The sequence below is a fragment of the Bdellovibrio sp. BCCA genome (assembly GCF_037996825.1).
GTDB lineage: Bacteria > Bdellovibrionota > Bdellovibrionia > Bdellovibrionales > Bdellovibrionaceae > Bdellovibrio.
In genome coordinates this window covers 684,453-799,795 of record NZ_JBBNAC010000001.1, presented here as the reverse complement: position 1 = coordinate 799,795, position 115,343 = coordinate 684,453, and the positions used below count along the sequence as shown (strand labels likewise).

The 115,343-nt window shown below is 44.8% G+C and carries 105 protein-coding genes (1 of these 105 only partly in view); 49 read left to right on the top strand and 56 right to left on the bottom strand.

Annotation, left to right across the window (positions count from 1 at the left end):
• From AAAA78_RS03955 to AAAA78_RS03925, 7 genes are all read right to left on the bottom strand, one after another.
• Positions 1 to 1,041, bottom strand: the 5' end (the start) of a protein-coding gene (locus tag AAAA78_RS03955) for a tetratricopeptide repeat protein (protein ID WP_340590439.1). The gene continues 2,163 nt to the left of window position 1, outside the view; the window shows 1,041 of its 3,204 coding nt (coding positions 1-1,041); its start codon is at positions 1,039 to 1,041; its stop codon lies beyond the left edge, outside the window.
• Between the two features lie 3 nt (positions 1,042 to 1,044).
• Positions 1,045 to 2,619 (bottom strand): tetratricopeptide repeat protein, encoded by a 1,575-nt coding sequence (locus AAAA78_RS03950; protein WP_340590438.1) that lies wholly within the window; start codon positions 2,617 to 2,619, stop codon positions 1,045 to 1,047.
• Positions 2,616 to 3,410, bottom strand: a complete 795-nt coding sequence (locus tag AAAA78_RS03945) for an outer membrane beta-barrel domain-containing protein (protein ID WP_295905286.1) — start codon at positions 3,408 to 3,410, stop codon at positions 2,616 to 2,618. Before AAAA78_RS03945 ends, AAAA78_RS03950 begins: the two co-directional genes overlap by 4 nt.
• A gap of 19 nt (positions 3,411 to 3,429) precedes the next feature.
• The gene (locus AAAA78_RS03940) at positions 3,430 to 4,140 is read right to left on the bottom strand and encodes an outer membrane beta-barrel domain-containing protein (RefSeq protein ID WP_340590436.1); all 711 of its coding nucleotides are present in this window, start codon (positions 4,138 to 4,140) and stop codon (positions 3,430 to 3,432) included.
• 30 nt (positions 4,141 to 4,170) lie between these two features.
• Positions 4,171 to 4,653, bottom strand: coding sequence for a KdsC family phosphatase (locus tag AAAA78_RS03935; protein WP_340590435.1), 483 nt, complete (start codon positions 4,651 to 4,653; stop codon positions 4,171 to 4,173).
• A 123-nt stretch (positions 4,654 to 4,776) separates the two neighbouring features.
• Positions 4,777 to 5,310 carry an acyl-CoA thioesterase gene (locus AAAA78_RS03930; protein ID WP_340590433.1) on the bottom strand — a complete coding sequence of 178 codons (534 nt, stop codon included), beginning with the start codon at positions 5,308 to 5,310 and terminating at the stop codon, positions 4,777 to 4,779.
• Positions 5,311 to 5,316: 6 nt separating this feature from the next.
• Positions 5,317 to 5,742, bottom strand: a complete 426-nt coding sequence (locus tag AAAA78_RS03925) for a hypothetical protein (RefSeq protein ID WP_340590432.1) — start codon at positions 5,740 to 5,742, stop codon at positions 5,317 to 5,319.
• Between the two features lie 79 nt (positions 5,743 to 5,821).
• Here AAAA78_RS03925 and AAAA78_RS03920 point away from each other — a divergent pair, with 79 nt between their 5' ends.
• The 8 genes from AAAA78_RS03920 to AAAA78_RS03885 all read left to right on the top strand — a co-directional run bounded on the left by AAAA78_RS03920 (position 5,822) and on the right by AAAA78_RS03885 (position 14,774).
• A complete protein-coding gene (locus tag AAAA78_RS03920; protein ID WP_340590430.1) occupies positions 5,822 to 6,601 on the top strand; it encodes a basic amino acid ABC transporter substrate-binding protein in 780 nt (259 codons plus the stop codon).
• The gene (locus AAAA78_RS03915; protein ID WP_340590429.1) at positions 6,601 to 7,344 is read left to right on the top strand and encodes an amino acid ABC transporter permease; all 744 of its coding nucleotides are present in this window, start codon (positions 6,601 to 6,603) and stop codon (positions 7,342 to 7,344) included. Before AAAA78_RS03920 ends, AAAA78_RS03915 begins: the two co-directional genes overlap by 1 nt.
• Positions 7,341 to 8,063 (top strand): amino acid ABC transporter ATP-binding protein, encoded by a 723-nt coding sequence (locus AAAA78_RS03910; protein ID WP_340590428.1) that lies wholly within the window; start codon positions 7,341 to 7,343, stop codon positions 8,061 to 8,063. Before AAAA78_RS03915 ends, AAAA78_RS03910 begins: the two co-directional genes overlap by 4 nt.
• A gap of 140 nt (positions 8,064 to 8,203) precedes the next feature.
• Positions 8,204 to 9,274: a hypothetical protein gene (locus tag AAAA78_RS03905; RefSeq protein WP_340590427.1), complete on the top strand. Its 1,071-nt coding sequence runs from the start codon at positions 8,204 to 8,206 to the stop codon at positions 9,272 to 9,274.
• Positions 9,275 to 9,338: 64 nt separating this feature from the next.
• Positions 9,339 to 10,508, top strand: a complete 1,170-nt coding sequence (locus AAAA78_RS03900) for an AGE family epimerase/isomerase (protein ID WP_340590426.1) — start codon at positions 9,339 to 9,341, stop codon at positions 10,506 to 10,508.
• Positions 10,509 to 10,624: 116 nt separating this feature from the next.
• Positions 10,625 to 13,189: a hypothetical protein gene (locus AAAA78_RS03895; protein ID WP_340590425.1), complete on the top strand. Its 2,565-nt coding sequence runs from the start codon at positions 10,625 to 10,627 to the stop codon at positions 13,187 to 13,189.
• Positions 13,190 to 13,197: 8 nt separating this feature from the next.
• Positions 13,198 to 13,710: a PulJ/GspJ family protein gene (locus AAAA78_RS03890; protein WP_340590424.1), complete on the top strand. Its 513-nt coding sequence runs from the start codon at positions 13,198 to 13,200 to the stop codon at positions 13,708 to 13,710.
• Positions 13,711 to 13,712: 2 nt separating this feature from the next.
• Positions 13,713 to 14,774, top strand: coding sequence for a PulJ/GspJ family protein (locus AAAA78_RS03885; RefSeq protein ID WP_340590423.1), 1,062 nt, complete (start codon positions 13,713 to 13,715; stop codon positions 14,772 to 14,774).
• 20 nt (positions 14,775 to 14,794) lie between these two features.
• Here the strand turns inward: AAAA78_RS03885 and AAAA78_RS03880 are convergent, their stop codons facing one another.
• Positions 14,795 to 15,643, bottom strand: a complete 849-nt coding sequence (locus AAAA78_RS03880) for a hypothetical protein (RefSeq protein ID WP_340590422.1) — start codon at positions 15,641 to 15,643, stop codon at positions 14,795 to 14,797.
• Positions 15,644 to 15,823: 180 nt separating this feature from the next.
• Between AAAA78_RS03880 and AAAA78_RS03875 the strand changes: the two genes are divergently transcribed.
• Positions 15,824 to 16,705 (top strand): hypothetical protein, encoded by an 882-nt coding sequence (locus tag AAAA78_RS03875; RefSeq protein WP_340590421.1) that lies wholly within the window; start codon positions 15,824 to 15,826, stop codon positions 16,703 to 16,705.
• A 23-nt stretch (positions 16,706 to 16,728) separates the two neighbouring features.
• Here AAAA78_RS03875 and AAAA78_RS03870 read toward each other — a convergent pair whose 3' ends face one another.
• The 7 genes from AAAA78_RS03870 to yihA all read right to left on the bottom strand — a co-directional run bounded on the left by AAAA78_RS03870 (position 16,729) and on the right by yihA (position 31,625).
• Complete coding sequence (locus tag AAAA78_RS03870) at positions 16,729 to 20,223, bottom strand: beta strand repeat-containing protein (RefSeq protein WP_340590420.1); 3,495 nt, start codon at positions 20,221 to 20,223, stop codon at positions 16,729 to 16,731.
• 23 nt (positions 20,224 to 20,246) lie between these two features.
• A complete protein-coding gene (locus AAAA78_RS03865) occupies positions 20,247 to 24,158 on the bottom strand; it encodes a beta strand repeat-containing protein (protein ID WP_340590419.1) in 3,912 nt (1,303 codons plus the stop codon).
• Between the two features lie 138 nt (positions 24,159 to 24,296).
• Positions 24,297 to 27,530: an efflux RND transporter permease subunit gene (locus AAAA78_RS03860; RefSeq protein WP_340590418.1), complete on the bottom strand. Its 3,234-nt coding sequence runs from the start codon at positions 27,528 to 27,530 to the stop codon at positions 24,297 to 24,299.
• Positions 27,531 to 27,630: 100 nt separating this feature from the next.
• Positions 27,631 to 28,611: a KpsF/GutQ family sugar-phosphate isomerase gene (locus tag AAAA78_RS03855; RefSeq protein ID WP_340590416.1), complete on the bottom strand. Its 981-nt coding sequence runs from the start codon at positions 28,609 to 28,611 to the stop codon at positions 27,631 to 27,633.
• A gap of 19 nt (positions 28,612 to 28,630) precedes the next feature.
• The gene (locus AAAA78_RS03850; protein WP_367276378.1) at positions 28,631 to 30,238 is read right to left on the bottom strand and encodes a CTP synthase; all 1,608 of its coding nucleotides are present in this window, start codon (positions 30,236 to 30,238) and stop codon (positions 28,631 to 28,633) included.
• A 68-nt stretch (positions 30,239 to 30,306) separates the two neighbouring features.
• Complete coding sequence (gene kdsB, locus AAAA78_RS03845; RefSeq protein WP_340590414.1) at positions 30,307 to 31,050, bottom strand: 3-deoxy-manno-octulosonate cytidylyltransferase; 744 nt, start codon at positions 31,048 to 31,050, stop codon at positions 30,307 to 30,309.
• Entirely contained in the window at positions 31,047 to 31,625 is a 579-nt protein-coding gene (yihA, locus tag AAAA78_RS03840) for a ribosome biogenesis GTP-binding protein YihA/YsxC (protein ID WP_340590413.1), read from the bottom strand. The genes kdsB and yihA overlap by 4 nt, the downstream gene beginning before the upstream one ends.
• A 155-nt stretch (positions 31,626 to 31,780) precedes the next feature.
• Here yihA and AAAA78_RS03835 point away from each other — a divergent pair, with 155 nt between their 5' ends.
• The gene (locus tag AAAA78_RS03835; protein ID WP_340590412.1) at positions 31,781 to 33,007 is read left to right on the top strand and encodes a sigma 54-interacting transcriptional regulator; all 1,227 of its coding nucleotides are present in this window, start codon (positions 31,781 to 31,783) and stop codon (positions 33,005 to 33,007) included.
• A gap of 54 nt (positions 33,008 to 33,061) precedes the next feature.
• On the opposite strand, the gene AAAA78_RS03830 is transcribed toward AAAA78_RS03835, so the two are convergent.
• The gene (locus tag AAAA78_RS03830) at positions 33,062 to 34,093 is read right to left on the bottom strand and encodes a flagellar basal body-associated FliL family protein (RefSeq protein WP_340590411.1); all 1,032 of its coding nucleotides are present in this window, start codon (positions 34,091 to 34,093) and stop codon (positions 33,062 to 33,064) included.
• 55 nt (positions 34,094 to 34,148) lie between these two features.
• Here AAAA78_RS03830 and AAAA78_RS03825 point away from each other — a divergent pair, with 55 nt between their 5' ends.
• Entirely contained in the window at positions 34,149 to 34,781 is a 633-nt protein-coding gene (locus AAAA78_RS03825; protein WP_340590410.1) for a hypothetical protein, read from the top strand.
• Positions 34,782 to 34,810: 29 nt separating this feature from the next.
• Here AAAA78_RS03825 and AAAA78_RS03820 read toward each other — a convergent pair whose 3' ends face one another.
• From AAAA78_RS03820 to AAAA78_RS03805, 4 genes are all read right to left on the bottom strand, one after another.
• Positions 34,811 to 35,260, bottom strand: coding sequence for a hypothetical protein (locus AAAA78_RS03820; protein ID WP_340590409.1), 450 nt, complete (start codon positions 35,258 to 35,260; stop codon positions 34,811 to 34,813).
• Positions 35,261 to 35,436: 176 nt separating this feature from the next.
• Positions 35,437 to 38,004: a DNA polymerase I gene (polA, locus tag AAAA78_RS03815; RefSeq protein WP_340590408.1), complete on the bottom strand. Its 2,568-nt coding sequence runs from the start codon at positions 38,002 to 38,004 to the stop codon at positions 35,437 to 35,439.
• A gap of 54 nt (positions 38,005 to 38,058) precedes the next feature.
• Positions 38,059 to 38,358, bottom strand: coding sequence for a helix-turn-helix domain-containing protein (locus AAAA78_RS03810; protein WP_340590407.1), 300 nt, complete (start codon positions 38,356 to 38,358; stop codon positions 38,059 to 38,061).
• A 99-nt stretch (positions 38,359 to 38,457) separates the two neighbouring features.
• Positions 38,458 to 38,763, bottom strand: a complete 306-nt coding sequence (locus tag AAAA78_RS03805) for a septum formation initiator family protein (RefSeq protein ID WP_340590406.1) — start codon at positions 38,761 to 38,763, stop codon at positions 38,458 to 38,460.
• 280 nt (positions 38,764 to 39,043) lie between these two features.
• Here AAAA78_RS03805 and AAAA78_RS03800 point away from each other — a divergent pair, with 280 nt between their 5' ends.
• Positions 39,044 to 39,541 (top strand): ankyrin repeat domain-containing protein, encoded by a 498-nt coding sequence (locus AAAA78_RS03800; RefSeq protein ID WP_340590405.1) that lies wholly within the window; start codon positions 39,044 to 39,046, stop codon positions 39,539 to 39,541.
• A complete protein-coding gene (locus AAAA78_RS03795) occupies positions 39,531 to 40,967 on the top strand; it encodes a catalase (protein ID WP_340590403.1) in 1,437 nt (478 codons plus the stop codon). The genes AAAA78_RS03800 and AAAA78_RS03795 overlap by 11 nt, the downstream gene beginning before the upstream one ends.
• Positions 40,968 to 41,046: 79 nt before the next feature.
• Here AAAA78_RS03795 and eno read toward each other — a convergent pair whose 3' ends face one another.
• The 6 genes from eno to AAAA78_RS03765 all read right to left on the bottom strand — a co-directional run bounded on the left by eno (position 41,047) and on the right by AAAA78_RS03765 (position 46,170).
• The gene (eno, locus tag AAAA78_RS03790; RefSeq protein ID WP_340590402.1) at positions 41,047 to 42,315 is read right to left on the bottom strand and encodes a phosphopyruvate hydratase; all 1,269 of its coding nucleotides are present in this window, start codon (positions 42,313 to 42,315) and stop codon (positions 41,047 to 41,049) included.
• Complete coding sequence (locus AAAA78_RS03785; RefSeq protein WP_340590400.1) at positions 42,308 to 43,306, bottom strand: hypothetical protein; 999 nt, start codon at positions 43,304 to 43,306, stop codon at positions 42,308 to 42,310. The genes eno and AAAA78_RS03785 overlap by 8 nt, the downstream gene beginning before the upstream one ends.
• A 156-nt stretch (positions 43,307 to 43,462) precedes the next feature.
• Entirely contained in the window at positions 43,463 to 44,572 is a 1,110-nt protein-coding gene (locus AAAA78_RS03780) for a CpaF family protein (RefSeq protein ID WP_340590399.1), read from the bottom strand.
• A gap of 18 nt (positions 44,573 to 44,590) precedes the next feature.
• Entirely contained in the window at positions 44,591 to 45,106 is a 516-nt protein-coding gene (locus AAAA78_RS03775; RefSeq protein WP_340590397.1) for a cupredoxin domain-containing protein, read from the bottom strand.
• Positions 45,066 to 45,344 carry a cytochrome gene (locus AAAA78_RS03770; protein ID WP_340590396.1) on the bottom strand — a complete coding sequence of 93 codons (279 nt, stop codon included), beginning with the start codon at positions 45,342 to 45,344 and terminating at the stop codon, positions 45,066 to 45,068. Before AAAA78_RS03770 ends, AAAA78_RS03775 begins: the two co-directional genes overlap by 41 nt.
• Before the next feature lie 190 nt (positions 45,345 to 45,534).
• A complete protein-coding gene (locus AAAA78_RS03765) occupies positions 45,535 to 46,170 on the bottom strand; it encodes a hypothetical protein (RefSeq protein WP_340590394.1) in 636 nt (211 codons plus the stop codon).
• Positions 46,171 to 46,313: 143 nt separating this feature from the next.
• Between AAAA78_RS03765 and AAAA78_RS03760 the strand changes: the two genes are divergently transcribed.
• Positions 46,314 to 47,108: a DsbA family protein gene (locus AAAA78_RS03760; protein ID WP_340590393.1), complete on the top strand. Its 795-nt coding sequence runs from the start codon at positions 46,314 to 46,316 to the stop codon at positions 47,106 to 47,108.
• A gap of 206 nt (positions 47,109 to 47,314) precedes the next feature.
• Positions 47,315 to 47,692 (top strand): HEPN domain-containing protein, encoded by a 378-nt coding sequence (locus AAAA78_RS03755; protein WP_340590391.1) that lies wholly within the window; start codon positions 47,315 to 47,317, stop codon positions 47,690 to 47,692.
• 1 nt (position 47,693) lies between these two features.
• On the opposite strand, the gene AAAA78_RS03750 is transcribed toward AAAA78_RS03755, so the two are convergent.
• From AAAA78_RS03750 to AAAA78_RS03740, 3 genes are all read right to left on the bottom strand, one after another.
• Entirely contained in the window at positions 47,694 to 48,743 is a 1,050-nt protein-coding gene (locus AAAA78_RS03750; protein ID WP_340590389.1) for a lactonase family protein, read from the bottom strand.
• Between the two features lie 20 nt (positions 48,744 to 48,763).
• On the bottom strand, positions 48,764 to 49,531 hold the full coding sequence (locus AAAA78_RS03745; protein WP_340590387.1) for a class I SAM-dependent methyltransferase: 768 nt from the start codon (positions 49,529 to 49,531) through the stop codon (positions 48,764 to 48,766).
• A 177-nt stretch (positions 49,532 to 49,708) separates the two neighbouring features.
• Positions 49,709 to 50,461: a murein L,D-transpeptidase catalytic domain family protein gene (locus AAAA78_RS03740; protein ID WP_340590385.1), complete on the bottom strand. Its 753-nt coding sequence runs from the start codon at positions 50,459 to 50,461 to the stop codon at positions 49,709 to 49,711.
• Between the two features lie 198 nt (positions 50,462 to 50,659).
• Between AAAA78_RS03740 and AAAA78_RS03735 the strand changes: the two genes are divergently transcribed.
• Entirely contained in the window at positions 50,660 to 51,076 is a 417-nt protein-coding gene (locus tag AAAA78_RS03735) for a CBS domain-containing protein (RefSeq protein ID WP_340590383.1), read from the top strand.
• A 30-nt stretch (positions 51,077 to 51,106) separates the two neighbouring features.
• Here the strand turns inward: AAAA78_RS03735 and sfsA are convergent, their stop codons facing one another.
• On the bottom strand, positions 51,107 to 51,835 hold the full coding sequence (gene sfsA, locus AAAA78_RS03730) for a DNA/RNA nuclease SfsA (RefSeq protein WP_340590381.1): 729 nt from the start codon (positions 51,833 to 51,835) through the stop codon (positions 51,107 to 51,109).
• A 187-nt stretch (positions 51,836 to 52,022) separates the two neighbouring features.
• Here sfsA and lipA point away from each other — a divergent pair, with 187 nt between their 5' ends.
• The 6 genes from lipA (at position 52,023) to AAAA78_RS03700 (ending at position 58,453) form a co-directional block, all read left to right on the top strand.
• Positions 52,023 to 52,952, top strand: coding sequence for a lipoyl synthase (lipA, locus tag AAAA78_RS03725; protein ID WP_340590378.1), 930 nt, complete (start codon positions 52,023 to 52,025; stop codon positions 52,950 to 52,952).
• Positions 52,953 to 52,982: 30 nt separating this feature from the next.
• Positions 52,983 to 54,623, top strand: coding sequence for a dihydrolipoyllysine-residue acetyltransferase (locus tag AAAA78_RS03720; RefSeq protein ID WP_340590376.1), 1,641 nt, complete (start codon positions 52,983 to 52,985; stop codon positions 54,621 to 54,623).
• Complete coding sequence (gene lpdA / locus AAAA78_RS03715; protein ID WP_340590374.1) at positions 54,623 to 56,047, top strand: dihydrolipoyl dehydrogenase; 1,425 nt, start codon at positions 54,623 to 54,625, stop codon at positions 56,045 to 56,047. Before AAAA78_RS03720 ends, lpdA begins: the two co-directional genes overlap by 1 nt.
• Positions 56,048 to 56,213: 166 nt before the next feature.
• Complete coding sequence (locus tag AAAA78_RS03710; protein WP_340590372.1) at positions 56,214 to 56,645, top strand: DUF3011 domain-containing protein; 432 nt, start codon at positions 56,214 to 56,216, stop codon at positions 56,643 to 56,645.
• A 79-nt stretch (positions 56,646 to 56,724) separates the two neighbouring features.
• Positions 56,725 to 57,606 (top strand): DUF72 domain-containing protein, encoded by an 882-nt coding sequence (locus AAAA78_RS03705; RefSeq protein WP_340590370.1) that lies wholly within the window; start codon positions 56,725 to 56,727, stop codon positions 57,604 to 57,606.
• Between the two features lie 31 nt (positions 57,607 to 57,637).
• Entirely contained in the window at positions 57,638 to 58,453 is an 816-nt protein-coding gene (locus AAAA78_RS03700; RefSeq protein ID WP_340590368.1) for a gamma-glutamyl-gamma-aminobutyrate hydrolase family protein, read from the top strand.
• Here AAAA78_RS03700 and AAAA78_RS03695 read toward each other — a convergent pair.
• Positions 58,450 to 60,141, bottom strand: coding sequence for a thioredoxin family protein (locus AAAA78_RS03695; protein WP_340590366.1), 1,692 nt, complete (start codon positions 60,139 to 60,141; stop codon positions 58,450 to 58,452). The genes AAAA78_RS03700 and AAAA78_RS03695 overlap by 4 nt on opposite strands.
• A 139-nt stretch (positions 60,142 to 60,280) precedes the next feature.
• On the opposite strand from AAAA78_RS03695, the gene AAAA78_RS03690 reads away from it, so the two are divergent.
• Both AAAA78_RS03690 and AAAA78_RS03685 read left to right on the top strand, forming a co-directional pair.
• Complete coding sequence (locus AAAA78_RS03690) at positions 60,281 to 61,267, top strand: extracellular solute-binding protein (protein ID WP_340590364.1); 987 nt, start codon at positions 60,281 to 60,283, stop codon at positions 61,265 to 61,267.
• Between the two features lie 2 nt (positions 61,268 to 61,269).
• Positions 61,270 to 63,477 carry a TonB-dependent receptor family protein gene (locus AAAA78_RS03685; protein WP_340590362.1) on the top strand — a complete coding sequence of 736 codons (2,208 nt, stop codon included), beginning with the start codon at positions 61,270 to 61,272 and terminating at the stop codon, positions 63,475 to 63,477.
• A gap of 37 nt (positions 63,478 to 63,514) precedes the next feature.
• On the opposite strand, the gene AAAA78_RS03680 is transcribed toward AAAA78_RS03685, so the two are convergent.
• A complete protein-coding gene (locus AAAA78_RS03680) occupies positions 63,515 to 64,468 on the bottom strand; it encodes a sterol desaturase family protein (protein WP_340590361.1) in 954 nt (317 codons plus the stop codon).
• 143 nt (positions 64,469 to 64,611) lie between these two features.
• Between AAAA78_RS03680 and AAAA78_RS03675 the strand changes: the two genes are divergently transcribed.
• Both AAAA78_RS03675 and AAAA78_RS03670 read left to right on the top strand, forming a co-directional pair.
• A complete protein-coding gene (locus AAAA78_RS03675; protein ID WP_340590359.1) occupies positions 64,612 to 65,913 on the top strand; it encodes an imelysin family protein in 1,302 nt (433 codons plus the stop codon).
• A 182-nt stretch (positions 65,914 to 66,095) separates the two neighbouring features.
• The gene (locus tag AAAA78_RS03670; protein WP_340590357.1) at positions 66,096 to 67,496 is read left to right on the top strand and encodes a lytic transglycosylase domain-containing protein; all 1,401 of its coding nucleotides are present in this window, start codon (positions 66,096 to 66,098) and stop codon (positions 67,494 to 67,496) included.
• On the opposite strand, the gene AAAA78_RS03665 is transcribed toward AAAA78_RS03670, so the two are convergent.
• The gene (locus tag AAAA78_RS03665) at positions 67,478 to 69,103 is read right to left on the bottom strand and encodes a hypothetical protein (RefSeq protein ID WP_340590355.1); all 1,626 of its coding nucleotides are present in this window, start codon (positions 69,101 to 69,103) and stop codon (positions 67,478 to 67,480) included. The genes AAAA78_RS03670 and AAAA78_RS03665 overlap by 19 nt on opposite strands.
• A 191-nt stretch (positions 69,104 to 69,294) precedes the next feature.
• On the opposite strand from AAAA78_RS03665, the gene lipB reads away from it, so the two are divergent.
• The 3 genes from lipB to AAAA78_RS03655 all read left to right on the top strand — a co-directional run bounded on the left by lipB (position 69,295) and on the right by AAAA78_RS03655 (position 71,106).
• Positions 69,295 to 69,951 carry a lipoyl(octanoyl) transferase LipB gene (gene lipB / locus AAAA78_RS03660; RefSeq protein WP_340590353.1) on the top strand — a complete coding sequence of 219 codons (657 nt, stop codon included), beginning with the start codon at positions 69,295 to 69,297 and terminating at the stop codon, positions 69,949 to 69,951.
• 272 nt (positions 69,952 to 70,223) lie between these two features.
• On the top strand, positions 70,224 to 70,433 hold the full coding sequence (locus AAAA78_RS19675) for an HNH endonuclease (RefSeq protein ID WP_445291973.1): 210 nt from the start codon (positions 70,224 to 70,226) through the stop codon (positions 70,431 to 70,433).
• A gap of 49 nt (positions 70,434 to 70,482) precedes the next feature.
• Complete coding sequence (locus tag AAAA78_RS03655; protein WP_340590352.1) at positions 70,483 to 71,106, top strand: FMN-binding negative transcriptional regulator; 624 nt, start codon at positions 70,483 to 70,485, stop codon at positions 71,104 to 71,106.
• Between the two features lie 109 nt (positions 71,107 to 71,215).
• On the opposite strand, the gene AAAA78_RS03650 is transcribed toward AAAA78_RS03655, so the two are convergent.
• The 5 genes from AAAA78_RS03650 to AAAA78_RS03630 all read right to left on the bottom strand — a co-directional run bounded on the left by AAAA78_RS03650 (position 71,216) and on the right by AAAA78_RS03630 (position 74,473).
• A complete protein-coding gene (locus tag AAAA78_RS03650) occupies positions 71,216 to 71,647 on the bottom strand; it encodes a DoxX family protein (protein WP_340590350.1) in 432 nt (143 codons plus the stop codon).
• A 26-nt stretch (positions 71,648 to 71,673) separates the two neighbouring features.
• Entirely contained in the window at positions 71,674 to 72,102 is a 429-nt protein-coding gene (locus AAAA78_RS03645; RefSeq protein WP_340590349.1) for a BLUF domain-containing protein, read from the bottom strand.
• 5 nt (positions 72,103 to 72,107) lie between these two features.
• Positions 72,108 to 72,518 (bottom strand): MaoC family dehydratase, encoded by a 411-nt coding sequence (locus AAAA78_RS03640; protein WP_340590347.1) that lies wholly within the window; start codon positions 72,516 to 72,518, stop codon positions 72,108 to 72,110.
• Between the two features lie 10 nt (positions 72,519 to 72,528).
• Positions 72,529 to 73,884, bottom strand: a complete 1,356-nt coding sequence (locus AAAA78_RS03635; RefSeq protein WP_367276418.1) for a PhoH family protein — start codon at positions 73,882 to 73,884, stop codon at positions 72,529 to 72,531.
• Between the two features lie 79 nt (positions 73,885 to 73,963).
• Positions 73,964 to 74,473, bottom strand: coding sequence for a PilZ domain-containing protein (locus AAAA78_RS03630; RefSeq protein ID WP_340590345.1), 510 nt, complete (start codon positions 74,471 to 74,473; stop codon positions 73,964 to 73,966).
• 175 nt (positions 74,474 to 74,648) lie between these two features.
• On the opposite strand from AAAA78_RS03630, the gene AAAA78_RS03625 reads away from it, so the two are divergent.
• Positions 74,649 to 75,461, top strand: a complete 813-nt coding sequence (locus AAAA78_RS03625; RefSeq protein ID WP_340590342.1) for an energy transducer TonB family protein — start codon at positions 74,649 to 74,651, stop codon at positions 75,459 to 75,461.
• On the opposite strand, the gene msrB is transcribed toward AAAA78_RS03625, so the two are convergent.
• Positions 75,458 to 75,889: a peptide-methionine (R)-S-oxide reductase MsrB gene (gene msrB / locus AAAA78_RS03620; RefSeq protein ID WP_340590341.1), complete on the bottom strand. Its 432-nt coding sequence runs from the start codon at positions 75,887 to 75,889 to the stop codon at positions 75,458 to 75,460. The two genes, AAAA78_RS03625 and msrB, sit on opposite strands and share 4 nt — an antisense overlap.
• A gap of 74 nt (positions 75,890 to 75,963) precedes the next feature.
• Here msrB and AAAA78_RS03615 point away from each other — a divergent pair, with 74 nt between their 5' ends.
• From AAAA78_RS03615 to AAAA78_RS03595, 5 genes are all read left to right on the top strand, one after another.
• Positions 75,964 to 76,536 (top strand): outer membrane beta-barrel protein, encoded by a 573-nt coding sequence (locus tag AAAA78_RS03615; RefSeq protein WP_295905320.1) that lies wholly within the window; start codon positions 75,964 to 75,966, stop codon positions 76,534 to 76,536.
• Positions 76,537 to 76,595: 59 nt separating this feature from the next.
• Positions 76,596 to 77,606 carry an aminopeptidase gene (locus AAAA78_RS03610; protein WP_340590340.1) on the top strand — a complete coding sequence of 337 codons (1,011 nt, stop codon included), beginning with the start codon at positions 76,596 to 76,598 and terminating at the stop codon, positions 77,604 to 77,606.
• Positions 77,607 to 77,680: 74 nt separating this feature from the next.
• Positions 77,681 to 78,229 carry a hypothetical protein gene (locus AAAA78_RS03605; RefSeq protein ID WP_340590339.1) on the top strand — a complete coding sequence of 183 codons (549 nt, stop codon included), beginning with the start codon at positions 77,681 to 77,683 and terminating at the stop codon, positions 78,227 to 78,229.
• Between the two features lie 93 nt (positions 78,230 to 78,322).
• Positions 78,323 to 79,051: a hypothetical protein gene (locus AAAA78_RS03600; protein ID WP_340590338.1), complete on the top strand. Its 729-nt coding sequence runs from the start codon at positions 78,323 to 78,325 to the stop codon at positions 79,049 to 79,051.
• A 27-nt stretch (positions 79,052 to 79,078) separates the two neighbouring features.
• A complete protein-coding gene (locus AAAA78_RS03595; protein WP_340590337.1) occupies positions 79,079 to 79,594 on the top strand; it encodes a DUF1697 domain-containing protein in 516 nt (171 codons plus the stop codon).
• Positions 79,595 to 79,610: 16 nt separating this feature from the next.
• Here AAAA78_RS03595 and AAAA78_RS03590 read toward each other — a convergent pair whose 3' ends face one another.
• Genes AAAA78_RS03590 through AAAA78_RS03580 form a run of 3 tightly spaced genes read right to left on the bottom strand, consistent with a single transcriptional unit; the run spans position 79,611 to position 81,221 of the window.
• Positions 79,611 to 80,093, bottom strand: a complete 483-nt coding sequence (locus AAAA78_RS03590) for a hypothetical protein (protein WP_340590335.1) — start codon at positions 80,091 to 80,093, stop codon at positions 79,611 to 79,613.
• 23 nt (positions 80,094 to 80,116) lie between these two features.
• Positions 80,117 to 80,596: a hypothetical protein gene (locus AAAA78_RS03585; RefSeq protein ID WP_340590333.1), complete on the bottom strand. Its 480-nt coding sequence runs from the start codon at positions 80,594 to 80,596 to the stop codon at positions 80,117 to 80,119.
• 4 nt (positions 80,597 to 80,600) lie between these two features.
• Positions 80,601 to 81,221 (bottom strand): RNA polymerase sigma factor, encoded by a 621-nt coding sequence (locus AAAA78_RS03580; RefSeq protein ID WP_295901178.1) that lies wholly within the window; start codon positions 81,219 to 81,221, stop codon positions 80,601 to 80,603.
• A gap of 327 nt (positions 81,222 to 81,548) precedes the next feature.
• On the opposite strand from AAAA78_RS03580, the gene AAAA78_RS03575 reads away from it, so the two are divergent.
• Complete coding sequence (locus tag AAAA78_RS03575) at positions 81,549 to 82,334, top strand: hypothetical protein (protein WP_340590332.1); 786 nt, start codon at positions 81,549 to 81,551, stop codon at positions 82,332 to 82,334.
• Between the two features lie 41 nt (positions 82,335 to 82,375).
• On the opposite strand, the gene AAAA78_RS03570 is transcribed toward AAAA78_RS03575, so the two are convergent.
• From AAAA78_RS03570 to AAAA78_RS03550, 5 genes are all read right to left on the bottom strand, one after another.
• Positions 82,376 to 83,116 carry a complement resistance protein TraT gene (locus AAAA78_RS03570; protein ID WP_295901183.1) on the bottom strand — a complete coding sequence of 247 codons (741 nt, stop codon included), beginning with the start codon at positions 83,114 to 83,116 and terminating at the stop codon, positions 82,376 to 82,378.
• A gap of 189 nt (positions 83,117 to 83,305) precedes the next feature.
• Positions 83,306 to 84,238: a diguanylate cyclase gene (locus AAAA78_RS03565; RefSeq protein ID WP_340590331.1), complete on the bottom strand. Its 933-nt coding sequence runs from the start codon at positions 84,236 to 84,238 to the stop codon at positions 83,306 to 83,308.
• Positions 84,239 to 84,275: 37 nt separating this feature from the next.
• On the bottom strand, positions 84,276 to 85,493 hold the full coding sequence (locus tag AAAA78_RS03560) for a glucose-6-phosphate isomerase (protein WP_340590330.1): 1,218 nt from the start codon (positions 85,491 to 85,493) through the stop codon (positions 84,276 to 84,278).
• Between the two features lie 28 nt (positions 85,494 to 85,521).
• Positions 85,522 to 86,661, bottom strand: a complete 1,140-nt coding sequence (locus tag AAAA78_RS03555; RefSeq protein WP_295901187.1) for a metallophosphoesterase — start codon at positions 86,659 to 86,661, stop codon at positions 85,522 to 85,524.
• 2 nt (positions 86,662 to 86,663) lie between these two features.
• Positions 86,664 to 88,013, bottom strand: a complete 1,350-nt coding sequence (locus AAAA78_RS03550; protein ID WP_340590328.1) for a hypothetical protein — start codon at positions 88,011 to 88,013, stop codon at positions 86,664 to 86,666.
• A 212-nt stretch (positions 88,014 to 88,225) separates the two neighbouring features.
• Between AAAA78_RS03550 and AAAA78_RS03545 the strand changes: the two genes are divergently transcribed.
• Complete coding sequence (locus AAAA78_RS03545) at positions 88,226 to 90,016, top strand: alpha/beta fold hydrolase (RefSeq protein WP_340590327.1); 1,791 nt, start codon at positions 88,226 to 88,228, stop codon at positions 90,014 to 90,016.
• A gap of 12 nt (positions 90,017 to 90,028) precedes the next feature.
• Positions 90,029 to 91,723, top strand: a complete 1,695-nt coding sequence (locus AAAA78_RS03540; protein WP_340590326.1) for a GMC family oxidoreductase — start codon at positions 90,029 to 90,031, stop codon at positions 91,721 to 91,723.
• Here the strand turns inward: AAAA78_RS03540 and AAAA78_RS03535 are convergent.
• From AAAA78_RS03535 to rlmN, 4 genes are all read right to left on the bottom strand, one after another.
• Entirely contained in the window at positions 91,716 to 93,248 is a 1,533-nt protein-coding gene (locus tag AAAA78_RS03535) for a methyl-accepting chemotaxis protein (RefSeq protein WP_340590325.1), read from the bottom strand. The genes AAAA78_RS03540 and AAAA78_RS03535 overlap by 8 nt on opposite strands.
• A gap of 209 nt (positions 93,249 to 93,457) precedes the next feature.
• Positions 93,458 to 93,676, bottom strand: coding sequence for a hypothetical protein (locus tag AAAA78_RS03530; protein WP_295901197.1), 219 nt, complete (start codon positions 93,674 to 93,676; stop codon positions 93,458 to 93,460).
• 207 nt (positions 93,677 to 93,883) lie between these two features.
• A complete protein-coding gene (locus AAAA78_RS03525; protein ID WP_340590324.1) occupies positions 93,884 to 94,792 on the bottom strand; it encodes a PfkB family carbohydrate kinase in 909 nt (302 codons plus the stop codon).
• Positions 94,793 to 94,804: 12 nt separating this feature from the next.
• Positions 94,805 to 96,022: a 23S rRNA (adenine(2503)-C(2))-methyltransferase RlmN gene (rlmN, locus tag AAAA78_RS03520; RefSeq protein WP_340590323.1), complete on the bottom strand. Its 1,218-nt coding sequence runs from the start codon at positions 96,020 to 96,022 to the stop codon at positions 94,805 to 94,807.
• A gap of 252 nt (positions 96,023 to 96,274) precedes the next feature.
• On the opposite strand from rlmN, the gene AAAA78_RS03515 reads away from it, so the two are divergent.
• The 5 genes from AAAA78_RS03515 (at position 96,275) to AAAA78_RS03495 (ending at position 103,453) form a co-directional block, all read left to right on the top strand.
• Positions 96,275 to 97,453 (top strand): MFS transporter, encoded by a 1,179-nt coding sequence (locus tag AAAA78_RS03515; protein ID WP_340590322.1) that lies wholly within the window; start codon positions 96,275 to 96,277, stop codon positions 97,451 to 97,453.
• 62 nt (positions 97,454 to 97,515) lie between these two features.
• Positions 97,516 to 98,361, top strand: a complete 846-nt coding sequence (locus tag AAAA78_RS03510; protein WP_340590321.1) for a hypothetical protein — start codon at positions 97,516 to 97,518, stop codon at positions 98,359 to 98,361.
• An 89-nt stretch (positions 98,362 to 98,450) separates the two neighbouring features.
• Positions 98,451 to 99,530, top strand: coding sequence for a PA0069 family radical SAM protein (locus tag AAAA78_RS03505; RefSeq protein ID WP_340590320.1), 1,080 nt, complete (start codon positions 98,451 to 98,453; stop codon positions 99,528 to 99,530).
• A gap of 1 nt (position 99,531) precedes the next feature.
• Entirely contained in the window at positions 99,532 to 101,904 is a 2,373-nt protein-coding gene (locus tag AAAA78_RS03500) for an ATP-dependent DNA helicase (protein ID WP_340590319.1), read from the top strand.
• Positions 101,894 to 103,453 (top strand): exonuclease domain-containing protein, encoded by a 1,560-nt coding sequence (locus tag AAAA78_RS03495; RefSeq protein WP_340590318.1) that lies wholly within the window; start codon positions 101,894 to 101,896, stop codon positions 103,451 to 103,453. Before AAAA78_RS03500 ends, AAAA78_RS03495 begins: the two co-directional genes overlap by 11 nt.
• Here the strand turns inward: AAAA78_RS03495 and AAAA78_RS03490 are convergent.
• The 3 genes from AAAA78_RS03490 to rfaE1 are packed head-to-tail and all read right to left on the bottom strand — an operon-like array spanning position 103,450 to position 106,457.
• Positions 103,450 to 103,833 (bottom strand): DOPA 4,5-dioxygenase family protein, encoded by a 384-nt coding sequence (locus AAAA78_RS03490; RefSeq protein ID WP_340590317.1) that lies wholly within the window; start codon positions 103,831 to 103,833, stop codon positions 103,450 to 103,452. The two genes, AAAA78_RS03495 and AAAA78_RS03490, sit on opposite strands and share 4 nt — an antisense overlap.
• A gap of 7 nt (positions 103,834 to 103,840) precedes the next feature.
• Positions 103,841 to 105,373, bottom strand: a complete 1,533-nt coding sequence (locus tag AAAA78_RS03485; protein ID WP_340590316.1) for a phospholipase D family protein — start codon at positions 105,371 to 105,373, stop codon at positions 103,841 to 103,843.
• Between the two features lie 55 nt (positions 105,374 to 105,428).
• Positions 105,429 to 106,457 carry a D-glycero-beta-D-manno-heptose-7-phosphate kinase gene (rfaE1, locus tag AAAA78_RS03480; protein ID WP_340590315.1) on the bottom strand — a complete coding sequence of 343 codons (1,029 nt, stop codon included), beginning with the start codon at positions 106,455 to 106,457 and terminating at the stop codon, positions 105,429 to 105,431.
• Positions 106,458 to 106,554: 97 nt separating this feature from the next.
• On the opposite strand from rfaE1, the gene AAAA78_RS03475 reads away from it, so the two are divergent.
• Positions 106,555 to 107,430, top strand: a complete 876-nt coding sequence (locus AAAA78_RS03475; RefSeq protein ID WP_340590314.1) for an alpha-ketoglutarate-dependent dioxygenase AlkB — start codon at positions 106,555 to 106,557, stop codon at positions 107,428 to 107,430.
• A 26-nt stretch (positions 107,431 to 107,456) separates the two neighbouring features.
• Here AAAA78_RS03475 and AAAA78_RS03470 read toward each other — a convergent pair whose 3' ends face one another.
• Positions 107,457 to 108,332 (bottom strand): MipA/OmpV family protein, encoded by an 876-nt coding sequence (locus tag AAAA78_RS03470; protein WP_340590313.1) that lies wholly within the window; start codon positions 108,330 to 108,332, stop codon positions 107,457 to 107,459.
• Positions 108,333 to 108,349: 17 nt separating this feature from the next.
• A complete protein-coding gene (locus tag AAAA78_RS03465) occupies positions 108,350 to 110,059 on the bottom strand; it encodes a hypothetical protein (RefSeq protein ID WP_340590312.1) in 1,710 nt (569 codons plus the stop codon).
• Positions 110,060 to 110,168: 109 nt separating this feature from the next.
• Here AAAA78_RS03465 and AAAA78_RS03460 point away from each other — a divergent pair, with 109 nt between their 5' ends.
• From AAAA78_RS03460 to AAAA78_RS03440, 5 genes are read left to right on the top strand one after another with little or no spacing between them, the layout of a single operon-like run.
• Positions 110,169 to 111,443, top strand: a complete 1,275-nt coding sequence (locus AAAA78_RS03460; RefSeq protein WP_340590311.1) for a Glu/Leu/Phe/Val family dehydrogenase — start codon at positions 110,169 to 110,171, stop codon at positions 111,441 to 111,443.
• Complete coding sequence (locus AAAA78_RS03455) at positions 111,443 to 112,426, top strand: quinone-dependent dihydroorotate dehydrogenase (RefSeq protein ID WP_340590310.1); 984 nt, start codon at positions 111,443 to 111,445, stop codon at positions 112,424 to 112,426. The genes AAAA78_RS03460 and AAAA78_RS03455 overlap by 1 nt, the downstream gene beginning before the upstream one ends.
• Positions 112,413 to 112,874, top strand: a complete 462-nt coding sequence (mutT, locus tag AAAA78_RS03450) for an 8-oxo-dGTP diphosphatase MutT (protein WP_295905764.1) — start codon at positions 112,413 to 112,415, stop codon at positions 112,872 to 112,874. The genes AAAA78_RS03455 and mutT overlap by 14 nt, the downstream gene beginning before the upstream one ends.
• A gap of 5 nt (positions 112,875 to 112,879) precedes the next feature.
• Positions 112,880 to 113,980, top strand: coding sequence for a hypothetical protein (locus AAAA78_RS03445; protein ID WP_340590309.1), 1,101 nt, complete (start codon positions 112,880 to 112,882; stop codon positions 113,978 to 113,980).
• Positions 113,981 to 113,984: 4 nt separating this feature from the next.
• Positions 113,985 to 115,244 (top strand): glycosyltransferase family 4 protein, encoded by a 1,260-nt coding sequence (locus AAAA78_RS03440; RefSeq protein WP_340590308.1) that lies wholly within the window; start codon positions 113,985 to 113,987, stop codon positions 115,242 to 115,244.
• Positions 115,245 to 115,343: the final 99 nt, after the last annotated feature.

The following is a 115,343-nucleotide window of genomic DNA, read 5'->3' as shown; positions in this document are numbered from 1 at the left end:
AGCGGCTCTTGCCGGATCGCCACCTTCAGCATAGAACACGACGATATCGCGCAATGCTTCGCCCTCAAGACGTGTTCGGTTGACCGTTTTGCGTCCCGCAAGTTGTTCACCTGTCTCGGATTTACCGGTTCTAATGATGAACTCAAGATAATTCATCGCCTGTTGGATCTTTCCTAAACGGAATAAGCACCATGCGCCTTTATAAAGAGCAAACGTGTGCAGGCGGTGTTTCTTTTCTTTAATCAGATAAGAATATTCTTTATAGGCTTGCGCCCATTTTTCATTTTCAAAATAGTATTCGGCCAAGGCAAAGTGGGCTTCACCCACGAAAGGAGAATTTGGATACCCTTTGGTGAGCTGCTCATAGTACTGAGCTCCTTTTTTCACTTCGCCTAACTCAAAATAGTTATAACCAAGGAAGAAAAGTGCCTGGCTCATTTTTTCGTCACGAGGGAAATCACGTTGGAACCACTCGTAAAGCTGCACGGCCTTTTTATTGTATTCGCGAGCTTCCGCTGTATCTAATTTCGGTTTTACCTTTGTTTTTCCCGCCTGGAAGGCACGCAGTTTCGCATCGTATTCATCTTGTCTGCGACCATCAATGAGGCTTGCTTTTTCTACATAAAGCTCGGCCAAACGAAGCCACAACTCACCACGGTTCGGACTTGTTTTAAATTTTTGCGTGAGCTTATAAAGTTCGCGGATCTGTTGATCTAAAACTCTTTCATACTCCGCCTGCTCCCCGCCCGCTTCTCTTTGCATGATTTCAGAAGAGCGTGGTGGTTTCACCGACTCTAAGTTGTAACCTTTAACGTCGTCTTTAAATCCTAAGTTCGAAGAAGGTAATGACGTGTCCGTTTTAGACATTTGCACACGTCCACCGCGGCTGCCTTCGTTTGCTTGCGACAACAGTTCACCGACCGTCTTTTTCTTAACAGTCTTCGTCGTCGTTTTAACAACCTTTGCTTGTGCAAACACCGGGCTTACACAAAGAGCGGTCAGGAGACTTGAAACAAGAAGTTGATGCCTGTTGAATTTCATATTTTACTCGCAGCTTTGTTTGCCAAGATAGTGGTAGTTTCCAACCTCATCCAACCAGTATTCTCCCTGGAACGGATAGTATTCGTAACCGTTTTGGATGTAGAACTGACGATCCACTTTTTCGTCGATTTGTTCAGTTCCGATATCTTTCCCAGCCATTTTCTTTTTAATGCTTTCTTTACGGCCCGTGATCATTTCGTAACGGATGAATCCGGCTTGCTCGTAAAGATCACGCAATTCCACGCGCATGTTTTGTAAATGCGCTTTCACCATATCGCCCACAGCAAACTTCGCATTGCGGCTGCGGTTTGCGAGAATTTTCAAAGAGTATTGACCCAATGGAGAAGCACGGAACGCAGAATTCGATTCCACGCGCGCACGCTCTTGAGTGAGTTTTTCGATATAGTGCATAGAACGCTTCACGTCCCCTTGATCGAGCACATTGCGCAAAACGATGTAAGGCAAACGCAGGTTGGCGTTCTTGTCCGTGGTTTTCATGAAGTGAGCTTTTTCAATTTCTGAGTAAAAAGCACCGGCTTCGTTTGTCGATTTTAAGAAGTCACCGATTTTAGTGCGCACAGGTCCGTATGTTTTTTCAAACAAGCTTAGGACCTTTTCCATTTCATCGTACTTACAGATGTAGAGGTAAACGATGGCGCGCAGAAGTAAACTCTCCGGCATATAAAAGTCTTCATAATATGCCGAGTGGAGAGTTTGGAAATTACTGAGGGCTGAACGGAAACGGGCCGCGCGAAGCATGGCCCAGCTAGATTCAAAAACCGCGTCATGCCACATGAGCGTGTCGCGCGGGACCTGAGAATAGGCTTCAATCGCTTGCTCCCAATCTTGTTTTTGGTAAAGCGCACGAGCCAAGCCCATTTGCGCCGCCACTCTGTTTGTGTCCGTCACCGGAGCTTTGCGACGAGCGTCCAACATTTTATTGAAAGTTCCAATCGCCAAAGATGGTTGATTCGCTTCAAGCTCCGCAAGACCCTTGTTGTAAAGAGCTTGGAAGTAATAGCTGCTTCCGTAACTCACGCGACCAAAAAGATCGGCGGCGCCGGAGAAATCTCTGTTGCGAAGTTTGATTTCTCCCAAACGGAAGTGGATCATGTCTTTCAAGTTACTTGGGAAATCATTGAGATCCACGCGAGAAATCGCGTAATTCAAGATCGTGTCATCCCCTAAAGTGTCCGCCACAATCGAAAGTTTTTCGATCGCGAGTTTGGAATATTTAGGATGTTTTGAACGGATGACATCGACAAACTGGAAAGCCGCTGTTTGATAAAGTTTGAGCTCAATCAACATCGTTCCCAAGATGTACTTAATCTGTGGACGATCTGCCGCTAATTCAGGACGGCGTGCGAGTGAGAATAGATTATTCGCAGCGGATTCATATTGCCCGCTTTGCGCCATACGAAGAGCGTTGCTCAACTGGTTGCGCAGAGTCGCTTCACGAGTATTGCTGTTGTACACTGGAGCTGCTTTTCTTGCAGGCTTCAACGTTTTTCGCTGGGCTGAACTTGCAATCGGCAGTGTAAAACTTGTGGCTATCAGGAGTAGTAATAATTTTCTCATCGGTAACTAGCCTCCGGAAAGAACCAACTCATACCCACAGTGAGGAAGAGGTTGTTGAATGAATTTTGTGAACCGTCGATACCTTTAGCGTTAAAGAAGTTCCAGCTAAAATCCCAACGAACGGCATAGGCCTTCGTCAAAGCGAAAATCTGGCCTGTTGCTAAGTGCAGTGTTCCTGCGTTCTCTCCAGCTTGCGTATTCGTTGTTCCGTATCCCGCAGAAAAATAAAGATCAAAAGGTACGATCTTTTCGTTAAACCAAGTCATCTTTCCGTAGATAGGAACGTACATCAGATCAAGACCGATGAAAGATTTTGGATAAACTAAGTTTTCTGTGCTCACACCCTGAATGTCGCGAAGTTCTTCGGTTGTTTGTCTTTCAGACGTCGTAAGACCGAAATAGTTCAGCTCCACGCCCCAAGACTCACTTAAGAAGTAACTCGCCTTAGCCACGCCACCGATCGTATTAAAGAACGGATTGTTGGTAAGGACCGTCGCACCCCCAAAAAGTTGGAAGCGACCTGTTTTTGGCAAGAATCTTTTTTGAATGACAGAAATTTCTTTAAACGGAGCCAAAGTTCCAAGACCGGAGAAATCTGTGAGTGTGTTGTCTCTGGGTGCCGTTGACTCCTGGTAGCTCGGAGCTGAATTCGCCGGAGCTTGTTTTGCCGGAGCGGCTTTATCCAGTTCCAACTCAATCACGTCTAAATCATCACCCGTTTCTGATTGTGCTTTCACTCCCAAAGGAGCCAGCATCATCAGCATCAGAAAAATGTATGTTTGTTTTTTCATAAACATGCCTTAGCTCCCCTTAAAATAGATACGAAAGACCGATGTCGAGATTGGTCGTGTAAAGAACTCTCTCTTGGAATTCATCGAATGACGGTCTTGGCGTTCCTTCGTGCATTTTACTTCCACCTAGAAAAGGCACCGGACCTTGATTCGCATAAAGACGCAAATCAAAGCGCAAAGCCCAATCTCTGTTAAAGTAAAATTTTTGACCTAAACCCACAGCAACAGCCGGATAAGTTTTGTGTTCATACTGAACAACACCCAAAGAACCTGAGCCGTAAAGAACCGTATTAAACACCAAAGACTTCGTGATACTCATCTTTCCGTAGAAAGCTTTTAAGTTGTAATCAGCCATAATGGTATTTTTCGGCATTGGAGCTTTAGATAAATCCAAGTGAGTGGCTGGCGTTTTTTCGATTTGTTTTGCATAATCAGAAAGACCTGACATGTTGTTAGCAAAGAACAAACCAATTGCGTGCTCTTCACTCCAGTTGTAGTATACGCCCAAACCAAGCTTGCTGACGTTCGCAATAGGTTCCGTCATCGCGTAACCGTAAAAAACGTCGACGTCAAATTTTCCCGCCGTGACCACATTTCTGTTTTTCACGCTCACTGGCTTATCAAAAACCGGAAGAACCGATTCTTGCGCCAACTCTTCAGGAGGAAGTTCGACAACCTCTGAAGCCGCAAAAGCCGCCTTGTGTAGCAACAAGGCAAGAACAATAATCATAACGGCTTTGAAACCATTTTTTAGCATGAATTACCTACCTGAGGAAAAAGCCCCATATTTATAGATGTAATCACAAACTTCTCTCACAGCGCCCATACCTCCGGGTCTGCGAGTCACGTAATCAGCAATTTCAAGAACTTCATCAACGGCTTCTGGCACAGTCGCGCCAAAGGCCACCGTCTGCAAAAGAGGAACGTCAAAAATGTCATCACCGATGTAAGCCATCTCTTCAGGCTTTACTCCGGATTCCTGTTGCAGTTGTAAGAAAGAGGGCTCTTTGTCGAGAGCGCCTTCATAGAGATATTGAATTCCGAGATTTTTCACACGCGTGCGAATGTCTTCGGCCTTAGTTCCCGTAATCACAGCAATTTTATAGCCAGAATCAATAAGACGTTTGATGCCCACGCCGTCACGAATAGAAAAGAATCGACGCCATTCTTTGCCATCAAACCAAATACGCGTGTCCGTTAAGACGCCGTCCACATCGAGGACCAACATCTTGATATTTTTCAATTTTGATATTTCTAATCCCACTGAATCATTGTGGAAAAGAATAGACAAGGGGGCAAGTGCCCTACCTTGATACAGGACTTAAGGTTGTATAACAATCAAGACAAAAGTCTAGCGTTGCTTAAATCAAAGACCTAAACTCTTCGAGTGCGTTTGATCCGCAGAAATCCAAGAAGCTAAATGCTCGGGAAACGATGGAGCTTGCAACGAGAGGTCCAACACTTTCAAAAGGTCTTGAGGCGAAACAGTTCCACCCGTTTTACTTAAAAAACGCGCGCGGATCATTCCCACGGCGATCACGTCACCGCGACTGATAAACTTATGCTCAAGATAAAGGTACTTATCATCCCAGCTTATCAAACGCGTGCAGAGTTCAAACTTTTGAAAAAGTTTAAGTGAGCGGCGAAATCGAATCATCTCCGAAGCCACAACGGGATACCAGCCCTGCTCTGCGATTTTTTTTGCCGCCTGCGCGCGAATCATATAATCCGTGCGCGCCAAATCTTGGAGAGAAAAATAAACGCCGTTATTCATGTGTCGTAAAACATCTAAGTCCGTGGGCCATACACGAAACGGAGTGGCACATTCCTCCATGATTTGAACGGGCTTGCGGGAGCGGGAAAATAAAAGAATATAAAAAAGACGGAAAAATAAATTCATAACGTCCTACTTTCGAGCTTCCAATTCGCTCACACGATGTTGCAACCGATAAAGCTGCGCTTCCATTTCCTTGATTTTTTCTTTGAGTTCTTTGACGTCCGCACTTTCGCTCACCGCCGAGGGAGCATTAGGATCACCAAGGATTCCAGCGCCGATTTCCGCGCGCTTCAAATTGAGTTCTTGCAAAGCTTCAACGTCTTGTTCGTCGACTTCGCCGGAGTTGGCGTACTGGTGCTTCATGGCCTTTTGCTGTTCATGAATTTGGCGGCTTAATTGAGTCATCTGCTGAAGACTGGCGTAAGTTTTTTTGATGCGCCCAAAGTTCGGCGGGAACTCCCCTGTGACAACGGAAAAAACTATGACGAACATGACGATGGAAATAAAAAGGCTTCGCAAGATAGAACCTGCGATTTTGCCCAGGGCTTCGCGCATGAAATACTCCTTAAATGACATTTGACTCAACGATGCAGCTCATGGTCAAGTGAGTCTATACGAACGCGAGGAGACTTCCATGAAAAGCATTCTACTAGGTCTTGTTCTTTTACTGACACTCACTTCATGCACCAAAAAATCTGAAAGTCCTGAAGGAACTGCTTCCGGTCAAGCCAAGCAAGAACTCGTGGTCGGAACAGATGCAGCTTACGCTCCGTTTGAAAGCGAAACTGCAGACAAAACGGTACAAGGTTTTGACATCGACATTTTGAAGGCCATCGCTGAAAAATCGGGATTGAAACTTAAATTCGTGAACACACCTTGGGAAGGTCTTTTCAGCCAGCTTCAATCCGGCGACCGTGATATTTTGGTGTCGGCGATCACCATCAATGACGAGCGCAAAAAGGTGATGGATTTTTCTGAACCTTACTTTGAAGCTGTGCAATTGATCGCCCTGCCCGCTTCTTCGAAAGTCACAAAGTTTGATGAATTGAAAAATTCTAAAATTGGTGTACAAACTGGTACGACGGGAGACGAGGTTTCAAGTCGTCTTTTGGGCAAATCAAATCCCAACATCAAAAGATTTGAAGGAACACCGTTGGCCCTCCAAGAGCTAGAAAATGGCGGGGTCGATGCCGTTGTTGCTGACAATGGTGTTGTGAACAACTTCCTGGCCAACAATCCAAAAACTTTCAAAACGATTTCTGATGCCAGCTTTTCGAAAGAGCACTACGGCATCGCTGTTAAAAAAGGAAACGCGGAACTTCTAAAGAAGATCAATGATGGTTTATCTGCTATCAAAGCGGATGGCACTTACGATCGTATTTATAAGACTTATTTTGGTGAGAAAAAGAACTGATGTTTTCGTGGTTTCGCACTGACATCATCGTTGAATACTGGCCTTTGTTTTTACAAGGGCTTTGGACCACTCTCGAACTGACTATCATCGGTGTTTTCTTTGGAACAGTCTTGGGACTTCTGCTGGGATTGGGTAAAATTGCCCAGGCAGAGCGCGGTCCCTGGAAATGGCCTTTAAGAATTTTAGTTAAAACACCTTCACAACTTTACATCACGTTTTTTCGCGGCACTCCTCTCTTCGTTCAAATTCTATTAATTCATTTCGCCTTGGTTCCGATGCTGATTCATCCGGAAAATGGACTTCTTATCAGTGGCGATTTGGCTTTGTATTTAAAGCGTGAATATGGGGCCTTCATTTCTGGTGCGTTGGCATTGAGCTTAAACTCTGGCGCATATATCGCGGAAATCTTTCGCGCGGGAATTCAGTCCATTGATCGCGGGCAATTCGAAGCCGCGAGATCTTTGGGGCTTAACTATTTTCAAACGATGAAAACGGTGATTATTCCTCAAGCATTTCGCCGTATGCTTCCGCCATTAGGAAATGAAGCGATTATGTTACTAAAGGATTCCTCTCTGGTATCTGCCATCGGACTAGCAGAGCTTGCTTACGCGGCAAGAACAGCGGCTGGTGCCTACTCTCGTTATTGGGAGCCGTATCTTTTTATTTCCTTCATATATTTGATTATCACGCTCGGCATGTCTTACGTCGTTCATATTCTTGAAAGAAAGTATAAGAACTCATGATTCAAGTAAAAGATCTGCAGAAATTTTTTGGTTCTAAGCAAGTTCTTAAAGACGTCAGTTGTGAAATCAAAGACAACGAAGTCGTCTGCGTGATTGGCCCCTCTGGTTCCGGTAAAAGCACGTTTCTTCGCTGCTTAAACGCTCTTGAAACAGCCAATGGTGGTTTCGTCAAAGTCGATGGCTTTACAGTGACAGCTCCCGAAACAGATTTAAATCTTTTGCGCGCTCACGTGGGCATGGTGTTTCAGCGTTTCAATTTATTCCCGCACATGACAGCACTTGAGAATATCTGCCTTGCACCTCTCTCTGTAAAAAACATGTCGCGCGCAGAGGCTGAAAAAAAAGCTCACGAGCTTCTAAAACGCGTGGGCCTTTCTGACAAAGCGGACTCTTACCCCAATGAACTCTCCGGCGGACAACAACAGCGCATTGCCATTGCGAGAGCGCTAGCTATGGAGCCGCAGGTTCTTTTATTTGATGAACCGACATCAGCGCTGGACCCAGAAATGGTCGGCGAAGTTTTGGATGTTATCAAGTCTCTCGCTCACGGTGGAAAAACCATGGTCATCGTGACGCACGAAATGGGTTTTGCCCGTCAGGTCAGTGACCGTGTGTTCTTCATGGATGCGGGTCAGATTATGGAAGAAGGAACGCCAGAGACAATCTTCTCTCACGCGCAGAATGAGCGGACTCGCAATTTTCTGAGCAAAGTCCTCTGAAAATTTTGCGCCACTGTCAAATAGTCAGACATTACAAACATTGCAGACGTGAGCCTGACTCAATCAATTAGACTTAATGCTCTACTCGCCATGGCACCCTTCCTGCTTAGTCCCCTTCAACATCTTATTTGGAGGATTCTATGGTTTGGGACTCACGTCTGAAATCCCTAATGGTCTTGGCCTGCGTGGGCAGCTTGGTGTCGGCGTGCGAGGTGAAAAAGAACCTCGATGATATGCACAAAGCCACCGTCGAAATGAGCGATACGACCAAGGATATGAGTGAAACAACCAAACGCATGGAAGAGAAAACCAGCGATTTGGATAAAAAATCCGAAGCCTTGGATTCTAAGACAGCAGAACTTTACGATGCTCTTAGACAGGGAAATGCCGCCATCCTTCGTAAAGAATTCCTAGAGCAAATGACAGAAGCCAAAGAGATGCCGAAGAAATTAGCCTTGGGTGTAAAATACTACTGGGCTTTTGAATTCCAATTATGGTCCATGCAAGGTCTTGATAACGACGCCCGCCGTGAAGAGCTTGCTTCTTCTGCGGCCCGTGAATTCATCCGTGAAATTCACGAATACGCACCGAATGAAGATTTTATTTCTCCGACAACAGATGACAATAAAGAGAAAAACTTCTTAGCGTTGGTTACAACACTGCATGAAGTGAATGACAAACAAAAAAATCGTCTGGATAAAACAACAATTCCGCAAATGTCGATGCTTTCTTTGATTGAAAGAGCTTTGAAAGAGAAAACTCTTTTGGACCAGGGAAAACTCACTGTCGAACAGTTGTCGCACTCTTCTTATGACCTTTTAGGCTTTGAACAAAAGTTGATTCAAATCTTACAAGCTCGCCACAACTTTATTCTGACAATGCTTGTAGCTAAGGCTAGCAATGTGGATAAAGACTGGAAAAACAAAATCAAGTTAGGTCTTTTGGGAATGAAATGGACATTGGATTTCTCTAAATACAATGACGTTGAAGTTTCCGAGATGAAACGCTACGTGAAAGCGGTCCTGGATACCCGCGCCATTTTAACTCGCGCTGGTCACGATATCGTTGTGGATGAAACCATTATGAAGATCGTTAAAAATGGTCAAGTTGCAAAAAGCACTAAATCCGCAAATCCAGCGCGCCAGGCCACAGAAACAGAAATCGTGAATTATATTAACCAAATCCGTTCCGCCCAAGTTCAATTGAAATAAGGTGGACATCAACTCGCGCCAATGATGAGATAGAGTCTCAAACATACTTTGGCGCGAGTTTTTTATGTCTGCAAAATCAAATCAGTTTATCGAAAAATCTAAAAAGTGGCTTACTGAAGACGTGTATCCTCTTTGGTCTTCTAAAGGCATTGATACAAAACAAGGTGGCTTTGTTGAAAGTCTCACTTTTGAAGGCGAACCCATGGATGTGCCTCGCCGTGCGATGGTGCAAGCTCGTCAGATTTATTCTTTTCTTACTGGCGCAAACCTTGAATGTGTTTCTAAGGAAGTCGCCGCCGCAGCTGTTCGTCAGGGAACACGCTACATGATCGAAAAATTCTCAAGCCCTTCCGGCGCTTTTATTTACTCTGTCAATCCGGATGGAACTCCTAAAAGTAAAAACCCTGATTTGTACACGCAAGCGTTTGCACTTTTTGGATTGGCACAAGCTTATGCGATTGAACCCAATAAAGAGATCAAAGACCGCGCAAAGGCTTTGTTTCATTATTTGCAAAAAGATCGCAAAGTCGCTGGTGGCGGTTACACAGAGATTGATGAAAAAAATGGCGTCTCTTACAAGTCAAATCCACACATGCATCTTTTTGAATCCGCGATTGCGTGGATGACGGTGGATCGCAATGATCAAGACTGGAAAGATTTAGGTCATGAACTTGTGACTTTAGCGACAACCAAGTTTATCGATAAAAGTTCTGGTGTTTTAGGCGAATACTTCGATGAAAACTGGAATCATCTGCGCGAAAACGGAAAATTCATTTATGAGCCAGGCCATCAGTATGAGTGGGCTTGGTTGATGTTCCTTTACGAAGGACTCACAGGTCAGAATTTAAAATCCATACGCCATCAGTTGTTTTCACTTGCTGAAAAACACGGAACATCGCCGACAAGAAAAATCGCTTTTGATGAAATGTGGAGTGACTACACTCCGAAAACTCAATCTTCCCGCTTCTGGCCACAATGTGAGCGCATCAAAGCGGCAGTTCGTTTGGGAACAGAAGTCTCCAAAGAAGAACAACCTCAATATGCGAAAGCCGCTGATGAGGCCCTTGAAACTCTTTTCAAGTTCTTTGGAACACCAAAGAAAGGTCTTTGGTACGACATGCTTTCGGAAAAAGATGAATTCAACGGGAACACCGCTAAGGCCAGCTCACTTTATCACATCGTGAATGCGATGGAAGAGTACGTGAATCTAAGAGGAAAGCTGACTGATCCATAAGTGTTCGATAATTTTTGGGAACGAAAGAAATCCGAATTCAAGTCTAGAATTCTCATTCCAAGTCGGTTTTTTGCAGATTAGTTTCTGAACCAAACATGCTCATGTTAATCTAAGCTATGGGCATCTTTGGTATCATCGGAAAAAAGGGACAGACAACAATTCTGTTGGTTTCCGTTCTCAGTATTATTGGTTCTATTTTTATTCTGACGTCGGCTGATATCTTCAAGCGCGATTATACTTTTAAAACTCGTGATTTCGACCAAGTCCTTTTGAATGAAGCGACCATTTCCTCTTTTGCCGTGATGGAAGCGGCTCTCGCTCGTCGCTTATGGGATCCGCCACCCGACAACCAATGCCTGAAAGCAGAAAATTTTGAAACCGAAGGAAGTTTTCCCAACGGTCTTACTTGGAAAGTCACCGCTACTTACAACTACTCCACAAAAAACTATGAGCTTCTTGCACGCGGTGAGTATGCCGGTCTTAAAGCTGTTTTTAAAAAACGTATCAAAGTTCTCGATGTCTCCGACTATTTGCTTTTCTCCGGCAATAACCAAAACGTCAGTCTCGAACGTCTTTATGGTGCGACCTCTCCTTCTGCTTTGATTGCTCGTGATCGTCGTATCTATGTTAAAGGCTTGCTCCAATTAGGAGGAAATATTCATCGCCCGAACCCCGAGCTAGACTGGAACGGAAGTCCCGCTGGATGGCCGGCTGAGTTTGGAACCATCATTCAAGGCGATCGTGTCCAGCTTGCCGGAGGCATTGAGTACCGTCTGCATGCTGTTCCTGAACCGAATCCGGGCCAAGGCAATCTCACCGCGTTGTTAGCGCCTTACGCTTATCCGTGGGGAACTAAACCGAAATATCATCCGCAATTTGGACCGGGCTACGCTATCATCACCAAAGATTTGCAAAAGGCCACGGACTTAGAAAGCCAGGTAAAAACCGGAAGCCCGGTTCCGCAAACCCAAGCCTCGGTGAGTAAAGAAATTTATCCCATTGCTCTTTTTAGTGGAAATCCGCCTCTGGAAGCGTGGTCGGCTACAGACTCTGGCGGGTATTTTAACAACCCCGACAGATATTCTATTTTTAATTATGCTTATGCGGGACTAAACAATTACGGCGTGCGTGCCGACTACACGTGCTTTGCGAAAGATGGAGCGAACCAAAAACACTGTTCAAATTCTGAAGACTTTCCGAATGGATTTGCAAACTGGAGACGCAATGCGGGCCTCGAAGGAGTTCTTTTTACGAAAGATGCTGAAGAAATTCCCGCACCAAAAATGAGTTGGGATAATCTTGAGGCCCTTGAAGAAGACGCCAAACAGTGTGGCATTGTCATTTCCAATCCGACAAATACCTATTCGGACTGCGACATCTGGGATCAACGATTTGTTACTAAATATGCATCTCAAGGTGCAGGTCTTGCTTGCTCTTCCACTTCCCGCATTAACTTGGATTCCATTGGTCTTAGTAATTTTAACGTGGCGGATCTTTCGGATCCTTCGAAAAAGGATCGTCTTCTAAGAAGAATCGTTTATCTTAAAGTTCCTTCGGAAATTGCCCAAACGGATGCCCGCGGTTTGATGATGTCGGCACTGCCGAATAATATTCCCCGAAAAAATCTTTCTCTTTGGATCGTGAGCGAAGACACCTTAGCCCTTCGCGGGTTTCAGCAAGATTTAACGTCTCCTTTAAATAGCGATCCGCAAAGACTGCGTGAGGTGGCCTTTAATCAAGATATTAGTACGCCTGTACCGGCGGCGCAAAAAGCCTCTTTGCCTTTGGTGATTCTTTCTCCGGAACAAATTCATTTATTAAGTCCACAGTATCAACCTTTAACGCCGTCGCGTCTGCATCAAATGTGGCCGTCCTCTTCGGGAAAAATTCATCCCATCAATCACAACCTGACAGACACGCGATATGAAGATGACGGGTTCAAATACGGTTATCGAAAGTTTATTTTGAACAACATAGGTATCATCACGGGTTCCAACGTGAGTGCCACAAAACCTTTTTATCTTCGAGGGCTTTGGAGTGGTCCCGACTCCTCTGCAGATCAACTTCCCTCTAATCTTTGCATGATCAATACCGGCGGATACACCTTAGAGCCCAGCTCCACAAGTCAGCCTTTTGTGATAACGGCGAAAATTCCTCCTTATCATAGCATGGCGAACTCTCCCATTCCTCCTAAAGGCTCCAATTATTATGGCGGGAATAACAATGATTTTCCGAGAATATATTATCCCGAAGTTTTCTGGAAACAGCGCGGACTTACAAGCAGTCGCGAAGAATCGGAAGTTTATTTCACGGGCATTCGTATTCATCTCAGTTTTGATTCTGCAACTCCGCCAGGGAAAAGGGATATTAGCTCCCCTTCTCACCTAGGTTCTGAAAGTCGTTATACGGATTACAATGCTTTCGATCTTTCTCACAAAACTTACACATGGGATTCTCCTAGCTACTATCAAGGAGTGCCACAGGGCACGTCTTGCATGCCTAGCAATATGGCTTACCGAGTTCCATCTTCGCCCACGGATTTATTTGATATTCGCGCCGCCACACCGTCAGTCAACAATGGTCGCTATATCTTTATTCAAAGCTCTCCGGCTTTAAACTATCGAGACGTCGGCTCTATTGTCGGTGTTGAACAACCCATTCTTGAAGCGCAGTCGAATTAGGATTCCTTATGAAGAAGTTCCAACTCAAGATCCATAACACAAAAGGAATGACTCTCGTCGAGGTCATGGCTGCCGTTGCAATTTCAATGGTGAGTGTGAGCGTCTTTTTATTTCTCACTTTATCAAACAGAACACACAAGTCTCAGATCGATCACTCCACTCTTTTAAAGGAAATTCTGACTAACAATGTGATTGAATTAAAAGGTCTTCAATACGCAGACCTTCCTCCTTTGGGAAGATGTCTTTATCGCACTTATAATTTCCAGGGGAACTTCGTCTCTGAAACTTTGGTGAGTGGAAATTCCGAAATGTGCGGCATCGCGAATCCGCAGGAAAATGAAATCCAAATAATTTGGCAAACAACGAACGCGGGTTCAGCTGATGCCACGTTTAGCACCAGTTCATTAAAGCTTCCGGTTTATTCGGATTATTTACGCAAAGTCGTTTTACATGTGCGCGCTCAGAACAAAGGCGCCGGACAAAGTCTTCTACACAGTCAAATGACTATTTTTAAGAGATAAACATGAGAAAAGGTTTCACCGTCGTCGAACTACTCTTAGCAATTGGACTTTCCGCTCTGGTCATCAGCACGGCGACGTACCTTTTGCATCAGTTCTTTTCAGAGCATAAAAATTTGGAAGTCTGGAGCTCTGGCCAATTTGAAATGTCTTCGGCCTTAAAAGATATCGAAGGCGATCTTCGCAATGTGGTTCGCATTGATCCTAAAGAAGAAAGTTCGCGCGATTACATTGGAATCACATCTATTGATGCCGGGTCAGAACCTGCTGAATGCTTAAACACGACCGGAGCTCCGGTCCTTCGCTACACAAGCCTTGATCGTAAAACTCCTTCCGAACGCGCCTTAAGAGCATGGTCCGAGGTCGATAGTTCTGGAAAAAATCTTCCTAAAGATGAGTTGCGCATCAGCACGGAGAATCTCGCGACTTCTTTGTTCACGCAAAGTAAAGCACCCAAAGAAATTGTGATTGTCGATGCCGACCGTCGTTACATTCGCCGTTATGAGGTCAGCAGACATGTTATGCATTTGAATTCACCGACGGATCCTTACGATGATTTACCGAAGGTCGATAGCTTCGGAAATCCCGTGTTCTTTAATTATATAAGCGTCTTCTTAAACAATCCCAAAGGGGCCGCCAACGAAAATACGAATAAAAAAGCTTCTGTTTTTGTTACTGGCAGCGAGGTTTATAATTCACGCACTTACTTTGTCTGTCTTAGAAAAACGGATCGCAGTCTGATTAAAATCAATCAAGCGACCCGAGAAGTCACTGTCTTGCTTACAAACTCTAACGCCGACTTTGAAATCGATCGTTTTGTTGTTGGCTACATGGGAACAAGAAGAAATGTTCGCGTGGAACCCGCAAGCTTTCAATTCGCAATGACGGGAACCACGGCGGACTGTGTGAATACGGTCCTGCTCGAACTGTATTTAAAAGCCACTCAAAGCTTTATCAATCGCACTCAGCAAAATACTATTGGCGAAACGAAACTAGACATTCTTCGTCGCCGCACCGTCTTTTCACCGAATTTAAACATGAAGCGCCCTTTGAGCTGCCAAGAGTGACAAATGTTCATTTTGTATCGCTACTTGGAGTCCTCGATGGAATTGTCGATGGCGGCGAGCGTGTAAAACAAATTTTGAAGATAAAGTACAATGACCTTTCCTTCATTGCTGGATTGATCACTGAGTTCCTTCGTACGTTGAAGAAATTTTGTGTACTCATCCTGCAACTGCAGCAAGGTTTTATCGTCAAAAGAGAAGGTAGAGGACTGAACGCGCAGGGGGCTATATTGTTCCGGATTTTCTAAAACCTCAATCGCATTTTCAAGCCATGGAATATACTTTTGTGGACCGGGCTGTGAACTTCCACGAAGATAGGATTGAATGGCTTTGTATTTTTTGCCTCCTCGGTGAGTTTCCAATTTCAGAAAATCATTGTCTTCAAGCCAGGCTAAAGCACTCTTCACTTCAGCAAGAGAGATTTTTTTATTACGCAAAGTCGCATGAGCTTTTTGCACGTTGCCATTGGGAATGCTCGACATCAAAGAAAAAAGAGTGCTGCGCACTTCATCCGTTAGAAGAGCTTTTTCCGCTCGTGACATGTTTCTGAGGTCTCGAGTGGCGGAATACAGACGATATTCATAGTGAAGGGCCGCAACAGTTTTCATAAGATATTTTTGTGATTGAACCTGAGATGCATAGGAAATTAAAAGAGACATGCAATCATCTGGTTTCATCTGAAGAGCCCTGCAAAGGATATCCAGTTTGTCAGCAGAAAGATGTTTCTTGCACGCCAGTACTGCCGCCAAATAACTCTTGGAGACATCCATCTTTTGGGCGAAATAGGATTGCGTGTACCGAGCATTCTTTTCTTTTTTTTGAAGAATGTGCGCTTTGAGAAGATCACGATAGTCTTGTGGCTGTTTTCCCATAGTCGTCGTATATAGAGCATCTTGAAAAAAAAGTAAACCTACGGGTTCACTTTCAATTTTTTTATAAGTACATAGAATTGTTTGCTTATTAATCAAGAGCGCAAGATGCACGTTATTTTGATCGCTTGTAGCGGACAATAAAGTTCTTCTAAGCTGGCGTTTTAGGGGGGGATAAGGTTCATGCTGGTAAATTCGACTGAAACTCCGAGCATCTTGAATTACTCTGATTACAGGGATTTTTTGGCCGCGCGCTTTCGTTATCTAAAAGCCGTTAAGAAAAATTTTTCTTATGCCATTGCCGCCCGAAAAACGAACGTGGCCCAAAGCTATTACAAAAATCTTTTTCGCAAAGACCGTCATCTAGGACTCGAAAATCTGGGACGAGTTTCAAAAACGCTGGAACTCAATATCACGGAAGAATTTTATTTACTTTTTAAATTGATCTCACTTTTAGTTCAGGACACACGGAGTTTCGAAATTTGTCGAAAGAATCTTGATGCCATTACAGCCGAACTAAAGTTCCAGGAAAAAAAAGACACCGCAATACCAACAAAGACATTTGATTTAGACGAGGACCTAAATCCTCTTTATTTTTACGTCATTCTACATCTGTGTGATTGGCCCCACTTCTCGCCGACGGCGTCCTGGGTGAATTCTCGCTTGTTTGTCAGCGGGTTAAGTGATGAGGAGCTAGATAGACATATTCAAAAAGCCCTGGAACTGCACAAATATTTAAAAGATGTAAAAATTAAACTGGACGACTTTAGAGAAGCTCCTTTAGCCCGTGGCCTAACTGTAAGAACTAAAGTTCCTTTTTATGGAATACTCCCGAACATATTAAAAACTCCGGATTATCACTCCAAAGTGCACAACTATGCGGAACACAGACAAGTCATGAACATGCCAAAAGAAGGTGTTAAAGAAGTGGTAGCACTCTTCACCGAAACGCGCAGTAAAATCATCGAAATACAGAAAAAATATGCTGAGGAAGCTCCCACTCACACTTTGTTTTGGGACCACTCACTTTATAATCTTGCCCGGGAGTTGGAGAAAACTCAGTAACCGGCATCTCCATTTGCGTAAATTTACTTGAGGCAATTCACATAGACCGCCGCCCCAGTGATTGTGACCGTTGCACCAGAGGTATTGTACCAATAGCAAGAATATCCTGTTGGCGACGGAATCATTTGGTAGAACATTTTATGCCCACTATCTGCACAACCTCCACCGGTTGCAATTTCACCAGCATTGCAACTTGCCGTATATCCAACAGACGCACCATCCGCTAAACTGAAGTTTCCCGGCGAATTCTGCCGAATCGTCATCGTCTTTTGAAACGCAGATGTTTGCGTGTTTCCATCGGGATACTTCACGCCTCCTGTTGTTGATTCGATCGCTCCAGCGACCGTCAGCTTCTGGCCCGGACTTGCTGTACCAATACCAACGTTTCCGCCATTCGTAATCCGCATGCGCTCAACGGTTGCACCACTACCGTCAGGAGTCGTCGCAAAAACAAGACGTGTCGGCATATCGTTAGCACCAGGAGCCCCATCAACTTGTGCCGCCACCGAAGCCGCCGTTCTATAGGCCGTGCCGTCATAAGCAGCAAAATTAACATAACCAATTTCATCGGCGTTCTGAACGGCAGCTCCGGCTCTGTCCTTTCGAACTACGAGATTACTTCCCCACTGATCATTCTGAGAGCGAGTGAAGAAAGCCGATCCTCCAACCACCTCAAGCGGTCCCGCAGGAGATGCAGTACCAATACCAACACTTCCATCTCCGCGAATGACCAATCGATCTATTCCTCCACTATTTGCCGTTAAAATCCGCGTTGACGAATTTGTATCTGCTGTTTTAATTAACAACCCTGATGCATTGGCTGCCGAATAGCTATTCACAATCGCAGAAGTGTAACCCAGCGTCGTGTTAGTGGATGGATGCTCCCAGACAAATGAACTAGCACCAGCAAGTCCTAACGGAGATTGATCCGTAAAATTAGCCGCAGACGAATTCGTTAACATCCACGTCGGATTTGTTGTACCGATTCCCACTTTCCCACTGCCTTTAATACGAACAGATTCTGTGCTCGATGCGCCACCTTTGAAAATAAAATCTCCATCGTCTCCACTTGCAGGATCCGTGATAAATTCAAGATCTCCCAATCCAGCCACGGGGGTAGAAACAGAAATTCGGGCCGAATTTCCCACAACAAACTGAAGTGCATTGGCCGTATTTCCGTCTCGAATTTCAACGTTATTCCCGTCAACAGGAGGTCTTAAATAAAGAGTCGTCCCATCACTGGCAAGCATTCGATAAGCAGCACCATTTGTTCCCAAATAAAATTGATTTGAACCTGCGACGTCAAGCAGCCCTTGAGGGTTCGCTGTGCCGACTCCAACACCGCCTAAATTATAATAAATTTTTCCAGTGCCACCATCTTGCCACATCGATGCACCCGCAGGCAGTCGCGCCGAAGCGATCGTCCCTGTGATAATGACTGCCGCATCAAGAGATCCAATGCTTTGACAAGTGAACATGTCCGTCAGCGAAGACCATGCCACGGTCTGACTGGCAGAGCAACCTGCAAGATTAAATGCAGAAGTGCCAACAGAATTTTTCACATCACTGAATTTAACAAAATCACCAGCCCAACTAGTTCCATCTGATTTCAAAAACTTGCCGCCGACTCCCGCCGCAGTTGGTAACAAACCCGTGATGTTATTAGTAGTGACCGCCGTCACACGACCTTTCGTATCGACAGTCACGGAAGGAATTGCTGTTGCAGTTCCGTAAGTACCTGCAGTTAAACCCGCAAGAGTCTCAAGCTTCGCGCCAGTGACGTTGCCGTCCGCGAGCTTTCCTGTCGTCACCGCATTTGTCGCCAACTCAGTTGCGCTCACTCCTCCGGCTGCAATCGAAATCGTTCCAGATGTTGTAATAATCCCGCCTGTTAATCCTGTGCCGGTCGCAATTGACGTCACGGAACCGCCAGAACTCCAGCCCGCCGAGATGTCCTTACAGTTTGCACCCGTCTCATCACAAATATCTGTCGCACGGATCACGCCGTTGACATCTAACTTGGCTTGAGGATTGTTAGTGCCAATTCCGACATTGCCGGTGGAGGGTTTGATTGTCATGCGGACGATGCCATCTCCGACACCGGTCTCATCGGTGAAAAAGGTGAGAGGTTTGGCATTGGTCGCGAAGAAAAATGTGTTTGCGAAGGGTCCGCCCAGGCCGGCGTTTCCGTAGCCCGTGAACGCCTGGGTCGTGCCCGCGTTGTCAGCATAGAGGATCGTACTTCCTCCTGCGCTGTTGCGGTTCTGGATGCGGACCATGTCGCTGTAGGTGCCGCCGTCGCGGTTCACGTCGAGGGAATAAGCGGGACTTGCCGTTCCAATTCCTACTTTGCCACTGTTATAATAGATTGCACCAGCACCGCCATCTTGCCATATCGAAGCGCTGGGAGGAAGACGAGCCGCAGAGATTGTTCCTGAGGAAATTGCAGACGCATCTAACGATCCAATATTTTGACATTCAAACATGTCAGTGAGCGCAGACCATTTGACAGTTTGGTTGTCAGCACAAGCACTGGTATTAAATGCACTGGCCCCGACACTGTTTTTGATATCATTAAACTTTATATTTTGCGCCGACCAAGACGAGCCGTCAGATTGAAGATATTTTCCTGCGACGCCACTCGCGGCAGGCAGAAGACCTGTGATAGCATTGGTAGCAATCGCGGTGACACGCCCCTTTGTATCAACAGTGATGGACGGAACAACTGTCGCGGAACCATAAGAACCCGCTGTAAGACCTGCAAGAGTCTCCAATTTTGCACCTGTCACATTGCCGTCAGAAATTTTCCCGGTAGTCACAGCATTTGAAGCAAGTTCTGTGGTAGTAACTCCATTAGTAGCGATAGAAACTGTTTTCGTCGAAGCTCCTGTGATATTAATTCCCGTCCCCGCAAGAACATCACTCACAACACCCGAGCCACCGGCATCAACTACGCATTTAAAATTTGCTCCGTCAAAAGTAATCACTTTTCCCGGATCACAAGCTGCAGCAGGAAGATTTGATTTTAAAAGAAAATCACCGACACCTAAACTTCCTAATTTCGTAGCAGACAACGCAGATAAAGCATAAGGCACCGAGCGAATGATATTTGAAGGATTGATTTGCTTCCAGCCTGCGCCGTCGTGAAACTGCACCTTCAAAACACGATTATCATCTTCCAAGGGAGTGTAAGTAGAGCCACCATAACAACTATGAGAAATTGAATTATCAAACGAAGTAGAAAATTTAAAAACAGGACCTGTTGGAAACAATCTTGTTCCTAAACCAATAGGAGCATCAAATACACCCTTGGAACTGGCCATATTCACTCCATCGACTTGCTCACGATAAATCACACAGCTGCCATTGGGATTGGCGATTTCAAAAAGAAAGCTAACGTTGTTATATTCTAATGGCGTTCCGTCGGATTTAACGATACGTCCCTGATAAGTTAAATTAAGAGGATTGGCGTGAGCCCAGCATCCCCCAAATATCAAACTTATCAAAAGTGTTTTCATTACAAGCTCCATTCGCTCAGGGCCTATTGTTTTTCAATGTAAAGACATTCAACGACAAAGTTAACGCCCGACACATTTGCATAAACATTTCCATAATTCGTATAGCAAGAAGCATTTGTGACAGAGCCATTACTTGAAAGACTGTTTGCAATTGCATCATATGTAAGGCTTGCCGATGGAAGTCCATTTGAACAATCTCCTGCAATCCAAGTCCTGCTGTAATAGGTTCCACTCGTCGTCGAGTTTCCCGTTGAATAGCTACATCTTGTGACATGAGGCCGGAATGACTTCCACGCAGTGCCGTTACAAAATTCCATTTGTTTTGTCGTTGAGTTATAGCGTTGTTGCCCCTCTGTCGTTCCGCTGCAGGCCGATGCCGTGTTGCCGAATTTAACTTCTCCTTGCACATCTAACTTTGCTGCAGGAGACGTCGTTCCGATTCCGACATTTCCAATGGATCGATAAGCATTTCCTGAGGCTTCATTCCAAGATCCTATCGGTGTCGCTCCACCGCTTGCGGAAATATAACCACCATAGGAAATATTATAAACATTCAGCGGATCGGTATTATATGAGTACGTCACTTGTACTGTGAGCCTATCAGCCAAAGCAGGACGCCACGGTACTAACATTTCGACTTGATGAGTATTAGCGTAGTCATTAAAACTTTGCTTAGTATAAGCGGTCTTATAGTCAGGTTCGCCAGCAGTGGTTCCCGTTTGATAAGCATTAAATGTGATGTATCCATGAGTGCCCGTCGTCGAAGATCCATGATTGTACTGAACAATCATAATGATCGCCCGCGTATCTTCCGGCAAAGTCGCAGGAATAGCTACGTCGTATGTCGGCGTACTGCCGTTTAAATTAAGACCTGTTAAAAGTGCTGCAGATCCCCTACGAATATCCAAGTTGCCCGCGACTGTCGCCTTCGTCTGAATACTTCCATCTGGAAATTTAATTCCTCCGGAGGTGGATTCAATCATTCCATTCACCGTCAATTTTTCGCTGGGCGATGCCGTTCCAATACCGACGTTCCCATTCGGAAGAACCGTCATCTTTGTGGAACCATTTGTTTCTATCTCGAAAGAGAAATTATCGTTGGTTCCAATCACTGCATTTCCAGCAAATGAATTTCCATTGTTTAGAAATACTGATCCAGATGAAAAAGATGAACATATCATCATGCCTGTAGCATCGAATGAAACCATTTGCCCAACGGCACAATTAAATGTCGTAAAAGCCGATCCTGTCCCATTCGAGGCAATTATTCTATTGGCCGTCAAAGAGGTTGCTCCCGTACCACCTTTAGATACGGGAACCGCTGAAGGAAAGTTCGCAGGGTCGGCACTGATAGTTCCTGATGTTACAGCGATACCCGCACCTACTTGCACGGCACCTTTTGTTGAAGTGGTTGCATCGTTGATTGAAATTGCGGGAGTTGTTGAGCCTGTCGCCACAACAATTGGAGCTGCTCCGGTAACATTAGTCACAGTTCCATTTGTTGGAGTGATCCATTGAAGACCCGATGCTTGCGCTGAGTTCGCGGATAAAATTTGTCCATTTGTTCCGACTGGTAAACGAATATCATTCGTTCCATCGTGTGCGATCAAATCACCTTTTGTCGTGCTTGGCGAGAGACCGTTGAAGGCAGCAATCGCTGTTGTTTGTCCGGTGCCACCGTTTGCGATTGGTAAAGTACCAGTCACTTCCGTTGCAAGATTAATTGCGGCACCATTGCTTGCAGCCGACAAGCGACCTTGAGCATCAACAGTGATATTTGCGCGAGTATAGGAACCCGCAGTGACCGCTGTGTTTGCAAGAGAAATAGTTCCTGTTGAGGTGATAGGTCCACCACTTAAGCCAGTACCTGTTGCGATATTCGTAACAGTACCGCCAGCGTTTGTGTCAGTGTCGTTTGCGCATTCCCAGCGAGAATTTGCAGCAATCCATTTAATGACTTGGCCGTCGGCACAAGCGACGTTGTTGGGTTTGTAAGTCAGATATTTAGAAGCGCCATTGTTGATATCACCATAATCAAGAACAACCGCACCAGTTCTTGTTGCAACAGAAGTAACAGGGAACGCAATCGCCGCATTTGAAGCGGCTGTCAAACGACCCTTGCTATCTACAGTGAATGTTCCAACTTGCGTAGTTGAACCATAGCTTCCCGCAGTCACTGCTGTGGTTGCTAAAGTAGGATTTGGATAAGTCCCAGTTAAATCTCCACCAGCAGCTCCTGTTGGAGTACGAGCATCTGTAAAGCGAGAGTCATTACCAGCAGCAACAGTGTTGGCAACTGTTCCTACATTCACAGTAAGAACAGGAGTTGAGTTCCCTGTCGCTACCGATAAATAACTATTAGCACTCGTGACATTTGTAACAGTACCGCCAGCGTTGGTATCGACATCATTCGCGCATTCCCAGCGAGAATTTGCAGCAATCCATTTAATGACTTGGCCGTCGGCACAAGCAACATTGTTAGGTTTGTAAGTTAAATATTTTGAAGCGGCATTATTGATATCACCATAATCCAAAGTTACTGCACCGCCCTTCGTTGCGACAGAAGTCACAGGAAAAGCAATTGCAGAATTGGAAGCGGCAGTTAAACGTCCTTGAGCATCAACCGTGAAAGTTCCAACTTGAGTTGTTGAACCATAGGGCCCCGCAGTCACAGCAGTATTAGCTAAAGAAATAGTTCCAGTCGAAGTGATCGGACCTCCAGTTAGACCAGTGCCTGTCGCGATATTCGTAACAGTACCACCAGCATTGTTATCAGAAGCAGGAGCCCACTTAGTTCCGTCGTACTTTAAAACTTGGCCAGTAGCTAATCCCGTCGTATCAACATCGACACCTTTGATTTTATTTACAGAAACAGCACCAATAGTTCCACTCACATCACCCGCGACAGAAACATTGATCGACTGACATTGAAATGAGCTAGAGACAGAATTCCAATACGGCGTCTGGTGAGCACCACAGTTCGCACTTCCAACAGCAGTATTAAACGCAGCCACCGTGTGATAGTTACTCAAAGAAGAATTCAAGTTTGTAACATCACTCATACCAATAGCAGCACTACTCCATTGGGCACCATCAAACTTGAAAAAGTGCCCACTCATCGGAGCCACATTAGAAACAGCCACCCCTTGAAGTTTCGCCACGGAGGGATTCGGATAAGCTCCAGCCAAGTCTCCACTTGCCGCTCCGATAGGCGCACGTGCATTTGCAAAACGCGAATCATCACCCGCAGCTACAGTTCCCGCAGTGGAACCAATGTTTACAGAAACAGTTTTCGTTGTTGTTCCCGAAACACTAATTCCCGTTCCAGCAAGAACATCATTAATAACACCAGATCCTCCAGCATCAACAACACAACTCAAGTTTGTTCCATCAAATGTAAGGACTTTTCCTGCTCCACAGGCCGCACCCGGAAGATTTGTTTTTAAAAGAAAATCACCAACACCTAAACTTCCGAGCTTTGTCGCTGAAAACGCTGACAAAGCGTAAGGCACAGAGCGAATCACATTCGAAGGACTGATTAGTTTCCAACCTATTCCATCATGAAACTGCACTCGTAAAACACGAGTGTCATCTTCAAGAGCTGTGTAAGTTGCTCCGCCATAGCAGTTGTGAATTACAGAATTATCAAAAGCGCTTGAAATTTTATAAACAGGAGTCGTCGGAAATAAACGAGTCCCCACACCGATAGGAACATCAAAAACACCTTTGGAATTCGCCATATTGATACCATCGATTTGCTCGCGATAGATCACGCAGCTTCCGTTGGGATTGGCGATTTCAAAAAGAAAGCTGACATTGGAATATTCTAAAGGAGTTCCATCCGCTTTAACGATACGTCCTTGATAAGTTAAATTTAGCGGATTGGCGTGAGCCCAACATCCCCAAAATATCAAACCCATCAGGATTATTTTCATTTCAAGCCCCTCATAAAACGTTCAGATGTCGCGTCTTAATATTCTTTTCGGGGTTTAAATGCCTAAACTGGATCAGTTTTCATATTTCTGTACCACAGAGCTGTCCCCTTTAAGCGGACGATCGCCGGGAGATCATTTTTATGTCTTATCTTGTGAAACAGCCGTCTCTTTAGGAGTCGGTTTGTCTTGGTCCTCAATAAAATCGGGCATCGGCTGAAAACTGATTCCCGCTTTATCACCGACTATTGCAAAAGCCTGCGTAACTTCTTTCTTACGCACATCACGTCTTCTAAATCTTTCCACTAGTGAATAGGTAGCAGGTACAACATACAAAGTGAGAAACGTCGAAACGAAAACACCGCCGATCAAAGTGATCGCCATAGGTTTAAAAGTTTCGGAGCCCGCTCCTGAGGCTAAGGCGGAAGGTATAGCGGCTGCCATCGTTGCAAATGAAGTCATAATAATCGGACGAAGACGAACCGGACAGGCCTCTTTCAATGCTTCGTTGGCTCCTTTCGAGGAGTCCCGATCTCTGACGGCATTGGTGAAATCAATCAGTAAGATCGAATTCTTTTTTACGATCCCCATTAAAAGAAGAACCCCGATCATCGAATACATATTGATAGATTGTTTCATCGAAACTAACGCAAAAAAAGCACCGCTAAAACTAAAAGGCAATGCCATCAGAACCGTTAAAGGATCTAGAAAAGAGTTAAACTGACTTGCAAGAACCATATAGGCCACTAAAATTCCGAGCGCCAAGGCGAAAATCAAACTATTAAAAGACTCTTGGAAAGTTTTTGCGGCACCTGACTGTGAGACAAAGTATGTGGGCGGCAAACCCTTCGCTTTTTCCTGCACAAACTGCAACGCTTTCTCTTGGGACGCACCGGGAGCTAAGTTCGAATAAATCGTGATCGCGCGCTGACGATTCACGCGCGTGATTTGTTGAAGACTTGGTTTTTCTTCAAGATCACTTACTTTTGAAAGAGGAATCAAATTGTTTCTGCCATTGGCAATAAGAATGTCTTTGAATTCGACACGAGGATCGGGTTCTTTTTTAAGCTGAACGTAAATGTCATAACGGTGTCCGTTCTTTGTGTATTGACCATTTTTCACTCCACCAATCATCGCTTGTATGGTCGTTCCAATATCTTCAACACTCACTCCACGGGTGGCCGCCTGATCGCGATTGGGCGTGATCCGAATCTCTGGCATTCCCTCGAGGTAATCAGAATCCACGTCCACCATAAAACCTGAATTTCTCATATCTGTTTTCATCTTCTCACTAAGATCCGCCAGCTTATCCCAGGCAGGTCCCTGCAGGACAAACTCAATAGGATAACCTTTCCCCGTCGAGAATCCGCGACTTGAAAGGTCCATCATAAAAACTTTAAGACCGGAAATTTTGCTCAGCTCTTTTCGCGCCACTCCCATAAATTCCTGTTGTGTTAACTCTTTTCCCGTATGCGGGTCCGTTCCGCGTTTCCCCTGATCTTTCAGAGTCACAAACATCACTCCCGTATTAGTATCGCTTCCTCCGGCACCACCAAGTCCTCCAACAGCAACGTAAAGATGCGCAAGCTCCGGCCGAGAGCGCAGCCATTTCTCTACTTCGTGAGCTTTGCTATTGGTATTTGCTAAAGAAGAACCTACCGGAAGCATTAAACGCAAAATAAACAGCCCCTGATCTTGCACCGGCGTGAGTTCTTTATTGAGGAAACTCAAGGAGTAAAAAGATGCCAAGACAAATACCAAAGATCCCAGCAAAACACCCCAGCGATGATTCAAAGTCCAACTCAAAGTGCGGCTGTAAAAATTCCGCCAGGCATCCATAAACTTTTCAAACATTTGTCCCATTTTGGTGGTGCGATGACCTGGATGAACGAAACTTGAACAACGCATCGGCGTGATTGTTAAAGACTCCATCAATGACAACGCCACAGCTAAAGAAATTGTCACTCCATATTGTAAAAAGAATTTTCCAATCACACCCTTCATAAAGGCGACTGGCAAAAAGATCGCGATGATGGCGATACTGGCAGCAAGAGCCGCGAACGTGATTTCGCGCGCACCAATAATGGCAGACTCGATGGGCCCCATTCCCCGCTCATTGTAACGAAAAATATTTTCCAGAACCATGATGGCATCGTCGACCACAATACCAATCGCCAACGTGAGTCCCAATAAGGTGAACGTGTTTAATGTAAAACCAAAAAAATAAATTCCGATGAAAGCACCCATGATGGATGTTGGAATCGCCAAAAGCACATTGAGTGTCGCCGTGAAACTTCCCAAAAACACCCAACAGACCAAAGAGGTCAACAAAACGGCAAGGGTCAGATGCTTAATCATTTCATGAATGGACTGTTCAATAAAACGAGAGGAGTCAAAGTTAATCTGAACTTTCATTCCCGGCGGCAGTTCGTTTTGAATGTCTTTTATTTTTTCTTTAACTGCAGTGGCAACAGCCACGGCATTGGAACCTAATTGTTTTTTAATACCTAAACCCAATGCCTGAACGCCGTCGAAACGAGAGATGCGATAAACTTCGGACAGGGACTCTTCGGCATATCCAACATCTTTCAAACGCACGATGTTCAACGGATCTTGAATATTCATTCCGGCGCGACGATTGACAATCATATCGTCAAAACCCTCCGCATCGGTAAATTCCCCTAAGGTGCGAACATTAAAAGCATTCGTCTTGTTTTGAATAAATCCACCGGGAATCTCGGCATGTTGTGAACGGATGGAATCCATCACGTCCCCGACGGCCATATTTCTGTTCTTCAATTTTTTGGAGTCCACCCAGACACGCATGGCGGGATCCGTATAACCACCAAGTATTATGTCACCCACTCCGGGCACCATCGTGAAACGATCTTTCAAATAATCCTTGGCATAACTCATTAAAAAATACGGATCATTTTTCTCATAAGTCAGCGCAAGCCAAATGATCGGTTGATCATCGGGATTGGTTTTCGTGATCACAGGAGGATCCACGTTCGGAGGCAACAGTCTTTGTGCCTGAGCAACCTTTGTCTGTACCTCTTGCAAAGCGGAATCGATATTGCGATCCAGTTCAAACTCAATGGTGATGTTTGCCACTCCCGTTTTACTGATAGAACTGATGCGCTCCACTCCTTCCACGGAAGACAAGGCATCTTCCACCGGATCGACCACACTGGTTTCCATAATCTCGGGAGCCGCCCCCTGCAAAGTAAGAGACACGTTAACAACGGGAAAATCGACATCAGGTAATTGACTGACTCCCAATCGCAGAAAAGAGATGAATCCAAACACAAGAAAGCCTGCAAAAAGCATCCAGGCAAAGACGGCATTGCGAATAGAGACGTCGGAGATTCTCATAGACACCTCTCCGACATTTTATAGGAACAAAATTTATCTAGATAAAAGAGACAAAGATCTTGGCAAGACACATGACAGGTCTTGCCCCTTAACAACAGGTTTAACGAACACGAGCACGCAAAAGATCTTGAACGTGCAAAATGCCCACTGGTTTCTTGGGCTGCGATGATTCCTTATCAAGCACAAAAAGCATATTGATTTGGAATTGCTCCATCACAAACAAAGCTTTTTCCGCCAATTCATTCACATCGACCGTGCGGGGATTTGTTGTCATTAAATCTTTCGCAACACCCGTCAAAGGATCATCACTTTTTTCAAGACGACGACGAATCTGACCATCGGTAATAACCCCGACAAGATCACCGTTGTTATCCACGATACCTGCAGCACCCCGAACATCTTTATGAGTCATAATCGAGAACACCTGACGAATCGGAGCTTCAAGACCCACCGTCGGCAAAGCGTCTCCCGTGTGCATCACATCTTTCACACGAGTCAAAAGACGATAGCCGAGGCTGCCACCCGGATGAAACTCAGCAAAGTCTTCAGAGCTAAATCCTTTTTCAGCCATCACCGCCATCGCAACAGCATCACCCATCGCCAAAGTCGCAGTACTGCTTGCCGTAGGTGCGAGACCTAAAGGACATGCTTCTTCAGAAACATGCACGTTCAAAGTGACTTGTGCCGCTTTTGCAAGCGAAGAACCCGGTTTCCCCGTGATCGCAATCAAAGGAATTCCTTTGCGAGCCACGAATCTTAAAATGCCAGAAAACTCTGGAGACTCCCCGCCATAAGAAAGCGCCATCACAACGTCATCACTTTCAACAAGGCCTAAATCTCCGTGCGAACTCTCCGCAGGATGCAAGAAAACAGCAGGAGTTCCTGTTGAAGAAAAAGTACTCGCAAGCTTTCGAGCGATTTGCCCGGACTTACCCATTCCGGTAAGAACAAGTTTTCCCTGGCACTCTTTAATCATCTTTACAGCTTGTTCAAACTCCGCACCAATGCGTTCACGCAATCCCATGATGGCTTGCGCTTCTACTTCTAAAACACGAAGACCTTGCTGAACTACTTTTGACATTGCCAAAAATCCTTCCTGACTACTTTCTCTTCAATCCGGCTTTTACAAAATGCACGAAGAGTGGATGTGGAGCTAACGGCTTAGACTTAAATTCCGGATGGAATTGCACACCAATAAACCACGGGTGATCTGGAAGTTCGACGATCTCAACAAGATCACGCTCTTTACAGATTCCCGAAGCCACCATGCCATTTTTTTCAAACAGTGCTTTATATTTATTATTAAATTCAAAACGGTGACGATGACGTTCCATAATCGAAGACGCCTTGTACACCTGATGCGCGCGAGTGCCTGAAGCCAACGCACAAGGGAAAGCCCCTAAGCGCATCGTTCCACCTTTGTTGACGATTCCTCTTTGCTCTACCATCGAATCGATAACAAAGTTTCCACTGCGTTTGTTTTCCGCATGGAATTCACGGCTGGTCGCATCTTTAATGCCACACACGTTGCGAGCAAACTCAATGGCTGACAATTGCATCCCAAAACAGATTCCAAAGAAAGGAACTCTTTTTTCACGAGCATATTTAATCGCCGTGATTTTTCCTTCCACACCGCGAGTTCCAAAACCACCGGGCACAAGAATGCCATCCACTTTTCCTAAAAGCTGATGAACTGTTTTGTCCGTCACCTTTTCAGAATCCACATAGATGATTTCAACACGGGCATTGTTGGCAATCCCGCCATGAACCAAGGATTCATGCAAAGACTTGTAAGATTCTTTCAAGTCCACGTATTTACCCACGACACCGATTTTCACTGTGTGAGCCGGATTACTCAAAACCTTCACCAGGTTTTGCCACCCTTTAAGATCCAGTTTTTTACCTGGAGCAATTCCAAGACGCGCCACGATCAATTCATCCAATTTTTCTCTATGCAATGCCAATGGCACTTCATAAATAAAACGACTGTCTTGGGCTGCGATGACGTTTTCTGTCTTCACTGAACAGAACAAACCAATCTTTGCTTTCAAATTTTCATCAATGACTTTTTCACTGCGGCAAACAAGGAAATCCGGCTGCAAACCGATTTCACGAAGTTCTTTCACCGAGTGCTGGGTTGGTTTTGATTTTAACTCCCCGGCAGCTGCAATGTACGGAACATACGTCACATGCAACAACACCGAATTCTCTTGTCCTACATCCAAGCGCATCTGGCGAATGGCTTCGAGAAATGGCTGACTCTCGATATCCCCGACAGTTCCACCGATCTCAACTAAAATGATTTCGCTGCCTTGAGCGGCTTCATAGATACGAGCTTTGATTTCTTCAGTGATATGAGGAATGACTTGAACCGTTCCGCCCAAATAATCCCCGCGACGTTCACGTGCCAAAACAGTGTCATAGATTTGACCTGTTGATACAGAATTAGAGCGATTCATGATCGCTGACGTGAATCTTTCGTAGTGACCCAAATCCAAATCCGTCTCCGCGCCATCTTCCGTCACATACACTTCACCGTGCTGAAACGGAGACATCGTTCCCGGATCGACGTTCAAATAAGGATCAAACTTCATGATTGTCACACGGTGACCGCGCGCTTCGAGCAAAGCTCCAAGACTTGCCGCCGTCAGACCTTTTCCAATGGAGGATACAACGCCCCCCGTGACAAAGATAAATTTTTGTTTCAACGCTTTACGTGTCGACTTCGCTGTCGAGACCTTCGTTGTTTTCTTTGTTGCTGTCTTTCTCTTCGCCATTACATCCCCTGTTGACTTAAGAGTTTTTCGAGTCGTACCAAATCTTCGGGAGTATCCACCCCGAGACTTGCTTCCTTGACTCTGATTACTTTGATTTTTGCACCTAAATACAAAGCTCTGAGTTGCTCCAAGCTCTCTGCTTTCTCAATGAGAGCCGGGGGCGCTTCACAGAACTCTTTTAAAAAAATTTTCGAATAAGCATACATGCCGATATGCTTAAGGCACCCCTCGTAAGTGCCCATCTCGGAAGCCTTGCTACGAGAATACGGAATCGCATAGCGACTGAAATACAAAGCTTCATCTTTGTGATTCATCACAACTTTAACAGCATTCGGAGATTGCAGTTCTTCTTCACTGATTGGATGAGCCAACGTCGCCATATCCATTGTCGGTTCATTCACAAAGACTTGCGCCAAGCGATCAATCAACTCGCCCGTCACTAAAGGTTCATCTCCTTGAATATTAACAACAACATCACAGGAAATATCTTTGATAGCGGCATGAATACGATCACTGCCCGTAGGAAGTTCACTTGCAGTCATGACGACTTTCGCGCCAACGGCTTCCGCCGCTGCTTTGATTCTTTCATCGTCAGTCGCAACAATAAGGTCATTCAAAAGACGGGACTTCTTCGCACCCTCGATCGTCCACTGAATCAGGGGACGGCCTTTCAGATTCACCAGCGGTTTTCCAGGAAAACGAGTTGAACCATAGCGAGCGGGAATCACTCCGACAATCTTCATAAATCTTTCACCCAATTTTCATACATGTAGTCTTCAACCGCGTTCTGTCCTTCTTTTTTCAAAGAAGAAACCGGAAACACGGCACTTAAGCCCGATGTTTTTTTGATTTTCGCCACCGCTTGCAACATTTGGCTGCGAGAAAGTTTGTCGGCCTTAGTCAGCACGACGGCCATCGGAAATCCACGACGATCAGAAAACTCCTTAAGAAGCTCTTCGTCTTGAGTCCACGCACGGCGAATATCCATGATCAAAAGAAGTCCGCACAGGTTTTCACGAGTCATGAGATAAGTCTCAATCATCATGTGCCATTCTTTCATTTCGTCGCCTGAACGCGCAGCAAATCCGTAACCAGGCATGTCAACCAAGTTATAAGAATCTTCCATATCAAAGAAATTCAAAAGACGGGTTTTCCCCGGCGTCGAACTCACTTTGGCAACTTTGTTTTTCGCAAGAGCGTTGATGAAAGATGACTTTCCGGCGTTGGAGCGTCCGGCGATGGCAACTTCAGCTTTTCTACTTACGGGATAATCTTTTGCCAGAACGGCACTTTTGATGAATTGAATCGTCTTAGGCATGATTTAAGGTACCAGAGCTCACCCCTTTTCTCAATTCTGAGAAGCTAGTCCTTCAGCCAATAATAAGGTGAGTCGAAACCCGCGAAACCCCGTTTAATTCGATTTAAGCGAGGCAAAGCTCTTGAAGTGAGGAGTTGCCATAACAGGAGGCATTTATGCAGCAACCCCACCTTAAAATTTTAAATGAAAACACGAGAACTCTTCCCCTTACCGACTTTATGACCCTCGGAAAAGACACTCAATGTCAGCTTCAGCTCGACACCACCGAGGTCTCCGATCGCCACGCTCGCATTGAAAAAAAAGAGAGCGCTTATTTGATTCGTGATCTGCGTTCCGCCGGTGGAACCTATGTTAACGACGCCCGTATTATGGAAGCCTACTTACAAGATGGCGACATCATCCGCATCGGCCATCACGAAATGATTTTCCTTGAACAACAAAAGCAAGACGGCGCCTTTCCTATGAAAAGCCGTAACGACGTCTGGAATGAAGAGTTGCAAACTCTGGCCAACGTCGCCAAAACTGAATTCCCTGTTTTAATTCTAGGTCCTTCCGGAACAGGTAAAGATATCATCGCTCAAAAACTTCATGAAACCAGTGAGCGTGAGCGCGGTCCGTTTGTCAGTGTGAACTGCAGCGCTTTAAGTGAAACTCTGATTGAGAGTGAACTCTTCGGTCATATTAAAGGAAGCTTCACCGGAGCCATAAATGACCGTAAAGGAGCTTTCGAAGCCGCGCGTGGCGGCACATTGTTCCTCGACGAAATCGGGGATCTTTCCTACAGCCTGCAGGCCAAACTTCTGCGCGCTCTGGAAAACAATGAAATTCGTCCTGTGGGTGCTGATCGCAATATCAAAACGGATGTGCGAATCATCGCAGCCACTCATCAAAACTTAAGCGATAAAATCAAAGAAGGTGCTTTCCGTTCGGACCTTTACTTCCGTTTGAATGTCATCACGGTGTCTCCTCCCGCTTTGACTTATCGTATGGAGGATTTCGAAGAACTTCTGTATGGTTTTGCGCGCAAAATGAGAGTGCGTTTTTCATTCGGTGCGATTGCAAGACTTAAAAAACATCCATGGCCGGGAAATATTCGTGAACTTAAAAATCTTGTGAGCCGGGCGGCCGCTCTTTATCCGCGCGAACAGATTTTAGAGTCTCACGTGGAAAAATTGATCGATAAAACTTTGCTTAAGAGCGATGAAAAAGTCGTGAACGACATTCCTGTGATCAAAGAAATTGAAAAGCAGATGATTATTAAAAGACTGACTGCTAACAGAGGAAATCAAAGAAGAACAGCGCAAGATTTAGGAATGCCGAAGAGCACCTTGCACGACCGTTTGAAATACTACGACATCGACATTTCGCAATTTAAGGTTTAACGCCGCGGTAGCGGGCAGTGCCGAAGCGCTGGGGCGCGCATGCTGAAGCAGCTTCTAAGGCTTAATAATCGCCGTCTTAATAAAAATTCTTCTGACATAACCTTTTGTCAGAACCTTATTCACTTCTTTGCGCAACTTATCACAAAGAAGTTTTTTCCCCTCCCCTGTGGATAGCTGATCGAAGGTCATCTCTTCGATCGTCCGCAGGAAAAGATCTTCCATTTCAGGTTCACGGTCTTTGATTTCGACAACGACTTCAGAGGCCGTGCCTTCCACGTAAAATTCAAAAGCTCCCATGGGATTCGGGCCCGACTCTGCAGATCGGCGCAAGTTCGCCGTCATCTTTTTCATCAGGAGAATATTCTGCGAGGTGCGCGTGGACTCGTAAAAAGATTCTGTTTCCGTTTTCGGATCGTACTGATTTTTGTGCTGAGACCAATCGGCCATCGAAGAAATAAAAAGATCTTCTTCGGGAGGAAGCAGACCTTTTGTCGCCATTTTATATAAGACAAAACTGACGAGCCCGGTTACCACAACCAATCCCACAAAAGCGATTTTTTTAATTGTCGAGAAAGCTTTAAAGACTGCAAGCGCAGCATTCAATCCGGTCTTTATTTTTTTAAGCTGATTTTTCAACCATGCAAGCAATAATGGACCGGCATTTTTAATTCTATAAATCGCTTGTTCTTTCCACTTCGCCCAGCTTAAACGAAACGCCGTGCGCTTCATTTTTATTTTGAAGGAAATGGCAGGAAGAAACGGAAAAACCTTAACAAGCTTCTGACGATATCCAGGCGTTGTCTTCCAAAGTTTCACTTCGTCGGCCAAGGTGTATTCTAATTCAAGGCCTTCATTGTAGATTTCAACATTCGTGGGATCATCGGGGCCGATCTCATTCAAAGCTTGCGAAAACTCCGGGTCTGCATCGGCGATGATAGAGTCCAAGGATTCAAGCGAGAGAAGCTCTTCAGATTCCGCCTCTGGCGCTCCGTCCTTTTTTTCATCCTCTACTTTGGTCGTACTTTCGTTGTCTACCAAGCTGATCTCCCCAAGACGATTGTAAGAAAAGAACCAAATACGTCGCAAGAACAATTTATAAACGAGACTCCATCGGCTAGGATGGATACTTAGGGAGAGTTTGATGAAAGCCTTTTTTCCGTTTGTTTTGGTTGCTTTATCGACATTAGGGTGCGCGCAATTTCAAAGATCTGCCGGAAGTGGATACCAAGAAGGCATTCCTTATGTGGAACAAAAAGATCGTAATACCGGCTATGACCGTCAGACACGTCAAACAGCCTATGAACTTGGAAAAGATCCGGCGTCTTTAAACTCTGAGGACCTTGAAGAGATTAGAACTCGTCAACAGCTTCGCCAGTTGGAGCGCTCTCTCAGTTCTAAAAAAGAAAGAGAACAGTATTCCAAGATCCTTCCTTGGCTTAAAAATGATTCTGAAAAAGTCAGCTTTTTGTCCATTCCTTCCATCGAGGGACGCCAACAATGGATCAACCGCAATAACATCTGGTCGAGATCTCAAGCTCCCCAAGAAGAGATGAAAAATTTGATTGAAACCCAGGATATCGCCGTGGGTATGCCACAAGATTACGTTCGACGTTCTTGGGGTGAGCCTATGGGAGTCGAAGTTTCGGGAAATCCGATTTACAAAAACGAGCGCTGGAAATACCAGCGGCAGGTTTCCACCTCTCAAGGCTTCCGCAAAGAAACACGCTATGTGTACTTTGAAGGCGGAAGAGTTGTCGGTTGGGAAACAGAATAAGAAAAAGGGCGACCGCAAGGCCGCCTTTTTTATTGTCTTAACGAGCTTAATCCCTTTGATCGACAACTGATGTTCAAGCAATCATTCGATGTGAATTGCACGCCGCCAATCGTGGCGTTGTTATGCTGGCCACACAGTTCACCTTCGTATTTTTGACGGGCAACTTTTGAGAGGTTCATAAATACTTCATCAGATTCAACATAAAGATCGCGGTCGAATCGCAATGTCTCCCAGTCAGGTTCCTTGCCATAGAGGTCCGCTAGTCCTGCCTTCTTGCTAATAACCTTAATGCCTTTGTTTGTTTTGGCTTTCAAAACGCCACTCGCCGTGCGAATGCCTTTTTCCAACTTCAGTTGCAATGCAAAGTTTTCACCAACACCATCCGTTCCTACACAGACGATTTCAGCGGCCTTCGCAAAAGAAACCAAGCCGAGCGTTACTGCGACCATTCCTAAAAGAGTTTTATTTAAAAATTTCATAACTATTTCCTTCTAAGGTTTAAGTTCATACGGGAAAATAGCAATGGCTGTGCCTGAAAAGACGGTTGCCAGAATGAATATAAAGAAAAAGGGCCTCTTGCGAAGCCCTTTTTATAACAAATATTTTCGTTACGATGAGGAATAAATCAAAAGTTCACAAACTGTGAACTTCGCGATTAATGGGCCTCATCCCAGTTGTTTCCGATGGCGTAATTTACTTTCAAAGGCACTTTCAACTGAGTGACGTTTTCCATTATGGAAACAAGCTCTGGAGTGTGCTTATTCAAGTCTTCTTCCGTTCCTTCAAAAATCAATTCGTCATGCACTTGTAAAAGCATACGCACTGGAACTTTTTCGTAAACTTCGATCATGGCCTTTTTCACCAGATCACTCGCAGTTCCCTGAATAGGCGCATTGATCGCAGCACGCTCTCCGAATTTTTTCAGCATCATGTTTTTAGACTGAAGTTCTTCGATGTAACGGCGACGACCAAACAATGTTTCTACATAACCTTGCTCGTGAGCCGTTTTGATTGTGCTTTCGATGTAGTCACGCACGTTTTTAAAGCGCGCGAAATAACGATCAATAATATCTTTGGCTTCGGATCGGGAAATTCCCAAATTTTCCGCAAGACCGAAAGCCCCTTGTCCGTACGCAATACCGAAGTTCACCGCCTTTGCAGAACGACGAAGCTCTGAAGTGACTTCTGTCAAAGGCAGGCCATAGATTTCCGCAGCCGTGGCAGAGTGAATATCCAAATCTTCTTGGAAGGCTTTGATCAAATTTGGATCTTCTGAAATATGTGCCAAGATACGAAGCTCGATCTGTGAATAGTCCACCGACAATAATTTCATTCTTGGAGCCGCCACAAAAGCCTGGCGAACTTGCTGACCGCGAGCCGTACGAATTGGAATATTCTGTAGGTTCGGATCTGTACTTGAAAGGCGTCCCGTCATCGTGAGCGCCTGATTAAATCTTGTATGCACACGCTCATCTTTAGGATTGATCATTTCAGGTAAGGCATCAACGTAAGTAGACTTGAGCTTAGAAAGTTCACGCCATTTCAAAACCAGTTTTGCAATAGGATGGTCAAGTTCTGTAAGAACTTCTTCTCCCGTCGAATAACCCGTTTTTGTTTTCTTACCTGCGGGTAGTTTCAGTTTTTCAAACAGAATAACACCCAACTGCTTAGGACTTCCAACATTGAAAGCCTCTCCGGCTTCAGAGTGGATTTGTTTTTCAAGAGCAGCGATTTCAGTTTCAAGCTCTGCGCTTTGTTTCGCCAAAAGATCTTTGTCAATACGAATTCCCCAGCGTTCCATAGAAAGAAGAACGCGCTCCAAAGGAAGCTCTAACTCTTGGTAAACTTTTTCTCCGTGAAGAGACTTCAGTCGTCCTGACAATGTCGCTGCGAAATTTCTATGTGCATTGTAAAGAGCCGAGGGCGGAGCTAGGTCCGGCAAAGTTTCTAACATGTACTTCGTATACATCTTGCCAAAGTCTGCGGCATCACCGGCTTTCAGCACGTAAGCTGCAAGCTGAGAATCCCATCCCGCGATCGGATCTTTGGCGCCGATTTTATGCCAGAAAGTTTTTAGGTCAAATCCGCTCCAACGAATGTGGAATGTGTCTGTGAGTTTTCCAAGGTATTCAAAATCGGAAACTTCAAAAAGTTCTTGTTCAGTTCCAACAAACACACCCCGTGTATCCGAGAAACCCCAAAGCACTTGATTTTCTTTTAAAACAGCAGCGAGTTCTTTCGTTGTGATTGTTCTTTCTTGGAATTCTTTATCGTCTTTTGCAATTACCAGAGTCGGCTGAATCTCTCCTTCTGGAACTCCGACAGCTGGCATATCCACTGTTTTTTTAACAGGAGCGGCTACGTCTGGAGTCGTGGCTCCGAATAAACTTTTTTCGAATGATTTAAAGTTCAGCTCGTGCAAAAGCGCGCGCAATTCTTCTGTATGCAACGGCGTCAATCTGTAGCTGTTATAGTCATCGGAAACAGGAACATCCGTGGAAATCGTGACTAGTTTTTTTGACAAGAAGGCATTGTCTTTAGAAGCGATCAGTTTTTCACGAACGCTTTTGCTCTCAACCTTGTCGATATTCTCGTAAATATTTTCGAGCGTTTTAAATTGCTCGAGAAGTTTGATCGCACCCTTTTCACCAATACCTTTAACTCCGGGCACGTTATCAGAGGCGTCGCCTACAATAGAAAGATAGTCGATAAATTGCTCAGGATAGATGCCCCATTTTTCGAAAACGCCTTGAGCGTCGTAGCGCACGTCTTTCATGGTGTCGTAGAGCCACACGTGCTTGTTGATCAACTGCCCGAAGTCTTTATCACCGCTCACGATGAAAACTTCCATGTCGTGATGGCGGCCCCACTTCGTCAGTGAACCAATGATGTCGTCGGCTTCAAAACCCGCGACTTCGTAAGAAGGCACTCCCAAAAGTTCAGCGATTTTTTTGATGTAAGGAACTTGTTTGGCCAAGTCTTCCGGCATCTCATTGCGATGGGCTTTGTAGCCGTCGTATAAATCTTTGCGGAATGAAGGCTCTTTACGATCGTAGCAAAAAACTAGGTACTCAGGCTTCTCTTCTTTGAGAAGCTTGATCATCATCGATAAAAATCCGTAGATGGCGTTGACAGGTAAACCCGATGGAGCCGTCAAAGAGCGAATTGCGTAATACGCTCGGAAAAACATGGCACTGACGTCCACGAGATAGAGTTTTTTCATATTGTCTCCCAGTGCAAAAACATATTCCTAACACTGGGAGAGCTTTGTTGTCGATTACTCTAAGTCTAGTTTGACGCGTGAAAAATCAATTTGTGCGAGAGCTTGCTTAGCACACTCATTTTCTGCCGCGGGAGTGTACATCACTTCATCACAGCACTCTTCCGCTTGGCGAAGAATCAGCTCCAGTTCGTTTTTGATATTGGCTTCGATATTGGAAATTCCTTCTTCCCAAGAGTCGACTTCTTCAGAAGAACAATGAAGTCTGCGAGCGAGATCTGATCTGCTCCAACCCATGCGAAGGCGTAGAGCGCGAAGAGCTTCTTTGTTCCAGTCCAATGAATGATTATCAACCATATAAACCCCTAAATTCACTTCATAAAGTAGTGGCGAATAGAGTCAGAATACTAGTTGTATTATATCCAACTAGCACGCTTTTATGCGATGGGTTATGGACTATTGTTCAGGGAAAACAAAGACAAGGTCGTGTTCACCGGCCAGATCTAATTTATCGCGAGCCTGACGTTCGATAAAGGCTGGATCTTTGGCCTGCTTAAGCTGTCCCGAAAGAGACGCAATGTTTTCGCGAGTCTGCTGAATCTCTGCGTTAATGCGATCCATATCTCGATGCAAGCCCCACAGACGGAAGACGTTTCCGTTGAGAACGATAGAGACGGAGAAGACGATCATGCAAACGCCCGCCACCCGACCCGGATGATTTAAGAAACGACGGAGACCTACTGCGAACTTTGTGTACGACATATTTGTTAGTCTAACTTTGGTTTCTGGTCCGTGGCTACGAGACGGAAGTCTTGATTGGCTTTTTCACGGTAAGAAACAAATTAGGAACAAATGGTGCACAGGGTTTGCGGGATCTCGTGTTTCTTTTGCGTGGTTTTCTGGCTTGCGCTTTTGGGAGGTGCCCTGGGCTCTTTCAGCAGAGCTTTCCGCCATATAGTTTAAATCTATATCGTTTATATAAACTATCGATTCGATTTATGTTCTTAAATCGCCGATCTTACTTATGTGACTTGGAGGTCTTATGAGGAAGTGGGCTGATTATTTGCGGACGGTTTCGGTTGAGCCTGAGGTTTTTGGGTTTGTTCGGGATGGGAATGTAGAGAGAGTTATTTTTTATTTGGCTCAGGGTGGAGATCCTAATCTTAAGAATCATAAAGGGCATTCTTTGTTGATGCTGGCTGCCTACAATGGGCACCTTCTTCTTGTTCCTCAGTTGATTCGTTATGGGGCTGATGTGAATTCTCGTGATTTGGGTGGCAGCACTATTTTGATGGGTGTTGCGTTTAAAGGTCATGATGAGATTGCTCGTCTTCTTTTAGCTGCTGGTGCTGATCCTCTTGCTAAGAATAATAACAATCAAACTGCTCTTATGTATGCGGAGGCTTTTGGGCGGGAGTCTATGGTTCGCTTACTGACTCGCTCTTTTCCGCAATCGCGGAAATCTAAAACGTTTCGTCGTTTGAAAGCTTGGTTTCGAATTTTGACACCTTTTAAAGGAGAACTACAACATGAGTACTAAAACACTAACTACTTCAGCGGGTATTCCGGTTTCTGAAAATCAACACTCGCAGACGGCGGGGCCTCGTGGACCGGTTTTGATTCAGGATTATCATTTGATTGAAAAACTGGCGCACTTTAATCGTGAGCGCATTCCTGAGCGCGTGGTGCATGCGAAAGGGTCCGGAGCTTATGGAACTTTCACTGTCACTCACGATATCAGTCGTTACACGAAGGCTTCTGTGTTTTCAAAAATGGGTAAGAAGACCGATGTGTTTTTGCGCTTTTCTACTGTTGCGGGTGAAAAAGGGTCGGCCGACACAGAACGTGATCCTCGTGGCTTTGCTTTGAGGTTTTATACTGAAGAAGGCAACTGGGATTTGGTGGGAAATAATACGCCGGTGTTTTTTGAGCGCGATCCTTTAAAGTTTCCGGATTTTATTCACTCACAAAAACGTGATCCGCAAACGGGATATAAAAATCCTTTCCGCATGTGGGATTATTGGTCGAAGGCTCCTGAAGCTCTTCATCAGATTACGATCCTCTTTAGTGACCGAGGAATTCCTGATGGTTATCGTTTTATGAATGGTTACGGCAGTCACACGTTTAGTTTGATTAACGCCAATAATGAGCGCGTGTGGGTGAAGTTTCATTTTAAATCTCTGCAAGGGATTAAAAATCTTTCCGTGGAAAAAGCGACCGAGCTTGCCGGGAAAGATCCTGATTATGCGGGACGTGATCTTTTTGAAGCGATCGAGAGAAAAGAATTTCCGCGTTGGGCCTTGAAAGTGCAAATCATGACCGAGCGCCAGGCAGAACAAACTTCTTTTGATCCGTTTGATCTTACGAAGGTCTGGCCACATAAAGATTTTCCATTAATTGACGTTGGAATCTTGGAACTCAACCGCAATCCTGAAAACTATTTTGCGGAAGTTGAACAAGCCGCGTTTTCTCCAAGCAACGTGCCGCCAGGAATTGGATTTTCTCCTGACAAAATGTTGCAAGGACGACTGTTCGCCTATCCCGATGCACATCGCTATCGCTTGGGAGTGAATTATCAAGCTCTGCCTGTGAATCGTCCGCAAGCTCCGGTGAATAGCTATCACCGTGATGGCAGCATGCGCTTTGATGGCAATGGCGGAAGACAGGACAGCTATGAACCAAATGGGTTCAATGGCCCTGTTCAAGAGTCACGCTTCCGTGAACCACCTTTGGCTTTAAGTGGTGCCGTGGATCGTTATGATTCCCACAAAGACAATGACGACTTCACTCAAGCTGGAAACTTGTATCGTATTCTTACTGAAGCCGAAAAGGATCGTTTAACAAGCAATATCGCAGGCACAATGAAAGGCTTACCTGTGGAGTTGCAGCTTAAAAATATAAAACATTTTGCGAAATGTGATCCCGATTACGGTGCACGTATTCAGACGAAGTTAGGCATTAAATAATTTTGCAAAGACTGAAAAATAAAAAAGGCGATCTGTGATAGATCGCCTTTTTCGTTGGAATTCTTTTACTCAGAAACAATTAGCGGAAAGCCGCTTTGTCCCAGTACATTCCCATGCCACCCAAGTCTTCTTCGATACGAAGAAGTTGGTTGTACTTCGCCGTACGCTCGCCACGGCACAAGCTTCCTGTTTTGATTTGATGGCAGTTGAGTGCCACAGCCAAATCCGCGATCGTCACGTCTTCTGTTTCGCCAGAGCGATGAGACATGATTGTGCGGTATTTGTTTCTTTGCGCCAAGTTCACGGCTTCAAACGTTTCAGTCAAAGTTCCGATTTGGTTTACTTTTACCAACAGCGCATTCCCCGCTTTTTTCTCAAGGCCCATGCGCAAACGTTTTGGATTTGTTACGAAAAGATCATCGCCGACAAGTTGAACCGTAGAACCAAGTTCGCTTGTTGCTTTCACCCATGAATCCCAATCGTCTTCAGAGAAACCATCTTCGATAGAAACAAGAGGATATTTTTCAGTCCAAGATTTATAGATACCCAAAAGCTCTGTGCCAGAAATATGGCCGCCTTGCCATTCGTATTTTCCGTCTTTGAACATTTCTGTTGCAGCAACATCCAACGCCAAGAACACGTTTTGACCTGGATCATAACCCGCATCAACAATCGCGTTCATCAAAAGGTCCAAAGCTTCTTGGTTTGAAGTCAACTTCGGGGCAAAACCACCTTCGTCACCCACGCCCGTTGAAAGACCTTTTTTGTTCAAGATTTTTTTCAACGTGTGGAAGATCTCAGTTCCTGCGCGAAGAGATTCCGCATAAGAGTTATTCACTGTTGGTACAATCATGAATTCCTGAATATCAAGACCGTTGTCCGCGTGCGCTCCGCCATTCAAAACGTTCATCAATGGAACCGGCAAACGGCAAGCTTGTGAACCACCGACGTAACGGTAAAGAGGAAGTTTTGAATCGGCCGCTGCTGCTTTTGCCACAGCCAAAGACACACCCAAGATCGCATTCGCGCCCAAGTTTGATTTGTTTTCAGTACCATCGATTTCGCGAAGAACTTTGTCGATGTAAACTTGCTCCGTCACTTGCAGGCCCAAAATTTCTGGAGCGATTTTTTCACGAACGTTATCAACGGCTTTGTAGACGCCTTTACCCAAGAAACGATTTTTATCACCGTCACGAAGCTCACAAGCTTCGTGAGCACCTGTTGAAGCACCAGACGGTACAGCGGCGCGGCCCATATTGCCATCGGCTGTTGTCACTTCAACTTCAACCGTTGGATTTCCACGGCTGTCCAAGATTTCACGAGATACGACGCTGATGATTTCAGACATGAGGAGTTCCTTCTTTCTTGTTCTCGGTGTTTTGTTTATTTACTTTTTTAACTAATTCCATGCTCTCAAAAACAGTGCGCGGATATTGAGTCTTCACGTGTTCCCAATCCACGCGTCTCATCGCCTCTTTCACTGCCGGAGTCATTTTTCCTTGCGCCACAAGCATCGTAATCAACTGCTGAGCACGCACCATGTAGTCATGCATGCGAGCCAAGTTTTGATTGAGCACATACGCTGGAGATTCACTATCAAAACTCAAATGCGCGAGTGAGCCTTCTTGCGGAAGCAAAGATGGTTTTTTGCTGGATTCAATTTCAACTTCAACCTGAGCCGTCTCTTTAAGTTTTAGTTTTTCAAAGTCGCGGATTCTTTCTTCAAGATCGCCCACGTACTTTTGCAAGTCTTCACGCTCACGTTGAGTTCTCTGCAAATCTTCAATCAAGCTTTGGAAAAGTGCCGGGCTGACTTGATGACCGACGTTTTCACTGAAGATCGTATTTTGCTGAGTCGACCAATTGAGCTTGATCGTAATTCCTTGCCAATCGCAAATCGCAGGAGGCTGTCCCACGTACACAGGCAAAGACTCAAACGCGGCTTTCAAATACATCGTCACAAGTGGGTACTGCTCTGCCGGCAATGGCAGATCAAATGAAATGCTCACTTCATCACGACGAAGATTTTCAATCGGCGGTTTCGGAGAAATGAAATACGAAAGGAATTGTTCCGGCTGATTGAAGATCTCTTGCGGACGAGGCATCATGCGCAGAACGCTATCAAGCACGCCCCACGAACGAAGCGTCGGTCCATCGTGACCTGCTCGCTGCAAAATATTTCCATCGCGCTTGAGCGGAAGACGCAAAGTGAGTTGTAAAAAGCCCTCCATATCCGGAGCACTAATCCAATACGACGGGTCACGGAGCAACTCCACCGGAAGGTGAGTCTGCTCATAAAGAGGCGTGAGGTCTTCCCCCTGCTCCTCTAAAATATTCAAGACTGCGTTTGATATTTTACAACTAAAGTGCACGAAGAAGTCTTAGCGTAATTTCCCTCTGCAATAAACACCTTAAAAGGTGCCTGCTTCTTTTTTGGGTCTACACTGCGTCATTCTGATGACGCGACGTGGACCGAAAAAAGAAGCAGGCACCTTTTAAGCGGCTTGGGGCTTGTTAAATTTGCTTTTGGGGAATGGGAGGTTGTTGTCGATGATTTCGTCCATGAACAACGGGATGTTGCCTGTGGCTTGAAGTCGACCTTCCAAAGTTCCGTCGGGACGGCGAGTCATTCGTGACATTTCGAAAATAGGCACGACGTTGTAGGAGCCATCCGGATTGAATCCGCGGATTTCGCTGATATGGGAGATTTTTCTAGAGCCGTCAGAGAAACGCGATACTTGAATGATGATTTCAATCGCGGAGACGACTTGCGAGCGCAAAGCTTTTTCACTGATCTTCGCATCACCACCTTGAGCCAAGGCTTCCAAACGCACGATGGCGTCTTCAGGGGTGTTCGCATGCACCGTACCCATACAACCTTTGTGACCTGTGTTCATGGCGTTCAAAAGTTCCATGGCTTCGCTCGAACGAACCTCACCGACGATGATGCGGTCTGGACGAAGACGAAGAGCACTTTTTAAAAGATCTTTGATCGATACCTCGCCCTTACCCATTTGATCGGCCTGGCGAGTTTCAAACATCACAACGTGTTCGTAATCCACTTGAAGCTCCGAAGAGTCCTCGATCACCATCACACGCTGACCTTTTGGAATGCGCGTGCAAAGAAGTGAAAGCAAAGTCGTCTTACCTGAACCCGTACCACCGGACACGATGATGTTTTTTCCCAGGAACATGCAGATGTCCAAGAATCTTGCACCATCTTCCGTGATCGCACCGAATTTAATATAATCGGCAAAAGTGATTTTGTTATTGGTAAATTTACGAATGGATAACGTCGTCCCCTTGCGCGACATCGGTGGAATCACCGCTGCGATACGGGAACCATCGGGAAGACGCGCATCCAAGCGTGGCGATTCATCGTCGATACGACGACCGACACTTTGAGCGATACTGTTGACCGCTGCACGCAAATCATCTTCCGAGGGAAAAGACTCCGGAACTCTTTCGAGTTTACCTTTTCTTTCGACGAAAATTTCTTTGTGGCCGTTGACGAGGATTTCGGAGACGCCTTTGTCATCGAGGTACTTCAAAACAGGACCTAGATTCTGCTGAATGGTCTGTTTGAAAACATCCGAGTTCGACATGGGCGCACTTCTCCAGAATTAGTTGGAAGCAGGTTTTCTGTCAGAGTTTCCTACATCAGAATAAATAATGAATTTTCCCTGCACTGCTGTTTCAGGGCATTGATAAGAGAAAATTCCATCTGTTTTAGGAGTTACATAAAAAGTTTTTTGCTCACCGAAAACCGTGTTGTGGTGCTCAGAGAAAGCGTCCAGCACGAAGCTCACGTTCTTTTCTTTGCCGTTCACATTCACGACGTGAATACGGTAGTTGCTGCCCTTTTTAAGGCGAACCGTATCCGGGACAAAGCCCTTGTCGGTATTCATGATCACGATGTCTTGAGTCGGCTCGACCGCCTCAAACACCTTGCTCAAAATAATATCGGACTGATCTTCTTTAATGCTCGCAGGAAGTCGATCTTCGTTTTTCACACGGCTGAAATCCACTTGGCGACGAGAGAAGTCGACTTCGAGGGCTTGAGCCGACGGAGCCGCAAGAAGAAGCAACAACGCAATCTTAGTGCAACTCTGTACGATCTTGAAATTCGCAGAACTCACGCGCAACCTCCATAGCGATATAATTCACGGATCTTGGATCCATCATGTGGAGCTTTTGAATAAGAAGATCTTTGTTTCCTTTGCACGCGTTGATCATTTGAAACGCATCGCTGACGATTTGCGGTTGGGACATCATCTCTTTAGTCACTTCGGCCCAATCCAATTTCAAAACAGGGTCGATAGCGCCCACTGAGTAGAGTGCATCAAACACTATTTGCAAATCGCCTTGAAGAAACATCGAATCCTCCTAATTGCTCGGGGCATCCAGCCCTCTCCATGTTGTTTTTATCGGTAGGAGTTCACTAGAACTTGAGTCAATTTGAGGCGATTTTTCGAGAGTTGAGGAGATCTATCGTTTGACGCTGGTCGAGAGTCGAAAAGGACTCACGACCAGTCCGGTCGAGGGAAAAAACTGCCGAAAGCGGCAATTATTTTTCGATTTCTGACGAACTTTCAGACGAAGCCGCAGCGGCCGAAGTGTCTGTTGCAGGCTTTTCATTACTTTGATTCAAGATTTTTTCTGCGATTTGCGACGGAGAACCCGTGTCCTTCATCATGCGCAACTTGCGTTCGTTCGCGGCTTCTTTGGAAACTTCGATCTTCGCATCACGAATGCGTTCGACAATCTTCTTCTCGAAGCCTTCTTGTTTCAGATAGGGCTTGATCTCTGCCATCAAATTTTCCAAGAAGATGACATAGGTCACTTGCACGACCGGTTTAAAAGCCCGAGGATTTTTCAAAGCATTGATTGCTTCGTCAGTTAATTGACTGACAGTTTTTTCCCAGGACTCCAATTCATCTAAATTGCTACGCAACGGAGCAACAATTTTTTCAATCATGTCATCATCGTTCGGACGCGAATAGACAGCCTGCAGTGCTTCTTTCAGTGGCACCGCTTTACCGCTCCCCGTCTTTTTAGATTCTTTCACTTTGTCACTGACCAGTTTGTTCATTTGATCCAAATCTTTCAGTGCCAGTTGAGAGTAGTTAAAGAGCAAACCTGCTTGGGCTTGCATGCAAAATACAAAGGTGAACATTGTTAAAAGGAAATTTGCTTTTTTCATAAACATAAGTTTAAAGACCTGCCAGAGTGATTCAAGGCCAGAATGAGCCGGACTTTGGACCGGGATTTTTTCCTTCCCTCTAAACTGAAAATAATGTCAAATAAAAGGGCTTAAAACTTTAATCATCCATCTCGGAGGAAACATTGAAAGCACTTAAGTTTTTTGGAATTAGCGCACTCGCGGTTGTCACATCACTCTCTTTAGTGAATTGTGCTCCATCAGCAAAACAACTCAAAGAAGCTGTTGAAAAAGATCCAAGCATCGTTTTCGTAGCTATCGAAAAAGATCCAGAGCAATTCATTGAAGTGGTCAACAAAGCCGCTCAAAATGCTCAACGTAAAGCTCAAGAAAAAGCAGTTGCAGAAGAAGGTAAAAAGCGTGACGAAGAGTTCGCAAAACCATTGCAAGCTGTTGTTGAAGACGGCCGCGTTATCTTCGGACCTAAAGACGCTAAAATCACTATCATCGAATACTCTGACTTCGAGTGCCCCTACTGCGCTAAAGGTCACGCGACAGTTGATGAAGTTATGAAAGCTTATCCAAAAGACGTACGTGTTGTTTACAAACACCTTCCTTTGGATTTCCACCCAATGGCAATGCCTGCGGCTAGATACTTCGAAGCCATTGCAATGCAAGACCATGCAAAAGCTGAAAAGTTCTACAACATCGTATTCGAAAACCAAGGCGAACTTCGCAGCAAAAAAGAAGCTTTCTTGAAAGAGACTGCTAAAAAAGTAGGCGCGGACGTTAAAAAAGTTGAAAAAGACTTGAACAGCGAAGCGATCACTAAGCGTATCGAAGCGGACATGGCTGAAGCTCGTAAATTCGACTTCTCTGGAACACCTGGTTTCTTGATCAACGGTGTTTCTCTTCGTGGTGCTTATCCGTTCTCTGAATTCAAAGAAATCATCGAACGTCACCTTAAAGGTGGAAAATAAGAAGTTTTCTTAAAAGAAAATAACTTACGAAGCCCTCGGCAAAAACCGGGGGCTTTGTTTTGGGCTCCTGCCCAAAACCCCTTCGGGGCTGGCGCGCAAAAATCCCATCCTGGGATTTTTGTTTTTCTTAACTATCTGTTTTTTTTTGCCAACTAGACCAAGTCCGCTTAAAGTGATTTCATAACCTTCTCATCAAGGAGATCACTATGAGCGCACATGCAAAATCACTTATCCTCAAAGCTCAAGACGATCTCGATCTCGCGAAAAAACATCTTCACGATGAAAAGCAGCACGAACTTGTCGGCTACAACTTGGCACAAGCTTGCGAGAAATATTTGAAAGCTCTTTGTGATATGCGCGGTCTTCAATATCCGGAAGACGACCATGATTTAGATGCTTTGATGTCGACTCTTGAAGAGCACAACTTCTCTGCGATTTCTTCTCATGCGGACGTGATTGAATTGACTCCATACAATGCAACAAACGCCCACGTTCATGAAGATGAGCGCCTGGATATGGAAGAGTATGTGGGTTACGTTGAGAATCTTAAAAAACTCGTCGGCGAACAGCTTCGCCTGCTCTAGTTTAATACTTTAGTAAAATTCGAATAGGATTTGCACCTGTTGCCACCGCGGAATGAGCTGAAACTGTCAGCTCTCCGTTTGCATTCACCGTGTATTGCTGAACCTTGCCGTCCATAAAATCGATTACGTATGCTGAAACGTCATCCGCAGCCAAAGTTTCAGGTGCATACGAAGCGCTCACTGTTGGTTGAGCCAGTGCCGCCAGTTTTCCATTCGTCTGGATTGCAAACATTGAAAGCGTGCCTTCACCAGAATTTGCGACATAAAGATTTTTTCCAGCGACAATCATTCCTTGAGGGCTTAGTCCCGTCTTCACGATTTCCTGAGAAGTGAGACCGCCGTTCGCTCCGATAAAAAAAACCTCTACTTCTTCCGTGAAGCAGCTTAAAACATAAATAAATTCACCCGCCACTGTCTGTGTCGCACCCAATGGACCTGAAGGACATCCCGACGAGGCCATCGTTGCGGGAGTCAAAGGCGCAAGAGTTCCATTTAAAGCCACAGAAAATTGCGAAATGCTGGTGTCACCATTCACAACGTAAGCAAACTTTCCTGACGGAGAAAAAGTTAAATTCATCGGGCCTTCTGCGTGGGACTTTGTTGCTACAAGACTGAGTTCACCACCAGTACCAATCGCATACTGAGTGATACTTTCACCCGACAAATTCATTGCATAAAGAAAGCGACCGTCTGACGAAACACTCAATCCTTGGGGCGTTGAACCTGTCGCGACGGGAGATCCCAACGCCGTCAAAGCACCATCACTGCCAATAACAAATTGTGAAATCGTATCGTCGTTAGAATTTGCAACGTAGAGATATTTTTGGTTCCCATCCATCACCATTGAGGCCGGAAAAGCACCCGTTGCCACCGTTCCTGTCGCCAAAGGAATTAACTCTCCGGATAAAGAGACTTTGTATTGGCTGATCGTATCGTCACCACTATTTAAGATATATGCGAACTGCGCTTTTTTCGGGAGGGGTACATGGTGAGAAGAAGAACCGCAACCGAGCAAACTTAGAAGTGATAAAAGAAAAAGAAGGTGTTTCATAAATATCTCGCAAAGAAAAACTAGCGCCCAAGGGCGCTAGTCAAAACAAGTCTTAGAATCGCAGGATGATTTCCGCGAGGAGTTTCGATTTCCTCCATCACGATTTCAAGGCCCGCGTCTTTGAGTTCTTGGCGAATCATTTCTACAGGAGCCACACGTTTTTGTGCTGTCCAGAATTTTCCGCCTTTTTCTACAACTCCCTCCACGTCACACTCGGGAGTTTGTCTCCACAATGTGTAGTTCTCATCCAAAAAAATAGATTCGAAACTGTCTTCCGGACTGAAACCTGCGCTCAAAGCCGCTGTCTTCAAAACGAACTTTCCATTTGTCGCCAGAGAATTTCTGACAGCATTCAAAAAGTGTGCACGTTTTGCTGAACAAGTGATTTGTGTCAAACAATCATAGTCATGAATCAAATCAAACTTTTGATTGAGTTGCTCCACTTGCAGGATTCCACCCATGCCGAAAGAGATATTCAGCTCTTGTTTCAAGGCGAATTTTTGCACGATGGAAACCGAACTGCGATGCATGTCAAACGCTGCGACTTGAAAGCCAAGTTCAGCCAAAGCCATTGCGGCGACACCGTGACCCGCGCCCAAATCCAAAGCTTTCATGCCTACAGGATGAGGGAAAAATCCATTCACAACTGAAGGCAAATAATCAACGCAATCTCTTTCCATCAATCCGCCAAGGGGCAGAATGTTTTTCAAAGTCTCTTTCACAGTGTTTGGATTGTTGGAAATGCGGCTGTTGTGACGACCTACGTAACCTTGATAATATGCTCTCATAACTGTCTCCTAGTTTTTGTCGATCGTTGCAGATCAACGTGATGACAGTCTTAAAAGCACAGGCAATGCCAAGATTTTTCCCTCTGAAAACAGCTTTATTTTGAGATGAAACGGCGCCTGCCGAGATCCCGGCAAGCGTCTTGTTGGTATTTCGGGAGTCGCCGAAAATCCGGTAGACTAGTTTGCGGCGTAAATAAGGCTTCCGCCTTTGATCATATTGATCACTTTATCACGATTCGTTGTTGAAACGGCAGGGCATCCCCAACTACGACCTTGAATTACTGCGGAGTCTTGCACATACGACGCACCGTGCACGACAATCGCCCGCGGGCGCGCATTTGAATTTGTCGAAGAAAGTCCATCGAGTTTCAACGAATAACCGTTGCTTCCTTGATAAGTCTCAGCCGTTTTATAAAAACCCAAAGAACTCGCGTTGGAACCGGAGACATTACTAAACTTCTCTGCAAATCCATCGTGATTGCTGTCAGAGCCTTTACCGTGAGCGACGTGAATATTCCACACACTCCCCGTGCTCATGTTGATGAAGTACCAGCGCTTCTGCGTCGACTTCTGACTAAAATCAATCACTGAAATCACTGACTGATTTTTAAAGGATGCTTTATTTTTATGAAAATAAACGATGGCATCTTCCAGCTTCTGCGTCGGTACAATATGCGTCGGATCGACGTAATCATAAAGTTTTAAAATTTCTTCGCGCGCATCCGCTGTCGTCGGCGGTTTCACAACCGGAACTTCCGCAGTCGTCGATGGAATATCCGTGGAACCTTCTGCGTTGTTAGTGTCATTCGGTGCTGAAGCGGTTGGTTCATTGTTTGGATCATCCGGCAAAACAGGAATGCCAGGACCGCAGGCAGAAAGAGCGAGCATCATGGCTGTTGCGAACAAGACTTTTGTAGGTGAGAAAGACATCGTGCCAATCCTCCATGTGGTTACACAGAGCAAATCGGCTGTTCATTTTTAAAACTTAAAACTTTTTGGAAACGACTGAATTCTCGACACGTTTTCAGAGGGAAAGTGTGAGGTTTTTAGACACTTAACAAAGACCTCAAATAAACGAATCTTTCGGAGGGAAACAGACTTATTCTTTTTTCAAAAAGGAGATTCCCTATGATCGTTCGAGAAATCATGCATCCTAAAGCAAAGGTGATTAATTTTTCTCACACTGTGGATGAAGCCGCGCGGTTGATGGAACAAGAGGACTGCGGTTCTATTCCGGTTGAGAAAGACGATAAAATGATCGGTATGCTCACAGACCGCGATATCGCGATTCGCGTAGTGGCCAAAGGTAAAGATCCGAAAAAAACAAAAGTTCAAGAAGTGATGAGTGAAGGAATTAATTACTGCTATGACGACGACGACATTGCAGAAGTCAGTAAAAAAATGTCGGGACGTCAGCACCGCCGTTTGCCTGTAGTTGATAGAAACAAACGCCTGGTAGGCATGGTGAGCTTAGGCGATTTGGCCAACAAGGGGCACGACGCCCAAATCACTCACGAGACTCTCTCCAATATCGCTCATCACTAAAAATAAAGGGCTGCCGATGCAGCCCTTCTATTAAAATTTCAGAGGTAAAAGAGTTTCAGACAACTCCACCGATTCGGGACTGAGATCTACCAGCAAAGGCGAAATTTTAACGCCTTTATGATAAGCCTCGCGCAATAATTTTCCGTAATCAGGATCAATATGGTCTGCCGGAGCAAAGCTTCCACAGTCATGACGTTGAACTGTAAAAACCAATTCGGCGGTGTGACCTTGATCAAGCAACGACATCAACTCACGCAAATGTTTTTGCCCACGCTCTGAAACCGCATCAGGAAATTTAGCCACACCATCTTCATTCAAAGTGACGTTCTTCACTTCGATGTGGTGATATTTGTCGCTCCCCTTCTTTTTTAGAACGAAATCCAAACGGGTTTCGCCATTGATTTTGTATTCGGCTTTGGCTTCGTCATAATGAGCCCAATGTGCAAACGTGCCGACGATTTCGGGATGACCGACGACACGCTCTAAGGTTTCACGCATAATAATATTCGGTGTCGCTGTGTTCACTCCAACCCACGCTCCCGCCGGAGACTTGATCATCTCCAATGTGAACTTAAGCTTACGTTCCGGATTGTCACTTTCAGAGAACAGGCAGTGCTGACCAGGGTTGTTCACACTCTTCAGACTCCCCGTGTTCGGCAAATGGGCTGTAATTTTTTGCCCTTGCCACTCAATGTCGGCAAAGAAGCGTTTATAGCGTTGCAGGAAGATTCCTTCTTGTAACTTGCGAGTAAATTTCATAGGAGTCCCTTCGAAGGCCTTAATTTCACTCTCAAATTAGTCTTTTTCCGGCATTTTTGTCGACGGCTTTCCTTGGAACCCCGAATAATGCAAAAACCCCGTGCATTTCTTCGCGTTAATGCATGGCGTAATTAAGTGCAAATGCTCTATGACGGGACTAGAAGGGAGTGTTCATAAAGGACAAACTATGACGGTCAAAAAGCCAATTACTCCGAAGCCTTCGTGGCTCAAAGTGCGTGCGCCTTCCGGCGAAAATTACACACGCATCAAGGAGATGATGAGCGATTTGAAACTGGCCACCGTTTGTCAGGAAGCGCGCTGCCCAAACATTGGCGAATGTTGGTCTGGCGGAACGGCAACAATCATGATTATGGGCGAGGTTTGCACTCGCGGTTGTCGCTTCTGCAATGTGAAGACCGGAAATCCAAAAGGAGTTTTAGATCCTTTTGAACCTGAAAAGGTGGCCTACTCGGTTTCGCAAATGAGTCTTGAGTACATCGTTATCACGACGGTCGACAGAGACGACTTGCCAGATCAAGGGGCTGAGCATTTCTCGCGCACGGTGACGACGTTGAAAAAACTCGCACCGAATTTGATCGTAGAAATTTTAGCGGGAGATTTCCGCGGCGATCAAAACCTTGTGAACCAATTGACGGACGCAAAACCTGATGTGTATGCGCACAACGTAGAAACTGTTGAGCGCTTAACACCGAAGGTGCGGGACCCGCGAGCGGGCTACCGTCAAAGCTTGCGTGTTTTGGAGATGGTGAAAGAGCGCGATGCGACTCGCTACACGAAATCTTCCATCATGCTGGGTCTTGGAGAAACTGACGAAGAAATTCTGCAAACGCTGAAGGATCTTCGTGGAGTTGGCTGCGATGTGGTGACTTTTGGTCAATACTTGCAACCGACACCAAGACATCTCAAAGTAGTGGATTACGTCACTCCGGAAAAATTCCAAGAGTGGCAAAAGGTAGCCGAGGACATGGGTTACTTGTATGTAGCTTCAGGTCCGTTGGTGCGCAGCTCTTACCGTGCCGGTGAATTCTTTATGAAGGGAATCATCGAAAAGCGAAGAGCGGCGGAATTGAATAAAGAATTAAATAACGTTTTTTAGATATCTAAATGCAGAAAGGACTTTCTCAACATGGCAACTGACGTAAAACTGCCCGAACTTGGCGAAGGTGTTACAGAAGGTGAATTGGTAAAATGGTTGGTAAAACCAGGTGACTCTGTAAAAGCAGATCAACCTATCGCTGAAGTATTGACTGACAAAGCAACTGTTGAGGTTCCGTCTCCAGTCGCTGGCGTGGTTAAAGATTTAAAATTCAAATCTGGTGATGTTGTGAAAGTCGGAGCAACGATGATTACACTCGCGGCGGACGCCGGCAGTGCTGTAGCGCCGACAGGCGCGAAAGCTGGAGCAGCAGCTCCTACAGCATCTGCTCCTCAAGCAGCAGCGCCTGCAACTGGTGGTGGTAAAGTTCAAGATATTAAACTTCCAGAATTGGGAGAAGGTGTCACTGAAGGTGAACTTGTTAAATGGTTGGTAAAACCAGGCGACTCTGTAAAAGCGGATCAAGCGATTGCAGAAGTTTTGACTGACAAAGCAACTGTCGAAGTTCCAACTCCAGTAGCTGGAGTAGTTAAAGATTTGAAATTCAAATCTGGCGAAGTTGTTAAAGTTGGTTCAACAATGATCACTCTTGAAGGCGGCGCAGGCGCGGCAGCTCCAGCTCCTCAAGCTCCAGCAGGCGCTCAACGTGAAGTTCCTGCTTCTGCTCATGCAAACTTTGCAGCAGCTCACTCTGCTCCAGTTCAAGCGGCATCTGCTGCGACTGTAGCAACGGGTGGAATCTTTCCGCCTGTCGCTGATTCAAAAGTATTGGCAACACCAGCCACTCGTCGTTTGGCGCGTGAAATGGGTGTTGATATCAACTCTCTTGGCGGTTCAGGTCTTGCGGGTCGCGTGACTCGTGAAGATGTGTTGTCTGCTAAAGGTGGCGCAGCTCCTGTATCTGCAAAAGCTCCAGCGGCTCCGGGCATGTCTATTCCTAAGCCTTCTTATCAAGGACCTGCAGGCGCGGCTGAAGAGCGTGTGCCTCTTGTTGGTATCCGTAAAAAGATTGCTGAAAATATGCAACGTTCTAAACACGTGATCCCTCACTTCACTATTATGGATGAAGCGAAAGTGGACGCGATGGTGGCAATGCGTGAATCTTTGAAAGAGCACGCAGAGAAACACGGAACGAAGATCACCTACCTTCCAATCGTGATGAAAGCCTTGATCGCGACCATCCGCGAATTCCCAATGTTCAACGCTTCTATCGACGATGCGGCGGGTGAGATCGTTTACAAAAAATACTTCAATCTTGGTTTCGCGGCAGACACTCCAAACGGACTTGTTGTGCCAGTGATCAAGAATGCAGACCAAAAATCTATCTTGGAAATTTCTAAGGAAATCTTGGATCTTTCTAAGCGTGCGCGTGACGGTAAGTTGAAACCAGATGAAATGAAGGGTGCAACTATCACTGTGACGAACATCGGTTCTATCGGTGGCACTTACGCAACTCCAGTGATCAACCATCCTGAAGTGGCGATTCTTGGTATGTACAAGATCGACGAAAAACCGGTTATCAAAGATGGCCAGTTGAAAGCAATCAAAGTGATGAACTACACAATGACAGCGGACCACCGTTTGATCGACGGCGCGGTTGCAGCTCGTTTCTTGGCAGCGTTCATTGCTCGTATTGAAAACCCAGGTAAAATGTTGGTGGAGTTGATTTAATGGCGCAAAATTTTGACGTAGTAGTAATTGGTGCGGGTCCTGGCGGTTATGTTGCTGCCATCCGCTCTGCACAACTTGGATTTAAGACAGCTGTCGTTGAAAGAGAATTCTTAGGTGGCGTGTGCTTGAACGTGGGATGTATTCCTTCTAAAGCGATGATCACAGCGACTCACCTTTTGCACAAAGCTCAACATGGCTTCAAAGAAATGGGCTTGAATATCAAAGGCGGGATCGACGTTGATATGAAACAGCTTGTGAAGTGGAAACAATCTGTCTCTGACAAAATGTCAGGCGGAGTAAGCCAACTTCTTAAAGGTTATGGTGTCACTGTTCTTAAGGGCGAAGCGGAGTTTAAAACTTCTAAAGAAATCACAGTGAAATCTTCTGCTGGCACAGAGTCTGTTCAAGCAAAGTATTTCATCGTGGCGACAGGTTCTCGTCCTATTGAAATCCCTGGCTTCAAATTCGATGAAAAAGATATCTGTTCATCAACAGGCGCTTTGGCATTTGATACAATTCCAAAACGCGTTGCTGTTATTGGTGGCGGTTACATCGGTCTAGAGATTTCTTCTTATCTCAGAAAATTGGGCACAGAAGTGACTGTGATCGAAGCTCAGGCTTCTTTGCTTGCGGGCGTTGTTGATCCAGATTGCGCACAGATCGTTGTTCGTAAGTTGAACAAAGCTGGCGTGAACATCATGTACGGCGCAAAAGCCAAAGGTCAGAAAAAAGTGAAAGATGGTTACGAAGTCACTGTTGAAATCAACGGTAAAGATGAAGTCGTTAAATGCGACAAGATTCTTGTGACTGTCGGACGTCGTCCTAACGGAGACCAAGCGAACTTGAAAGCAGCGGGTATCGCTGTTGACGAGCGCGGTTTCGTAAAAGTAGATGCTCAACGCCGAACGAATGTTCAAAACATTTTCGCTATCGGCGATATCGCAGGCCAACCAATGCTTGCACACAAAGCGTCTCATGAAGGTGTTCTTGTGGCTGAGGTGATCGCAGGCCAAAACCGCGTTTACGATGCGAAAACAGTTCCTGCCGTTGTCTTCACAGACCCAGAAATTGCGTCTGCAGGTATGACAGAAGCGGAAGCCAAAGCGAAAGGTCACACAGATCTTTTGGTTTCTCGCTTCCCATTTGCAGCCAACGGCCGTGCCGTGAGCATGATGGAAACTGATGGTTTTGTGAAAATGATCGCTGACAAGAAAACACATGTTTTGTTGGGCGTTCACATCGTGGGTCCTGAAGCTTCCAACTTGATCTCTGAAGCTGTGCTTGCCATCGAAATGGGTGCACGCATTGAAGATCTTGCTCTTTCTATCCACCCTCATCCAACATTGGGTGAAACAATGATGGAAGCGGCAGAAGCGACTTTGGGTCACGCGATTCACATCATTCAAAAACCACTTAATAAGTAGTTCTTGAAATAAAATGTTTTTTGAAAAGCTCAGCGGAGAAATCCCCTGAGCTTTTTTTATTTCTTAACAGGTTCCCTCACGACACCGATTTTTTCGGCATCATTTGTGCACAATATTTGGTACAAATAAAAAAAGAGCCACATTGACACTTTTCTTTGGGGGAAAAATGAAAAATATGTTCTTGGCTTTGCTAATCGTGTGCGGTTTGGCACCATTGGCGCAAGCTGACATCAATGACAACATGGGTAATGCAGACACTTCTTACGTGAGACCGGGACCTCGTCCTCCGGGTCGCCCTGATCCTTATCCAGGTCCGGGACCTGTGCGCCCCGATCCTCGTCCAGAGCCACGTCCAAATCCAGGTTATCCACCGTATCCACCACCACCAAATTATGTGTATGAGCACGTGACGTGCACGTCTTATAACTATCGTTATAACGAATGCTACTTCAACGACTACAGACTTGTTGAAATCCGCATTTGGGCTCAGCACTCTTACGATGCTTGCATCTGGGGACGCACAGCGGGCGTTTACGGCAATCGTCTTTGGGTTGATCGCGGTTGCAGCGCTACGTTTGAAATTGTTCGTTACTACTAATTGGTAACTTCATTCTTACAAATAAAAAACCCGCAGCATTCTGCGGGTTTTTTATTTTCAAATCAGTTACTTTTTAAAAATGGACATTAGAATCGGTATTTCAGGCTGGCTTTATCCTCCGTGGAGAAAGATCTTTTATCCCGCAGATCTCCCCCAGAAAAAAGAACTCGCCTATGCCAGCCGACAGGTTTCTTCCATCGAAATCAATGGCTCATTCTATCACTATCAAAAACCGGAATCGTATCAGCGTTGGCATTCAGAAACTCCGAACGATTTTGTTTTTTCTGTTAAGGGTCCCCAGTACATCACCCACATTCGTCGTTTGCGTGATATCGAAATGCCCTTGGCGAATTTCTTTGCGTCCGGTGTTTTGTATCTGGATCACAAGCTGGGATCATTTCTATGGCAGTTTCCGCCGAGCTTTCTTTACAACGAAGAACGCTTAGAAACTTTTTTTAAACTTTTACCGCGCACGTTTTCCGAGGCCGCGAAACTTTCTGACAAATCCGATCGTTTTTCTCCGGAATATCCTGCGGCTCTTCGCAAGCAATCTCGTGAATTGCGGCACGCGATTGAAATCCGTCATCACAGCTTTGAGAATCCGTTTTTTATTGAACTTGTTCGTAAATACAACGTCGCGATTGTTTTTGCCGACACGGCTGGAAAATGGCCTTATATCGAAGATGTCACCGCTGATTTTTTATATTTACGTCTGCATGGCGATGAAGAGATCTACAAAAGCGGCTACGACATTGAAACTCTGAACTGGTGGGCTGACCGAATTAAGATCTGGTCTAAAGGAAAACTTCCTAAAGATGCTTTGAATATTGTCGATCTTCCTGTCGAAAAAAGACAAAGAGACGTCTATGTCTATTTTGACAACGATATCAAAGTCCGGGCTCCTGAAGACGCTCAGACGCTGATGAGGCTTCTTAAAGTCAAAAAACCCCAAGAAATTTGACAGCGCTTTTTTTGAGGTTCAAGATTTTAATATGGAAACTAGCAAGCCTCTTTTGATTGGCCTTTCTCCACGTATTTTGCATGAAGCTCCTGAGGGCTTTGAAGCCCGCGGAAAAACTATTCAGTACCTTGAACAAAACTTAGCTCATTTGATTTCTAAACACGGGGCCTTGGTGTTTATGGTTCCTTCTTTGGAATCTGATTCGCTTTTAAATAAAGAAGATCTCAACGTCGATCAGTACGCCGATGTCTTAGACGGCTTGGTTCTGCAAGGAGGTGTGGATATTTCTCCGTCGTTGTATGGTGAAGAGCCCATTCCTGCGATGGAAAAACAACGCCTGGATCCTGTGCGCGATCGCTATGAAATGAAACTTTTAAAAGCATTTGCGAAAAGAAATAAACCCGTCTTAGGAATTTGTCGCGGTTTTCAACTGATGAATGTTTTTAAAGGCGGAACTCTTTTTCAAGACCTGCCGACACAAAGACCTGACAAAGTCGCGCATTATAAAGCGGAACTTTACGATCACCTCACTCACAGTGTGGAGATTGCGCCTCACGGGAAGCTTTCAAAAATGTATTCCCACGGAGGAGAAATCGTTTCGATTCACCATCAAGGAATTAAGACGCTCGGAAATGGTTTGCAAGTGGAGGCGACGTCATCGGATGGCTTAATTGAAGCTTTTAGCAGCACTCAAGATCGATTTTTTGTCGGAGTGCAATGGCATCCTGAATTTCATAAAGACTTTGAAGAACACTTTCTTTCGTCGGAACCTCTTGTGAAAAGCTTTCTTGAAGCTTGTCTTAACAAAGAGGCTCCGTCACCAGAGCCTATCGTGAATCCGTCTTAAAGAGTTTTCTTTAACTCCTCTAACGATTGCGCAATCTTTTTATATCTTTCTAACTTTGCTTCAGGCAAAGCAAGAGCGCGCTCAATGGATTTTTTAGCTTCTTCTTTTTGATTCAGCTCTTTTTGGGTTTGCGCCAAAAGTTGTAAGTTTTGTAAACGCCACTCGGGTCCCAGCTCAACAGCTTTAGCCGCCTCTGGCAGAGCTTTCGCATGTTCCTTGTTTCGAGAGTAAAAACGCGCCAGTCTCATATGGTAAACATAGGTGTCCGGATACGCCTCCACTAACTTTACAAGCCAAGCTTCTTCCTCCGCTTTCAATCCCGCAGTTCTGAAATACGATTGGCCTGTCATAATTTCGCCAGGACGTTTTGCACTTAAGTCTTTTTTCTTTAGAAGATCTTGCAACTGCGTGACGATTTGTTTTGCGATGTCATCCTTTTTGAGAGCTTTCGCAGATGAAAGCCACACCGACATCACTTCTTCTTGTTCAAATGGTTTTAGATCTGAAACATTCCAAGCCACGAAAAAGTCATGAGACTTTTGCGCTGAGCCTGCGATCGACGGAAGAAGTTCCAGGTTTTTATTCAGTTCTGTCTTAACGTCTTCAGGCAGAGCTTTTTTATCTTCAGTATAAAGTGCCGCCAGATCATTGCGTGCAGAGGCTGCCGTGTAAGAATTTGGATCTTGTGCAATCCATTTCTTTAAAACTTGAATGTAGCCATCGCGGTTCTTTTTATCATTTTCATTTTTTTCAGCCCACAAGCCCATTTCTGCATAAGCATAAAAAGCCGATTTATCTTGCAGCTTCCCATACCATTTCACAGCCGTTGCCATATCCAACTTGTTGAAAGCATTTTCGGCCATTTTCATTTGTGCTGTGCGATCACCGGCTTCGGCTTGTTTTTCAAGTTCCACCAAGGATGTTGTTTTCTTTAAAGCCGCCGTCAGCTCTTTAGAAAGAGTTTGAGCCGGCTTAAAATCAAGACTGCGATAAAGTTCTTCACCTTGAGCATTCAAAATCAAAAGTGTTGGAAGAGCCTTGATTTTATATTTATCACCGAAAGCCTTGTTAACTGCGAGATCAGAATTAAGAGCGACCTTCACAAGTTTTTTAGTCGCACCTTTAAAGGCTTTGGTGCCGAACACTTCCGTTTCTAAACGCACGCAAGCAGGACACCAAGGTGCACCGTAATCCACCAAAACCAGTTTTTTCTCCTTGTTGGCTTTCGCGAGAGCTGCCTCGATATTGTTTTCAATAAAGCCATGAGAATTCACATGCACTTTATCTGATTTAACGGTTTTTTCTTGAGGAGCTGCTCCAGCTTCCGCGCCAGTCGGCGCTACAGCACTGCCGGCGTCCGCCGTAAGTTTACCGGATTTTAACATGTAATCGTATTTATGCTCTTCACAGACAGTTTTTTTGTCATCACAAACGTAGAAACTGACTTGAAGAGCTTTGCCCTCGGCCTTGCTCAGATCGAAGATCAATTCTTTTTCTTCTTTTTTAATTGGCGCACTTTCTTGCCCCGCAATGACGATACTTGCGGGCGCGTCTTTATTAAAATGAAAGCCTGTTGCCACATGGCCCACTAATTTCGTTTTTTCAACTTGAAGTGTAGCTTTTCCGTCTGACAAACGTGCATAGGCGCCTAAGGATAGAAAGAGAAACATTACTATTACAGACTTCATAAAAACTCCTCTAGGCATCATATTCTCAATTCACTTTCATCTTCAATGCTTTTTCATTTACGCACATAAACCATAGAAAGATTGTGCTCGCCTCCCACATTGGATATCTCAGCGGTTCACCAAATAAAAGGAGTTTTAGATGAAATTGCTCGTAGCACTTCTCTTGACTGTTTCTGCCTTGGCCGCTCAAGCGGAAACACTGACTATTTACACAGACCGCCCGACAGCGCGTCTTCAACCTCTCGCAGATCAATTCAAAGCTGAAAAGGGCGTTGACGTTGTTATCGTTGAAAAAGCTTATGCGGACGTTCTTGCGCAACTTCAAACAGAAGGTGCGGCAACTCCTGCGGATCTTATTTTCACTAAAGATCTTGTTTTCTTGTCTGATCTTACAAACAAGGGTCTTTTGCAGCCATTGACAAACGCTTCTGTGAAATCAAGCGTAGCTCCTGCAATGAAAGATCAAAATGACCACTGGGTGGCTGTGACTTACAGAGCACGCACTTTGGTTTACGATTCTTCTCGCGTAAAAGCTTCTGAACTTTCTAACTATGAAGACTTGGCTGACGCTAAATGGGCCGGTCGCGTGTGCATGAGAACTTCTAAAGGCACTTACAACGTGGCATTGATTGCAAGCCTTGTTCACCACAAAGGTGAAGCGCAAGCAAAAAACATCATGTCAGGCATCCTTGATAATTTGGCCGTTGATGTTTTCCCAAATGACACAGCGATGATGACAGCGATGGCAAACGGTATCTGTGATGTGGGTATTGCAAACACTTACTACCTAGCAGGCATGGTTCAACAAAATCCTAACTTCCCAATCAAACCTCTTTTTGCGAACCAAGACACAACTGGTGTTCACGTCAATGGTTCTGGTATCGGCATTGTGAAGTACTCACAAAAAGCGGCTCTTGCGCAAGAATTCATTTCTTTGATGTTGCAAGAACCTGCGCAACTTCACTTGTCTTCTAGCCACTTGGAATATCCAGCTGCTTTGGGCGTGACTCCGAACACGTTGATCAAAGACTGGGGCACTTTCAAAGCAGACGCGACAAACTGGTCTGTGATCGGTGAGCAAGTTCCAGCAGCTCAACGTATCATCAAGGAACTTGACTATAAGTAATCATGAATAAGTTCTTTCAAACTCTTATTTTAATTTCTTTCTTCGGCCTGAACTCTCAGGCCGAAGACGTTTCTGAGGTCTCAGCAAAAATGTCTGAGCTCGGTCCGGTCAAGGTGATCGGCAGTTCTGAAGAAGAATTGACCCAACCGAGTTCTGCGCATTTTATCAGTAAAGAAAAGCTCGAACTGCAACAGCAATCCGACGTGAACCGTGTGCTAAAACAGGTTCCTGGCGTTTATGTTCGCGAGGAAGATGGCTTTGGCTTACGCCCCAATATCGGTCTTCGCGGAACTCACCCGGATCGCAGTAAAAAGATTGTCATTTTAGAAGATGGAATTTTGATTGGTCCCGCACCCTACTCAGCTCCAGCGGCCTATTACACTCCTTTTATGAGTAAGATCGAATCGCTTGAAGTCTTTAAAGGTGTGGCGTCTGTTCCCTATGGACCGAACTCCATTGGTGGAGCGATCAATTACATTACTCGCAGTATTCCTAAAAACGACGCGAATGAAGTAGAATTGGCAGCGGGAACTTTTAATACCCAAAAATATCGTGGCAATATTGCACGCGTTTTTGATCGAGGCGGTGTGATGCTTGAAGGCACTCACATGCAAACAGATGGTTTTAAAAAACTGGATTCAGGCGATAAAACAGGATTTTCTAAGAATGATTTCTTGCTTAAAGGTGAATACCACCTTGATGGAGACAAACGTCATTCCTTGCAAATGAAAGTCGGCTACGCCAATGAACTTTCTGATGAAACATATTTAGGACTTTCGTTGGACGATTTCGATGCGTCTCCGTTCCGTCGTTACAATGCTTCTGAAAAAGATTTGATGGATTGGCAGCACGAGCAGTATCAACTGACCTACAAAGCTCAAGTTCAAGAGAACTGGGGTGTTTGGGCGACAGTCTATCACAACAAATTTCACCGTGACTGGCGCCGTTTTGATGGATTTAGAGATGGAAATATTAAAATCAATTCTGTTCTTTTAAATCCCTCTGGAGCCCAAGATCAGCTTTATCACGATATTCTGACTGGCAACGCGGACTCCGCCTCTTCTGGAAGTAACGCGACGGACATCGCTGTTTTAAATAACAATAGATATTTTTACAGTCAGGGCATTCAATTTGGTTCGTTTTCTGCGCACACAGCGGGAACTTGGACTCATCAAGTGAGTTTAGGTCTTCGTCTGCATGATGATCAGATTCGCCGCGACCACATCAAACGCTATTACTCAATGACGAACAGCCATTTGGTGAGTACGGGAGAAGCTGCTGTACAAAAAGACTTAAACCGTGACACCACTCAGTCCGTCGCTGTGACTGCGAGTGATGAGATGCTGGTGGAAGCTGTTCCTGGTCTTAAAATCACGACAACAGGTCGCTTTGAAACTGTGAATTATTCTGCACAGAATGATTTGACGAACACGACAACCAATGGTTCTGAGAATTTCTTCGTGCCAGGTGTGGGAGTGCTTCAACAATTCACCGATCGCTGGTCTGCCTTTGCGGGAATCAATCGTGGATATTCTATCGTAGGACCGGGACAAACTCAGAGCAGTAAAGCGGAAGAAAGTATCAACTACGAAGCGGGAGTCCGTTACTCCAACGCTGACCAGGAATTTTTCGTAGAAGGCATTGGTTTTTGGAACGACTACCAAAACATCAAAGACACTTGTTCTTTTTCTTCCGGTTGTACAACCGGAGATTTAGATCAAACCTTTGATGGCGGGAAAGCCTTGATCACGGGCCTTGAAGCGCGTGTGCAAAAAGGATTTCAGTACAAAACCGTTTATATTCCTGTAGGCGTGAACGCGACGTTCACAAAAGCGGAGTTTAAAAACGATTTTAGCTCTAACAATGAAGTGTGGGGCAACGGCACCATTCATTCCGGAGATCCGCTTCCCTATGTTCCTGAAACTCAATACAGCTTAAGTGTGGGTGCTCAATACAAGAAATTCACACAAGAGGTCGTTCTTTCTTGGACTGGCAAGATGTACAATGAGTCTGTTTCTACGAACAGACAAGAGGTTGCGGCTTACGGGATTGTCGATTGGAGTTTAAAATACCAATATGACAAAGCAGGCTCCGTCTATGCTCGTCTCGATAACATCTTGGATCGTGAGTATTTAGTTTCAATGAAACCTTATGGCGCTCGTCCAGGTAAGGCTCGCAGCGTTCTTGTGGGTTTAAAGCATTATTTCTAAATTTCGGCGGAGGAAGGTCTTACTTCCTCCCGCTAATTTACTTTCTTAAAAGTCTCTTTCCTAAAGTAACAAACGGCGCTTTGTAATGCTCCCACAACGATTTTCGAAATCTTTCATTCAGACCGAAACGAAGTTTTGAAACCTCTTTAGAAAAAACCAAAGATCCAAACAAACCATCCCAAATCGCAAGGCTGACACCAAAGTTTTTATCGTAATGGCGAACGTCTTTGGAGTGATGCACTTGATGCTGGATAGGACTGATCAAAAATCTCTCAAACGGACCAAAGCTCAAAGGAATATGACTGTGGCGAAGGTTGGCTCCGACCAAATTAAAAATAAAACCAAAGCCATTGATACCTAACAATGTCCAAAGCGAGAAACTTGAACCAAATAAGAAAATAAAGACGCCAATCGCAACACCTAAGCTTAAACTATTTCGCAAAATTGCGAGGATGGATTCAACAGGGTGCGCGCGATACAAAGTCACGGGAGTTAAAACCCGGGCACTGTGATGCAATTTATGAAACTCCCACAACCAAGGGATTTTGTGCATCAACCAATGGTGGAAGAAACGCAAAAAATCATCCCAAATAAAAACCGCCAAAGTGAAAAGCACCAAGCCCGCATTGCTTACAGGAATATTTAAAAGATCGCCGCTGCTAAATTTCACTAAAAACCGAATCACAGCCTGAGAAATATGAAAACTTCCTTCAAACAACGGTACAAAGAGGAAGCTTTTAAAGAGAGCATTCAGGAAATAAATCAAATAATCTTGTTTCGTTGAGTGATTCCACCAATATTTTTTGCGCAAAATCCAACGGCTTAAAAGCGTCTTAAGTGGCATTTTTTCCTGACGAGCCACGATCCAAAGAACTAGGATAACCAAAAGCAAACTGGAAATAATATTGACGTGATAAAGCCGTGATGTGGGCTCATCAAACTGAAAGAGTAATTTTTGCAAACGAGTCCAATTTTCCGGCTGCTCAAACATGCCTTTTGTTAGCACACAGAGACGATTTTCACACTTTTTTCTCAACAATCCTCAATGAGTTTTCAACTATGCCCCCGAGGCCATGAAAACTTGTCACAGTGAGGGGTTTTCAGGCACAAAGAGCCTTCTGAAAGTGAGGGCTTATGCACGCGAAAAATCTGGTTTTGAAGGTGTCTTTGGCTTTAGTGACCTGTTTATTAACGGCTTCTTGTTCGGACTTTTTTAAGAACGAAAAAACAGCTCGCAATGGCGGTAACAATACGCCTCAACAAAACCAAGGTGAATCACTTCCTGGTGAATTTCAAAAACCAAATGAAGGTGCATTTTCAGAACAAAAAATGCTGATCAATATCGGCACAAACATTATTGCTCGTGCAGTAGAAGATTTTAACACGCAAGTTCCTGTTTTACGCAGCTCACTTCGCCTGTATTGCGAAGCTTTGGCGACCGGCTCCCTGGCTCGCCGTGAAGAGACGCAAGTGCAATTGGATTGGGAACGCGCCATGCTTTCCTTTCACACGGTTCAAGCGGCACCTTTTGGTCCTTTGATGGACAATGGACGCTTTTTAAATGATTACCTTTATTCTTGGCCTTACCTCAACACTTGCGACATCGACAAAAAGGCCTACGAAAACTCAAAGTCTGCTATCAGCAGTGATGGTTTGATTTTCAACGTTCGTGGTTTGGCAGCAATTGAATATCTGCTTTTTGAAAAGTCGTTGAAATCCACTTGCAACCCAAGAGCAAATCCTGCCATGGCAGAATGGAATGCTCGCGAGGAACAGCAAAAGAAACTGGATCGCTGCTGGTGGGCACAAGAGTTGGCAAAAGATGTAGAGACAAAAGCTAAATCTTTGAACAACGCTTGGTCTTTGCAAGGTGGCAACTTTACCAAAGCTTTGATTGATGGTTCTCGCTACGCGGGATTGAAAGAATCTATCAACGCCGTGACGGATGCTTTGGCCAATATTGAAAAAATCAAAGATTTGAAACTAGGTCGTCCTTTGGCTCGCCATAAAGATTGCACAGAAGACAAGTGTCCTCGCGATGTCGAGCATATCTATTCGGGTCTTTCTTTAGCGGCCGCTGAAGCTCAGCTAAAAGGTTTTAAAGCGATCTTTACTGGCAGCTACTCAGCACAACCTGGATTTGGTTTTGATGATCTGCTGGCACAATCAGGACGCGCGGACGTTTCTGAAAAAGTTCTTCTGGCATTGGATAAAGCGATCGCTTCACTTCAAGCTGCGCAGGACAAAGGATCTTTGTTAGAACAAGTCGAAGCGATGAATCCGACTCTTTGTAAATCGACAACGACGACGGATCGTAAAGAAGAGATTTGCGCCGTTCATGCGGACGTCCGTGAAGTGGCTTTCCTTTTGAAAACAGAAGTTCTCGCTGCACTTGCCTTGCGTGCTCCGCCGACTCATCAAGGTGATAACGATTAAAAAGAATTCGAGGGCCACCAACAGAATTTGCATCATTTTGAACATCTTTTGGTGAGCGCCCCGAAACACAGTGCTAATTTTGTTGCCAGTGACGTTCTTTTAGACAGTTCGTTATGTTCAAACACGTTTTATGAGAGCTAGAGGCCCCAAACTCTAGCATCACTCTTGCTCTGTAAGTAGGGATGAAGAGTGATGAAAACGTGAATTTATCTAAGAATTTTATCTCAAAACGAAGCACCCGCAATGTCGTGGGTTCTCTCGTGGCTTTGAGTCTTCTTGTCGCGCTTTTTAACTCTGCAAGCTTTCCCGTCGTTGTTGAACACATTAAAAAAATCCAACGCATTATCTTAGATGGTGTGGTCTTTTCAAAAGATCCTGATGTCGTTTATCATCGTGAAGAAATCCTGAACGATTATGAAAATCGTATTGCCGATGACTTTAATATTCCCGCGGGTCTTCGCGACCGTGTAGGGTTTTGGTTTGATATTTACACTCGTTATGATGCCAACCGTAAGGTGATTCACCACACACTGTATCCATGGGTGGTGTATAAAGTCGTGGATGTGACAGATATCATTAACAGCGACACTCCCAAAGCGCGCTGGATGCGCAATTTGAAAGCTGACGAATTTGTTTCTGAAGAAACTCAAAATATCCGCGACGCTCTTAAAGAATTGGCTCGTGGTCAGTTTGATGAAGACGACGCCACTCAAGTTAGCGTTGCTAAAGCTCTAGAAACTTTGCCAGGCAGTTTGCAAAACAAAGCCAAAGAGGCCTTAAAAAACGTGCGCGTGCAAACGGGTCAAAAGAACTTTTTTGCTGAAGGTCTTGAGGTGAGTCCTCTTTATCTTAGCGGCATGGAAGAAATCTTTCGCAATCACAAACTTCCTGTCGAACTGACCCGCATTCCGTTTGTTGAAAGCAGTTTCAACCGCCACGCTGTCAGCAAAGTCGGTGCGTCGGGCATTTGGCAGTTTATGGATTACACGGGAAAAAGCTTTTTGACTGTGAACGACCACATCGACGAACGCAATTCTCCCTTTAAGGCTACAGATGCAGCGGCACGACTGCTTAAGGAAAACCATATGATTTTACGTCGCTCATGGCCTTTAGCTGTGACGGCATGGAACCATGGCCCTTCAGGACTTCGTCGCGCCATGAAAGCCGCAGAGAGCGAAGAGCTTTCCGAAATCATCGCCAGCTATCAATCACGCACTTTTGATTTTGCTTCTTCTAATTTTTATTGTGAGTTTTTGGCCGCTCTTTATGCTGAAAAATACCATGATCAAATTTTCACGGATCTTGAGTATGAAAAAACTTTGGATCTGCACACCGTGAAACTGGCACGCGCTATTTCTGCTAAAGAACTTTTGCGTCGCAGTGGTCTCGCCAAAGACGATTTCGTTCTTTACAATCCGGATCTTAAGAAGGCTCTGGAGCGCAACGCTTCGATCCCTTCGGGATTCACGTTAATGGTCGACACTCCAGCGCGTTTAGTTTTAAAAAGTCTTCTTACGAAAGACACGCGTCCTGACGACAGCAAGGTCAGCCAAAGCGACGTTTCTTACTTCAAACAAGAATAGTAAACTTCGTAGTTTCCTGCAGGAAGCATTTCATCAAACACCACGTTCAATCCTTGAATTGAGCGTGTGCCGTTGTAAACTTGTCCGTCTTTAAGAACCAACAAAGATCTCATCGAGTCGATCACCGGAGCACAAGTCAAAGTGAACGACTTTAAAGTTTTTCTCACACCTTCAGCGATCCCTTGAACTTGCGCCGCATAGTCGGTAGCACAGACGTCACCAATTACACCGCCTGTGAGTTTTGAAATCTGTTCATAGCGGAACCCCGCAGAATAACCTTCACCACTCAAACACGCTTTATCTCCAGGACGCGCGATGATCGAGTGAAAGCTCATGGCTTTTTGTCCACCGAAACTGTCTTGAACGTATTTAATAAAGTTCGCAGGATCATTCTTCGGACCATTCGCTGATTCGTCTTCATCCGAAATCACCACGACGGCCAACTGTGAATCCTGACGAATAAAGTTTTTATTACTGCCGACAGCGCCCAAAGATCTTTCGATCGCTCTGTAAGCGGCATAAATACCTTGCTCATCACCACTGCCCGTTTCGGGTCTTTGCAAAGTCATACCCAATGTGTAACGAGCATCAGCGTCTGCCATCGAAGAATTTAAAATATAAGAGTTCGTTTTTCCATAAAGAGGAACCAAACGGCCATCGCCCAAAGTGCTATGCACAGGATCTGTAGTCGTCACAGCGATTTGCCAGTCTAAGCCCTTCACAACGTCTAAAAAGTTACGCACGCGATTGGCCATGCTCTTTTGTTCATACTCCATGGAGCCCGAGTTATCGATGACAAAAAGAATGTCCACTTTTTGGTAGGCATTCACTTTCACGTTTTGCACCATTTGTTTATATAAAGAAGAAACTTTAAATGAGATGGTCTTTTCAGAAGCAAAACCTAGCTTGTCTTTAGCTGAAACTTTAAACGTGTAATCGCCACCTGCCATCTTTGGGAACGTCACTTTATTTTGTCCCGCCAAGCAGGCTTTCGAGACTCCAGCAAATTCACAAGTGACTGTATCAACACCAGCACCGGCGTCCGTCACAGAGAAAACGATTTCAACATCCAAGCCCTCTTCAACAGGAGCTGATGGATATTTAGCAAACACAATCTCAGGACCGGCCTGATCGATAAAAATCTTTCTTGTATAACAAGAACTCATACGACCGTCATAGTCGCGAAACTGAACACTCACAGGAACAGCTTGATTTGATTTCGAACTGACAAAGGACATGCTGTTGGCGTAACGGATCCAGTCTCCATTGGCACAGGTTTCATTCTCAGAAACTTTCAAATAAGCTGACTGAAATGGAGGATAAAAATCCAAAGACAAATTGGTAGAAGCCGTAAGGACTTCTCCTTTGTTGATATCAAATCCATCGGGTGCTGAAGGCTGTGGAGGCGTCTTCGTTCCGTCATCATCAGGGTTCGTCGGAGTTGTTGTTCCACCGTTTCCTTGGCTCGCATTGTCGTCGCCACCGGGTTCTGTCACAAAGTCGCCGTTATTCAAGTTAGAAGGGACTTCTTTGCCCCCACCACTTTCTAGACACCCTGTTAACGCCATCCCTGCGATCAGTAGAACTGTTACACCCAGATTCTTCATGGACCCTCCGTCTATTTTCCCTGTCCTGTGATTTCATTCTGTAGCGGGTTTGAGGGGCATTTCAAATGAATCTCATTTTGAAATTTTTGTGACTAAAGCATCAACACTCGCAGAAACACTGATGTAAAAAGATTTGTCAGTCTTTTAATAAAGCCATGACATCCCCGACTTTCGGTGGCAAAACAGAAAATATGGCTGACCTTATTTTTCAAGATTGGGGACTCATTGATTACGATGAAGCCCTGAAAAAACAGCTCGAACTCGTCGAGAAAGTTCACTCGGAAAATCTTCCGGGCTATCTTGTTTTTTGTTCTCACCCACCAGTTGTCACTTTAGGTCGCGCCACCAAAGAAGGCGACGTCTTTGACTGGAATGGAAAAATCGTCGAAGTCTCTCGCGGAGGACGCGCGACTTATCATGGCCCAAGTCAATTGATCGTCTACCCGATTCTCAATTTAACTTTGGCACGCAAGGGCCGTAAGGATCGTGAGATCGTCGGATACTTACGTGTCTTCGAAGATGCCATTGTCGATGTTTTAAAAACTTACGACGTGCATGCCCAGGGAAGATCCTTACACAAAAATCCGCAAACAGACTCTGAAGCTGATGAAACAGGTGTGTGGGTAGGAAATCATAAAATCGCATCCCTGGGTGTCGGCGTGCGCAAATGGATCACCTTCCACGGCGCCGCCATCAATCTGAATTATGATCCCAAAGCCTTTGTCGGCATGAACCCTTGTGGATTTACAGCGGACACGATGGTGAGTCTTGAACAAGTTCTCAACACACCGATCGACACAAAACAATTTAGCGAAAAACTAAAACTTCGCCTGCTACAGTCTTTGTAACCGATAGCGGCCTATTTATTACAGGTCTGCTCATGCAGGTGAGAAAATGTTTTCGTTAAATCTGTTAAATCTATTTGCTTGAGTTTTAGATTTTCTCTAAAAGTTATAGGGATTGCGCGAAATAGAAATTCGCCGTCTGTAAAAATCAATCGCTGCTACAAGAATTTAAGGAACTTTTTGCTCACGAACTGCCAGATGGAAATGCTGCACACCTGCCATCGGCGCCAAAGGTGCCATCCTTAAGGCCTGCTATTTCTGTTCATACCAAGAGAATGCTCTGGCAAAGAGCCCAAGGCTGCTGTGAGCATATTGATTCAAAATCTAAAAGGCGATGCTCCTCAAAATATGCGTTGGAAATCGATCACACGAAACCCGTTGCTCTTGCCGGAGAGAGCAACATTGAAAACTTAACCTTGCTATGTCAGGCTCATAACTCACGGAGATCTATTAAAACTTTTGGCGTCAACAGCGTTTCGACTTAGTTTGATATGATTACGCTTGACCTGACGAATGAACAGTTTAGTATTTCTCATGATCAACAAACATCAGATACCAGTTCATGAAACAGACGCGCTCCTGGCGATCATTAATAAATATCCTCTGGCGACGGTTATTACCCATTTTGGGGATTCGGTTGAAGTTAGCCATCTTCCAGTTGTGGCGGATGTACAATTGAATGGAAAAATCTCCATCCGGGGTCACTTGTCGACGCGAAATCCGCAATGGCAGCATCTTAAAAATGGAGCCGCTATGGTGTTAGTGTTCAATGGTCCCAACGCCTATATCAACTCAAGTTGGTATAGAGTTAATGATGTTTCAACTTGGAATTATATCTCGGTTCAAGCAGAAGGCTTACCGACATTGGAAGAGACTTATGAGGGGCTTCTAAAAATTTTGAAAGCAACAACTCATCTTACAAATCGTTTATATAAAGATCAGTGGGACTTTTATATCCCTGACGATTTAAAATCTGAAACTGATTTAATAAGTGCAATTGGTGGATTTTCTTTAATGCCTAAAAAACTTATTGGGAAGTTTAAACTGAGTCAGTCAAAATCTCTTGAGGATCAAAAACGAATTATTGAAGAGCTAAATCTGAGAGAAGATGAAAACAGTAGATTGATCGCAAGATTCATGGCTGAAAATTTCAAATAAAGAGTAATTAAATTTAGGCAGCAAATAACCACTGGTTTTCTACTCAACCACTTATTTAAAAAGCTCCGACTAAGTGATTGGAGCTTTTTAAAAATAGAATGCTCTTCTTTTACTGCCTTTTCGAAATCATATGATCCACGGACCAGCGGCCGGCTCCGTGAAGTACAAAAAATAAAGCAGAGAACATGTACAGCAAAGCCATTTCTTTCTTCGCGAAAGGATCGGCACCGTGCACGCCTAGGACTGCTACGAGCATTGTGAAAACTACAAAGGCTGCGGCGGGACGTGTGAGGAGGCCGAGTGCTAGCAAAACTCCTCCTGCAAATTCTGCAAGGCCTGCACACCAAGCGAAAAATTCAGGCGCTGGAAACCCCAAAGAAGAAATACCATCCACTAACATTTGCGGAGGAGGCAGTTTTCCCAAACCATGCGAAAAAGCCATCGTCAACCCGATAAACACACGCAACAAAGTCAAAGCAACATCGTCGTATTTCGTGTTGAAATTTCTTGCAGATAAAATCTTGGATAGAAAACCAGACATACAGAAACCTCCAACAAAGCTGTTAATTATTTTAATTCAGGAGCGGAAGCACGGAACTGGCGAAGCATCGGCATAATCAAAGAACGGCGGCTCGCACCACCATCTAAGCATGCATCAAATAGATTGATCAGGTCTTCCGTGGAATTAGGGCTAACGTCGCCATCGTAGAAAGCCATGGTCCAATTCGGGAAAAGGCGCTGATCGCCTTGCGCTTCAATAAGAACACGCAAAGAATAGTTACGATCATCTAACAGGATTTTACCAAGAACCTTGCGAACGCTTTTTTCATCGCCTTCCAACAATTGCAGAAAGTGTCCATCACGAAAAATCAAAAGGCCAGTGATGGCCTCTTGAGAATTATTTCGTCGTGAAACTTCGAGAATATCGTGAATATCCGTGTAACTGATATCCTCGGCCGCCTCACTGATATAGACGAGATGAAAAATTGGATTCATACCCTTTATGCCGGAGCATTCATCATGATGACGGCTTCACCCTTCACCACGATATCTCCGTTTTCTTTGTATGCGTTTGTTTCAACCGTCGCGATTCCTTTTTCTTTACGAAGACCCGTGATCTTGATTGTGATCGTGATCGTGTCATCGATGAAAACCGGATTCACGAATTTCAAAGATTGTCCCAAATAAATTCCACCCAAACCGATTCCGTCAACAAGAGCTCTGGAAATCAGAGCTCCAACGATCATCCCGTGGGCAATACGACGCTTAAAACGGCTCTTCGCCGCGTAATCGTCGTCAAGATGAATAGGATTGCGGTCTCCTGATAAATCAGCGAATTGGTGAACCATTTTGTCAGTCACCTTCACTGTGATCGAAGCCGTGTATCCTACATCAATTTCTGCCGTAACCATTTTAAAACTCCTACAAAATATTCGCTGCCAATTCGGCAAGCTCAGATCTTTCACCTTTTGTGAGAGTCACGTGGGCTGCAATCGGGTGCCCTTTAAATCTCTCCACAGCGTAAGTGAGACCGCTGTTCGCAGAATCTACATACGGGTTGTCGATCTGATAAACGTCTCCAGTCAAAACAACTTTTGTCCCGCGTCCTGCGCGTGTAACAATTGTCTTGATTTCATGCGGAGTCAAGTTTTGTGCTTCGTCGACAATGAGGTATTGCTTCGGAATGCTGCGACCGCGAATGTATGTCAGAGGCTCAATGTTGAGCATGCCCTGATTGATCAATTCTTGCGCGCGACCTGCTGCTTTTTTGTCCGCACCCATCAAGAACTCTACGTTATCAAAAATCGGCTGCATCCAGGGATTTAATTTTTGTTCAATGTCACCTGGCAAATAGCCGATATCACGTCCCATTGGGAAGATCGGGCGAGATACAAGTAATCTCTGGAATTGGCCTTGATCCAAAGTTTTGTGAAGACCTGCTGCGATCGCAAGCAACGTCTTACCGGTGCCGGCTTTACCAACAAGAGAAACGAACATCACTTCATCATTCATCAAACAATCCAAAGCAAACGCCTGTTCGACATTTCGAGCGTGAATGCCCCAGATAGAATCTGCCGCTTGCATCAATGGAACGATGGCTTTTTCAGCAAAACTAAAACGACCAATTGCCGAGTGATTTGGATTCGCGGAGTCCTTCATGATCACGTATTGGTTCGCATAAAGCTTCATGTCCGTCAAAAAGCGTTTCTCTTTGTAGAACATGTCGATTTGCTCAGGAGTCACCATGATCTCTTGATAACCTTCGTAAAGGTCGTCGCGGTTGATGTCGTTCGACTCATAGTCTTTTGCAACAACGCCGTAAACGTCGGCCTTGATACGAAGATTGATGTCTTTAGAGATCAACTCCACTTTGTAGCGTGGATGTTGTTTCTGCAAAGCTAGAGCCGTATTCAGGATACGATTGTCTGCTTTTTGGTGATCCAACTCTGACGGCATTCCCGCCAGCATCAAATCCGTGTTGATATAAACCATCGTTTCGGAATTATCGATTTGCACGCCACTTGCGAGAGAACCCTTCGCACGAAGCACGTCGATAAAGCGGCTGAATTGACGGGCGTTACGTCCGTTTTCACCTTGGTCTCTTTTGAATTTATCTACTTCTTCGATAACTGAAATGGGGATGTGAACATCTGCCTCCCCAAAACGCAGAATCGCCTGAGAATCGAAAAGAATCACGTTTGTATCGACAACAATTTTTCTGCGCTTAGCTTTACTCAAGGACAGCCCTCCGTGTTTATAGTCCGTGCAATTCTGCATCCGCTGCAGAATATACCACAGCTAAATTGCAACAAATTGCAGGACTAAAGTCCACGGAAAAGGGCCGCGTGAATTGAATTTACGAGATGTGCGAAACAAGAACGTCGCCGGAATCCGTTTTCAGACTCGCACTGACGTTTTCGATGAATTTAACGAAATGATGGAGCGCGACATCATTCATTGTGCCTCTGACGAAATTAGCACCATGACGGATCACACCTTCATCTTCGATTGAGCGACTGTTCGTCACACGAATTGTGAACGGAAAATAAGTCGAGTGATTCAGATAAACGCGCATCGCGACTTCTTCACCCGTCGTAAAACCGCCCTCTGTCAGTTCCAAATCAAATGCCATCCCGTTTTCAGAGATGTCATAAAGAGCGGCCTTTAAAAGACCTTTTTCAGGCAAAACCACAAATGCACCCACGAATTCCGTGAGAATAGTTCTTTTTACATCGCGGCGATCACGGCTCAAAATCTCTTGACGAGCCTCAGTGATATCAAGGATTTCCGCACCCACTTCTTTTTTCGTATTTTCTAAAGAATTTTGAGATCTTAGGCGTGGCGTGATATCGAGCACTTTCCCCATTATTTCCCCCTGTGACACATTCTTATCGGCAGAAAATGTTTCAACTTTAGCCGTCTTGCACTAAGGTCCAGTTATGTCTTAAAATGGGACGACGATGATAACCACGCGACGAGTTCTTTTAGTTACAGCCCTCCTTTGCAGTCTTTTACTGCATTTAATCTTCTTTGGAGGTGTGGTGTGGTTGGCTCCCCTTTTTGAAACGCCACCGAAAGAGACTATCGAGATCGCTCTTTATCCTGAGGGACAAATTTTAGAAGCGCTCACTCCAAAAAAACAATCCGTCGTTCGCCAGGCCTTGGTTCCTGAAAAAATGAAGGCGCCCGATGACGAAACTTTGGCGCGTTTTCTTTCTGAACAAAAACAACGTGTGCGTGAAGAAACTCGCGCCGCTCAGAACGGCATGACGGCCAATCGTAGCAATCGCGGAACTTCTCAACAAAACATGCCGCCGCAACCGCAAACACATTCGGGAATGAAAGCCTCTGAAGAAAAAGACAAAGACGGATTTCAAAACGTCGATATCACCAAAGAGCTGCAAGAGATGAATCGTTTTAACGATGGCATGTCGACGATCGGTGAATCCATGCCGCGTGATATGAAAGTCGGCTCTTTCACGGCGTTAAATACGGATCGCTATCTTTTCTATACATTCTACGCCCGCATGGAAGAATTGATTCGCTATCGCTGGGAAACACGTGTGCAACAAGCGATTAATAATTTCGACCGCCCTACTTTATCGCAGGCGGGAAATCGCAACTGGACAACTCACATAGAATTTTTGCTGGATAAAACCGGACAGCTTCGTCAGGCTTTGATTATGAAAGAGTCCGGCATCATGGCTTTCGATGCGGCTGCCGTGAATGCATTCCGCGACGCCAAGGTTTTCCCAAATCCTCCGCAAGAGATGGTTCAAGACGACGGATTTATTCACGTGAAATTTTCATTCACGGTGAATTACAATCCGCCAGCTCTTGTGAATCGCAACTAAGACTTTTTTGGAATAAACTTCAGCGACGCTGAGTTGATACAATAACGAAGTCCGGTCGGCGCCGGTCCATCATCAAACATATGTCCCAAGTGAGAGTTTGAATTCTTCGCACGCACTTCGATCCGAGTCATACCATGCGAGTGATCCGGAAGCTCCACCACCGCGTCGGGCGAAATAGGTTTTGTAAAACTGGGCCACCCCGACCCTGAATCAAATTTATCTTCACTCGAAAATAGAGGCACTCCAGAGATAGCATCCACATAAATACCTGCTTCATGGTGATTCCAATAGGCATTTTGAAAAGGCCTTTCCGTGCCGTTTTCCACCATGATTCTGTACTGCTCTGGCGTCAGGATTTTTTTTAGTTCATTCTCATCATCGGGAAGCCCGCATTTTAAAACTTTGTCAGCCATACCTTGGTTATACATGGTCTAGCTCCTTTAGTCCAGACGGTGCCGGAATTCATGTCACTCGCCAAGGACCCTTGCTAGAATGAAAGAATATGAAAAAGATATTTTCTGTTTTAGTTTTGGCCGTTTTAGTTTCGACGTCTCTTTCCGCACAAGCTATGTACACCGAACTCGGGCTTTCTTACGGACGAAAAACAACGACCTTTGATGAAAACAATAAATTCGATTCAGAATCCATCACGGGATCGTTATCCCTTTATTTCTTAGAACGCTTGGCTCTCGAACTGAGTTACACGGATGCTCGCGGTGTTCGTGAAGAAAAAGCAAGCCCTTCGGATGCCCAACGTACGACAACTCAAAAGTCCCAAATCATGGGTGCGGATTTGATTTTGGTATTTGCGGATAAAAAAGCTTTATTCCAACCCTACATCAAAGGCGGCGGAGCGCAAATCAGCCGCTATCAAGAAGTTAAAATCGAAGGACAAAATACTTTCAAACTTCAACCGGAAACAGCGACGGTTCCGAGTTATGGGGCGGGCTTAAAAATTCAACTCACAGAAACATTTGGTATTAAACTAAGTTATGACGTTTGGAAAACTCCGATCGGCGGAGGAATGCAAACGGATGACTCTTCTATTCGTGCCGGAATCACTTGGGTCTTATAAAACGTTTTCTTAAAATAGCGATCTTTCCTTTGGGTCTTTCGCTTTTATGCGGATGCCAAATGGGTTATTTGATGAAGTCCGGTTATGGACAAATGAAACTGCTGGGCAGTCGCGTGCCTATTGAGGAAGCTCTTCAAGATCCAAACCTTGATGAATCTAAAAAACAAAAACTGCGTCTGGCGCAAGAAGCGCGCGAGTTCGCAGAAAAAGAACTGCATCTTAAATCCACAAAAAACTACACGTCGTATGTTGAATTGGGAAGACCCTACGTCACTTACGTTGTGAGTGCAGCTTATCGTTGGGAACTTAAACACTATCAATGGTCTTATCCTTTTATGGGAAAAATGCCCTACAAAGGATACTTCAACGAGCCCGATGCTCTTGAAGAAGAAAAAGAACTGCAACAAGAAGATCTCGACACTTACATGCGCGGCGTTTCCGCTTACAGCACCTTGGGTTGGTTTAACGATCCAATCTTAAGTTCGATGCTTCGTTACGATGACTACGATCTTGTGAATACGATCATCCACGAAACGGTGCATGCGACTTTGTATATTAAAAACTCGGCGGACTTTAATGAACGCCTGGCTACGTTTTTAGGAAACAAAGGCGCTGAACAGTTCTACCATAAAAAAGAAGGCGCGGACTCACCCACTTTGAAGCAGATTCAGAATGAAAACGCGGATAACAAACTTTTTTCGCAGTTTATTTCGGGCGAGCTGAAGGATTTAGAAAAATGGTACAAAGATCTTCCTGCGAACGAAAGGTCTGAATCCAAACGCCAAGAGCGCATTCATCTGATTCAGGAAAAGTTTACAAAGGAACTTCAGCCACAGCTTAAGACGGACAGTTACAAGAAGTTTCCTGAATCCAAGCTCAACAACGCCCGCCTGCTTCTTTATAAAACCTATATGCAAGATCTTGGGGACTTTGAACGTCTTTATGAGCTCTTGGGAAAAGACTATTCCCGCTTTATTGAGCAATGCAAAACCTTGGAAAAGGCGAAAGACCCTTCTCAGGGCTTGAAAGACTTAATTGTCTCTTTAAACACCCATGCAAAAAAAGAATAATAAGTAACCAGAAGCGCACTTCTCTTTTTTAAGAGGGCTTCCTATAAAGGGCCCATTCAAAACGGAGAGAACCCATGAAGACTGTATCTTTGTTCAGCGCCTTACTTTTGACTTTTTCTTTAAACACTTTCGCTAAAACATCTGAGATCGAAACCCAAGTCGCTAAGCTTGGTGATCTTGCTTATGGCTATGATGTATTTCATGTCGGTGGAAAAACAACGGAAGAAATTTTGCAAAACTTTTCTATGCATGAATACGGTGAAGTATCGAAGCTTGTGCACAAAGAAGTTCAAGACATCGCTTGGGGTGATGAAGTAGACATGGGTACAACATCTGCGGATTCCGCGAATGCCATGTCAGAGTTCATGATTTCCCAATCCGAAGAAAGCCTTGAAAATTACGACGAAGCAGATCCTGAAGCCACAAAAATCAAAGCGCAAATTCAAAAGGTGAAAAAGGAATGGCCCGGAGTTATCCGCGTTCTTGCCAAAGCCCGCGCGCAGTTTGGTTACACAGGAAACGGTCCTGGATATTGTGGCGTTACGTTCGCGACTTTGCTAGTTATCGACACGACAACCGGCACAGTTTACCAAATCTATCTTTCACAAAGCGGTGAATGTTAATTAGGAATCTAAGGACCAAGTCGAAGAGACGGCTTGGTCCAAGCTTCTAGACATCTTAATCAAAAATTCGTATCCTCTTTCGAGGAGTTCATCATGATTAAGAACATTTCTCTCTTCCTTCTTCCATCTCTACTTATCAGTTGCGCAACAAAACCTATCGAACAAAACAAACTGCAACAGCTTAACGACGTCGGCGTTGTTTCTGTTCTAGATAATCAAGCCGTCGTGAAATACACGGGGACCACTACTTTTTCAAACAAGGAGTACGCTGCAAACACAGCGGCCTGGTCTTTGAACAAAATTATCGTTGATGAGATTCGTGCGGAACTAAAAAGCCAGAATAAAACTTCTTTGAACGTGAACCTTGATGAACAAAAAATCAATCAAGGTAAAAAAGAAGCGATGAGCCTTAAAAACATCTACTTGGGAAATCGCTACCAAGGCATTCAACAGTACGTTCTTGATGAAGCGGCCAAACAAGGGGCCAAGTATGTTTTTGTTGTGCATCCAACACTCAATGAAAACTTTCCCGTGCATAAAGCCGGTTACGGATTTTTATGCCAGGCTCCCGTCGGCAGCAAAGGCGATCTTGAAGCATACTTCCTGATTGGCGCTGAACTATGGAACGTACAAACAAAAAAAATTGAAGCCCAAGCCACGGTCACTCCGCAACTTGTTGCCGTTAAAACAGGAAAAACCTGCGCAGAAGCCGCGAAGATGGCGCCAGATAAATTAGCAAGTCTTTACAAAGATCAAATCGTTGCGCTTGCCAAAAAATCCGCTGACCTGATTATGGTTGGAACCGGTATCACAAAAAAATAAGCCTCGGAATTAGGAGACGATGAAACAATGCCCAGATATATCGCTTTTCTTCGCGGTGTCAGCCCCCTCAATGCCAAGATGCCCGAAGTGAAGCAGAGTTTTGAAAAGATGGGTTTCACCAATGTCGTGACGGTGCTTTCAAGTGGAAACGTCGTCTTTGATGCCAAGAAAACATCTCAAAAAGTTTTAGAAAAGCAAATCGAAGAGGGGCTCAAGAAATATTCAAAGCGCTCCTTCCCAACAATTGTAAGAGCGCAAGACGATCTGCGCGATTGGTTGGATTCAGATCCCTTCCGAGCAGAAAAACTAGATGCAAAAGCAAAGCGCGTGGTGACTTTTCTAAAAGACAGTCCCACTGTGAAACCAAATCTTCCTATCAAAAAAGATGGCGCCGTGATTCTTAAAGTTGAAGACTCGATGGTCTGCTCGGCTTATCTTCCGCATCCGAAGGGTCCGGCCTTCATGGTTTTGCTCGAAAAGACATTCGGAAAATCAATCACGACTCGAACCTTGGATACTCTCAAGAAAGTGGCTCAGAAATAAGCCCGCGCTAATAAAACTATTTTTCTTCAATCAACTTCGGTTGTGGTAAAGAGGGCTTAGGCCCTTTTTGCGTTTCAGGATTCGCAAGCATCGTTTTGATTCTGTTCGTGAGATCTTGCTTGATCTGTAGATACTGCACCATGCGCTGTGCACCCAAGAGCGGTTTCAACTTATCAAACTCTTCTTCACTCAAGCGTCCATAGTTTTGCAAAGCTTTACGGTAGTGACCCAACTCTTCTTCTTTAGCTTTGGCCGTGTCAGCTTTGCTCATTTTCTCAATGGACGCCTGAAGGGATTGATTCAGTTCCGACTTTTTTTTGTTCAGACCTTGCACGATGTCGGTGAACTTCTTTTCTTCCACAGGTGAGAGCTTTAACTCATCACTCATTTTCCAAATAAGAAGTTCTTCCAACTGATTGCGTTTTTCCGCAGCGGAAGCCACGAAAGAGAACGTCCCCGAAAGGACGATTAAAATAAAACTTAAAAATATTCCGCGCACGTCAACTCACCCGAAAAGGGTGATTAGCGTCCGCTTTCACCCATGATTTTATTGAATTTTGCTACAGATAAATTTTCGAATGATTCGCTAGCTACGTCCATAAAAAAGTCAGATTCGCTCTGCGTGCTGATTAAAGTCTGGGATAGGTCCTCTGGGGACAGAAGTGCCTGCGCCACGATACGCTCGTGACCGTCACTCAATAAACCCACACGTTGCATAGATTGGTTTACTTTTGACACTTGACTCAACAATAAAGCCGAGAACAAGAACAAAGACATTACACCGCCTGCCGGATAAAGCCATCCTCGCCAGTGAGCGCGCAAAACATTTCTGGGGGTCATAAGCATGGGAGCTGGAGCAATTTCGGTTTGCTCAACCTCGGCCATGATCTTGTCGTGCAGACGATCGAAGAAATCTTCGCTCATCGGGAGTTCAAGATCATCGCTGGCCTTCAGCCCTTTGCGCACTTTATCCATACGATCCATCGGTTCGATACGGTCCATTGATTTATCCCTCTGCTTCCGCAAATCTTTGGTTTACTTCCATAAAGAAACCACCAACCTCCTCCGTCCAGTTTTTGAGCTCAGAACTTTGCTCAAAAGTTTGACGAAGCTTCATGAGAGCGTGGCGGTAGTTCGCCTTCGCTGTGTCGTAAGGACACTGCATGATATCGGCAATTTCGTTAAAGCTGAGGTCTTCGTAAACACGAAGTACCAACGCTGTTTTTTGTTTAAATGGCAATTTCTCCACTTCGCTGTGAAGGATATCTGCCACCGCCGTATGAACTAATGTGTTCTCAGCTTCGGCATCCACCGCTAACTGCACATCGTCGATATCGACGGTGTCACGCTTTGACTCGCGGATTTTGTTCCTCGCAGTATTCACTGCAATTTGGAACAACCAGCTTTTGAAAGAAGCTCTGCCCTCAAAAGAGTTCAGCTTCTCGTAAGCTTTGATGAACGCTTCTTGCGTTACATCCTCCGCTGTGTCCATGTCCTTCACAAACCTCAAACTCAACCGCAGCACACTTCTTTGATGTCGTTTCACGAGCTCGGAAAAAGAACGTCTGTCACCAGACTTTACTTTTTCAACCAGTTCAAGATCCGTCACTACTAGATCTCTCTCCATAATATGACTCGTTTCTGTCTAAATTCGGTTAACGTTCTGAATTTTTTTCCCAGAAAGGCCATTTCGCCCCCCTCAGCCCCCGGTAAATTCGCCCCCAAACCCGCGGTGCCTACAGTGTTTCATTAATGCAACGATGATGCCGATGGAAGCATAGTCAAAGTGGCCCTAAATATATGAAATATCTTAGGAATTACGCATTTTGTTATGACACGTATTAGCATTTCTTATGGCCCTGGATGAAGGTCCTGGAGCATTGTGGGCCTAGAAAGATTACGCGCAGGGCCCGCAAATATTTTGTCTATATATGGAATCTGCTAAAACCTCCGCATGACAAAAACCTGGGGCGTTTTCTTTTCCGTCTTATTATATGGAGTCCTTTCTTTTGCCATCATCCTTCCGGCAGAGAATGACCTTCCCGCTTTGATGCTCAATCAAAACGACAGCCTTTTCTTTGAACGAGGTGTGGCGCCGGGAAAATCTGACAGTTCATTGTGCGGTCCTACGAGTGCAGTGAATTGGTTGCAGCTTAAATCGTTTCAACAACCCTACAGCAAAGAGCATTTGGTGGAGTTGGTGCGTGAGGTGGGAGCCGACCTTAGTGCGAAGAACATCGATATCAATCAAGGCCTGGTTGAACCGGATCTTGTGACATTTTTAAAAACTCTGAATCGCAAGCTTGGGATTAAGCAAGACTACGCCATCAAAGGTCGCTATGGTTCCGGCGTTACAATTCAAGAGGAAGACATCTGGAGCCCTGCTGTGCAAATCCTGATGTTGAACTTCCGTGAAATCCCAAGACCGCTAGAGCCAGGACTGCGCCCAGGAAGACCCGGAAGAAATATTCCGCTGCCTGATGATTTGATGGATCGCCCTCTCGTGCGCGGAAATCATTTTGTTTTGAAAGTCTTCGCAGATCGCGACAATAAACTTTTAGGAGTGATTGATCCAGAAAATCCAAGTCGTTTTTCTTTGGTGCGCGTGAACTTCGTCACATCCCTTACGGATACAACACCAGTGATTCAATTAAAGCCTGCAACACGTCAGGATCTTTCTGCGTTTACTTTTGGCGTGCCTCTATCTTGGAGTCTGATTTCTATCATTGAAGAAAAATAAAAGCCCAAGATTGAATTCTTGGGCTTGAGTTGAAATTTTTCTTAGAAAATTCCAGAGATACTTTGCACCAACGCTCGTTTTAATTCCGGCGCCGCTTGCGCAAATTCTAGATTCACTTTATTAGCCGAACTCAAGATACGTGTTTGATAAATCTTCCACTCGGATTTTTCCGAATAACTCGAAAACGTGCCACCGCTAGTACCTGATTCATTGTAGTGCAGTGTTGTGTTCTGCGCCTTGCCTTTTCCTGACAGACGTTCTTTGATTTGCACATCTGTAATGACACTAAAGTGAACGTCTTTAACAAGTGAGTCTGCGACTACAGAAGCAATACCTCCTAAGATTCCGGCACCGACCATCGCTTTGTCACTTCCACCAGCGACGTAGGCAGCTCCGGCACCCAAAGCGACACCATCTGCGCCATAACCTTTATACATCGCTGCTTCGGCCGCGTTAGGATCGGCTTTACCTACCTGCAAGACGTTTACTTGTAGAACAAAAGCCGCTTGATTCATTTTTGAAACCACTTTAAAGCCTTTAGACTGCAAAGCATTGCGCATTTCATCTGAGATTTGAAACTCAGATTTATCAGAGGTATTTTTCACCACAACATAAATAGTTTTTCTTTTTTCTTCATCGATCGGATCAAGAAAGAGCGTTGCGCTCATTTTCGTTTGAACATCTAAGTTCTTTTTTGACAAGGCCACTTGTGTGGCCGCGCAACCAGAAAGCATGTAAAGCGCGGAAAGAGCAAGGATTGATTTGATAACGGTTTGATTCATGATTCACCTCCATTTGGTTGCTGGGAGGATATTCAAAGAAAAGGCCGAGACATTTTTGCTTTTAAACCGAGTTAAAATTGAGATCGGGAATATTTGTCTTAAGAAAAAGACCTTAATTCTAAAACCTTAGACAAATAAAAAAGGCCGTTTTTTCACGGCCTTTTTTAATACTCAATTAAATGCTTCTCTTTACTGAGCCACCGTCACGCGGTTACGGCCGCCTTGTTTGGATTGATACAAAGCTTTATCAGCGCGATCGTAGATTTGTGTCCACTCGGTTTCGTTCGGAAGTTTTGTTGCTACTCCCACAGAAATCGTCACCGGAATTTTTTTACCTTCAAATACAAACTCATGCGCTTCGATTGTTTGACGAATACGCTCACCCACTTCACCGGCTGTTTTTAAAGAGGAACCAGAAAGAAGCAGAACAAACTCTTCCCCGCCGTAACGAGCAAAGAAGTCGTTTGAGCGGATCAGTTTTGTGATCACGATACGGCAAAGTTCCTTCAACACGTGGTCACCACCTGGATGGCCGTAGTTGTCGTTGATCTTTTTAAAGTGATCGATATCGAAAGTCACAAGGCTTAGAGGTTCGTTCAAAACTTCGGCACGCTTTATCGCCTCAGGGCCTTTTTCGATCAAAGCTCCTTTGGAATGAGCACCTGTCAAAGCATCTTTTTGCGCGCGTTCGTACATCGCTGCATTCGTCATCGCTTCGATACTTCCTTTTTCAAGGAATTTGAAAATGACGTTGCCTGTTTTGATTTGATCGTTGTTTTTTAATAAACAAGAAGCGAGCGGCGGAATGACTTGGCCATTCACGATCGTTTTATTTGTTGAGCCCAAATCGATCACAGACACTTCACTGCCATTCACTGCGAATTTTGCATGCGAACGGCTTAAACTTTTATCGTCGATGTAAACTTGGCTTTCTACAGAACGACCAATCACGATATCATTGGCCGTAATAGGATACTGTTTACCCACATAACCTGGAGGACCGATCAAAACAACGATTGCCGGAGGGACTTCATCAGCCTCTTTCAGACGTCCTTTGAACGTGTCACTAGCGACTATACTGGTTTTTTCTAAATTGTCGGAGTTGTCATCGTTGTGAGCCATACAAAAAAGTATACGGCTTCCCACCGACGAATGACAATCATGCTTTCTTCAATTTTGCTTTCGCTAGTCTCTTGCCCAGCTCTACACCAGGTTGATTAAAAGCATCAATTTGCATGTACTCCCCGAGTCCCGCGACAACAAGCTGCCAATACATAAACATGTATCCCAGAGTGTGTTCGTCTAAGACTTTTGTCTTAAGCGTGAGAGTAGAAACTCCATTCTGCGTCAGAGCTTCTTGTGTGGCCACAGCTTCTGCCCTCAAAAGTTCACCCATGGTGCGACCTTCAAGATCTGCCATTTCAGAAAATTGCGTTTTATGAAGACGTTGAGAACCCGCTTCAGATTCTTCAACTCGCACAAATATCACAAACTTATCGCGAGCCCCTTCCATCACTTGTTGCAAAATGGAATGTTGATCGCAGGCACCCACAGCTGACATTGGCGTGCTCGCACGCGGAGCTTCACCGCCGCCACGTCCTTGACCCTTCGCTAAAGACTCCGCCCACAGTTGTTGAAACCAAGAACCAAAATCTTTTAAACGAGAATTATAAGACCAAAGAAGCGTGATCCACTCGTTGCGATCAAAACTTTGTGCGACTTGCGCCATAGTTTGCGTCACAAGAGAAGTTTCGTTAAGAGCGCGCATAGCTCCCACGCGGAATTTCTCTAAATCCAAACCAAGAAAGGCCGCAGGCATCATTCCCACGGGAGAAAGCACGGAAAAACGTCCTCCGACATCCACAGGAATTTCACACACTGGCACTTCATTTTTCTTAGCCCATTTTGTCAGGGTGTTTTCTTTGTTTTCTGAAATCACAACACTCTGAGCTGCTAAATGAAGATTTTCTTCTTTAAAAATTTGGTCGAGGAATTCCAAAGCGCAAAGCGTTTCGATTGTCGTTCCACTTTTAGAAATGAAAACCCAACCTACTTCGCGCAAATCACCCAGTTCTTCAATAAGAGTCTCAAATTCCAAAGCATCGACGTTATCAACGAAGAATAATTTTTTAGCTCTGAAAACTTCGGCGATCACACGGGTTCCCAAAGAACTTCCGCCCACACCGACAACGACCAAACGCTTGAAGCGATGAGAAAATTCTTGGCCTACCTTATATGATTGTTGCCACAGAGAAACCCGCTCCATGAGTTGTGGAAATCCGATATCTTTTCTGTGCAAAAAGATTTTCAAAGCTTCTTGGCATTTTTCATGAACAGAAGAATCAATTTTATGTGCCGCTTGAGCAATTTCCAACATACGTTCCGCCTTCTACCTGATTGGGCCGTTAGGAAATAGCCACGTCTTCTTCGATGCGATGATAACCCTTCCACTCTTTCAGACGACCGCGAGGGCGGCCTCCGTCTTCAGGGTATTCGATCAGCACGTAAGTTAGCTTCGTGATTTTTCCCAAAGACACAATATCCAAAGATGTGATCTCAGTCCACGTCCCTGTATTAAAATATTCTTTATTCTCAGACCACTGACGGTATTGGTACACATGCGTGTGGCCAAAGACGACCGTGTGAACACGTTCATCGCCTAAAATTTTACGCGCTGACTCACTTAAATCAGGAAAGATCGCACTTTCGGCAATGACTTGGATAATTCGTTTCAGTGGCCAGTGACGACGAGGATCTTTCACCACGGCGCTCTTAAGAAAATATCCAAGGGCCATAAAGAATGCCTTAATCATGATCTTTGTTTCATTCATGAAAGACCATCGCACCATTTTTCCGAACGGACGAATTTTATCGACGTGGGGATAATGTTGTTTGATCTTTAACACCACTTCGAGGAAAAAATGGGAGCCAAATGGCAGATTTAAAATGGGCTCGACAAGATCTTTTTTAAGAAAGAACTTTTTAGGGTCCATGCGATTGGCAGCTTCGTGCATGTGCCCGTGTTCGATATGCACGCCATCAAAGAAGTACACAATGTTTTTAAAGCGGATCGGAGTGCCAATCACCTGGTTTAAAAACGCACGACACGCAGGCCACAACATCCCCTGATCATGATTACCCACAATGTAGGTGATGGTGTTGCCTGGCTTTGCAGCAAACTCGGCCAAAGCTTTAAAGACATTGGCGTGCCCCTTCACAATCTCTTTCAAAATTTCCAAAGTCACGGACTCGGTAATGACCGAAAGAAAATGTCCTTTGTAATCACATTGCAAGAAATTGAGGAAGTCGCCGTTGATGATCAGTTCCACTTCATAATCACGGTAAACACCCGTGGAATAAAAATGAATGAACTCGACAAGCTTTTCACCGTAGTAGAATTCTTCCAGAGAGTTGATCCCGCCTTTTTCCAAAAGACGACCCTTCCCCAAATGGAGATCACTCACAATGATTTTGATCTTTTTGACAGGAGCTGGTTTGGCGACTGTAACGCCTTCGTTGCTCTCAACTGGGGAAGCAGAATCCATGACTACTCAGCTTTCTTCAACGGAACGAGGTTCTCCTCTTTAGCCTCTAGATTCGTTAAAGCCAAGCGCAAAGCACGCTCGGTGCGTTTAACTTGATCCTGATTGGCCTCGATGGTCTTGTAAAGTTCAAGACACTTCTTACGGTAATTATCGAGTTCCTGAGATAGCTGATCAATCTTTCTTTTCTGTTCTAAGATATACTCATCTTTGGACCGAACGAGGGCTGACTTCTCTGCACGAAGAAGCTCTAGACGATTTTCCAGCTCTCTTTCGCGCACACGGATCTTTTTAAAGTCCGATTTAAGTCGAGTTTCTAGCTCGTCCACTTTAATGCGTGCTTTGGCAACTTCGTTTTCTTTGTACTGAAGATTGCCTTTTAAAATCAAAATCTCGCTTTGTGCGGATTCTTGCACTTCTTGTTTTTCTTTTTCCAAAGAAGAAATGCGCACTGTCAGTTCATCCGTGCGAGTGCGAATGATCTCACCAGCCGAAGCCAGTTCTTCATTTTCACCGCGCAGATGTTCAACTTCTTTTTCCAATTCCAAAATACGTTGTTGGGCCAATTTCAAGTTTTCAGCTTGCGCCAAACTTGCATCCACGGAAGTCATCACATTGGCGGAGCCACGGCTTCCACGGTAATTCCCAACACTCACCTTCACATCGACATCCGGAGCCTTGCGCGCGCCCAAACGAGCGTTGGCAAAACCTTCCACAGCCACGGTTTTATCCGCATCTGTCCCAGCCGCCACTGAAGAAGTGACGTTCATGTCTTGTTGAATAGAAACGGTTTTATCTTCTCCACCACCCACTGCAGATGGACTGAATACAGGGCGAGTAGCCTCGTCGTCAGACTCTACAGATGGAAGATTATCAACGGAAGGACCTTTATAGACATCTTCTGTTGAAGGAGTTGCAAAAATATCATCAGGGGATTGATAACCGCCATCGGCAGAAGGACCATCGTAATGCTCCTCTTCTGCGGAAGGAGTTCCCATCATAAAACGCTCTGAAGGTGGCAAGTTGCCAAAGCCTTCCGGCATATCAAAGTCAGAATCTGCAGAGGCTTCTTCATCAAGATCGTCAGAAGGATCAGAAGTCTCGGACCCACCCGTAAACTCAGAAGAGACTAAATCCTTTTCGATTCCTTTTTCTAAATTTTCCCAGAGGTTGCCGCCACCTGCATTTGTGTTTTCCACACGGTGGGCTTCGTCGTCCAGAGTCGGCAAACCAGAAAAATCATCTTCATCCGTGGCGGCACGGTAAGAAGATTCGGACTGAATATCCTTGAGGTCATCCATCAAGGACTCAATCAGATTCTCTGCGGCTGAAGATTTCTTTTTCTTTTTGCTCATATCTATTGGGAAATATCGGAATTTTTCCATCTTCTCTTTAAGGGTAATGCAAAGTCCGGGCAATATCAGGATTAAGGTCGAGCCGTTCTCATTTTGAGACGTTTTTTTTGCGTACACAATATATTTGTTGATGGCCACCGAGCCTTGGTCCGTTGCGGGACTTTCAAGTGATAGAAAAACGTCTTATTGTTTATGAAGGAAAGGACAGTGAGATGAAGAAGAACACAGTATCTCTCGAATTTACCGAGAAGATGGCGGGCTACGTTGTTCCGAAAAAATTTGTTTTGTCTCCAGCCCAGCCTCTTTCTCACGGTGATTTTCAAATTGAAAATGAGCGCTTTGATAAGCAGCCATTTGAATTTACGGTTACCATCAAGGTCCCCGATCTTGAACGTTTTCTAGAGGACCACAGTACGACCTCCAAAGTTTTTGGTAAGATCACCGACTTCCGGTTTCGTGATAATATGCGCCTGGATGATGGTTTTTTCCAACTGTTCACTCAACCCGCCGCAAGTCCTCACTACGACACGGTCAAAGAAATGCACTACACATTTTTCCTCACGGACCGTGAAGGAAAGAAGTGGACGTTTTTTGGGTTTAAAGAAATTTTAAAAGAAAATGCCAGTGAACTCTGGAAGCAGACAACAACGCTTTACTATTATCTCTGGGAAGGACATTCCAACTTCGAAAAGTTTGGCGAAAAAAATGTCCATGCCGTGGGTGTTTTGCGTATTTCCTTAAGTGATTTCTTGCGCCAAATGCGCAGCTTTAAAACAAACACGACTTCTTACCTTGAAGAAAAAGAATCCTTGCTACGTTACTTTAAGGCTTTCACCGATACGCTTTGGGAAAGTTATGCGCCGTTTGTTTTCACTACAACTTCAGCACGGTGGAATGAACATCAGTATCCTTTGCACACCACTCAAGGTGTGGCTTTAGGTGAAAAAATTCTTCATCCTCTCGACACGCGTGACGGCCTGACTATTTCGGTACAGCGTTTTAAATTTCAAGAATCCAAAGATGTGGTTTTACTTCTGCATGGACTGACCACTTCGACAGACATGTACATTATGCCAGAGCATGAAAATCTGGTGAATCATCTCCATACCCAAGGTTTTTCTGATGTGTGGTCTTTGGATTGGCGAGGCAGCGGAAGATTTAATTACAACCTTCATCCTCACCGCTACACCGTTGATGATGTCGCGAAGTATGACATTCCACGAGCCGTCAATTTCATTCGAGAAACTTGCGGGAATGATGTGAAAATTCACGTGATCGCCCACTGCGTGGGTTCACTTGCTTTTATGGCTTCTTATGCTGCTGGATACGTAAAAAATATCGCAAGCATTGTCGCTAACAGTGTGTCCCTGACACCGCAAGTCCCTTGGCAAGCTCTCGCCAAAATGATGGTGGGACCTGAGATTTTAGAACAGGCATTTGGATATCCTTACGTGTCTCCCAAAATTCCTTATTCACCGGGACGTGTTTTCGGAAAATGGCTTTACTGGATGGAGCGTTCGATTCGAAGCGAATGCAAAGAGCCAGCTTGTCATATGGTGAGCTTTATGTGGGGTTGGGGCTTCCCTGCCGCTTTCAATCACCGCAATATCCATCCCGTGACTCATCGTCGTTTGATGGATCTTTTTGGCGGAACCAGCTTTCATTATTATAAACACATTCGCAAAATGCTTCTGGCAAAAGCTTCGGTTTCGTGGGACGGCAAGATCAACTACCTGGAGGAAATGAAAAAGCGGGATCTTCCTCCAACATTGTTGGTTTCTGGCTCGGAAAATCATATTTTTCCAGAGTCGAATAAAATGACTTATGAAATTTTAAAAAACACGAAGAACGCCGCACGCATTCAGTACAAAGAATTCACCAATTACGGACATCAAGATGTCTTCATGGGACAATACAGTCACACCGAAGTCTTTCCGCAATTAGTAGAATTCTTAAAACAACAAGCAAGCGTCACAGAAGTCAAAAAGCTGCGTATTGCATAGGAATTAGAAATCATGAAAGTAGATTACGATTACATCGTGATCGGGTCCGGATTCGGGGGCTCGGTCATGACTTGCCGTTTAGTCGAAAAAGGTTACAAAGTTTGTTTGTTAGAACGTGGTCGCCAGTGGAAGATGCACGAATTTCCCCGTCGTCCTCATGAAGTTCGCAAAAACATGTTCTGGGACCCGCAGGACCGCAAATTCGGTTTGATGGAAATTCGCGACACTCCCGACAGTGATGCAATGACTTTAACCGCAAGCGGCCTTGGCGGGGGAAGTCTTATCTATGCCAACGTTCTTTATAAAATGCCTCCCGATTTTTTTGTGAACTGGCCCGGAGGAATTTCAAGGGATCTTTTAGATCCGTATTACGAAAAAGTATTAAAAATGATGGAGGCTCAGCCCTATCCGTTTGAAACGCATTCTTATTATAAAAACACTCCGAAGACGGCTTTGTTTAAAAAGCTTTCCGAAGAAATGCCGATGCATCCTGAAGCAAAGGAGCGCCACAAATTCACTTTGCCTCCTTTGGCCGTTCGCTTTGAAGGAGATTTTCCGGGCCATCAAACCCGCAACAGTCATGGAGCTTTGCAATCGAGGTGCAATAAGTGCGGTGACTGCGACATCGGTTGCAATATCCACGCAAAGAATTCTTTGGATTTAAATTATCTTTATCGCGCTAGAAATTTAAAAAATATTCCTCACGCAGCTGATGTGCGAACCCATGCTGAAGTGATTCGCATTGAAAAACGCGAAGATCATTACGCCGTGGCTTACGTCATTCCTGAATTTCCAATGCAGGAAAATATTTTTACTGCCAAGAAAGTCATCCTCGCTGCTGGTTCATTAGGTTCTACGTCTTTGTTATTAAAAATGAAAAAGCAGGGATATCTTCCTAAACTCAATCACTGGTTAGGAAAAAAGTGGAGCGGTAATGGCGATCTCATTTCGTGGATCTTTAATACAAAACCGAATGTGGATGCCACGAATGGCCCGGTAATTACAGGCTCTATCGAATATTCATTTCGCAATTATGACGACGGATACCCTCACGGCATGTATTTACAGGAAGCCGGATATCCTTTGGGATTTGCTTGGTTTCTTTCGGGACGCATTCCACAGCTCAGCGGTATTTTAGGTCTTTTAAAATTAGCCAGCCATCAGCTTAAAAAACATTTTTTTAAAATTCTTAAGATCGACGGCCACGATCAAATCAATATAGGAGATGAATTTGCCAAAACCATTGACCGCGCCGAATTTACAAAACGCTGTCTGATTCTTTTAGGAATGGGGCGCGATAAGCCCGATGGAGAAATCCAACTTCGCGACGACAACCAAGCTATCATTCGTTGGAAGATCGATAAAAGCCAGCCGCACTTTGATCGTCTGCGTGAAGAGATGCGAAAGATCGCCGACATGGTGGATGGCGTTTATGTTGAAAATCCGCTGACTCACTTAAACAAGGTGATTTCCGTTCATCCTCTTGGCGGTTGTCCCATGGGGGATTCCGCAGAAGATGGCTTCGTCAATACTATGGGAGAAGTTTTCGGCTACGAAGGCTTGCATGTTATTGATGGAAGTATTCTTCCTACCTCTACAGGAGCAAATCCCTCGTTAACGATTGCCGCTATGGCTGAGTATATAGCGTCTCGAATTCCGCAGAAAGAAAACGCTCAACAAAAAATGGAAGAAAGTCAGGTTAACTGACTTTCTTCGCTCCATTGATAACATCCCCCACGCCGCCAACCAAATCATCTAACTGCTCAGATTGTCGCGATAATTCAACGGAAGCCGCTGCGGCCTCTTCGGAGGAAGCGGCGTTGTTCTGTGTGACTTTATCAAGCTCATGAACGGCTTTGCTGATTTGTTCAATCCCAGTGGTTTGCTCAACGCTAGCATGTGCGATTTCATTGTTCAGCACAGATACTTTTTCTGCCTCTTTCACGATCGCCTGCAATGTTTCTCCGCTTTTAACCGCATAATTATAACTTGAACTAATTAAAGTGGAGCTTTGCGAAATGAGATCTGAAATTTCTTTCGCTGAGACAGCGGATTTTTGAGCTAAGGAACGAACGGCGTCGGCAACAACAGCAAAACCTTTTCCGTGCTCCCCAGCACGAGCGGCTTCTACCGAAGCATTGAGTGCTAGAAGATTCGTTTGAAAGGCAATGTCATCAATCACCGTGGTAATTTCAGCAACCTTTTTAGAGGACGTAGAAACTTCCTTCATAGATTCAATCAAAGTGCGGATTTGTTCCTCACCGACTTTCGCTGAATTCATGGCGCTCACAGAAATATCTTTGGCACTGTTGGCATTTTCGGTGTTAAGTTTCACCATGCTTGTCAATTCTTCCAAAGACGCCGATGTTTCTTCAAGAGCCGCCGCAGCTTGAGTGGAAGAACTGCTTAAGTTTTGTGATGCGCTTGATATCTCGTGACTGGTTGACGCAAGACGCGCGCTTGAATTTTTAATTGAATCAACGGCGTCACGCAATTTTGCCAAAGGTTTTCTTAAAATAAACCAGGCAAGGATCACACTGAAAATCAAACCGCCCAGAGCAAAGAGTAAGATATTTTCCACGGAAGCTTTGGCGGCTTCATGAGTGGGCGCCATATCAGACTTGATACTGAAGACACCGTGAAGCCTTCCGTCCGCCCAATTTTCCATCGTATGACCAAGAATATCTTTTCCATTTTTAAAAGGACTTTGTGAAGGCTCGCCATGACAAAGTAAGCAGCCTTGCTTTTCAGAAAGTCGCACCGGTCGGTAAACGACAATATGACTGTCTGTTGTCGCCACGAATTCTTTCAAATTTGGATCCCGTTCGAATTTATCAAAAATTTGCGTTTCATCTGCCGTGGCTAAGTTGCCTTTGCGACGGGGTTCTTTAGCAAAGACTCGAAATTTATATCCGGCGCGCTCTGACTGATCCTGCCCCACCTTCATGGAAGCAAAAATGGGAACGCGTTTCAAAATACTTGTTTTTATATCCTGGGGAATATTGCCATCGGGATACCGTGCAACAATCTGATTGATATACTCTTGCAAACCGCCTTGGTCGGCGACGTAGTCCCGGATGCCTTCGAGCTGATCTAAAATCGCCTGACTTTTTTGAACAAGATCTTCTTGCCCTTGCTCTTCAACTTCTTTTCTTGCGATCTGAGTTGATGTAATTGATGCCAAAGCAGCTGCTAACGCCACAATACATACTATTTTTGTTACCAGCTTCATACGTCCTCCTGCAATTCCTTTGCACTTCCTTATCTCAGGGTAGTGTTGCGAAATCGTGGAGTGTGATGATGGCCGTCATGATTAGCGTATATTTTTTAAAATTCGCTTCAACCCGAAACGGAAAATGCTTCAAACGCGAATATGATTCTAGAGAAAAATTTGCGATAACGAAGTGCCCTCGGCTAAGATCGAGGGCACTCATCAGGAAACTATTTAGTCATGCTTTCTGATTTTTCTTTTTCTGATTTCTCTTTTTTGCCGTGTTTTTTATGTTTTTTCTCTTTTTTCACAACAGCAGAATCTGCTTTTTGTTGTTGAGAAACTTCAGAGTTTGCAGTGTTTGACTGCTGAGGAGCTGCGCCTGTGCCTTGTGCTTGAGCGAAAACACCTGCAAGTACGATTGACATAAGAACGATTGCTGATTTCATAAAAACCTCCATTTGGTTTGTGAGAATCATCTCTTCTCTTGCTGAAATCAGATTAACAAAGCGTTCTTAAGAACCTATGAAAACGGGATTAAATAATTTTTAAATGCTGTGACTCGGATTTCGCTCTAACTGCTGGAATCGACTAAGGATAAAACTAAAAAAGCCCCGCTTTCGCGAGGCTTTTCATTTTGAGATTTTTTAAATTTACTAAACCGTAATCACTTTTTTGTATTCAGTGAGACGTTTTTCCAGGTCACTGAGTGTGACTTTCGCAAGAGCTCTTACAGAGAAGTCCTGAATCGTGTGACTTGCCATCATAGAACCCATGATACAAGCCTGTTTCAAGTTACCTACCGTTGGAACTTCTTTTTGCGCTGCCAAGTATCCGAAGAAACCGCCGGCGAATGTATCACCCGCACCTGTTGGATCGACGACTGTCGGAATCGGCATCGCAGGCAAGATGAAGTAACCATCTGTTTTAGAGTACATCGCAAAGCCGTACTCACCACGTTTGATCACCACTGTTTTTGGTCCAAGATCTGTGATCATCGGAGCGGCTGAAATGGCATTCGCTGCGCCCGTGAGCATTTTGGCTTCACCTTCGTTGATCAAAACAAGATCGACCTTCTTAAGAACTTCGATTACTTTTTCTTTTTTGATATTGATCCACAAGTTCATGGAATCCATGCCCACAAACTTTGGAGCTTTCACCTGTTCCAAAACTTGCAATTGAAGTTCTGGAGCAATGTTAGCCAAGAAAACGAAAGAAGAATCTTTGAAATGCTCCGGCAATTGCGGGTTGAAGTGTTCAAACACGTTCAAATCCGTTTTCAAAGTTTTCGCTTCATTCATGTCGCCTTCATAAGAACCCGCCCAATGAAATGTCTTTCCTGGAACTTTTGAAAGGCCGGTCAAATCAACACCGCGAGAGTGAAGCAACTCATAATCGTTCTGCTCGTAATCTTCACCGACAACACCGACAACGCGCACTTTAGAAAACAAAGAGGCTGCCAAAGAAAAATAATTCGCAGAGCCGCCCAACGCGCGATCGACTTTTCCTGATGGCGTTTGAATTGAATCGTAAGCAAGACTTCCTACAACGAGAATTTCAGACATGATGTCGGTTCCTTATTGATTGTTGTTATTCGTCGCGGCTTCAGCAGCTGCAAGCATCTCACGCTTGTACTTTGGAAGACCCGCAAGTTTAGAGTTAGAGATATCCATAGTTTCAGGCTTGTTCGGCACCTGACTTGTCAACTGACCGCAAGCCGCAAAGATGTCGCGCCCCATGGAGCGGCGAAGAAGAACATGGGCACCAAGGCGCATAAGTTCCGAGTGGAAAGCCTCGACAGCTTCATCCGAAGGACGCTCGTAACCAGAACCTGGATGTTCATTGAACGGAATGATGTTGATCTTACAAGGAACATCCTTCACCAATTTCACCAACTGGCGAGCGTGTTCGATTTGATCTGTCACACCTTTAAGCAAAACGTACTCGAAAGTGACTTTGTCTTTCGTGATACGGCAATACTCTTTACAAGCGTTCAAAAGTTCCGTCGTATTCCATTTTTTATTGATCGGCATCACTTGTGAACGAATCTCATCCGTTGGACCGTTTAAGCTCACGGCTAAACGCACTTTCGCGTCAGCGACACGCCACATTTCTGGAACGATACCTGACGTCGAGACCGTGATTTTTTTGCGAGAAAGATTGATACCCCATGGAGAGTGAATAACGTCGATGGTTTTAAAGACGGCTTCTGGATTATCCAACGGCTCGCCCATGCCCATGAAAACGATGTTTGTGATGCGCTGGCCGTCGCCCATGCGATCATGACATTGCATGAATTGGCCCACGATTTCTTCCGTGCGCAAGCGACGTTTTAGTTTTTGTTTTCCAGTGAAGCAGAACTTACAACCGATGTTGCAACCAACTTCGGAAGAAATACACAATGTCAGACGATCTTCCGATGGAATCAAAACAGCTTCGACACTTTGGCCATTGCCCATATCAAAAAGCAATTTCTGAGTGCCATCGACTGATTTTAAGTGAGTTAAAACTTTTGGAAGTTCGAAGCTCAAAAGTTGCGGCAAAGAAGCACGGAATTCTTTTGAGAGATTCGTCATTTGTTCAGGGTCTGTGATTCTTTGTTCGTAAACCCATTTGAAAATTTGTTGAGCGCGGAATTGCTCTTTGCCCTTCCCTTTAAGGTAGGCTTTCAAATCTTCAAGAGTCATTGAGTAAAAATTGACGGGTTTGTTTTCGAGAGGTTTTGCGACGTTATCGTCAGCATAGTTCACAGGGGCAGACAGAGCGTTTTCAACGCCGCCGTTGTTTAATTCCATCTTCGGGCTCCTCGGGCTTATTACAGCCATGCTTGTTACAGCTGAGACCTTGTCAGTCTCTTTGGTTAAAGGATATGTGTGGGCGATTTTGTAGCACAAGCCCCCCTTTTTTCCTAGGAATTTCATGGAATTGTCCCTTTGGACGAGCCGGGCTGCCTGACTTTAAGCAACTTTAAGCAAATTCTACATAAGAGTCCTCATATTACCCCTCTCCTCCTTGAGTTCACCCTCTCAGGTCTTTATATTGAAGGCATGATTTGGCCCTTTATTTTTCTTTCTTACGCAAGCCTCTTTGTCTTCGGACTTTCCGACAATATCCGTGGGCCTTTGTTTCCTGAAATCATGAAGCATTTTGCGATCAGTGACTCTATGGGGTCTTTGATGTTTGCGCTCAGTAATATTTCAGGCTTTTTTGCGAGCTATGGCTGTCGTTATCTTTTGCGACGCTATGATCGCCTGACGGTTCTGCGCAGTGGAGCGATTGGCTTGATGCTCTCGATGTGGGGTATGGCGGCCTCTCCGATTTTTCCTTTGTTTTTATTTTTCAGTTTTTTCTTTGGTTTAAGCCTGGGCGTATTGGGTTTAGTGCCTAATATCTTAGTGCCGATGGGCTCCAGTCCTCATCGCAAGCAACAAATGCTTTCGGGCCTTCACACTATGTACGGAATGGCGAGTTTGCTGGCGCCTCTTTTAGCAGCCTCCATGGAGTATCTCACTGGAAGCTGGCGCTGGACTTTTGCTGCTGGCTCTTTAGGACCTGTACTTCTTTTGATTTATACTTTTCACAGAAGTCACAAGTCTTTGCACACGAAAGCAGAGTTTTCTCCTGAGAAACACAAAGCCAATAAGCAGAAAAATTTTAAGCCGCAGTTGTTTTTAGCTATCATGCTGAGCCTTGCCGTCGCAGCCGAGATTATGGTGTCTTCGCGTTTAGCTCTGTACATGCAACGCACTTGGAATTACGACATGGAGGCTTCAAGTCTTTACGTCACTTATTTCTTTATTTGCATGATGCTAGGACGTTTTCTTTTTGCCGTGGTTCACTTCAAACGTTCTCCGCAATTTTTATTGTCGAGCTCTTTAGTGATGACCGGTGTTTTTATCTTAGCTGGCGTATTTATTCATCCTCTGTTCTTGGCGGGAACAGGTTTTATGATTGCGCCATTTTACCCTCTATCGATTTCCTGGATCTCCACAGAGTTTCCTGAGGACTTGGATTCCGCCGTTTCGTATATGATGGCGACGGATTCCATTATGTTGATTCTAATGCATCTGACGATTGGGAAACTGACGGACTTGTTTAGCATTAAACAAGCGCTCCTCTGGGGTTTAGGATTTGTGATTCTATCCTTCTTGATGGTGAATAGTTTTGCTTTCTTGTTTAAACGCGAAAGACATCATCATCCCTTGCAAGAAATTCCTGCGAAGTAGAATTCCCGATTCCTTCGTTTATATAATTTGAGTTTACCAGGGAACTTCGTTATGAAGCTTCCATGAAAACACTTTCTTTATCTATGCTCTTGGGTTTGTTTTTAGGTTTTAGTACATCAGCTCTTGCTGCGACTCCGCCGTCTTTGCTGGGACAAAGCTTCGTGCCAGATTCAAATATTTCACGACTGCAGCAATCCGCTCTAGGCACGGTAACAATCCAGCTTACGGCTCCGGCGAATTTTCCAGGGGCAGGTTTCCATCTTAGTCTTGAAGATCAACAACCTTTCTTTCATATCACTCGTTCTAATTCCGGCGCCTTGTTAGTCAGTTTTGATAAAGGGTTTTCTGCAGATTTAAAATCAATTGAAACCACAGAAAATTCTGCCGGTGTGCTTTTTGTTTCAATCAAGTCTTGGAATGCATTGGTTCACCCACAAGCCCATATCAAAGTTCAAGCTTTTGATTCTACGGGTAAGAGTCCTTGGGTGTCTTTTGTTTCTCCCTTATACCCTTTGGCCGCCTCGACGGGACCAGCAAGCTTACCCGAGCTGCTAGGACAAAAGAACCAGGTGAGCTCATTGAAGACATGGTTGGACTTAGCTTTCAATGAAACCATCGAACAAGCTTCACAGAATGCTTTGATCTCACTTGAAATCAATTACTTATATAAAAATTCAGGAGCTATGGCTTCCGTGTTATTAATGGTTCCAACCTCTTTCACATCTGAATTAACGACTCAAGTGGAATCTGCCGTGCAAAACTGGTTGCAAACACAACATCCCGTCCTGGAAAACGCATCCTTGGTGTTTAACGTGCGCATTTTTGTTCCCGGAGAATCTGCAGGGCAAGCGCTGCGACCGGTTTATATTTTTAACGGTTTAGAATTGCCTTTTACGAATTTAAACTGAACTCATATTGAGTAAACAAGCCTTAGCAGTCTAGCCAAACGGCATTCTGCTTTGCGGTTTTTTATTTTTTTGGCATATACTGGCTGCCTATGACTCGTGAATTTCGAAAAGATATTCGTGGTCGTGGAGCCAGTAGCAACGTCACCAATCGTTACGACTCTCTTAAATACGAAGCTACCGAAGAAGAATTTGATAATTACATTGATGCTGACGAGAAGCCTCTTCTCAAAACGGAAGTCCTCAAAGACTCTTCACGCACCATTATCACGGAAAACAAATCTCCTGATGTCGGTTTTCGCTTTTCAGTGAATGCCTATCGCGGCTGTGAACACGGCTGCGCGTACTGCTATGCGCGCCCGACCCACGAGTATTTAGGTTATTCTCCGGGGCTTGATTTTGAATCTAAAATTTTTGTGAAAGAAGAAGCTCCTAAACTTTTGCGTGAAGCTTTGATGAAAAAATCTTGGCAACCGGAAGTGATCAACATGAGCGGCATTACGGACTGCTATCAACCGCTCGAAAGACAAAAAGAGCTGACTCGCGGCTGCCTGCAGGTTTTGTTGGAATTTAAAAATCCTGTTTCGATGATCACGAAAAATGCGTTGATCTTGAGAGACTTAGATATTTTTAAAGAGATGGCCAAGTATGACGGCATTTTGATTTTTCTTTCAGTGACATCACTGGATGCTGACCTTGCTCGCACTTTAGAACCGCGCACTTCTCATCCGATGGCGCGTCTTAAGGCGATTGAAACTTTGGCTAAGGAAGGGATTCCGGTAGGCGTGAATGTTGCACCTTGTATTCCCGGCCTCACTGATCATGAAATGCCAATGATTTTAAAAGCTGCTAGTGAAGCGGGAGCCAGCTTTGCCGGATACGTTCCTTTGCGACTGCCGTCTTCGGTTTTACCGATTTTTGATGAATGGTTGGAAGTCCATCGCCCACTAAAAAAGCAAAAAGTTTTAAACTCGGTGCGTGATATTCGGGGCGGCAAACTCAATGATCCTAACTTTGGATCGCGTATGCGCGGAGAAGGCGCCAGAGCGGACCAAATGGCGCAAATGTTTGCTCTTTATACTCGCAAATATAATTTAAATGTGAAAGAGTTTGAACTCTCGGCAGCACACTTTCAAAGGCCCGGGGATCAACTGCAATTTAAACTAGATTGATATGCGTAAAGTTCATCTCGATGTTCGACAATTTGCGATTCCAACTCCTCGTGTAGGACACATCGAGACGCATTCCGGTTATGGAGCGCCTCCACTGAGTGGTCAGGAAATTCATCAAGCAGTACAAAGAATTCGTGTGCGCGAAAATTCGGATTATACGCCTGAGAAAAAAATCTCTTTTACCTTTACGAAGTCTCCTTATGAATTTGAGATCTCGGGACGTGCTGATGGATTTGTCGAATATCCGGCGATGATTGAAGAAATCAAAACCAGTTTTGATATTGATGAACTTTACGATAAGTTGACCTTGGAGCCCAATCATCCCTACGTGTGGCAGGTCCGCACTTATGGATACATGCACTACAAACACACGGGCGTTGTTCCACGTTTGAATCTTTGTCTGGTTTCAGCTCGCAATTATTATAAATTTCGCGACTTACCCGTTTTATTGGATATTGAAGAATACGAGACCTGGCTCGCTCTTCGCTTGGAAGAACTTGTTGTTGAAACGAAGATCAAAGAGAAGTTATTTAAAAAACGTCAGCAGATTTCTGAAGAAATGGCTTTTCCGTTTCCCGCTCCGCGCCGAGGACAACGGGAACTCGTCGATTCGGTCACCGAAAATTTTGCCACAGAAAATCCTCTTTTGATTCAAGCTCCGACGGGCCTTGGAAAAACTGTGGGGATTTTATATCCCTCTTTGAAAGAAGCTATGGCTCGTGGCCAAAAAGTGGTCTACGTCACGCCTAAAAACTCCCAGCATCAGGTTGCTGAAGAAGCCGTTGAGCGCATGCAAGAGCAAGGTTGCAAAGTGCGATCTTTGACTATCACGGCAAAAAGCAAGATGTGCATGAAGGCTGAGCCTCTTTGCAATCCCAAATACTGTGAGTTTGCGAATGATTATTATAAAAAGGTTCATGAAAACGATCTTGTAAATAAACTTGCGAGGTTGCGCAGTCTTGACAGTCATAAACTCAAGGCCATGGCGGAAGAATATCAAGTTTGCCCTTTTGAACTTTCTATTGAAGCCATTGAGCGCGCCGATGTGGTGATTGGCGATTACAACTATGTGTTTGCTCCCCGCAGTTTGATTGGCCGCTTGGCAGAGCCTTTGCTTGAACCAAAGGAAAAAGCCAATCTGGTTATTGATGAGGCTCACAATCTTCCTTCACGAGCGCAGGATTATTTTTCTCCGAGTATTTCGACTCAACAGCTTAATATCTTAGAGCGCGACTTGGTAAAACTCTCACCGTCGTTTTCTTTGCGTGCGCAAGTTTTGTTGCAACAGGCTCGCAAGCTGATTCAGTCTTACGGTCTTGATGGCGTTTCCAAAAAGATTGAAATCATGATGGAGCCGTTTGAAGATCTAGATGCGGATATTCGCGATTTGACCGTTCAGTATTTGGAGTCTGACGAAGAGATTCAAAACCAAGATCCTATGTTGCGCTTTATGAATATGTGGTCGGATTTTGTAAACTCGCTAGCTTTAAGTGGCGAAGAGTTTTTTCAGACCTATCAAAAGAGCAACTATTCTGAGATGTTGAAGATCACCTGCTGTGATGCTGCCGATCATTTGTCTTTGGCATATAAAGAATTTAAGAATGTCGTGGCATTTTCAGCTACGCTAAAGCCGTTTAATTATTATCAAGAACTTTTGGGTTTTCCGAAAGAAACAACGAAACAAATTGAGTTCTCTTCACCGTTTACTAAAGACAACCGTAAGCTTTTGATCATTCCACAGATTTCAACAAAATTTTCAGATCGTCATATGAACGCCGGTAAAATTGCCGACGCCATTCAAAGAATCACGCAAGTGAAATCTGGAAATTACATTGCTCTTTTCCCAAGCTTTGAATTTATGGGAATGGTTTTACAAAAGTTGCAGCTTCCAGAGTTTCAAATTCTGACGCAAGAACGAGAAATGAAGCAGCAACAAATCCAAAGTTATCTTGAAGAAATGAAAGCCGCTCAACGCCCCACTTTATTGATGGGCGTGCAGGGTGGAGTTTTCTCTGAAGGCGTGGACTTCCCTGGTGATATGCTCATTGGCGCTTTTGTTGTAGGTCCGGCACTTCCCAACTTTGATTTTGAGCGCGAGCAAATTCGTACTTATTATGAAAACCGTTATGGCAAAGACAATGCCTTTAACTATGCGTATGTTTATCCGGCTATGGCAAAAGCCATCCAGTCGGCAGGACGTGTGATTCGTTCAGAAACGGATCGCGGTGTGATTGTGATGCTGGACTCACGCTTTTTGCAGAACAGTTATGCTGAAACGATGCCCGAAGGTTGGTTTCAGGATTCTCCGCAAGAATTAGTATCAAGGCAGATTCTTAAAGACGTCCAAGAGTTTTGGAGTTCTTATGAGTCTTAAAAAGAAATCCGTTCTTTTTTTAGATTTACAAACTACAGGGGCAAAACCTGATACTGCCAATATTTTGGAAATTGCTTGGGGCTCTTTGCAATCCGAGACTGTTGAAAGCTTTTTGGTGCAACAACCAGAAGATCAACCTGTTCCTCGCCGTATTCAATTCATCACGGGAATTTACGATAAGCACATGGTGGACGCTCGTCCTTTGCCTGAAGTATTTTCTTCTTTAAAAGAATTTATCAAAACTCATGTCGGCGAAGACGTATTAGCCGTGATCCACTTTGCGCAGTTTGAAAAACCGTTCTTAGCGGACGCTTACGAAAAACTACAAGAGGCCATGCCATTTTCTATTCTTTGCACTCACGAAATTGCCAAAAGACTTTTTCCGAATCTTCCCACTCGCGGTATTAAAGGACTTGCTGGATACTTTGGCTGTCCTTCGGGGGAATTAAAACGCGCCGCCAATCATGTGCAAGCAACACAAGTGATTTGGCAAGGGCTCACCGCAGCCTTGGAAGAAAAAGGCATTCATACTGTTGAAGAACTTCATCACTGGCTGCAAGAAACTCCGAAAACAGCCCGTAGTAAATACGAATATCCTTTACCGAAAGAAAAACGTCTGAGCCTTCCTAAAGAGCCTGGCATCTATCGCATGATGAGTCGCTGGGGCGAAGTTCTTTATGTTGGTAAGGCGACCTCTCTGCACGATCGCGTGAACAGTTACTTCCGTGGTCAGAAAAATCGCGACACACGAAAGCTTGAAATGCTGACTCAAGTTTGGGACTTGCATGTCACAACTGTAGGAAGTCCGTTGGAAGCTGCTTTATTAGAAACCGACGAGATCAAAAGACTCAATCCTCCTTACAACGTGAGTTTAAAGGTGGGCCGTCGCGAGCTGGCGTTTTTTAACCGTGATTTCACTTCGTCACGCGCTGAAGCTGACGACGAACATTTCATCGGGCCTTTTTCTAATGCGATGGCATTGGACTCGATTTTAAGATTGAGTGCGTCCTTAGCGGCAGAAAGCTTTGACGAAAATATGTTCTATGAGCCTTTGGATGCCGAACTTCTGAAAGAGGGCTTCCAGCTTTTCTGTGAACGCCATGGTTTTGAGATGTATGAATTCACATCCGTTCGTGCGATTTTGGCCGTGGGACTGAACTGGTATCGCAAACTTAAAGACGAAGATGAAGAAGAGGCCCAGGAGCTTTTGGAAGAAACAGAAACTTCCGAAGAAGATGATGACGTAGAAACAGAACTTACGGCGGAAGATATCGCCGATAAGTTTGAGCGACACTTCATCCGTTCTGCAGCGACTTACCTGCGCACAAAAAAGCTAACAGCTTTGATGAATGCCCATATTCAAGTCACCGGTGAACAAAAGATTGATCTTAGAATTCACAATGGTCATATCGTTAAGGAAGACCTTCCAAAAACCATTAGCAAGTGTCCTTGGAAAGACCACTCCGTCGATACCTACGACCGCATGACCGTTCTCTACACGGAACTCAACAAACTCCGTTCCCAAGATCATATTGTAGAAATGTCTTAAGATTTAAACTCGGAATAATCGAGAGGAACGGCTTCGCCGAGCCACATGGCGGCTTGAGTATGATCGTAGAGATCGTTTCCTGTCAATTCATGTACGAGGACTGATAAATCTCCACGGGCTTTCATAAGCCACAAGACCACGTCGGTGAAGAGCTCTTTGGGAAAATTGATTTCAAACATCGGAATAGGATGGGGGCCGATGGCTTCGGGAATCATTTGCCCTACGAACACGCGCTGACCTGCAAATCGCGCGATGGCCTCTTCGCGCAACCGATGGGCTTTCTCAAAAGAAGTTTCCGAGAAATAAATATGAGCATCAAACTCTCTGGGAAAACCTTCGGGTAATAACTGAGAATTGACTTTATAAGTGCGTGTCTTCATGAGGGCTTTATAACATACTCTCGGGAACAAACAAGGAAAGGAAGCCCGCTTTAAAACTCTTCCATACGGAAGCTTCGGGTTCAGATTCCACTGTCACTTGGTTTTCACCTTCTTGAGTCGTCCATTGCAATTTTCCCTCGTTTAAAGTCACCTTGTAAGCGACATCGGGAAGTTCATTCAATGTTAGCTCCACAAACTTTTGTGCAAGCTCGGGACTTTCAAATAAAACGCCCATTTCTGAATTAAGTTCGACCGAGCGTGGATCTAAATTCATAGAACCGACGAACATCACACGACGGTCAAAGACATACGCTTTACCATGCAATCCTAAACGAGCTCCGGCAGAAAGACTGCTAGAGAATTTCTTTTTCTGAGCCGAAATACGCGGACGCATTTCGTAAATTTCCACGCCCACCTTTAGCAAACCTTTGCGATATTTTTTATATCCTGCGAATACAAGCGGAACATCATTGGAGGCCAAAGAGTTCGTGAAAACAGTGACCTTCACCCCCTCCTTGGATTTTTTCTTGAAATATTCAACACCGTTTTTTCCGGGAATAAAATAAGGTGAAACGATGAAGATCTCTTTGGAAGATTTAATCGGCAACGCAGTCACTTGATTGAGCATGGAAGTTTTTTTATAACTTTCACCTGCTACCTTTTCCGGAGAGTCAGAAAAAACTTGTGCCTTTCCCCAGAACGAATGCACTTTTCTATTTTCGATGCTCTTTGCTAATGAAGATTCTGCGAGTTCCTTTAAATAGGGTTTTGCCTCTTCGCTTTGTGCAACGGCCTTAAGGTCATTCTGCAAACTTGCCAATTCCGTTCCCTGCACCTCGCGCTTATTCAGTTCTTTAATCGGAACCGATAGACGATGATTCCAGTAAAGGTCAAAGGACTGCGAGCTTTCTTTCACCACCGGACCAAAACACCAGACATCAAAATCCCCGAAGTTTTCATCAGGGCTCGCTGTGAAGTATTCGTTGCCAATATTTCGTCCACCGATAATGGCCGTTTGGTTGTCGGCAATCAAAACTTTGTTATGCATACGACGATTGATTTGGCTAAAACGAAATACGTCCAAAAATCGAAGACTGCGGTTGGCGAAAGGATTGAACATTCGCACTTCAATAAAAGGATGCGAATCTAAAACTAAAAGTAATTCCTCGTACTGGCCGATGTGCAAATCATCCAGAAGCAGGCGCACCCGAACACCGCGATCTGCGGCCGCTAAAATTTCATAGAAAAGAATTTTCCCAACAAGGTCGTCGTGCCAAATGTAGTATTGCACATCGAGGCTTTTCTGGGCTCGTCTAACCGATTCAAGTCTTGCCACAAAAGCGTCAGTCCCTGCCTGCAAAGGATAAAAACCCGATTTCCCAGGGTTCGCCTCAATACTGGGTGCTAAAAGGCGACCAAAAAAAGTGTCTGACGTTGTGGTCAGCGCATGACTTTCTGAAACCTTATAATTTGCAGGAACGCTTTGGCAGGAAACAAGAGAATAAAAAGAAATGAAAACTCCCCACAACAAAAAGCTCATGCCCTTGAGGCTATGACAATCCCGTTGTGAGGAGCCAGATGTTATTTGAAAACTCCTAGTGAGCTGTTTGGATGTATTCTTTAAGCTCTGGAATTTCACAAGGCACGCATCCAACTTTGCCAACCACCACACCTGCGGCATAGTTTGCTAGCATGCAAGAGTGAACAAGAGACAAACCAGAAACCAGTCCTAAAGACAAAGTCGCGATCACCGTGTCACCGGCGCCCGTCACGTCGAAAACTTTGCGGGCGTATGTTGGAACTTCCATGATTTCATCACCGGAGAAAATCGTCATTCCGTCTTTTCCACGAGTCAAAACCACTTCTTTGGCACCCGTGATTTTTTGTAGAGCACGACCTACTTCAACAACTTTATTTGGATTGTCACGAAGATCATCAAAATCAAGGCCTGTTAAAACAACCGCTTCATCGTAATTCGGTTTGATCAAATCAACACCAGCATAGAACGAACCCGGATTATTACGATGTGGATCGACCATTAATTTTTTACCGTGCTTTTTACAAATCGCAGACACTTTTTCCACGACATTGCGAGAGATCACACCTTTTGCGTAGTCTTCAATAATCACGCAGTCCGCTTTAGCCACATTCTTTTCAACAGTTTCAATTAAGCGTGCTTCCGCTTCGGCAGACAAATATTTGCGAAGCTCATAATCCACACGCACCAAGTGATGGTGTTTTGCCATCACACGCGTTTTACGTGTCGTCGGACGAGCCTTATCGACAATCATGTAATCCCAGCTCACACCATTTTTCGCAAAAAGATCTTTTAAAAGATTGGCTCCGGTATCATCGCCAACAACAGAAACGAGCATCGCTTCACCACCAAGACTTGCGACGTTTTGTGCGACGTTGGCAGAAAGGCCTAAACGCATGTCTTCTTCTTCCACTTCCAAAACAGGAACGGGAGCTTCAGGGCTGATACGGCGAACTTGACCCAAGACGTACTCATCAAGACCGACATCTCCAATAATGAGGATTCTTTTACCTTTAAGGAAAGGGATCTGATTTAAAAGAAGTTCTTTTTCTTGAGGACCTACGGTCGCCTTCACAGGGGTTGTCATTTTTTCATCCTCCCACGGGTCATTTGTATCCGAAGCAGCCCTCCCTGTCACCAGGTACCTTTGCAGAAGCCCTTAGTTATGATAGACCATTTCTTCTATGTTTAAGCCTAAAGGATCTTACAAGCCCAAATTCCCTCCCAAAGGAGCGGAAAACTCTTCCGGTCGCGCACGCGGCCTGGTTTATAAACAGGGCTACATTTCTCCTCGGGAAAAAGAAGAAATCCTTCAGTATTTAAACACGCTCTACCCGATCTGGGAGATGCGCTATTCCAAAAATAATCCGCCGCCTGAGAACCAAAAACAGCGCCCCTTGTTGCGCCCGGTTTACTGGTTGGGAAACTGGCAGTTTGCTTGTTTGAATTACTATCATCCGCCTAAAGGAATTTATAATCGCTGTGTAAAGGCCGAGGGGTATCCACCGATTTTAGAATACCTTGTGCAGAAAATTGAAACTCTAGTTCATGAATCTTTTGAACCGCGCGATATTCCCCGTGGCTGGCATCTCAACACATGCCTAATTAACTACTACGGAAATCAAATTCAAGAAGACGGCAAACGCCTGGATTGCGCGCGCGTGGGTGAGCACAAAGATTTTGAACCAGGCCCCGTGGCTTCGATTTCTTTTGGTGAGCGCGCTCTTTTCCAATTTGTCTCAAGCAAAGGAACAGAGTCCAGATCTAACGTGATCTTGCAACAGTGGCTTGATGATCGCTCTTTGCAAATTTTCGGTGGAGAGAAATTTAAAAAGCACCTTTTCCATCGTGTGCAACGCGTGGATAAAAAAGAGGGTCACACTTTTCCTCTGAACGAAATTTCAAACTTTGAAACTCGTCGTATCAACTTCACCTTCCGTTATGTTCCTGACGAACACATCGTGCCTTTTAAACATTTGCCCAATGAAGCCCAAGAAGACGTGCGCGGTTATATGGAAAAACTCGCGGAACATTCCGAATTCTTTAAAAGTCAGCTTTAGGAAAAAAGGTACCTGGTACCTTTTTCTTACTGAAACTGCTCGAGGCGTTCCTTACGACGCTCAATCGCTTTATTGATTAGACCTTCTGTGTTTTCAAGAGGAACAGACTGACGTTTGGATTCACCCAGAACATAAGTAAGACCGACTCCATATTCAAAGTTTGAATCCGCTCGATGTAAGGGACTTTTGCGATTCACCGATTGTGAATAATCCGTGTAAGAAACTGCTGCGTAAAGAGTAAAGCGACCTTTGGAAATTCTTTGAAAGTATGTTGCTTGTGTATCCAAAAAACCAGCAACGGCATCATATTTTGATCGCACACTTGTGGCATCTTTCGCCGAAACTTCAAAATAAGTTTTATGAAATTCTTGAGATGCGGCCTTCGCGTTTAATGTCAAAATACCACTTAAGCCCAGCGGAGTTACAAAAAGACCTACCACTTCTTTTTCCCAACGATAAGCCGCTTGCAGATTAAGACTTCCGCCGTTTTGGCGAATGTAAGCGCCATCGATCACAATGGAAGGGAATGCAGCGATTTTAAATTCCCAAGCGTGATCTTGAGAGTAGACCAGTTGAGGTCCAGCCTCTAAAACCAAAGGAAGATTCTCCATGCCTTCACGAGCACGATTGTCAGAAGAATCCAACGGCAACGAACCACTTCCGGAAAACTCCAAGGACCACTTTTCATTTTTTAAAAGATAAGCGCGACCACCTTCGTGATCATCTGCACGCAAAATTTCACCGCGATACTGAAAGGTCGGAAAAGGCAAAAAGAGCTGAGCATACTGATCAGCCGCCGGATAATGGGCATACTGCGCATAACCCGCTCCAAAGCCGTACTCCCATAAGGGTTTGCTTTCTTCGGCAGCCCCTGAAGTCGAGGCTGCACATACTAAAAACAAAAAAAGGAAAATTTTAATTACTGAGCGACAGACCATGTGGCTCTAAGAGCGTACTTGCCGTTTTTAGGTTGAATGCGCAGTTTGAGATTTTGATTCAACCAACGCACAATCATCTCTTGTTCAGAAGCACTCAGCTCTGGATTTAAAAAACGGAAATCAAATTGTGACAATGGCAAACTTAAGTTCATCGACTTCTCTTTGCCTTTGGCATTTTCGACTTCCATCTCGATTGTCACAAATCCTGATTTTTTATTAGGCTCTTGCACTTCAAATTTCACGCGCGAACCTTCATCAAAAAATCCCTCCCACTCTTCGTCGCTCAAATCCACATCCAAAGTTCTCTCGACCATTTTAAATCCGGGAGAGTGTGAAAGAATGTAAGACTGAAAAAGGGACGTAATTGCGTGCCAATCGTAGGGAACCGGAAGCGTGCAGTGCACTCCTTGCGGCAATTCAATCACGCGAAGATTTTTACTATCGATTTTTAAATCTTTGTTTTGAATAAGTTCTGAATTGAGATTGAAAGGCACCGCTGGATCTTGCTCGGTTGCATAAATCAAAACGGGCTGTTCAACTTGTTTGTAGTACTTCCAAAAATCATTCAAGCCCCAGAAGTCAGAGCTGTCTTTCATCTCCGGCGGCAAACGCACACTTGAAATATACGAAAGGCCGCCATGATAAGTGCGGGCAATTTCAGAAATGGCCTTAGAAAGAAAAGCAAAACTGTCATAGGTCACAAGCGCTGGAAGTTTTTTATCAAGGCCCGTCAGACGCTGGCGACTCCACAGATCGACAAAGGCTGATTTTACTCCGCCTTCTGTTAAAGCCACCATTGTTTTTTTCAGATCCACAACGGGACACAAAGCCGTAAAGCTGTTGATCAACGCCCCACTCTTAGGAGAATTGTATTTGTTTAAAAGCGAAGAGAATAAAACGCCATGACCACCAAGACTGATACCAAAAACATGCACACTGTCGACAAGCTGAGAAAGGGGCTCAACGGGATCACTCAACAAACGCGCGACCAAAATATTTTGAATACCTTCGTCGTAACCGCCGAATGAAAATTGATTGTTGTTCGCGACAAAATCAGAACTCGACATGTTTTCAAGCAAAAGCACGTTGAACGGCGATTGTTCAAACAGCATCATGAGCCAGGCGCGCTCAGGTTTAAAATCTTCGACATTCGAAAAAATTCCCAAACGAACAATCACAAGAGGGCGTCGCTTCAAATCTCCCTTCAAACCCAAAAGACCTTTGAGTTTTACATTGCCCGGAAGATTCACAACAACACGACGTAAAAAAGGATGCGTTTGTGGCGCATACTTCATCGTCATCATCGTTTTTAAATTTGTGAAGTAACCGTTGTCGCCTGTCTCTAATTCGCTTCGACACTCTTGGAAGTATTTCTGAACGAGGGCTCCTTGCAACTGCAATGAACCCGCAAGGCGCGGATCTTTCATGCGCTCTTGCCATGTGTCTGGTGAACAGGCCGCACTCATCAGTTTCGGCTCTCCGCGAGGAATCCAGCTCAAGACACTTTCTAAGATGAAGTTCAGAGGCTCGGGATAACGCCCCGGGCTGTCGGCCAGAATAGCTGACTCTTCGGAGGGAAAACTGATCCGCGAGCTTTGGAATTGCTCTATAAAGGCTCGTTGAGGGGTCGCTGCCAGGGCTGAGAAGCCTCCAAGAATAAGACCAATAGTAATAAAACAAGACTGAAGCATAGGCCCATTGTGGCCAATAAGAACCACTGAGTCATCACCTTTTTCCAGAGTGACATTGAGTATTTACTTCAATAGACTTGCACAGTGTATTTTTAAGGAGACACATATCATGGAACACAAGATTGAGCCCTTGTATGACGGGCCTCTGTTCAGAAACGCTATTCAAACTCTCGAAGAAGCGGCAAAGATTATCAACTGTGACCCTAACGTACTTGAGCGTCTAAAAAGACCTCGTCGCGCGATCACTGTATCTGTCCCTGTTCGTATGGACGACTACAGCGTAAAAGTTTTCACTGGCTATCGCGTTCAGTACTCTCCAACTCTCGGCCCTTACAAGGGCGGTATCCGTTATCACCAAAACGTAGACCTTTCTGAAGTTGTCGGCCTTGCGGCTTTGATGACTTTCAAAAACTCTGTTCTCGGTCTTCCTTTGGGTGGCGCAAAAGGTGGTATCACTGTTGATCCCACAAAACTTTCTCGCACTGAAAAACAAAATCTGACTCGTCGTTATGCTTCTGAAATTGCTCCTTTCGTAGGACCAACTAAAGACATCCCAGCTCCAGACGTGGGCACAGATCCACAAACAATGGCTTGGTTCATGGACACTTACTCTCAAGAGCAAGGTGGCTATGCACAACCGGGTGTTGTGACTGGTAAACCGGTTGAGATCGGTGGCTCTTTGGGCCGTAACCACGCAACAGGTTTGGGCGTTGTTTACGTAGCTGAAAAAGCTTTTGAAGTTTGCAAGATGAGCATGAAAGGTTCATCCATCGCGATTCAAGGTTTCGGTAACGTAGGTTCTTTCGCAGCGAAATTCGCTCACGAGCGTGGCGCTCGCATCGTTGCAGTGTCTGACGTCTCTGGCGGTATCTTCAACGGTGACGGACTTGATATCCCTGAAGTGATGGAATACGTGAAAGCTCACAAATTCTTGAAGGGTTATCCAAAAGCAACTCCAATCAGCAATGAAGACCTGCTTGAAGTAAAATGTGACGCTCTTTTCCCTTGCGCGCTTGAGAATCAAATCGACACGCACAATGCTGAAAAGATCCAAGCAAAAATCATCGTTGAAGGTGCGAACGGTCCTGTGACAAATGCAGCGACAAAAATTCTTTCGAAGCGCGGTGTGTTCATCGCTCCAGACGTTATTGCGAATGGCGGCGGCGTGATCGTGTCTTACTTTGAATGGGTTCAAGACATCACATCGTTCTTCTGGGACGAAGATGAAGTGAACAACCGTCTTAAAGGTATTATCACAAAAGCATTCGATAAAGGTTACGCTCTTTCTAAAGAGAAAAACGTCGACATGAGATCTGCTGCGATGGCTGTTTCTGTTCAACGTCTTGAGAAAGCAATGCTTCTCAGAGGATTGTATCCAAGATAATGCGTCCTTGGTTAGTTTTACCACCCCAGTGGGCTCACGACCTGAGCTCACTGGCCTTACCGATCTACTCTCTTGTTCACGGCAGAAAAACTCCGCATTGGAAAAGTTTTACCTGGCGCGATCTGTATTTTGCGAATCCCCTGGGAATTGCCGGTGGAGTTGATAAAAACGCTGAAAATTTAAAAGACTGGTGGGCTTTGGGTTGTGGCTTTGTTGAAGTCGGAACTGTGACTCCCCTTCCACAAGCTCCAAATCCTGGAAAGATCATGGACCGTGATCTGAAACTTCAGGCGATGTGGAATAAGATGGGATTTCCAAGTCATGGCGCAGATGAAACTTTCTATAACCTTGCGTTCTATGCTCCCAACTATCGCACTCCCATTTTCGTTAACATTGGAAAGAATCGCTACACTCCCAACAATCAAGCGGTTCAGGATTATCTTACACTCGTGGATAAATTCCGTCCGTTTGCCGATGCCTTTGTTGTGAATATCTCAAGTCCGAATACAAAAGGCCTCAGAGATCTTCAGAACAAAGAGAATCTGCGTGATTTGATTGGTCCGATTGTGGACCGTGTTTCTCACTTTGAACCGACGCCTGTTCTTGTGAAACTCTCTCCAGATATGGGAGATGAGGCTTTGGCAGAAACAGTTTTACACTGCCAAGAGTTGGGTGTTGATGGCTTCGTGCTAACAAACACAACATTGTCTCGTCCTCCGGGTTGCCATTTTCCTTCCGAGGGAGGACTCTCTGGAGCACCTTTAAAGGAACTTTCGCAGCGCGCATTAAAAGTTGCTGTCGAAAGCTTAGGCAAAAAACGCGAGGGTCTGCTTTTGGTCAGCGTTGGTGGCGTACTAACTCCAGAAGATGTCTTTGAAAGATTGCAAATGGGCGCAGATCTTGTTCAAATTTATTCTGCACTTGTGTTCCACGGACCTAGTTTTTTCCATGACGTGGCAAGAAGGTATAATGACGGACGATAGCGCAGTAGCGACAAAACCTAAAAAATCTAAAATCCGCAAAGGACATTGGATTCCTGTGGTCGCTGGCTTTTTGCGTAAAGATGGTAAAATCTTGGTCGGTCAACGCCCCGAAAACAACTCTCTTGCAGGCCAATGGGAATTTCCTGGTGGCAAAATTGAGACAGGTGAAACTCCCGAGGAAGCTTTGGCGCGTGAGCTCAATGAAGAATTGGGCATTGAAGCCGAAGTGGGCGAACTCAAACTTGCTTGTACACATTCTTACGGAGATGTAGGGATCCTCATATTATTTTATGAAATCCTATACTGGAAGGGCGAGCCTCGGGCCAAGCACCACATGATGCTTGAGTGGATTCATCCAGAAGAGTTGAAGCACCGAAACATCCCTGAGGCCAATCGCAAAATCCTTCATAAGATTTATAAAGCCTTAGGACTTGAATGGCGAAAATAATTCTGGTGAGTAAACATGTGAACGCAACCTCGTGGCAGCTGGCGCAAGCTCTTAAATCCCAGCAGCACGAAGTGGTTCTCCTTACCAGTCACGGCGAAAATCCCGAACACGATACAAATGGCATTGAATTCATGGGATATTTCAAACGCTGGAGCCTTCTTGAAGGTCTTCGCATTATTCCCGGCCTTTTTGGTCTGCAACCGCAAATTCTGCATCTGGTTTTAGACGAAGACAGAATGAATGCCGCGCAAATGATTCTTTCGACTTTTGCGAAATCGCATCCAACGTGTGTTCTAACGACATCTCTTTTAGATATTCGCCATGGACTGACTCGTCGTAACCCTGTCCGTTATTTGATTGAAGAAAGTGACATCATCACTTGTCCTACAGTGGAAGCTTTAGGACAGCTTCGTGGTTTGGATGTCAGATCCACTCGCCAAGGTCGCGGGATTTTGCCGCCGGTTTTGGACCTTAAAAATGAAAACAAAAAAGTCAGCGTGTATAGCGACCAGGAAGAAGATCAGCTCATAAATCTTTTGATTGAGGGGCCTTACGTCGTCATTCCGTTTAGAGAAAATAAATTCAATCCGGAATCTGACAGCTTTATCCGCATTCGTACAATGGCGCAAAAGTATAAAGTGGTTTTGTGGGGATCCTACTCTCACTGGTCTTTGCGAGACCGTAAAAGATTTGCCGCCTGGATGGAAGAGTTCCAATGCGGTCATCACTGGACTGTGACTGGCGATTTGCCGTCGCATTTAAGCAAAGTCCTCCTAGAGAAAAGTACTGCTTTCATGCTTGCGGGCCAAAATTTAAGCCCGGTGGAGATGACTGAATACTATATGCGCGCCATTCAGTGCCATGCTGTTTTGATCTTGGATTCGAAACAAACGAGTGTGCATTCGGATCTTTGGAAAAACACGGTGAATTGCTGGGTTCTCAACCACCACCATTTGCAAAAAGACTTGGTTAAACTTTTGGCCAAGCCTCACCTTAAACTTCCTGAATCTTTATCTGAGCAACTGGCTCAAGACCGTCATTTGATCGATTCGTCTTTGAATGAACTCAATCGTCTGTACAACAAGGCTTTGAATCATCTAAGATAGATTCATGGCCAAAAGATCCCGTCTTCCTGACACTTTAAACATCTGTCTGACTTCGCATCGCTTTCCGATTTTAAGTCGCGCGACAGATCATGGATTTTTGTGGCCGATCGCTCGCGGGCTTGCCAAAGAGGGACATAAGGTCACGGTTTTGGCAGCGACTTCTCCGTTAAAAAAACCTGAAGTTATTCGTGACGGTGTGAGAGTTTTTTATCTGCATGAAGGCGCAAAAAACCTGGCTCACATGAATTTTCAAATGGCTGTGCGCCAACGTTTTGCCCAGCTTCATAAAGAAGATCCGTTTCATCTTGTTCATAGTATCGACAAATCGGGCTACCGCATTGGCAGTCGCAAAGATGATTTGAAAGTCGCGATGGCCTATGACGTTGAAGCCACTCAAATGTCGCAACTTTTTGCGATTCTCGCGATGAAGCAAGACACTTTGGGAAGTATGCTCACGACGGCTCTTGCAACTACTTATAAGTTTTTGACGACTTACTATGGTGGCGATCGTCAGCTGCTTTCAACAGCGGATGGAATTTTCGTTACGAATCCTCAGCAAAGAATCATTCTTGAAAGATATTATCTCTACCCGGATTATCACACTTACACTGTGCCTTACGGAATTGAACTTGGTGATTTAACCCCCAAAGAAAAGTCATTAGAGCTTCGTAAAAAATTGAGCATTCCAGAGAATGCCCATGTCGCTGTGACGATCACGGACATGACGGAAGTTCAAGAGATCATGCCTTTGCTGCGGGCTTTTGAAAAAGTCGCGATCAAAAAACCGAATAGTTATTTGATCGTTGTCGGAAATGGTCCGAAGTTTAAAGACATCGAATTTCAAGTTCTGAATCTGGCTTTGGGAAATCGCGTGGTAATGACCGGAGCCGTTCCCTCCACCGAGATTGAGGATTATATCGTTCTTGGTGATGTCTTCGTGAACATGGGTTCGAGAAGCACGGGTTTTGAACCTTCTACTTTGGAAGCTATGGCACAAAAGAAGGTTGTTTTAGGATCGGAAGTGTCCCCAATTGCTAATATTATTGAAGACGGTCGCGATGGGTTTTTACTGAGACCTGCCGATGTGGACTCGATGAGTAATCTTTTGGTCGAAATTTTCTCAGGAACCATGCCTGCTGAGGAGATCGGCGATCGGGCACGCCAAAAAGTGGTCGATCTCTTTGACACGCCTAAAATGGTCCAGGCGACTCTTGATGCCTACCGTAAAATCCTTCTGAACACAGGTTTGTATAAGAAGCATTGAGTTAAACTATTGAAAAGTGGTGGTCAGACCACCGCACTTCTGTATAATCGGGAGTGTTATCAATACTTTAAGCTTATGTTCTTGATTTGAGGACTGCCG

What these genes read in the sequence shown, in the direction of transcription:
- AAAA78_RS03950 (WP_340590438.1), bottom strand. Translation starts at nt 2,619, where the DNA reads ATGAGAAAATTATTACTACTCCTGATAGCCACAAGTTTTACACTGCCG.
- AAAA78_RS03945 (WP_295905286.1), bottom strand. Translation starts at nt 3,410, where the DNA reads ATGAAAAAACAAACATACATTTTTCTGATGCTGATGATGCTGGCTCCT.
- AAAA78_RS03940 (WP_340590436.1), bottom strand. Translation starts at nt 4,140, where the DNA reads ATGATTATTGTTCTTGCCTTGTTGCTACACAAGGCGGCTTTTGCGGCT.
- AAAA78_RS03930 (WP_340590433.1), bottom strand. Translation starts at nt 5,310, where the DNA reads ATGAATTTATTTTTCCGTCTTTTTTATATTCTTTTATTTTCCCGCTCC.
- AAAA78_RS03925 (WP_340590432.1), bottom strand. Translation starts at nt 5,742, where the DNA reads ATGCGCGAAGCCCTGGGCAAAATCGCAGGTTCTATCTTGCGAAGCCTT.
- AAAA78_RS03920 (WP_340590430.1), top strand. Translation starts at nt 5,822, where the DNA reads ATGAAAAGCATTCTACTAGGTCTTGTTCTTTTACTGACACTCACTTCA.
- AAAA78_RS03915 (WP_340590429.1), top strand. Translation starts at nt 6,601, where the DNA reads ATGTTTTCGTGGTTTCGCACTGACATCATCGTTGAATACTGGCCTTTG.
- AAAA78_RS03910 (WP_340590428.1), top strand. Translation starts at nt 7,341, where the DNA reads ATGATTCAAGTAAAAGATCTGCAGAAATTTTTTGGTTCTAAGCAAGTT.
- AAAA78_RS03905 (WP_340590427.1), top strand. Translation starts at nt 8,204, where the DNA reads ATGGTTTGGGACTCACGTCTGAAATCCCTAATGGTCTTGGCCTGCGTG.
- AAAA78_RS03900 (WP_340590426.1), top strand. Translation starts at nt 9,339, where the DNA reads ATGTCTGCAAAATCAAATCAGTTTATCGAAAAATCTAAAAAGTGGCTT.
- AAAA78_RS03895 (WP_340590425.1), top strand. Translation starts at nt 10,625, where the DNA reads ATGGGCATCTTTGGTATCATCGGAAAAAAGGGACAGACAACAATTCTG.
- AAAA78_RS03890 (WP_340590424.1), top strand. Translation starts at nt 13,198, where the DNA reads ATGAAGAAGTTCCAACTCAAGATCCATAACACAAAAGGAATGACTCTC.
- AAAA78_RS03885 (WP_340590423.1), top strand. Translation starts at nt 13,713, where the DNA reads ATGAGAAAAGGTTTCACCGTCGTCGAACTACTCTTAGCAATTGGACTT.
- AAAA78_RS03880 (WP_340590422.1), bottom strand. Translation starts at nt 15,643, where the DNA reads ATGGGAAAACAGCCACAAGACTATCGTGATCTTCTCAAAGCGCACATT.
- AAAA78_RS03875 (WP_340590421.1), top strand. Translation starts at nt 15,824, where the DNA reads ATGCTGGTAAATTCGACTGAAACTCCGAGCATCTTGAATTACTCTGAT.
- AAAA78_RS03870 (WP_340590420.1), bottom strand. Translation starts at nt 20,223, where the DNA reads ATGAAAACACTTTTGATAAGTTTGATATTTGGGGGATGCTGGGCTCAC.
- AAAA78_RS03865 (WP_340590419.1), bottom strand. Translation starts at nt 24,158, where the DNA reads ATGAAAATAATCCTGATGGGTTTGATATTTTGGGGATGTTGGGCTCAC.
- AAAA78_RS03860 (WP_340590418.1), bottom strand. Translation starts at nt 27,530, where the DNA reads ATGAGAATCTCCGACGTCTCTATTCGCAATGCCGTCTTTGCCTGGATG.
- AAAA78_RS03855 (WP_340590416.1), bottom strand. Translation starts at nt 28,611, where the DNA reads ATGTCAAAAGTAGTTCAGCAAGGTCTTCGTGTTTTAGAAGTAGAAGCG.
- kdsB (WP_340590414.1), bottom strand. Translation starts at nt 31,050, where the DNA reads ATGAAGATTGTCGGAGTGATTCCCGCTCGCTATGGTTCAACTCGTTTT.
- yihA (WP_340590413.1), bottom strand. Translation starts at nt 31,625, where the DNA reads ATGCCTAAGACGATTCAATTCATCAAAAGTGCCGTTCTGGCAAAAGAT.
- AAAA78_RS03835 (WP_340590412.1), top strand. Translation starts at nt 31,781, where the DNA reads ATGCAGCAACCCCACCTTAAAATTTTAAATGAAAACACGAGAACTCTT.
- AAAA78_RS03825 (WP_340590410.1), top strand. Translation starts at nt 34,149, where the DNA reads ATGAAAGCCTTTTTTCCGTTTGTTTTGGTTGCTTTATCGACATTAGGG.
- AAAA78_RS03820 (WP_340590409.1), bottom strand. Translation starts at nt 35,260, where the DNA reads ATGAAATTTTTAAATAAAACTCTTTTAGGAATGGTCGCAGTAACGCTC.
- polA (WP_340590408.1), bottom strand. Translation starts at nt 38,004, where the DNA reads ATGAAAAAACTCTATCTCGTGGACGTCAGTGCCATGTTTTTCCGAGCG.
- AAAA78_RS03810 (WP_340590407.1), bottom strand. Translation starts at nt 38,358, where the DNA reads ATGGTTGATAATCATTCATTGGACTGGAACAAAGAAGCTCTTCGCGCT.
- AAAA78_RS03805 (WP_340590406.1), bottom strand. Translation starts at nt 38,763, where the DNA reads ATGTCGTACACAAAGTTCGCAGTAGGTCTCCGTCGTTTCTTAAATCAT.
- AAAA78_RS03800 (WP_340590405.1), top strand. Translation starts at nt 39,044, where the DNA reads ATGAGGAAGTGGGCTGATTATTTGCGGACGGTTTCGGTTGAGCCTGAG.
- AAAA78_RS03795 (WP_340590403.1), top strand. Translation starts at nt 39,531, where the DNA reads ATGAGTACTAAAACACTAACTACTTCAGCGGGTATTCCGGTTTCTGAA.
- eno (WP_340590402.1), bottom strand. Translation starts at nt 42,315, where the DNA reads ATGTCTGAAATCATCAGCGTCGTATCTCGTGAAATCTTGGACAGCCGT.
- AAAA78_RS03780 (WP_340590399.1), bottom strand. Translation starts at nt 44,572, where the DNA reads ATGTCGAACTCGGATGTTTTCAAACAGACCATTCAGCAGAATCTAGGT.
- AAAA78_RS03770 (WP_340590396.1), bottom strand. Translation starts at nt 45,344, where the DNA reads ATGTTTCTTCAAGGCGATTTGCAAATAGTGTTTGATGCACTCTACTCA.
- AAAA78_RS03765 (WP_340590394.1), bottom strand. Translation starts at nt 46,170, where the DNA reads ATGAAAAAAGCAAATTTCCTTTTAACAATGTTCACCTTTGTATTTTGC.
- AAAA78_RS03755 (WP_340590391.1), top strand. Translation starts at nt 47,315, where the DNA reads ATGAGCGCACATGCAAAATCACTTATCCTCAAAGCTCAAGACGATCTC.
- AAAA78_RS03750 (WP_340590389.1), bottom strand. Translation starts at nt 48,743, where the DNA reads ATGAAACACCTTCTTTTTCTTTTATCACTTCTAAGTTTGCTCGGTTGC.
- AAAA78_RS03745 (WP_340590387.1), bottom strand. Translation starts at nt 49,531, where the DNA reads ATGAGAGCATATTATCAAGGTTACGTAGGTCGTCACAACAGCCGCATT.
- AAAA78_RS03740 (WP_340590385.1), bottom strand. Translation starts at nt 50,461, where the DNA reads ATGTCTTTCTCACCTACAAAAGTCTTGTTCGCAACAGCCATGATGCTC.
- AAAA78_RS03735 (WP_340590383.1), top strand. Translation starts at nt 50,660, where the DNA reads ATGATCGTTCGAGAAATCATGCATCCTAAAGCAAAGGTGATTAATTTT.
- sfsA (WP_340590381.1), bottom strand. Translation starts at nt 51,835, where the DNA reads ATGAAATTTACTCGCAAGTTACAAGAAGGAATCTTCCTGCAACGCTAT.
- lipA (WP_340590378.1), top strand. Translation starts at nt 52,023, where the DNA reads ATGACGGTCAAAAAGCCAATTACTCCGAAGCCTTCGTGGCTCAAAGTG.
- AAAA78_RS03720 (WP_340590376.1), top strand. Translation starts at nt 52,983, where the DNA reads ATGGCAACTGACGTAAAACTGCCCGAACTTGGCGAAGGTGTTACAGAA.
- lpdA (WP_340590374.1), top strand. Translation starts at nt 54,623, where the DNA reads ATGGCGCAAAATTTTGACGTAGTAGTAATTGGTGCGGGTCCTGGCGGT.
- AAAA78_RS03710 (WP_340590372.1), top strand. Translation starts at nt 56,214, where the DNA reads ATGAAAAATATGTTCTTGGCTTTGCTAATCGTGTGCGGTTTGGCACCA.
- AAAA78_RS03705 (WP_340590370.1), top strand. Translation starts at nt 56,725, where the DNA reads ATGGACATTAGAATCGGTATTTCAGGCTGGCTTTATCCTCCGTGGAGA.
- AAAA78_RS03700 (WP_340590368.1), top strand. Translation starts at nt 57,638, where the DNA reads ATGGAAACTAGCAAGCCTCTTTTGATTGGCCTTTCTCCACGTATTTTG.
- AAAA78_RS03695 (WP_340590366.1), bottom strand. Translation starts at nt 60,141, where the DNA reads ATGAAGTCTGTAATAGTAATGTTTCTCTTTCTATCCTTAGGCGCCTAT.
- AAAA78_RS03690 (WP_340590364.1), top strand. Translation starts at nt 60,281, where the DNA reads ATGAAATTGCTCGTAGCACTTCTCTTGACTGTTTCTGCCTTGGCCGCT.
- AAAA78_RS03685 (WP_340590362.1), top strand. Translation starts at nt 61,270, where the DNA reads ATGAATAAGTTCTTTCAAACTCTTATTTTAATTTCTTTCTTCGGCCTG.
- AAAA78_RS03680 (WP_340590361.1), bottom strand. Translation starts at nt 64,468, where the DNA reads ATGTTTGAGCAGCCGGAAAATTGGACTCGTTTGCAAAAATTACTCTTT.
- AAAA78_RS03675 (WP_340590359.1), top strand. Translation starts at nt 64,612, where the DNA reads ATGCACGCGAAAAATCTGGTTTTGAAGGTGTCTTTGGCTTTAGTGACC.
- AAAA78_RS03670 (WP_340590357.1), top strand. Translation starts at nt 66,096, where the DNA reads ATGAAGAGTGATGAAAACGTGAATTTATCTAAGAATTTTATCTCAAAA.
- AAAA78_RS03665 (WP_340590355.1), bottom strand. Translation starts at nt 69,103, where the DNA reads ATGAAGAATCTGGGTGTAACAGTTCTACTGATCGCAGGGATGGCGTTA.
- lipB (WP_340590353.1), top strand. Translation starts at nt 69,295, where the DNA reads ATGGCTGACCTTATTTTTCAAGATTGGGGACTCATTGATTACGATGAA.
- AAAA78_RS19675 (WP_445291973.1), top strand. Translation starts at nt 70,224, where the DNA reads ATGCTCTGGCAAAGAGCCCAAGGCTGCTGTGAGCATATTGATTCAAAA.
- AAAA78_RS03655 (WP_340590352.1), top strand. Translation starts at nt 70,483, where the DNA reads ATGATCAACAAACATCAGATACCAGTTCATGAAACAGACGCGCTCCTG.
- AAAA78_RS03650 (WP_340590350.1), bottom strand. Translation starts at nt 71,647, where the DNA reads ATGTCTGGTTTTCTATCCAAGATTTTATCTGCAAGAAATTTCAACACG.
- AAAA78_RS03645 (WP_340590349.1), bottom strand. Translation starts at nt 72,102, where the DNA reads ATGAATCCAATTTTTCATCTCGTCTATATCAGTGAGGCGGCCGAGGAT.
- AAAA78_RS03640 (WP_340590347.1), bottom strand. Translation starts at nt 72,518, where the DNA reads ATGGTTACGGCAGAAATTGATGTAGGATACACGGCTTCGATCACAGTG.
- AAAA78_RS03635 (WP_367276418.1), bottom strand. Translation starts at nt 73,884, where the DNA reads ATGCAGAATTGCACGGACTATAAACACGGAGGGCTGTCCTTGAGTAAA.
- AAAA78_RS03630 (WP_340590345.1), bottom strand. Translation starts at nt 74,473, where the DNA reads ATGGGGAAAGTGCTCGATATCACGCCACGCCTAAGATCTCAAAATTCT.
- msrB (WP_340590341.1), bottom strand. Translation starts at nt 75,889, where the DNA reads ATGTATAACCAAGGTATGGCTGACAAAGTTTTAAAATGCGGGCTTCCC.
- AAAA78_RS03615 (WP_295905320.1), top strand. Translation starts at nt 75,964, where the DNA reads ATGAAAAAGATATTTTCTGTTTTAGTTTTGGCCGTTTTAGTTTCGACG.
- AAAA78_RS03610 (WP_340590340.1), top strand. Translation starts at nt 76,596, where the DNA reads ATGGGTTATTTGATGAAGTCCGGTTATGGACAAATGAAACTGCTGGGC.
- AAAA78_RS03605 (WP_340590339.1), top strand. Translation starts at nt 77,681, where the DNA reads ATGAAGACTGTATCTTTGTTCAGCGCCTTACTTTTGACTTTTTCTTTA.
- AAAA78_RS03600 (WP_340590338.1), top strand. Translation starts at nt 78,323, where the DNA reads ATGATTAAGAACATTTCTCTCTTCCTTCTTCCATCTCTACTTATCAGT.
- AAAA78_RS03595 (WP_340590337.1), top strand. Translation starts at nt 79,079, where the DNA reads ATGCCCAGATATATCGCTTTTCTTCGCGGTGTCAGCCCCCTCAATGCC.
- AAAA78_RS03585 (WP_340590333.1), bottom strand. Translation starts at nt 80,596, where the DNA reads ATGGACCGTATCGAACCGATGGATCGTATGGATAAAGTGCGCAAAGGG.
- AAAA78_RS03580 (WP_295901178.1), bottom strand. Translation starts at nt 81,221, where the DNA reads ATGGAGAGAGATCTAGTAGTGACGGATCTTGAACTGGTTGAAAAAGTA.
- AAAA78_RS03575 (WP_340590332.1), top strand. Translation starts at nt 81,549, where the DNA reads ATGACAAAAACCTGGGGCGTTTTCTTTTCCGTCTTATTATATGGAGTC.
- AAAA78_RS03570 (WP_295901183.1), bottom strand. Translation starts at nt 83,116, where the DNA reads ATGAATCAAACCGTTATCAAATCAATCCTTGCTCTTTCCGCGCTTTAC.
- AAAA78_RS03565 (WP_340590331.1), bottom strand. Translation starts at nt 84,238, where the DNA reads ATGGCTCACAACGATGACAACTCCGACAATTTAGAAAAAACCAGTATA.
- AAAA78_RS03560 (WP_340590330.1), bottom strand. Translation starts at nt 85,493, where the DNA reads ATGTTGGAAATTGCTCAAGCGGCACATAAAATTGATTCTTCTGTTCAT.
- AAAA78_RS03555 (WP_295901187.1), bottom strand. Translation starts at nt 86,661, where the DNA reads ATGGATTCTGCTTCCCCAGTTGAGAGCAACGAAGGCGTTACAGTCGCC.
- AAAA78_RS03550 (WP_340590328.1), bottom strand. Translation starts at nt 88,013, where the DNA reads ATGAGCAAAAAGAAAAAGAAATCTTCAGCCGCAGAGAATCTGATTGAG.
- AAAA78_RS03545 (WP_340590327.1), top strand. Translation starts at nt 88,226, where the DNA reads ATGAAGAAGAACACAGTATCTCTCGAATTTACCGAGAAGATGGCGGGC.
- AAAA78_RS03540 (WP_340590326.1), top strand. Translation starts at nt 90,029, where the DNA reads ATGAAAGTAGATTACGATTACATCGTGATCGGGTCCGGATTCGGGGGC.
- AAAA78_RS03535 (WP_340590325.1), bottom strand. Translation starts at nt 93,248, where the DNA reads ATGAAGCTGGTAACAAAAATAGTATGTATTGTGGCGTTAGCAGCTGCT.
- AAAA78_RS03530 (WP_295901197.1), bottom strand. Translation starts at nt 93,676, where the DNA reads ATGAAATCAGCAATCGTTCTTATGTCAATCGTACTTGCAGGTGTTTTC.
- AAAA78_RS03525 (WP_340590324.1), bottom strand. Translation starts at nt 94,792, where the DNA reads ATGTCTGAAATTCTCGTTGTAGGAAGTCTTGCTTACGATTCAATTCAA.
- rlmN (WP_340590323.1), bottom strand. Translation starts at nt 96,022, where the DNA reads ATGGAATTAAACAACGGCGGCGTTGAAAACGCTCTGTCTGCCCCTGTG.
- AAAA78_RS03515 (WP_340590322.1), top strand. Translation starts at nt 96,275, where the DNA reads ATGATTTGGCCCTTTATTTTTCTTTCTTACGCAAGCCTCTTTGTCTTC.
- AAAA78_RS03510 (WP_340590321.1), top strand. Translation starts at nt 97,516, where the DNA reads ATGAAAACACTTTCTTTATCTATGCTCTTGGGTTTGTTTTTAGGTTTT.
- AAAA78_RS03505 (WP_340590320.1), top strand. Translation starts at nt 98,451, where the DNA reads ATGACTCGTGAATTTCGAAAAGATATTCGTGGTCGTGGAGCCAGTAGC.
- AAAA78_RS03500 (WP_340590319.1), top strand. Translation starts at nt 99,532, where the DNA reads ATGCGTAAAGTTCATCTCGATGTTCGACAATTTGCGATTCCAACTCCT.
- AAAA78_RS03495 (WP_340590318.1), top strand. Translation starts at nt 101,894, where the DNA reads ATGAGTCTTAAAAAGAAATCCGTTCTTTTTTTAGATTTACAAACTACA.
- AAAA78_RS03490 (WP_340590317.1), bottom strand. Translation starts at nt 103,833, where the DNA reads ATGAAGACACGCACTTATAAAGTCAATTCTCAGTTATTACCCGAAGGT.
- AAAA78_RS03485 (WP_340590316.1), bottom strand. Translation starts at nt 105,373, where the DNA reads ATGAGCTTTTTGTTGTGGGGAGTTTTCATTTCTTTTTATTCTCTTGTT.
- rfaE1 (WP_340590315.1), bottom strand. Translation starts at nt 106,457, where the DNA reads ATGACAACCCCTGTGAAGGCGACCGTAGGTCCTCAAGAAAAAGAACTT.
- AAAA78_RS03475 (WP_340590314.1), top strand. Translation starts at nt 106,555, where the DNA reads ATGTTTAAGCCTAAAGGATCTTACAAGCCCAAATTCCCTCCCAAAGGA.
- AAAA78_RS03465 (WP_340590312.1), bottom strand. Translation starts at nt 110,059, where the DNA reads ATGCTTCAGTCTTGTTTTATTACTATTGGTCTTATTCTTGGAGGCTTC.
- AAAA78_RS03460 (WP_340590311.1), top strand. Translation starts at nt 110,169, where the DNA reads ATGGAACACAAGATTGAGCCCTTGTATGACGGGCCTCTGTTCAGAAAC.
- AAAA78_RS03455 (WP_340590310.1), top strand. Translation starts at nt 111,443, where the DNA reads ATGCGTCCTTGGTTAGTTTTACCACCCCAGTGGGCTCACGACCTGAGC.
- mutT (WP_295905764.1), top strand. Translation starts at nt 112,413, where the DNA reads ATGACGGACGATAGCGCAGTAGCGACAAAACCTAAAAAATCTAAAATC.
- AAAA78_RS03440 (WP_340590308.1), top strand. Translation starts at nt 113,985, where the DNA reads ATGGCCAAAAGATCCCGTCTTCCTGACACTTTAAACATCTGTCTGACT.